This is a genomic window from Pseudomonas khavaziana, from assembly GCF_036704165.1.
Taxonomy (GTDB): Bacteria; Pseudomonadota; Gammaproteobacteria; order Pseudomonadales; family Pseudomonadaceae; genus Aquipseudomonas; species Aquipseudomonas khavaziana.
This window is the reverse complement of record NZ_CP129946.1, coordinates 3,458,431-3,568,147: the sequence shown is the minus strand read 5'-3', so window position 1 is coordinate 3,568,147 and position 109,717 is coordinate 3,458,431. Positions and strand designations below refer to the sequence as shown.

The 109,717-nt window shown below is 58.1% G+C and carries 120 protein-coding genes, 2 tRNA genes and 2 pseudogenes (2 of these 124 running past the window's edge); 78 read left to right on the top strand and 46 right to left on the bottom strand.

Annotation, left to right across the window (positions count from 1 at the left end):
- Both QYQ93_RS15795 and QYQ93_RS15790 read right to left on the bottom strand, forming a co-directional pair.
- Positions 1-137, bottom strand: the beginning of a protein-coding gene (locus tag QYQ93_RS15795) for a M91 family zinc metallopeptidase (RefSeq protein WP_338474995.1). 1,390 nt of this gene lie to the left of the window's left edge; the window shows 137 of its 1,527 coding nt (coding positions 1-137); it begins with the start codon at positions 135-137; the stop codon falls past the left edge of the window.
- A gap of 80 nt (positions 138-217) precedes the next feature.
- Positions 218-1,765 carry a M91 family zinc metallopeptidase gene (locus tag QYQ93_RS15790; RefSeq protein ID WP_338474994.1) on the bottom strand — a complete coding sequence of 516 codons (1,548 nt, stop codon included), beginning with the start codon at positions 1,763-1,765 and terminating at the stop codon, positions 218-220.
- Positions 1,766-1,961: 196 nt separating this feature from the next.
- On the opposite strand from QYQ93_RS15790, the gene QYQ93_RS15785 reads away from it, so the two are divergent.
- A complete protein-coding gene (locus tag QYQ93_RS15785; RefSeq protein ID WP_338474993.1) occupies positions 1,962-3,545 on the top strand; it encodes a M91 family zinc metallopeptidase in 1,584 nt (527 codons plus the stop codon).
- Between the two features lie 99 nt (positions 3,546-3,644).
- On the opposite strand, the gene QYQ93_RS15780 is transcribed toward QYQ93_RS15785, so the two are convergent.
- Complete coding sequence (locus tag QYQ93_RS15780) at positions 3,645-4,550, bottom strand: AraC family transcriptional regulator (RefSeq protein ID WP_043047697.1); 906 nt, start codon at positions 4,548-4,550, stop codon at positions 3,645-3,647.
- A 103-nt stretch (positions 4,551-4,653) separates the two neighbouring features.
- Between QYQ93_RS15780 and QYQ93_RS15775 the strand changes: the two genes are divergently transcribed.
- The 6 genes from QYQ93_RS15775 to QYQ93_RS15750 all read left to right on the top strand — a co-directional run bounded on the left by QYQ93_RS15775 (position 4,654) and on the right by QYQ93_RS15750 (position 9,381).
- Positions 4,654-5,214, top strand: a complete 561-nt coding sequence (locus tag QYQ93_RS15775; RefSeq protein WP_043047696.1) for a carboxymuconolactone decarboxylase family protein — start codon at positions 4,654-4,656, stop codon at positions 5,212-5,214.
- Positions 5,215-5,254: 40 nt separating this feature from the next.
- A complete protein-coding gene (locus tag QYQ93_RS15770; RefSeq protein ID WP_338474992.1) occupies positions 5,255-6,316 on the top strand; it encodes an acyl-CoA dehydrogenase family protein in 1,062 nt (353 codons plus the stop codon).
- Positions 6,313-7,116, top strand: a complete 804-nt coding sequence (locus QYQ93_RS15765) for an ABC transporter ATP-binding protein (RefSeq protein ID WP_043047694.1) — start codon at positions 6,313-6,315, stop codon at positions 7,114-7,116. The genes QYQ93_RS15770 and QYQ93_RS15765 overlap by 4 nt, the downstream gene beginning before the upstream one ends.
- On the top strand, positions 7,103-8,302 hold the full coding sequence (locus QYQ93_RS15760) for an ABC transporter substrate-binding protein (protein WP_338474991.1): 1,200 nt from the start codon (positions 7,103-7,105) through the stop codon (positions 8,300-8,302). Before QYQ93_RS15765 ends, QYQ93_RS15760 begins: the two co-directional genes overlap by 14 nt.
- Entirely contained in the window at positions 8,299-9,069 is a 771-nt protein-coding gene (locus QYQ93_RS15755; protein ID WP_043047692.1) for an ABC transporter permease, read from the top strand. The genes QYQ93_RS15760 and QYQ93_RS15755 overlap by 4 nt, the downstream gene beginning before the upstream one ends.
- Positions 9,070-9,186: 117 nt before the next feature.
- Positions 9,187-9,381: a hypothetical protein gene (locus QYQ93_RS15750; RefSeq protein WP_043047691.1), complete on the top strand. Its 195-nt coding sequence runs from the start codon at positions 9,187-9,189 to the stop codon at positions 9,379-9,381.
- A 1-nt stretch (position 9,382) separates the two neighbouring features.
- On the opposite strand, the pseudogene QYQ93_RS15745 reads toward QYQ93_RS15750, so the two are convergent.
- Positions 9,383-9,658 (bottom strand): annotated as a pseudogene (locus QYQ93_RS15745) (fe2+ zn2+ uptake regulation protein); the annotation flags it as partial.
- A gap of 87 nt (positions 9,659-9,745) precedes the next feature.
- Here QYQ93_RS15745 and QYQ93_RS15740 point away from each other — a divergent pair.
- From QYQ93_RS15740 to QYQ93_RS15720, 4 genes are all read left to right on the top strand, one after another.
- The gene (locus QYQ93_RS15740) at positions 9,746-10,921 is read left to right on the top strand and encodes an IS481 family transposase (protein WP_338474990.1); all 1,176 of its coding nucleotides are present in this window, start codon (positions 9,746-9,748) and stop codon (positions 10,919-10,921) included.
- Positions 10,922-11,306: 385 nt separating this feature from the next.
- Complete coding sequence (locus tag QYQ93_RS15730; protein WP_338474989.1) at positions 11,307-13,586, top strand: acylase; 2,280 nt, start codon at positions 11,307-11,309, stop codon at positions 13,584-13,586.
- 214 nt (positions 13,587-13,800) lie between these two features.
- A tRNA-Cys gene (locus tag QYQ93_RS15725) sits at positions 13,801-13,874 on the top strand.
- Positions 13,875-14,142: 268 nt separating this feature from the next.
- Entirely contained in the window at positions 14,143-15,174 is a 1,032-nt protein-coding gene (locus QYQ93_RS15720; RefSeq protein WP_338474988.1) for a CBS domain-containing protein, read from the top strand.
- Positions 15,175-15,200: 26 nt separating this feature from the next.
- Here QYQ93_RS15720 and QYQ93_RS15715 read toward each other — a convergent pair whose 3' ends face one another.
- From QYQ93_RS15715 to QYQ93_RS15670, 10 genes are read right to left on the bottom strand one after another with little or no spacing between them, the layout of a single operon-like run.
- Positions 15,201-16,265, bottom strand: coding sequence for a tyrosine-type recombinase/integrase (locus QYQ93_RS15715; RefSeq protein ID WP_338474987.1), 1,065 nt, complete (start codon positions 16,263-16,265; stop codon positions 15,201-15,203).
- 2 nt (positions 16,266-16,267) lie between these two features.
- Complete coding sequence (locus tag QYQ93_RS15710; protein WP_338477265.1) at positions 16,268-16,504, bottom strand: DUF4224 domain-containing protein; 237 nt, start codon at positions 16,502-16,504, stop codon at positions 16,268-16,270.
- The gene (locus QYQ93_RS15705; protein ID WP_338474986.1) at positions 16,504-18,651 is read right to left on the bottom strand and encodes a DNA cytosine methyltransferase; all 2,148 of its coding nucleotides are present in this window, start codon (positions 18,649-18,651) and stop codon (positions 16,504-16,506) included. Before QYQ93_RS15705 ends, QYQ93_RS15710 begins: the two co-directional genes overlap by 1 nt.
- Positions 18,648-19,190: a phosphohydrolase gene (locus QYQ93_RS15700; RefSeq protein WP_338474985.1), complete on the bottom strand. Its 543-nt coding sequence runs from the start codon at positions 19,188-19,190 to the stop codon at positions 18,648-18,650. Before QYQ93_RS15700 ends, QYQ93_RS15705 begins: the two co-directional genes overlap by 4 nt.
- Positions 19,187-19,585: a hypothetical protein gene (locus QYQ93_RS15695; RefSeq protein ID WP_338474984.1), complete on the bottom strand. Its 399-nt coding sequence runs from the start codon at positions 19,583-19,585 to the stop codon at positions 19,187-19,189. The genes QYQ93_RS15700 and QYQ93_RS15695 overlap by 4 nt, the downstream gene beginning before the upstream one ends.
- Positions 19,586-19,641: 56 nt before the next feature.
- Positions 19,642-19,959, bottom strand: a complete 318-nt coding sequence (locus tag QYQ93_RS15690; RefSeq protein WP_338474983.1) for a pyocin activator PrtN family protein — start codon at positions 19,957-19,959, stop codon at positions 19,642-19,644.
- The gene (locus QYQ93_RS15685; protein WP_338474982.1) at positions 19,910-20,089 is read right to left on the bottom strand and encodes a hypothetical protein; all 180 of its coding nucleotides are present in this window, start codon (positions 20,087-20,089) and stop codon (positions 19,910-19,912) included. The genes QYQ93_RS15690 and QYQ93_RS15685 overlap by 50 nt, the downstream gene beginning before the upstream one ends.
- Positions 20,090-20,114: 25 nt before the next feature.
- A complete protein-coding gene (locus tag QYQ93_RS15680; protein WP_003207591.1) occupies positions 20,115-20,399 on the bottom strand; it encodes a phage antirepressor KilAC domain-containing protein in 285 nt (94 codons plus the stop codon).
- A 9-nt stretch (positions 20,400-20,408) separates the two neighbouring features.
- Complete coding sequence (locus QYQ93_RS15675; RefSeq protein WP_338474981.1) at positions 20,409-20,999, bottom strand: hypothetical protein; 591 nt, start codon at positions 20,997-20,999, stop codon at positions 20,409-20,411.
- Positions 20,996-21,172: a hypothetical protein gene (locus QYQ93_RS15670; protein WP_338474980.1), complete on the bottom strand. Its 177-nt coding sequence runs from the start codon at positions 21,170-21,172 to the stop codon at positions 20,996-20,998. The genes QYQ93_RS15675 and QYQ93_RS15670 overlap by 4 nt, the downstream gene beginning before the upstream one ends.
- 174 nt (positions 21,173-21,346) lie before the next feature.
- Between QYQ93_RS15670 and drt5 the strand changes: the two genes are divergently transcribed.
- On the top strand, positions 21,347-22,849 hold the full coding sequence (drt5, locus tag QYQ93_RS15665; RefSeq protein ID WP_338474979.1) for an antiviral reverse transcriptase Drt5: 1,503 nt from the start codon (positions 21,347-21,349) through the stop codon (positions 22,847-22,849).
- Between the two features lie 12 nt (positions 22,850-22,861).
- Here drt5 and QYQ93_RS15660 read toward each other — a convergent pair whose 3' ends face one another.
- Complete coding sequence (locus QYQ93_RS15660; protein ID WP_338474978.1) at positions 22,862-23,587, bottom strand: S24 family peptidase; 726 nt, start codon at positions 23,585-23,587, stop codon at positions 22,862-22,864.
- A gap of 78 nt (positions 23,588-23,665) precedes the next feature.
- Between QYQ93_RS15660 and QYQ93_RS15655 the strand changes: the two genes are divergently transcribed.
- The 32 genes from QYQ93_RS15655 (at position 23,666) to QYQ93_RS15500 (ending at position 52,487) form a co-directional block, all read left to right on the top strand.
- The gene (locus QYQ93_RS15655; protein WP_338474977.1) at positions 23,666-23,926 is read left to right on the top strand and encodes a hypothetical protein; all 261 of its coding nucleotides are present in this window, start codon (positions 23,666-23,668) and stop codon (positions 23,924-23,926) included.
- A 328-nt stretch (positions 23,927-24,254) separates the two neighbouring features.
- Entirely contained in the window at positions 24,255-24,773 is a 519-nt protein-coding gene (locus QYQ93_RS15650; protein WP_338474976.1) for a phage regulatory CII family protein, read from the top strand.
- The gene (locus QYQ93_RS15645) at positions 24,766-24,993 is read left to right on the top strand and encodes a TraR/DksA family transcriptional regulator (RefSeq protein WP_338474975.1); all 228 of its coding nucleotides are present in this window, start codon (positions 24,766-24,768) and stop codon (positions 24,991-24,993) included. Before QYQ93_RS15650 ends, QYQ93_RS15645 begins: the two co-directional genes overlap by 8 nt.
- Positions 24,983-27,202 carry a VapE domain-containing protein gene (locus QYQ93_RS15640; protein WP_338474974.1) on the top strand — a complete coding sequence of 740 codons (2,220 nt, stop codon included), beginning with the start codon at positions 24,983-24,985 and terminating at the stop codon, positions 27,200-27,202. The genes QYQ93_RS15645 and QYQ93_RS15640 overlap by 11 nt, the downstream gene beginning before the upstream one ends.
- A complete protein-coding gene (locus tag QYQ93_RS15635; protein ID WP_338474973.1) occupies positions 27,195-27,560 on the top strand; it encodes a hypothetical protein in 366 nt (121 codons plus the stop codon). The genes QYQ93_RS15640 and QYQ93_RS15635 overlap by 8 nt, the downstream gene beginning before the upstream one ends.
- 538 nt (positions 27,561-28,098) lie before the next feature.
- A complete protein-coding gene (locus tag QYQ93_RS15630) occupies positions 28,099-28,446 on the top strand; it encodes a phage holin family protein (protein WP_338474972.1) in 348 nt (115 codons plus the stop codon).
- Between the two features lie 19 nt (positions 28,447-28,465).
- Entirely contained in the window at positions 28,466-29,197 is a 732-nt protein-coding gene (locus QYQ93_RS15625) for a hypothetical protein (RefSeq protein ID WP_338474971.1), read from the top strand.
- 207 nt (positions 29,198-29,404) lie between these two features.
- Positions 29,405-29,899 (top strand): hypothetical protein, encoded by a 495-nt coding sequence (locus tag QYQ93_RS15620; protein WP_103451407.1) that lies wholly within the window; start codon positions 29,405-29,407, stop codon positions 29,897-29,899.
- Positions 29,900-29,918: 19 nt separating this feature from the next.
- On the top strand, positions 29,919-31,928 hold the full coding sequence (locus QYQ93_RS15615; RefSeq protein WP_338474970.1) for a phage terminase large subunit family protein: 2,010 nt from the start codon (positions 29,919-29,921) through the stop codon (positions 31,926-31,928).
- A gap of 2 nt (positions 31,929-31,930) precedes the next feature.
- Positions 31,931-32,152 carry a DUF6148 family protein gene (locus QYQ93_RS15610; protein WP_032892955.1) on the top strand — a complete coding sequence of 74 codons (222 nt, stop codon included), beginning with the start codon at positions 31,931-31,933 and terminating at the stop codon, positions 32,150-32,152.
- Positions 32,149-33,759 carry a phage portal protein gene (locus QYQ93_RS15605; protein ID WP_338474969.1) on the top strand — a complete coding sequence of 537 codons (1,611 nt, stop codon included), beginning with the start codon at positions 32,149-32,151 and terminating at the stop codon, positions 33,757-33,759. Before QYQ93_RS15610 ends, QYQ93_RS15605 begins: the two co-directional genes overlap by 4 nt.
- Positions 33,760-33,761: 2 nt before the next feature.
- Positions 33,762-35,111, top strand: coding sequence for a S49 family peptidase (locus tag QYQ93_RS15600; protein WP_338474968.1), 1,350 nt, complete (start codon positions 33,762-33,764; stop codon positions 35,109-35,111).
- Positions 35,112-35,152: 41 nt separating this feature from the next.
- Complete coding sequence (locus QYQ93_RS15595; protein ID WP_060767204.1) at positions 35,153-35,569, top strand: hypothetical protein; 417 nt, start codon at positions 35,153-35,155, stop codon at positions 35,567-35,569.
- 53 nt (positions 35,570-35,622) lie between these two features.
- A complete protein-coding gene (locus QYQ93_RS15590; RefSeq protein ID WP_338474967.1) occupies positions 35,623-36,570 on the top strand; it encodes a Mu-like prophage major head subunit gpT family protein in 948 nt (315 codons plus the stop codon).
- Between the two features lie 35 nt (positions 36,571-36,605).
- Positions 36,606-36,854, top strand: coding sequence for a hypothetical protein (locus QYQ93_RS15585; RefSeq protein ID WP_338474966.1), 249 nt, complete (start codon positions 36,606-36,608; stop codon positions 36,852-36,854).
- Positions 36,844-37,044, top strand: a complete 201-nt coding sequence (locus QYQ93_RS15580) for a hypothetical protein (RefSeq protein ID WP_338474965.1) — start codon at positions 36,844-36,846, stop codon at positions 37,042-37,044. Before QYQ93_RS15585 ends, QYQ93_RS15580 begins: the two co-directional genes overlap by 11 nt.
- On the top strand, positions 37,037-37,324 hold the full coding sequence (locus QYQ93_RS15575; protein WP_177142121.1) for a hypothetical protein: 288 nt from the start codon (positions 37,037-37,039) through the stop codon (positions 37,322-37,324). Before QYQ93_RS15580 ends, QYQ93_RS15575 begins: the two co-directional genes overlap by 8 nt.
- Positions 37,325-37,327: 3 nt before the next feature.
- Positions 37,328-37,780 carry a hypothetical protein gene (locus tag QYQ93_RS15570; RefSeq protein ID WP_338474964.1) on the top strand — a complete coding sequence of 151 codons (453 nt, stop codon included), beginning with the start codon at positions 37,328-37,330 and terminating at the stop codon, positions 37,778-37,780.
- 10 nt (positions 37,781-37,790) lie between these two features.
- Entirely contained in the window at positions 37,791-38,546 is a 756-nt protein-coding gene (locus tag QYQ93_RS15565) for a hypothetical protein (protein WP_338474963.1), read from the top strand.
- Positions 38,543-38,890, top strand: a complete 348-nt coding sequence (locus QYQ93_RS15560; RefSeq protein ID WP_200645509.1) for a hypothetical protein — start codon at positions 38,543-38,545, stop codon at positions 38,888-38,890. Before QYQ93_RS15565 ends, QYQ93_RS15560 begins: the two co-directional genes overlap by 4 nt.
- 65 nt (positions 38,891-38,955) lie before the next feature.
- A complete protein-coding gene (locus tag QYQ93_RS15555) occupies positions 38,956-39,147 on the top strand; it encodes a hypothetical protein (protein ID WP_338474962.1) in 192 nt (63 codons plus the stop codon).
- A 59-nt stretch (positions 39,148-39,206) separates the two neighbouring features.
- A complete protein-coding gene (locus tag QYQ93_RS15550) occupies positions 39,207-39,530 on the top strand; it encodes a hypothetical protein (protein ID WP_338474961.1) in 324 nt (107 codons plus the stop codon).
- A 67-nt stretch (positions 39,531-39,597) separates the two neighbouring features.
- The gene (locus tag QYQ93_RS15545; RefSeq protein ID WP_338474960.1) at positions 39,598-42,369 is read left to right on the top strand and encodes a hypothetical protein; all 2,772 of its coding nucleotides are present in this window, start codon (positions 39,598-39,600) and stop codon (positions 42,367-42,369) included.
- Positions 42,370-42,378: 9 nt separating this feature from the next.
- Complete coding sequence (locus QYQ93_RS15540; RefSeq protein WP_338474959.1) at positions 42,379-43,029, top strand: DUF2460 domain-containing protein; 651 nt, start codon at positions 42,379-42,381, stop codon at positions 43,027-43,029.
- A complete protein-coding gene (locus QYQ93_RS15535; RefSeq protein ID WP_103451396.1) occupies positions 43,026-43,886 on the top strand; it encodes a DUF2163 domain-containing protein in 861 nt (286 codons plus the stop codon). The genes QYQ93_RS15540 and QYQ93_RS15535 overlap by 4 nt, the downstream gene beginning before the upstream one ends.
- Positions 43,883-44,344, top strand: a complete 462-nt coding sequence (locus QYQ93_RS15530; RefSeq protein WP_138739294.1) for a CHAP domain-containing protein — start codon at positions 43,883-43,885, stop codon at positions 44,342-44,344. Before QYQ93_RS15535 ends, QYQ93_RS15530 begins: the two co-directional genes overlap by 4 nt.
- Positions 44,325-46,865, top strand: coding sequence for a phage tail protein (locus tag QYQ93_RS15525; protein ID WP_338474958.1), 2,541 nt, complete (start codon positions 44,325-44,327; stop codon positions 46,863-46,865). Before QYQ93_RS15530 ends, QYQ93_RS15525 begins: the two co-directional genes overlap by 20 nt.
- A 12-nt stretch (positions 46,866-46,877) precedes the next feature.
- Positions 46,878-49,247 (top strand): hypothetical protein, encoded by a 2,370-nt coding sequence (locus QYQ93_RS15520; RefSeq protein ID WP_338474957.1) that lies wholly within the window; start codon positions 46,878-46,880, stop codon positions 49,245-49,247.
- 156 nt (positions 49,248-49,403) lie between these two features.
- Complete coding sequence (locus tag QYQ93_RS15515) at positions 49,404-51,065, top strand: hypothetical protein (RefSeq protein ID WP_103451392.1); 1,662 nt, start codon at positions 49,404-49,406, stop codon at positions 51,063-51,065.
- Positions 51,066-51,139: 74 nt separating this feature from the next.
- A complete protein-coding gene (locus QYQ93_RS15510; RefSeq protein ID WP_338474956.1) occupies positions 51,140-51,673 on the top strand; it encodes a glycoside hydrolase family 19 protein in 534 nt (177 codons plus the stop codon).
- The gene (locus QYQ93_RS15505) at positions 51,670-51,987 is read left to right on the top strand and encodes a DUF6527 family protein (protein ID WP_200645503.1); all 318 of its coding nucleotides are present in this window, start codon (positions 51,670-51,672) and stop codon (positions 51,985-51,987) included. The genes QYQ93_RS15510 and QYQ93_RS15505 overlap by 4 nt, the downstream gene beginning before the upstream one ends.
- Entirely contained in the window at positions 51,987-52,487 is a 501-nt protein-coding gene (locus QYQ93_RS15500; RefSeq protein WP_338477263.1) for a lysis system i-spanin subunit Rz, read from the top strand. Before QYQ93_RS15505 ends, QYQ93_RS15500 begins: the two co-directional genes overlap by 1 nt.
- 399 nt (positions 52,488-52,886) lie before the next feature.
- On the opposite strand, the gene QYQ93_RS15495 is transcribed toward QYQ93_RS15500, so the two are convergent.
- The 3 genes from QYQ93_RS15495 to QYQ93_RS15485 all read right to left on the bottom strand — a co-directional run bounded on the left by QYQ93_RS15495 (position 52,887) and on the right by QYQ93_RS15485 (position 55,303).
- Positions 52,887-53,096 (bottom strand): hypothetical protein, encoded by a 210-nt coding sequence (locus QYQ93_RS15495; RefSeq protein ID WP_200645502.1) that lies wholly within the window; start codon positions 53,094-53,096, stop codon positions 52,887-52,889.
- A gap of 391 nt (positions 53,097-53,487) precedes the next feature.
- On the bottom strand, positions 53,488-53,787 hold the full coding sequence (locus tag QYQ93_RS15490; protein WP_200645501.1) for a hypothetical protein: 300 nt from the start codon (positions 53,785-53,787) through the stop codon (positions 53,488-53,490).
- A gap of 553 nt (positions 53,788-54,340) precedes the next feature.
- Positions 54,341-55,303 carry a bifunctional GNAT family N-acetyltransferase/nucleoside diphosphate kinase regulator gene (locus QYQ93_RS15485; RefSeq protein ID WP_200893563.1) on the bottom strand — a complete coding sequence of 321 codons (963 nt, stop codon included), beginning with the start codon at positions 55,301-55,303 and terminating at the stop codon, positions 54,341-54,343.
- Positions 55,304-55,651: 348 nt separating this feature from the next.
- Here QYQ93_RS15485 and QYQ93_RS15480 point away from each other — a divergent pair, with 348 nt between their 5' ends.
- Positions 55,652-56,467, top strand: a complete 816-nt coding sequence (locus tag QYQ93_RS15480) for an META and DUF4377 domain-containing protein (RefSeq protein ID WP_338474955.1) — start codon at positions 55,652-55,654, stop codon at positions 56,465-56,467.
- Between the two features lie 144 nt (positions 56,468-56,611).
- On the opposite strand, the gene QYQ93_RS15475 is transcribed toward QYQ93_RS15480, so the two are convergent.
- On the bottom strand, positions 56,612-57,145 hold the full coding sequence (locus QYQ93_RS15475) for a hypothetical protein (RefSeq protein WP_338474954.1): 534 nt from the start codon (positions 57,143-57,145) through the stop codon (positions 56,612-56,614).
- A complete protein-coding gene (locus QYQ93_RS15470) occupies positions 57,133-57,399 on the bottom strand; it encodes a helix-hairpin-helix domain-containing protein (RefSeq protein ID WP_338474953.1) in 267 nt (88 codons plus the stop codon). Before QYQ93_RS15470 ends, QYQ93_RS15475 begins: the two co-directional genes overlap by 13 nt.
- 230 nt (positions 57,400-57,629) lie before the next feature.
- On the opposite strand from QYQ93_RS15470, the gene QYQ93_RS15465 reads away from it, so the two are divergent.
- Positions 57,630-57,797: a hypothetical protein gene (locus QYQ93_RS15465; RefSeq protein ID WP_164486649.1), complete on the top strand. Its 168-nt coding sequence runs from the start codon at positions 57,630-57,632 to the stop codon at positions 57,795-57,797.
- 62 nt (positions 57,798-57,859) lie between these two features.
- Here QYQ93_RS15465 and QYQ93_RS15460 read toward each other — a convergent pair whose 3' ends face one another.
- Positions 57,860-58,114, bottom strand: a complete 255-nt coding sequence (locus QYQ93_RS15460) for a hypothetical protein (RefSeq protein ID WP_043047685.1) — start codon at positions 58,112-58,114, stop codon at positions 57,860-57,862.
- A gap of 323 nt (positions 58,115-58,437) precedes the next feature.
- On the opposite strand from QYQ93_RS15460, the gene QYQ93_RS15455 reads away from it, so the two are divergent.
- Together QYQ93_RS15455 and QYQ93_RS15450 are read left to right on the top strand one after the other, a co-directional pair.
- A complete protein-coding gene (locus QYQ93_RS15455) occupies positions 58,438-59,046 on the top strand; it encodes a LysE family translocator (RefSeq protein WP_043047684.1) in 609 nt (202 codons plus the stop codon).
- A 363-nt stretch (positions 59,047-59,409) separates the two neighbouring features.
- Complete coding sequence (locus QYQ93_RS15450) at positions 59,410-60,393, top strand: GlxA family transcriptional regulator (protein ID WP_043047779.1); 984 nt, start codon at positions 59,410-59,412, stop codon at positions 60,391-60,393.
- 39 nt (positions 60,394-60,432) lie between these two features.
- Here QYQ93_RS15450 and QYQ93_RS15445 read toward each other — a convergent pair whose 3' ends face one another.
- From QYQ93_RS15445 to QYQ93_RS15425, 5 genes are all read right to left on the bottom strand, one after another.
- The gene (locus QYQ93_RS15445; protein ID WP_338474952.1) at positions 60,433-61,680 is read right to left on the bottom strand and encodes an FAD-dependent oxidoreductase; all 1,248 of its coding nucleotides are present in this window, start codon (positions 61,678-61,680) and stop codon (positions 60,433-60,435) included.
- A gap of 2 nt (positions 61,681-61,682) precedes the next feature.
- Complete coding sequence (locus QYQ93_RS15440) at positions 61,683-63,254, bottom strand: aldehyde dehydrogenase (NADP(+)) (protein ID WP_338474951.1); 1,572 nt, start codon at positions 63,252-63,254, stop codon at positions 61,683-61,685.
- A 131-nt stretch (positions 63,255-63,385) separates the two neighbouring features.
- A complete protein-coding gene (locus QYQ93_RS15435) occupies positions 63,386-64,333 on the bottom strand; it encodes a dihydrodipicolinate synthase family protein (RefSeq protein ID WP_043047681.1) in 948 nt (315 codons plus the stop codon).
- 35 nt (positions 64,334-64,368) lie between these two features.
- Positions 64,369-65,295, bottom strand: a complete 927-nt coding sequence (locus tag QYQ93_RS15430) for a 4-hydroxyproline epimerase (RefSeq protein WP_043047680.1) — start codon at positions 65,293-65,295, stop codon at positions 64,369-64,371.
- Positions 65,296-65,306: 11 nt separating this feature from the next.
- On the bottom strand, positions 65,307-66,932 hold the full coding sequence (locus QYQ93_RS15425; RefSeq protein WP_338474950.1) for an APC family permease: 1,626 nt from the start codon (positions 66,930-66,932) through the stop codon (positions 65,307-65,309).
- A gap of 186 nt (positions 66,933-67,118) precedes the next feature.
- On the opposite strand from QYQ93_RS15425, the gene QYQ93_RS15420 reads away from it, so the two are divergent.
- Positions 67,119-67,928 carry an AraC family transcriptional regulator gene (locus QYQ93_RS15420; protein WP_043047678.1) on the top strand — a complete coding sequence of 270 codons (810 nt, stop codon included), beginning with the start codon at positions 67,119-67,121 and terminating at the stop codon, positions 67,926-67,928.
- Positions 67,929-68,094: 166 nt separating this feature from the next.
- Positions 68,095-70,158, top strand: coding sequence for a maltose alpha-D-glucosyltransferase (gene treS / locus QYQ93_RS15415; RefSeq protein ID WP_338474949.1), 2,064 nt, complete (start codon positions 68,095-68,097; stop codon positions 70,156-70,158).
- 86 nt (positions 70,159-70,244) lie between these two features.
- Here treS and QYQ93_RS15410 read toward each other — a convergent pair whose 3' ends face one another.
- Positions 70,245-70,673, bottom strand: coding sequence for a glycine zipper domain-containing protein (locus tag QYQ93_RS15410; RefSeq protein ID WP_043047676.1), 429 nt, complete (start codon positions 70,671-70,673; stop codon positions 70,245-70,247).
- A 228-nt stretch (positions 70,674-70,901) separates the two neighbouring features.
- Between QYQ93_RS15410 and QYQ93_RS15405 the strand changes: the two genes are divergently transcribed.
- Positions 70,902-71,360: an Hsp20 family protein gene (locus QYQ93_RS15405; RefSeq protein ID WP_043047675.1), complete on the top strand. Its 459-nt coding sequence runs from the start codon at positions 70,902-70,904 to the stop codon at positions 71,358-71,360.
- Positions 71,361-71,410: 50 nt separating this feature from the next.
- Here the strand turns inward: QYQ93_RS15405 and QYQ93_RS15400 are convergent, their stop codons facing one another.
- Positions 71,411-72,307 carry a LysR family transcriptional regulator gene (locus tag QYQ93_RS15400; RefSeq protein WP_043047674.1) on the bottom strand — a complete coding sequence of 299 codons (897 nt, stop codon included), beginning with the start codon at positions 72,305-72,307 and terminating at the stop codon, positions 71,411-71,413.
- Between the two features lie 283 nt (positions 72,308-72,590).
- Between QYQ93_RS15400 and moaB the strand changes: the two genes are divergently transcribed.
- Both moaB and glp read left to right on the top strand, forming a co-directional pair.
- Positions 72,591-73,130 (top strand): molybdenum cofactor biosynthesis protein B, encoded by a 540-nt coding sequence (moaB, locus tag QYQ93_RS15395; protein WP_338474948.1) that lies wholly within the window; start codon positions 72,591-72,593, stop codon positions 73,128-73,130.
- Positions 73,127-74,332: a gephyrin-like molybdotransferase Glp gene (glp, locus tag QYQ93_RS15390; protein ID WP_338474947.1), complete on the top strand. Its 1,206-nt coding sequence runs from the start codon at positions 73,127-73,129 to the stop codon at positions 74,330-74,332. The genes moaB and glp overlap by 4 nt, the downstream gene beginning before the upstream one ends.
- 351 nt (positions 74,333-74,683) lie before the next feature.
- On the opposite strand, the gene QYQ93_RS15385 is transcribed toward glp, so the two are convergent.
- Positions 74,684-74,902, bottom strand: a complete 219-nt coding sequence (locus QYQ93_RS15385; protein ID WP_043047672.1) for a MoaD/ThiS family protein — start codon at positions 74,900-74,902, stop codon at positions 74,684-74,686.
- A 46-nt stretch (positions 74,903-74,948) separates the two neighbouring features.
- On the bottom strand, positions 74,949-75,947 hold the full coding sequence (gene moaA, locus QYQ93_RS15380) for a GTP 3',8-cyclase MoaA (RefSeq protein WP_338474946.1): 999 nt from the start codon (positions 75,945-75,947) through the stop codon (positions 74,949-74,951).
- Between the two features lie 411 nt (positions 75,948-76,358).
- On the opposite strand from moaA, the gene QYQ93_RS15375 reads away from it, so the two are divergent.
- The 18 genes and pseudogenes from QYQ93_RS15375 (at position 76,359) to QYQ93_RS15285 (ending at position 92,025) form a co-directional block, all read left to right on the top strand.
- Entirely contained in the window at positions 76,359-78,683 is a 2,325-nt protein-coding gene (locus QYQ93_RS15375; protein WP_338474945.1) for an FdhF/YdeP family oxidoreductase, read from the top strand.
- A 132-nt stretch (positions 78,684-78,815) separates the two neighbouring features.
- The gene (locus QYQ93_RS15370; protein ID WP_338474944.1) at positions 78,816-80,237 is read left to right on the top strand and encodes a cytochrome ubiquinol oxidase subunit I; all 1,422 of its coding nucleotides are present in this window, start codon (positions 78,816-78,818) and stop codon (positions 80,235-80,237) included.
- Between the two features lie 15 nt (positions 80,238-80,252).
- Positions 80,253-81,269: a cytochrome d ubiquinol oxidase subunit II gene (gene cydB / locus QYQ93_RS15365; RefSeq protein WP_338474943.1), complete on the top strand. Its 1,017-nt coding sequence runs from the start codon at positions 80,253-80,255 to the stop codon at positions 81,267-81,269.
- A gap of 174 nt (positions 81,270-81,443) precedes the next feature.
- The gene (gene pstS / locus QYQ93_RS15360; protein ID WP_043047667.1) at positions 81,444-82,475 is read left to right on the top strand and encodes a phosphate ABC transporter substrate-binding protein PstS; all 1,032 of its coding nucleotides are present in this window, start codon (positions 81,444-81,446) and stop codon (positions 82,473-82,475) included.
- A gap of 74 nt (positions 82,476-82,549) precedes the next feature.
- Positions 82,550-83,518, top strand: a complete 969-nt coding sequence (pstC, locus tag QYQ93_RS15355; protein WP_338474942.1) for a phosphate ABC transporter permease subunit PstC — start codon at positions 82,550-82,552, stop codon at positions 83,516-83,518.
- Positions 83,515-84,408, top strand: coding sequence for a phosphate ABC transporter permease PstA (gene pstA / locus QYQ93_RS15350; protein ID WP_043047665.1), 894 nt, complete (start codon positions 83,515-83,517; stop codon positions 84,406-84,408). Before pstC ends, pstA begins: the two co-directional genes overlap by 4 nt.
- A gap of 75 nt (positions 84,409-84,483) precedes the next feature.
- Positions 84,484-85,245, top strand: coding sequence for a phosphate ABC transporter ATP-binding protein PstB (gene pstB / locus QYQ93_RS15345; RefSeq protein ID WP_043047778.1), 762 nt, complete (start codon positions 84,484-84,486; stop codon positions 85,243-85,245).
- A 55-nt stretch (positions 85,246-85,300) separates the two neighbouring features.
- On the top strand, positions 85,301-85,999 hold the full coding sequence (locus QYQ93_RS15340; protein WP_124412359.1) for a hypothetical protein: 699 nt from the start codon (positions 85,301-85,303) through the stop codon (positions 85,997-85,999).
- Positions 85,999-86,625 carry a hypothetical protein gene (locus QYQ93_RS15335; RefSeq protein ID WP_043047663.1) on the top strand — a complete coding sequence of 209 codons (627 nt, stop codon included), beginning with the start codon at positions 85,999-86,001 and terminating at the stop codon, positions 86,623-86,625. Before QYQ93_RS15340 ends, QYQ93_RS15335 begins: the two co-directional genes overlap by 1 nt.
- Before the next feature lie 302 nt (positions 86,626-86,927).
- Positions 86,928-87,035 (top strand): annotated as a pseudogene (locus QYQ93_RS28605) (POTRA domain-containing protein); the annotation flags it as partial.
- Positions 87,036-87,176: 141 nt separating this feature from the next.
- Positions 87,177-87,431: a hypothetical protein gene (locus QYQ93_RS15325; protein WP_043047661.1), complete on the top strand. Its 255-nt coding sequence runs from the start codon at positions 87,177-87,179 to the stop codon at positions 87,429-87,431.
- Between the two features lie 439 nt (positions 87,432-87,870).
- On the top strand, positions 87,871-88,629 hold the full coding sequence (locus QYQ93_RS15315) for a hypothetical protein (protein ID WP_043047659.1): 759 nt from the start codon (positions 87,871-87,873) through the stop codon (positions 88,627-88,629).
- Between the two features lie 113 nt (positions 88,630-88,742).
- The gene (locus QYQ93_RS15310; RefSeq protein ID WP_043047658.1) at positions 88,743-89,069 is read left to right on the top strand and encodes a hypothetical protein; all 327 of its coding nucleotides are present in this window, start codon (positions 88,743-88,745) and stop codon (positions 89,067-89,069) included.
- Between the two features lie 2 nt (positions 89,070-89,071).
- Positions 89,072-89,458, top strand: coding sequence for a hypothetical protein (locus tag QYQ93_RS15305; protein WP_080889032.1), 387 nt, complete (start codon positions 89,072-89,074; stop codon positions 89,456-89,458).
- A gap of 19 nt (positions 89,459-89,477) precedes the next feature.
- Positions 89,478-89,897 (top strand): hypothetical protein, encoded by a 420-nt coding sequence (locus QYQ93_RS15300; protein WP_043047657.1) that lies wholly within the window; start codon positions 89,478-89,480, stop codon positions 89,895-89,897.
- A 7-nt stretch (positions 89,898-89,904) separates the two neighbouring features.
- Positions 89,905-90,240 (top strand): hypothetical protein, encoded by a 336-nt coding sequence (locus QYQ93_RS15295; protein WP_338474941.1) that lies wholly within the window; start codon positions 89,905-89,907, stop codon positions 90,238-90,240.
- 399 nt (positions 90,241-90,639) lie between these two features.
- Positions 90,640-90,948 carry a Grx4 family monothiol glutaredoxin gene (gene grxD / locus QYQ93_RS15290; RefSeq protein WP_338474940.1) on the top strand — a complete coding sequence of 103 codons (309 nt, stop codon included), beginning with the start codon at positions 90,640-90,642 and terminating at the stop codon, positions 90,946-90,948.
- Positions 90,949-91,113: 165 nt separating this feature from the next.
- Positions 91,114-92,025, top strand: a complete 912-nt coding sequence (locus QYQ93_RS15285; protein WP_043047655.1) for an ADP-ribosylglycohydrolase family protein — start codon at positions 91,114-91,116, stop codon at positions 92,023-92,025.
- 32 nt (positions 92,026-92,057) lie between these two features.
- Here QYQ93_RS15285 and QYQ93_RS15280 read toward each other — a convergent pair whose 3' ends face one another.
- Positions 92,058-92,234 (bottom strand): DUF3606 domain-containing protein, encoded by a 177-nt coding sequence (locus tag QYQ93_RS15280; protein ID WP_080889031.1) that lies wholly within the window; start codon positions 92,232-92,234, stop codon positions 92,058-92,060.
- A gap of 182 nt (positions 92,235-92,416) precedes the next feature.
- Positions 92,417-92,503, bottom strand: a tRNA-Leu gene (locus tag QYQ93_RS15275).
- Between the two features lie 224 nt (positions 92,504-92,727).
- On the opposite strand from QYQ93_RS15275, the gene QYQ93_RS15270 reads away from it, so the two are divergent.
- Both QYQ93_RS15270 and QYQ93_RS15265 read left to right on the top strand, forming a co-directional pair.
- The gene (locus QYQ93_RS15270) at positions 92,728-93,204 is read left to right on the top strand and encodes a hypothetical protein (protein ID WP_043047654.1); all 477 of its coding nucleotides are present in this window, start codon (positions 92,728-92,730) and stop codon (positions 93,202-93,204) included.
- A gap of 105 nt (positions 93,205-93,309) precedes the next feature.
- Positions 93,310-93,525: a DUF2188 domain-containing protein gene (locus tag QYQ93_RS15265; protein WP_080889037.1), complete on the top strand. Its 216-nt coding sequence runs from the start codon at positions 93,310-93,312 to the stop codon at positions 93,523-93,525.
- Here the strand turns inward: QYQ93_RS15265 and QYQ93_RS15260 are convergent.
- A complete protein-coding gene (locus QYQ93_RS15260) occupies positions 93,497-94,024 on the bottom strand; it encodes a DinB family protein (RefSeq protein WP_338474939.1) in 528 nt (175 codons plus the stop codon). The two genes, QYQ93_RS15265 and QYQ93_RS15260, sit on opposite strands and share 29 nt — an antisense overlap.
- 125 nt (positions 94,025-94,149) lie before the next feature.
- Between QYQ93_RS15260 and QYQ93_RS15255 the strand changes: the two genes are divergently transcribed.
- Entirely contained in the window at positions 94,150-94,845 is a 696-nt protein-coding gene (locus QYQ93_RS15255) for a tellurite resistance TerB family protein (RefSeq protein ID WP_043047777.1), read from the top strand.
- On the opposite strand, the gene QYQ93_RS15250 is transcribed toward QYQ93_RS15255, so the two are convergent.
- The 8 genes from QYQ93_RS15250 to QYQ93_RS15215 all read right to left on the bottom strand — a co-directional run bounded on the left by QYQ93_RS15250 (position 94,842) and on the right by QYQ93_RS15215 (position 102,746).
- A complete protein-coding gene (locus tag QYQ93_RS15250) occupies positions 94,842-95,663 on the bottom strand; it encodes a hypothetical protein (protein WP_338474938.1) in 822 nt (273 codons plus the stop codon). The genes QYQ93_RS15255 and QYQ93_RS15250 overlap by 4 nt on opposite strands.
- Positions 95,664-95,681: 18 nt before the next feature.
- Positions 95,682-96,029, bottom strand: a complete 348-nt coding sequence (locus QYQ93_RS15245) for a DUF2493 domain-containing protein (protein ID WP_043047651.1) — start codon at positions 96,027-96,029, stop codon at positions 95,682-95,684.
- Positions 96,030-96,093: 64 nt separating this feature from the next.
- The gene (gene mgtA / locus QYQ93_RS15240) at positions 96,094-98,808 is read right to left on the bottom strand and encodes a magnesium-translocating P-type ATPase (RefSeq protein ID WP_338474937.1); all 2,715 of its coding nucleotides are present in this window, start codon (positions 98,806-98,808) and stop codon (positions 96,094-96,096) included.
- 235 nt (positions 98,809-99,043) lie between these two features.
- Positions 99,044-99,337, bottom strand: coding sequence for a hypothetical protein (locus QYQ93_RS15235; RefSeq protein ID WP_043047649.1), 294 nt, complete (start codon positions 99,335-99,337; stop codon positions 99,044-99,046).
- 318 nt (positions 99,338-99,655) lie between these two features.
- Complete coding sequence (locus QYQ93_RS15230; RefSeq protein ID WP_338474936.1) at positions 99,656-100,267, bottom strand: LysE family transporter; 612 nt, start codon at positions 100,265-100,267, stop codon at positions 99,656-99,658.
- 316 nt (positions 100,268-100,583) lie between these two features.
- Complete coding sequence (locus QYQ93_RS15225; RefSeq protein ID WP_338474935.1) at positions 100,584-101,075, bottom strand: arsenate reductase ArsC; 492 nt, start codon at positions 101,073-101,075, stop codon at positions 100,584-100,586.
- A gap of 11 nt (positions 101,076-101,086) precedes the next feature.
- Complete coding sequence (locus tag QYQ93_RS15220; protein WP_338474934.1) at positions 101,087-102,370, bottom strand: arsenic transporter; 1,284 nt, start codon at positions 102,368-102,370, stop codon at positions 101,087-101,089.
- A 19-nt stretch (positions 102,371-102,389) separates the two neighbouring features.
- A complete protein-coding gene (locus tag QYQ93_RS15215; protein ID WP_217883560.1) occupies positions 102,390-102,746 on the bottom strand; it encodes a metalloregulator ArsR/SmtB family transcription factor in 357 nt (118 codons plus the stop codon).
- Between the two features lie 175 nt (positions 102,747-102,921).
- On the opposite strand from QYQ93_RS15215, the gene QYQ93_RS15210 reads away from it, so the two are divergent.
- The 4 genes from QYQ93_RS15210 to QYQ93_RS15195 all read left to right on the top strand — a co-directional run bounded on the left by QYQ93_RS15210 (position 102,922) and on the right by QYQ93_RS15195 (position 104,738).
- Positions 102,922-103,137 (top strand): hypothetical protein, encoded by a 216-nt coding sequence (locus QYQ93_RS15210; RefSeq protein ID WP_017846326.1) that lies wholly within the window; start codon positions 102,922-102,924, stop codon positions 103,135-103,137.
- Positions 103,138-103,208: 71 nt separating this feature from the next.
- The gene (locus tag QYQ93_RS15205) at positions 103,209-103,901 is read left to right on the top strand and encodes an AzlC family ABC transporter permease (protein WP_338474933.1); all 693 of its coding nucleotides are present in this window, start codon (positions 103,209-103,211) and stop codon (positions 103,899-103,901) included.
- Entirely contained in the window at positions 103,901-104,212 is a 312-nt protein-coding gene (locus tag QYQ93_RS15200) for an AzlD domain-containing protein (protein WP_338477261.1), read from the top strand. Before QYQ93_RS15205 ends, QYQ93_RS15200 begins: the two co-directional genes overlap by 1 nt.
- Positions 104,213-104,384: 172 nt before the next feature.
- A complete protein-coding gene (locus QYQ93_RS15195) occupies positions 104,385-104,738 on the top strand; it encodes a hypothetical protein (RefSeq protein ID WP_043051685.1) in 354 nt (117 codons plus the stop codon).
- Between the two features lie 148 nt (positions 104,739-104,886).
- On the opposite strand, the gene QYQ93_RS15190 is transcribed toward QYQ93_RS15195, so the two are convergent.
- The 5 genes from QYQ93_RS15190 to modB form a co-directional block, all read right to left on the bottom strand.
- Positions 104,887-105,591 (bottom strand): YoaK family protein, encoded by a 705-nt coding sequence (locus tag QYQ93_RS15190; protein WP_043051684.1) that lies wholly within the window; start codon positions 105,589-105,591, stop codon positions 104,887-104,889.
- Positions 105,592-105,660: 69 nt separating this feature from the next.
- Complete coding sequence (locus QYQ93_RS15185) at positions 105,661-107,295, bottom strand: ATP-binding cassette domain-containing protein (RefSeq protein WP_338474932.1); 1,635 nt, start codon at positions 107,293-107,295, stop codon at positions 105,661-105,663.
- Between the two features lie 124 nt (positions 107,296-107,419).
- On the bottom strand, positions 107,420-108,469 hold the full coding sequence (locus QYQ93_RS15180) for a DNA topoisomerase IB (protein WP_043051682.1): 1,050 nt from the start codon (positions 108,467-108,469) through the stop codon (positions 107,420-107,422).
- A 74-nt stretch (positions 108,470-108,543) separates the two neighbouring features.
- Positions 108,544-109,623, bottom strand: coding sequence for a molybdenum ABC transporter ATP-binding protein (modC, locus tag QYQ93_RS15175; RefSeq protein WP_338474931.1), 1,080 nt, complete (start codon positions 109,621-109,623; stop codon positions 108,544-108,546).
- Positions 109,624-109,628: 5 nt separating this feature from the next.
- On the bottom strand, positions 109,629-109,717 hold the end of the coding sequence (gene modB, locus QYQ93_RS15170; RefSeq protein WP_043051680.1) for a molybdate ABC transporter permease subunit. Its footprint extends 592 nt past the window's final position; only the last 89 of its 681 coding nucleotides appear in the window; its start codon lies off the right edge, out of view; the stop codon is at positions 109,629-109,631.

Here is a 109,717-nt window from a genome sequence, read left to right as displayed (position 1 = left end):
TCACCGTCGGCATGGAGCAGGTGGGTTCTTCGATCGATGGTGCCGGGCGTCAGATCCGGTGGGGGGTCAAAGGGGGAGGGTTTGGATGGCGCCGCAGGGCTGTAAACTGTAGCAAGGTAAGTCAGGGGGAACAGCATGAGGTCATCCTCTCGTTGACTCAGGGAGAAAGTCTGAATGCGCCTCAGGGGCGCCATTGTGTGAAGGGGCCGGGGGGCAATCAAGCCCCCCGGTTGCTGCGTGCAATACCCGCATCGAAGGCCTTACATACCGATGCTGTCCTTATGGTAATTAGGCCTTGAAGGGGTGCCCATTTTTCTTCATACAAGCCGTTCTCGGTGAAATGCCTGGGATTGTCGTCGGTCAAGCCCACGGCCTGGCGTTCGAAGTTATTCACCGGGTTTGTTCCACCCGATCGTGAAGCTTCCAAGGTCTCGCCTGGCAGGAACGTCCCGGTGGCGCCGTTGTAGGCGTGGGCAAGCTCGTGGAACAGCACGCTAATGGGCGGCAGCAGGTGGGTGTGTTGACTGTTTTCCGTGATCTGTGCCTGGTCGTAATAGATCACCCCGCGATTGGCGCGCGAACCGCCAACGCCATTTTTCATTTCTCCAAAGGCCGCACCGTCAAGGTTTTGCGCTTGCTGCTCTGTCGGGTTATCCAGTTCAGTACTGTCGAATTCGTAATGGGAACCGTCCTGGCTGATCGGGGCAATGCTGACTTTGCCGTGATTAAGCGCCGCAAGTGCATCCATTTCAGTGAGTGCCTGCTGACCGATAGGTGAGCTGCGCAGGAATTCCAGGTCGTCTGCCACTCGCTGTCTGAAATCTTCATTTTCCTGCTCGGTTGATTCGACTGACTCCAACAGCGTGAAACCTCGCATGCCGGCGTCGCTGGGCTTGACCTCGATGAATGTCGAACCGCTGGTGCGGTCGAAGTCATCACCGGCGTTGCCATAGATTCGATCCCCGTGCCGGTTATTCCGAATGCTGTCCTGGCCCTTGCCGGTGTAGTAGGTCGTGCGACCAGCACCCATGAAAACATCATCGCCATTGCCACCGTGGACCACCGTTCGCCCGCTACCTGAGAGCAGTGCATCGTCGTCGTTTCCACCGTCCATGTAGGTCTGTTTGCCTTCGGGGCCGAAACCGCCAATGAGCAGGTCCTTGCCGTTGTTACCGTACATCGCGGCATTGCCGCTGCCGCCGATCAGCATGTCGTCATCGTCGTTGCCCTCTGCATAGCCAAGGCCGCTGCCCAGCCGCATGACATCCCGGCCCTTGCCGCCGTAGAGGCTGGTCCTGCCACCGCCTGCTTGCAGGTAGTCGTCGTCATCACCACCTTCTACCGTCGCCCGCAGTTTGACGTCGTCATCGATGATCACCGAGTCACGGCCGCCTTTGGTCGCGATCAGCAGACTTTGCTCAGGCCCCTGGGGTGGCGTTACCGAAAAGAAGTAGGCCTTGTCGTTGATGAGTATTCGCAGCCTGTCGCCAGGCCAGCTGCCTACGTGGATGTGATCGGGACTGGCGCCAGTCTCCACCATGAGGTAGTTACGCTTGATTGTGGGTACATCGGAGCTCGGGTCCCATACGAGCAGCCGCGAGATCTTGACCTCACCCTCGCTGTGCAGTGTGAGCAGCCGGTGGTTATACACGTCAGGTTCCAGATCCGGTGGCGGGTCATAGAACGATGGGGCAGAGTGGCTGGCGGGCGCACTGGATCGGGCGTCTGAGTAGGTTGTGGCGAGATACGCCAGGGGAAATAGCATGTGCGCGTCCTCCATGGTTGCGCGTTACGAAAACCTGACTACCTGTCAGGGTCCCATTGAGTGACGTGGGCAGGGTAATGGTTCCAATGGGCTGTACAGAGGGTAATTCTGTATATGTCCCTGAAAAGTTGGAACCCACCCCTGCGTTGGTGTCACACAATCAGTACCAATTTAACAGACAGCGGAACAAGCAATCATGATCGGTGTTGGACCCAACCTAGTAAATCCGCAAAGCCCACCTTTCCCTACACACGGTACTCGCACGAACGATACAGCGCGATCCGCTTCCCAGGACTCAATCTACGCCGCCCCCCCACGCTCGTTCGACCCAAGTACCCTCGGCATTCAAACTAAAAGTCAGTCTGCGTTTCGCGATGGTTATGTCGATATCAAACACCAGGCCAAATGGGACATGTTTGCCAGCCCACCGGAATTAAAAAGTGTCACGCTGATGGTAGAAACCGGGAATGCAGCGGATTCGATTCATGTGGGTAAACATCCGGATGGGCAACTGGGCATTACCATCAATGGCCGAACATTTACATTCGACGACAAGGATAAAAACGGACACCCTCTGGAGTTGAATATCAAGACAATGGGTGGCAATGATCAGGTGACCGTCAGCCCTGAGGTGACGAACCCAGTCACCCTCGATGGCGGCACTGGAAACGACACACTGGTTGCAGGCGGCGGCAGGACGAAATTGATAGGTGGCGCCGGCAACGACGTACTCCAGCTTGGCTCAAACTTTGGCTATGCAGAAGGCAACGATGGCGATGACGTGATCATTGGCGGCTCCGGCGACGCGGTTATGTACGGCAATAACGGCAATGATCGTCTCTATGCAGGTGCGGGTACAAAGGATAAACAGAGTTACCTGGATGGCGGCAGCGGCAATGACCAGCTGTACGCTGGCAACGGGCATACGGTCCTGCATGGAGGTAAAGGAAACGACGAAATGGTGGGGCATGATCGAACCACGTTCTATTCTGGCCGAGGCCAGGACCGGATAAGGAATAACAACCAAAATGACCTCATTTATGCCAAGTCCGGCGATGTATACGACCCCTATCGCGGCTCGAAATTTACCGAAATAACACCCAGCACCGCCGGTAATGAAGGCTTCGAGGTTGAGGGCTCGCCCGAATTCAAACAGTGGATGGCCGACAACTTTGAACTGTTGCAGAACTCTCCCGTGGGCCAGAAAATGCTGGCGGACATGGATAAGGCAGGCAAAGAGAATGGCGCCAAGGTCACCATAAAGGAGGACATGGGGCGCGGGAGCGCTTACATATATGGCAGTGCCAAACTGAAGGACGCAAAGGATGCACGAATTGAAGCACACCTGGAAAAAGGAACTCCCCTCCAAGGAATACGTGACGATGACCCACTACTGGGCACGATCATTGATAACAAACCGGGGGTACGCGCAGATGCGGGGCAACTGACCCTTGATCGAATGACCATAGCCTCTCCGAACGGGCAGTTTGTGTTTCCTCCGCTTATTACGTTCGTTCATGAAGTCGGACACGCCTACAACGGTGCGACAGGAACAGGCCTGCCGGGCAATACCCAGGAGCGCTCGGCATACAGCCCTGAACGCTCGAAGCCTGTCCCCAACAGGGAGCTTCAAGCCGTCGGGTTACGTAACAGTGCCGTGCCTCAAGACCTCGATGGCGACCCCTCTACACCTCCCACGACTATCAACCCTGAACACGTTACGGAAAATGGCATGCGCCGGGAGATGGGGCTTCCCGAGCGTAAGACATTCCTCCTGTAAACACCGTTCCAGGCTCATTGATATGCGCGTAAAGAGGTGAATGATTCACCTCTTTACGCGCAGTTGCGCTTGTCACAGCAGGCCCATGCCGATGGGCGGCTAGACCTGCGCCCTGCGATAAGCGCCCGGCTGTTGCCCGGTGACTTTATGAAAGGCGCGGGTAAACGCGGCCACCGACTGATACCCCACCGCCAGGGAGGCTTCGGCTACGGTTTGGTCGGCCTTGAGCAATTGGCAGGCATGGCGCATACGGATCATTAACAGCACTTGGCCGGGTGACTGCCCGCACAGTTCATTGAAGCGCTTGAAGAACGCCGAGCGTGACAACCCGGTGCAGGCCGCCATGCTTTCCAGGCTCCAGGGCTCACCCGGCCGCGCGATCAACTGTTCCAGCAGGTGTGCAAACGCAGGCGCACGGCCCAGCGCTGCCAAGCCGCCGAGGCCGGTGTTATCGATCACTTGCTGACGCAGCACATACAGAAACAGCAGATGACACAGGCGTTCAAGCAACGCAGAGGAGGGCGCAGGTGCCCGGGCACATTCTTGCAGGATCAGCTCGAACAGGTTGCGTGCGGCGGTAAGCGACGGGTCGCCCGCCCGCAGGATAATCCAGGTGGGCAGGGTATCGACAATCAGCGTCGACAGGCCGGATTGGAAATGAAAGAAGCCGCAGACTAATCCCACACCGTCGGTGGCGTTGCTGTCCAGGGCCTGCATCGGACGGCGCGGGCACTCCTGGGCGCCGGCTGCCGTGGCTTCCCCGGACAGTCGATAAGCAAAGTCGCGCAACAGAAACACCGCGTCACCATTATTCAAGTGCTGAGGCGTTGGATCGCCATCGATGTGCAGCCAGCATTCACCCTGCACGATCAAATGGAAGCTCGCCTGGGCCAGGCCGTGAGTGCTTGCGTGCCAGTCGCCACAATAGCGACCCACGTGAAACAGACTGGTGTTGAGTTCGAGGCTATCTAATAACCAGTCGACAAGAACATTGGACGAATTCATCTAATGGAAAGACTCAAGAGCAAGTAATCGCTACTTTAGCCTATTGAGCGATTTTTTTAGAACCAACAGACTGGGGCATTAGATCCCACCAGGAGACCACGCCATGTCCCGCGTACCGTTACTAACCCCCGAAACCGCCCCGGAAGCGGCCAGACCCTTCCTTGAAAACGCGCTGAAAGGCTCGGGTTTTATTCCGAATCTGCTGGGCGTCCTGGCCAACGCACCGGCTGCGCTTGAGACCTATATCACCGTCTCCGGCTTGAACGCCAAGGCAGAACTGAGCCTGGCCGACCGTGAAGTGGTGCAGCTGATTGCCGCCACCAGCCATGGCTGCGATTTCTGCGTGGCCGGTCACACCGCCGTGGCGCGCAACAAAGCCAAGCTGCCTGAAGACGTGATCGAGGCGTTGCGCCGGCGCGGTGAGCTACCGGACGCTCGCTATGAGACACTCGCCGCTTTTACCCGGGAAGTGATCGCCACTCGTGGTGATGTCAGTGATGCCGGCTTTGAGGCGTTCCGCGCTGCGGGCTACACCGATGGCCACGCGCTGGAAGTCATCTTGGGCGTTAGTCTGGCAACCCTGTGCAACTTCGCCAACGTGTTTGCCCGCACCCCGCTGAACCCGGAACTGGCGCAATACCGTTGGGAAAAACCGGCAAGCTGAAGCGGCCTTGGTCCACCTGCTGTAATAAGGAGATACATGAATGCTTGACCCAATCTTGAGCCGTTGGCTCGATGTTCAAGCGCAGGCCCTGGACGTGGGCAGTTGCGATCCACAGGAAGTGCTGCCACGCCTGGCAGAGGCCAATATTCTGAAAATCGGCGTGCCCACCCAACTGGGTGGCCTGGGCGGTGATGTGGCAGGTGCGGTCGAGGCCATTGCCAATGTTGCCAGTCATTCCCTGGCGGCTGCGTTTGTATGCTGGGGCCAGCGCTCGTTTATCGAGTATTTGTTGCAGAGCCCGAATGAACGGTTGCGCGAGCAACTGATGCCGGACCTGCTCAGTGGCAAGTTGGCCGGGGCAACCGGGCTGTCGAATGCAATGAAGTTCATATCGGGCATCGAGGCGTTGCAGATCAGCGCCGAGCCCAACGAGCATGGGTGGACGCTCAATGGTCGCTTGCATTGGGTGACTAACCTGCGCAAGAACGGGTTTGTCGCGGCAGCGGCCATTGAGCATGCGGGAGGCGGCACGCCGTTTATCCTGGCAATCCCGGATTCGGTGGCAGGCTTGCAGCGTTCCCGCGACCTGGAGCTGCTCGGGCTGCAATCAAGCAATACCGCTGCGCTTGGCCTGGAAGGCGTGGAGTTGAGCCGCGACTGGTTGCTGCATGAAGATGCGCGCAAGTTCCTGCCAGCGGTGCGCCCGGCGTTCCTGGGTTTGCAGTGCGGCATGTCGATTGGCCTGGCCCGACGTTCGCTGGCTGAGGTGGCCCACCACTTGGGTGCCAGTCGCACGGTATTGCGCGAAGAGTTGGAAGCGTTGCGCGTGACGCTGGATCACCTGGTCACCGAGCTCAAGACTGGCCTGATGGCCGGGCGCTTCGCCGCCGATCCGGTGCCCTTGTTCAAGCTGCGTATCGCCCTGGCCGAAACCGTCGCCGGCGCCGTGCAGCTTGAGCTGCAAGCCAGCGGTGGCAAGGCTTACCTGACCGCCCATGGCAGCGGCTTTGCCCGGCGCTGGCGCGAATCGGCGTTCGTGCCGATTGTGACGCCAAGCCTGGTGCAACTGCGTACCGAGTTGCATCGCCAGGGTCATCTATGAGCCAGGCGGTCATGACGGCCCAGGGAGTTTGCCTGGGGTATGCCAGCGGGCCGGTGCTGCAAGGCTTCGACTTGCAGCTGCAGCCGGGCGAAGTGGTATCGATCCTCGGTCCCAGCGGCGTGGGAAAATCCAGCCTGTTGCGCGTGCTTGCCGGTTTGCAAGTGGCCCAGGCTGGCAGTGTGCAGGTCTTGGGCGAGCCACTGCGCGGTCCCCATCCCAGGGTGGCGGTTGCGTTTCAAGACCCGAGCCTGTTGCCATGGTTGAACCTGGAAAAGAATGTGGCGTTCGGCCTGGATTTCGCCCGCCAGCCGCACCTGACCTCGGAAGAGCGGCGCCACCGCGTCGACCATGCGATTGCCGCCGTTGGCCTGGAACATGCGCGGCAACAGTTCCCTGCGCAGCTGTCCGGCGGCATGGCTCAGCGTACGGCGCTGGCGCGCTGCCTGGCGCGCCAGCCCCAGGTGTTGCTTCTCGACGAGCCCTTCGGTGCGCTGGATGAAGTGACCCGCGCCGATATGCAGCACCTGTTGCTCAAGGTCAATCGCGAACAAGGTTCGGCGGCGGTATTGATCACCCACGATATCGATGAGGCACTGCTGCTGTCCGACCGCATTGTGCTCCTGGGAGACCGCCCGGCGCGGACCCTTGGCGAATGGCATATTGACCTGCCGCAACCGCGAGATGAACAGGTCGAGGCCATCGGCGCACTGCGTATCGATATTCTTAAAACCTTACGGCAGGCGAGCCGCACTCAACCCAACCCCTTGGAACAACAGGAGCTTAGCCATGTGTCTGGATGACTTGACCCACTCGCGCCGTGACTTTCTCAAACTGTCTGCCGTGCTCAGTGCCGCCGGCGCGTTGCCGCTGCTGAGCAGCCTGCAGGCCCGTGCCGCCAATGAGCCTGACGCGCCAGTACGCATCGGTTACCTGCCGATCACCGACGCCACGCCGCTGCTGGTTGCGCACAATAATGGCCTGTTCGAAGCCGAAGGCATCAAGGCTGAACGCCCGGTACTGCTGCGCAGTTGGGCCCAGGTGATCGAGGCGTTTATTTCGGGCCAGGTCAACGTGATTCACCTGCTGTCGCCGATGACCGTGTGGGCGCGCTACGGCAGTAAGGTGCCGGCCAAGGTCGTGGCTTGGAACCATGTCGGCGGTTCGGGCTTGACCGTATCGCCAGGTATCACCGATGTGAAGCAATTGGGCGGCAAGTCGGTGGCGATTCCGTTCTGGTATTCGATCCATAACGTGGTGGTGCAGCAACTGTTCCGCGACAACGGCCTCACGCCGGTCAGCCGTGGAACCGGCAGCGCGATTGCCGCCAATGAAGTCAACCTGATCGTATTGTCGCCCTCGGACATGCCGCCAGCGCTGGCCAGCAAGCGCATCGACGGCTATATCGTCGCCGAGCCGTTCAATGCCCTGGCGGAAAACCTGAAGGTCGGTCGCGTGCAGCGCTTTACCGGCGATGTATGGCGCAACCACGCGTGCTGCGTGGTGTTCATGCACGAGCATGACCTCACCAACCGCCCGGAATGGTCGCAGAAGGTAGTGAACGCCATCGTCAAGGCCCAGGTGTGGACACGGGACAACCGCGAAGAAGCGGTGAAGTTGTTGTCCAAGGACGGCGCGAACCGTTACACACCCCATGCCGAACCGGTGTTGAGCAAAGTCCTGGCCCCGGCTGCCAGTGACCGCGCTGGCTACCTCGCGGACGGTGCGATCCAGCACGCCAATTGGGACGAACACCGCATCGACTTCCAGCCTTACCCGTTCCCCAGCTATACCGAGGAACTGGTCAAGCGCCTGAAAGACACCCTGATCGAAGGCGACAAGAAATTTCTCGCCGACCTCGATCCGGCCTTCGTTGCCAAGGATCTGGTGGACGACCGTTTCGTCCGTCATGCGATCGAAGCAGTGGGCGGCATGAAGACGTTCGGCTTGCCCGACGGTTATGAGCGGCACGAGGAGATTGGCGTTTGAACAACGGCAAAACCGGCGCGTGGCCAGGTTGGTTGCTCGGTATCAGTGGCTTGGCGGGCTTGTTGGTGTTGTGGTGGCTGGGGGTGAGGGTGTTTGGCGATGCCGACGGTCTGTCGGCGCGCTTTTCCCTGGCGTCCACCGCCAGCAGCCTATGGGAGTTGCTTGGGCGCAGCGAGTTGTATCTGCATATCGCGGTGAGCCTCAAGCGTATCGTTGTAGGGTTGTTCCTGGCGCTGTTGGTGGGCGTACCCTTGGGGCTGCTCGTAGGCAGTTCGCGTAACCTGGAGGCGGCGACTACACCGGCCTTCCAGTTTCTGCGGATGATCTCGCCACTGTCATGGATGCCTATCGTGGTGATGCTGATGGGGGTAGGGGACCAGCCCATCTACTTCCTGCTGGCCTTCGCTGCCGTATGGCCGATCATGCTCAACACTGCCGCGGGCGTGCGTCAGCTGGACCCGCGCTGGTTGCAGTTGAGTAAAAGCTTGAGTGCCACACGTTGGGAAACGCTGCGCCGGGTCATCATTCCGGGCGTGGTCGGGCATGTGCTGACTGGCGTGCGCCTGGCGATTGGCATCTTGTGGATCGTACTGGTGCCATGCGAAATGCTTGGGGTCAGTGCAGGGCTTGGGTATTACATCCTCGATACCCGCGACCGCCTGGCCTACTCTGAATTGATGGCGATGGTGGTGTTGATCGGGTTGCTGGGGTTTGCCCTGGATGCGTTTGCGCGATGGCTGCATCAGCGATGGGTGCACGCGAGTTGAACGCCAGGCGAGCCAAAGCGAATCATCGGCTGTAACATAACCCTCCCTGTAGGATCGAGCTTGCTCCCGCCTACGGGGGAGTAATCTTGTTACATATCCAAGGTCCAGGAATCCGTCATGACCCAAAAGCAACGCTTGAAATATTCGATCCTGATTTCCCTGGTAGTGCTGGCGTCGATGTTTGGCCTGTCCTACCTGCAAAATATCGGGGTGATCAGCGAAAAAACCTTCCAGTACCTGGCCATTGCGATTGCCGTGGTGGTCGTGGTGATCAACGGCATCATGCGCCGCAAGGTCAAGCCCAACTTCTGAGTCAGGCCCGACCCTCGAGCACTTTGGCAGCCTCTTCATGGAGGCTGTAGCTCTTGTCTGCATTCAACGTGATCACGCCCTCGCTGCACAGACGCTTGAGCACCTCACGCACACTGAGAAACGACAACGGAATGCCCAGCTCCAGCAAATGGCTGTGCACACCCCGCACCCCAAGGCTGCGCTGGTTGTCGGCAGCGGTGAGGAGGGCGTCGATGACCTTCAGCCGAATCAGGCTGGTGCGCAAACCGAAACACTTGAGCAAATGGCGAATGCGGGTATGACTCACCCACATGGGTTACAAATCAGTTCACGCACATAGGTAACAGTTATTAACTAGCACGGTTGACTTCGAGAGGATCTGACCGTGCCCTGGAAAGAGCTGAAACCAATGGATCTTAAAGTGATGTTCATAGCCTCCTATCTGGAGGGCAAACACACCTTTAGTAAACTGTGCAGCGACTATGAAATCAGTCGAAAGACTGGCTACAAATGGGTCGAACGATACGAATCTGAGGGGCCAGGCGGGCTTGAGGAGCGCAGTCGTTGTCGACACAATCAGAGCTATGTAGTGCCCGTCGCCGTCAGGCAGGCAATCATTGAGCTTCGCTCTATCGGAGAAACGACTCCAGGACCGAAGAAAATCCAGAATGACTTGCTCAAGCGTTTTCCGGATCAGGATCCACCGTCAAAAACGACCATCTACAACATCCTCAAAGCTGCTGACCTGATTACGCCCCAACGCATTCGGCGGCGTGTAGCGGTCTACCCCAAACCCTTGAGCAAGGCGGAAACGCCCAATCAGCTTTTCAGCGCTGACTATAAAGGCCAGTTTCTGACAGGCGCGGGGGTGTGGTGCTATCCGCTGACGATCATGGATCACGCCAGCCGTTTCCTACTGGCCTGTCAGAGCATGCCCAGCACTAACCTTAAGGAAACTCAACAGACCTTTGAACGGGTTTTTCGCGAGTACGGTTTACCGGAACGCATCAGGACAGACAACGGCGTGCCATTTGCTAGTACGGGCCAGGCCGGCTTATCGCAGCTGTCGATCTGGTGGCTGCGGTTAGGGATTATTCCTGAGCGAATTGAACCCGGCAGACCAGATCAGAATGGGCGTCACGAACGCATGCACCGAACGCTGAAAAGCACCCTGCCACAACCGCCAGCGATTCCTTGGGAGGCTCAGCAGAAACACTTTAACCGTTTTATGCAGCACTACAATTACGAGCGAGGGCACGAGGCGCTTGATCAAAAAACGCCTGCTTCCTGCTATTCGCCCTCGACCCGGGCTTACCCAGAAAAGCTACCCGAAATGAGTTATCCAAGTCACATAGAGTGTTACCTGGCTGACAGCAATGGAATTATCAATCGATCAGGTCTGCGGATTTACATCGCTAATGTGCTTAAGCATCAGACCATTGGAATGGAGATGATTGGTGAGGATATATGGGAGGTGATCTTCGGTCCGGTGATCCTAGGCCGGGTCTATGCTAGAGAGGCAAAGAACGGGTACGTTTCGATAAAAGTGTCACCTATGTAGAGATACTTTTTTGTAACCCATGTGGTTGTCCCGTACATGCGCTGGTTGCCCTGCTGTTCGGGCAGCTTGCCGAACGCTTGTGTGCTACTGCCGAAGTTGGAATCGGCAGTCGGTGAATGTCCATCCGTGGGCACTTGCGGGTTATACATGCATAAACTCCTTTTCAGAGCCGGATCAGAAAAAGATGACGCTCTTAAGTAATAAGACGAACGAGGGGCGCAAATCATGAAACGATGGATGTAGAAAATTTGTCGGTATCGGATTGGACACACCTCGACCACCACTGATAATCGTCTCTGCCGACTAAATTCATCCTGGCTATTCGCGTTCTTACGGTGGGGTAACCATCCCTCGTAAGGGTGTCTAATTTGACTGTGGAGTCGGCGTGATTATTTCCAACGGGTTGTCCAGGGTAGGCGTGGCAGGGCTGTTGCTGGGGTTGAGCCTGGCCGCATCGGCACGGGAACAGGTAACGCAGGCGTCGGCGGATATCCGGCGTACCAGTTATGGTGTACCGCATATTCGCGCTAACGATGAGCGTGGCCTGGGAGTCGGTATCGGGTACGCCTATGCCCAGGACAACTTGTGCCTGCTGGCTAATGAGGTAGTGACGGTCAATGGCGAGCGCGCCAGGTTTTTCGGCCCCGAACAAGCCACCCTGGAAGAGCGCAACAACCTCGCCAGCGATGTGTTCTTCACCTGGCTGAACAACCCCGAAGCGGTAGCCAGCTTCTGGAAAGCACAAACCCCCGAGCTGCAACAGCGCATCCAGGGCTATGTGGCCGGCTATAACCGTTATCTCAAGGAGCACGGCGCCCCGGCACAATGCCAGGCAGCCTGGGTTCGGCCGTTGGTGGTTGAAGATCTTGTGAAGTTGACCCGCAGGCTATTGGCGGAAGGGGGTGTCGGCCAATTCGCCGAAGCGTTGGTGGGGGCCACACCGCCCCAAGCCATTGCCAGTGTACAACCCAGCGCTAAAGCCTTTGAGCTGGCCGCCGCCAACCAGCAGCGCTTCACCCTGGACCGAGGTAGCAACGCAGTCGCCGTCGGCCGTGACCGTTCCTTCAATGGCCGTGGCATGTTGCTGGCTAACCCGCACTTTCCTTGGGTAGGCGGCATGCGCTTTTATGAGATGCACCTGACCATTCCCGGCCAGTTGGATGTGATGGGCGCTGCCTTGCCGGGCTTGCCGGTGGTTAACATCGGCTTCAACCAGCACGTGGCGTGGACTCATACGGTGGACACATCCAAGCATTTCACCCTGTACCGCCTGACCCTCGACCCCAAGGACGCAACCCGTTACCTGCTGGACGGCAAGTCCATCCCCCTGGACAAGACGACTGTGACGGTACAGGTCAAGCAGGCCGACGGCAGCCTCAAGGACGTGAACCATACGGTCTACAGTTCGCAGTTTGGCCCCGTGGTGCAATGGCCCGGCAAGCTCGACTGGGACAACCATTACGCCTTCAGCTTGCGCGACGCCAACATGGGCAACGATCGAGTGCTGCAACAGTGGTACGCCATGAACCGCGCCGGCAGTCTCAAGGAACTGCAAACCTCGGTGCACACGCTGCAAGGCATTCCCTGGGTCAACACCCTGGCTGCCGACGACCAGGGACAAAGCCTGTACATGAACCTGTCGGTGGTGCCCAACGTCAGCGCCGCCAAGCTCGCCCAATGCAGCGACCCGCGGGCCGGCCTGCAAATGATCATGCTCGACGGTGCCCACAGCGCCTGCGCCTGGGACATCGACCCGCGTGCCGCCCAGGCCGGTATCTTCCCCGCTGATCAGTTGCCCCAACTGCAACGCACCGACTATGTGCAACACTCCAACGACTCCGCCTGGATGGCCAACCCCAAGGCGCCGCTGACAGGCTTCTCGCCGGTGATCAGCCAGGACAACATCGGCCTCGGTCCACGCGCCCGCTTCGCGATCCAACGCCTGCAATCCCTGGACAAACAACCCATCAGTGTCGCAGACCTGCAAAGTATGGTCATGGACAACCAGGTGTACCTGGCGGGCCAGGTCATGCCCGACCTGCTGGCGTTCTGCGCCAAACACCTGGGCGCCGACGCCGCTGCGCTACAACCGCTGTGTGCCAGCCTGAAAGACTGGGACCAGCACGCCAACCTCGATAGCGGCGTGGGCCTGGTGCACTTCATCAACCTGATGCAGCATCTGCAGCAAATCCCCGACGCCTGGCGCGTGGCCTTCGACCCGGCCCGCCCTCTGACCACCCCAACCGGCCTCGCCATCGACCGCGCCCCCGTTGCCAAGGCCCTGCGTGAAGCCATGCTGGCCTCCAGTGCAGAGATCAACAAACTTGGATTGAGACGCTGGGGGGATATCCAGGTTGCCGGGCAAACCCCCATCCACGGTGGCCCGCAGGAACTGGGTATCTACAACGCCATGCAAACCGTGCCCCGCGCCGACGGCAAACGCGAAGTGGTCAGCGGCACCAGCTACCTGCAAATCGTCACCTTCGACGACAAAGGCCCAAACGCGATAGGCGTGCTGGCGTTCTCCGAGTCCAGCAACCCTGCGTCCAACTATTCAAAGGACCAGACTCAAGCCTTCTCCGAGAAAAAACTGCGCCCACTTCCGTTCACTGACGCCCAGATCAAGGCCGATGCGCAGTACCAGGTCCAGACAGTGAAGGAGTAGGGCAGGCGTGCAACCCCTTGATGCCAAGGCAGAATATTTTTTGAAATCAAGGGGTTGCAGGCATAGGCAAATGAGTACATAATGGCGCCCATCGAACGCAATGAAGCATTAAAAACTTCAATGTATTCAATGAGTTAGAGTAGAGGCGAGCTTCACATAGCCCACTCAAGTTTGTATGCGGTGAATGTCAGCAGCAGGGGCATTGATCGTTTGAGGCCGAGTAGCAAAATGGTTATGCAGCGGATTGCAAATCCGCCTACGCCGGTTCGATTCCGACCTCGGCCTCCACTCTTAAAGCCCCGTAGATCAATGGTCTGCGGGGTTTTTTAATGCCCGCGATTTAGGAACCGTTCCGCAACTTTTGACATGTGTTCCGCAACCTCGACTCAAACGGGGCTCAAAATCAACGGCTCTGGTGCCAATGGCTCTATACATCAGTACAGAAAATCAGCGATAGTCTGCATCCAGGCTTGCAAATTCCAATGACCAGATGCCAAGCCCCTAAACGAATTGCGTAGTTGTTCTTTAGGTCGTTTATATCTACTAGGGATGAATGATGTATAGCGCTCCAGAAGAGCTAAGTAAGGTTGCTGAACGTGTGAGATCTGAAGGGCCTCAAGAGTACTCCGTTCGTACTCTCCTAAGTTGGTATCGGTACGAGCGTCGCAGTCGCTATATTGTGGACGCTATCAGAAAGAATCTGGAAGAATTAAAATTAACTACCGATCCAGATATTGAGTACGCATACCTTGATGGGCCTCTTGTATTTCATTTGGTAGAAGAACCTGAAATTATCGCCAGCCAGTTTTCAGACCTGCATGAAGAGTCTTTGGGTAAAGTTGTAACTGAGGAACCTGAGGATCCTACTCAGAGAATTGGGAAGCTACCATCTGCTAACCTCAAACTAATATCTGTTGGGCCGAATGCCACCGTTTCTGAAGCAGTTACGCTGATGCTGCTCTATGACTATTCTCAACTCCCGGTTATGCAAGGTGATCGATCACTTAAGGGCGTTGTCACTTGGAAGTCTATTGGCTCCATGCTCGCGCTTAACCGTCCGTGCGTAAACGTCAGGGATTGCCTCGACGAGGCGGTAGTGATTAACGCGGACAGCTCACTTTTTTCAGCAATTCCGACAATCGTTGAACGTGCTTTCGTTTTGATCGAAGCTAGCGACAAAACGATATCTGGCATAGTGACGACAACTGATTTAAGCCTTCAATTCCGTCAGCTCGCCGAGCCATTCTTGTTGCTCGGCGAGATCGAGATGCACCTTCGTCGCTTAGGTGATGGGAAGTTTACAAGGGATGATCTGTCCTCACTAAAAGACCCAGGAGACGTATCTCGAGATATAAACAGTTTGTCCGATCTTACTTTTGGAGAGCATGTTCGATTACTTGAGAACCCCAGCCGCTGGTCTACCTTGGGGCTGAATATAGATCGCGCAACATTTGTCGAGCACTTGAAGGAGATAAGAGACATTCGCAACGACGTTATGCACTTCGATCCAGATGGTACTGCCCCAACAGAGCTAGAGAAACTGCGGCAATTCGTGCGATTACTGGATGCACTCAGCCCACCACAGTGATTTAGGTACGAGAAAGTAGCGAGATGTTATTTGGTTGGCTTTACGATCTCACCTACTCGCCGATAGACCTTCTTGGTCATCTCTTCGGTGGTGTGCCCAAGTAGGCGGCTGGCGTGTGTCAGCTCGATTTCGCTAGCTGCTTTTGGGCGGATGTCTTTGAACTGGAACTGGCGGATCAGCACTGCCAGGTCAGAGTCACCGTCGGTGCCTGCTTTGATGGCAGCTTTCTCGCGAGCTTCGTCCCAGCGATTGCGCAGCATCTGCTGGCTCATCCGAAGGCCGGATGTGTTGGTGATAAGTCTCGATGTTTTTATGCCGCTGAGGGCCCGGCGTTCCTGCAGGTCATTGATAAAGGCGCTCAGCCCGGACTGCACACCTTCATCCTCCAGCCGTAGACGAAGTTTCTTCGCGGTCTTGCCCTGTTTGACCATCAGGAACTCGGCGTTTAAATCAGTGGTGGCCACTTTCAACACGTCGGCGGGGCGCTGACCGGTCAAGTAGGCGAGGTCCATGGCATCTTTGAGTTCTTGCACGGCTGCGTCATACACGGCATTCCACACGATATCGCCGGCGTAGTAGTCCCGCGGGGTCTCTTTGTTTCGGCGCACACCGAAGCAAGGGTTGGCATTGTTGGTCAGCCCCCATTCGCGTGCGATCGTAAACATGTGCGAAAGCAGCGCGATTTCCCGGTTCGCCCTGACCTTTGCGGTTCTGGCATCCCGGTACTGCGCGACGACCTGGGGTGTGATCGAATCAATAGGGGCAGTCTCAAATGCTTTCCTCAGCTGCTTGAGTTCCTTCATGTTGTCGGACTGGGTGCGTACTCCCTTGGTCGGAATGATCTCTTTCACGTACCTGTCGAACAGGGAGCCTAGCAAGTGGCTAGGCTTTGGTGGTGCTCGACGTTCAAGCCTGGCCCATTCCACTTTGGCCTGGTCGAGGTCTCCGCCGAGGGGGATCTCCTTCCGCTTACCCTCAGCATCCCTGCCGTTGTAGTAGTACCCAATCCAAATCTTCCCACTCTTGCGCTTATGGCATCGCCGGATCATGCGCGGGGGGAGGTCCCGGTTGGCTGTCGATTTCTTGCGCATGGTCAGCTCACGTTTGCCAGGTCGAGCGTCCAGGTTTCTGCCGCTGGGTTCACAGCAGAAGGCGTGACGCCTGCCAATTTCATACGGGCATAGACCCTGCCCACGATCGGTCGTCGGGCACCGGTAAGGACGTGCTCCCAGTGGTTCTCGGTCAACCACTGGATTTGCTTGGACGGGATCTGATAGCCGGTGATGGTGGCCAACTCTTCATCGGCCAGAGTTTCGCTTTGAAATTCCATCATGCTGCCTCCAGCTGTTCAGTGAACGTCTCGCTCATGTTTGCTCGAATCAGCGCAGCCATCGGTTGGGGGGCGACGGAGTTACCAACCATCCGCACCTGGGTGCGCTTGCTGAACTTGCGGCCGTCGTGTCCCACGTCGATGACGTAGTTGTCGGGGAAGCCTTGGGCGCGGTACAGCTCGCGTGGGGTGAGCATGCGCATGCCGATATCGACGATCACATAAGGGCTGCCCTTGATCGTGACGGTTACAAGCGCCAAACGGTCCCGGGTTGTGACAGTTGCTGTTGGGGCACGCAGGTCGTAGATGTTATCGGTGCCGTAGTAACCCATCAGGAACGCGGCGACGCGCATCGCACCCACCTGGTATTCCGGCGCGAGCGTGTACTCAAAAAGGGCGTGGTGCTCGGCGCCGGCGGTGATGGTCGGCACTAGGCCATCCATAGGTTGGCCAATGCAGTTTTTGCGGAGCGTGAACAGGTGGGCGGTAACCACCTTCTGCTGGCTGCCGCTTGTGGTGATCGCTGTCGGGGGCTCGCTCGGGTGGTACCCGGAGGTGAGGTTGTAGCCGCCGTTGTGTTGAGCCAGGTAGGCGACGGTCAGTGCGAAGTGTTCACCTTTGACATTTGCGCAGATGGCGCGCAACGGCGAGTCGCCGGGCATGTTGCGCTGGCTACTGCCGTTGGCATGCTCCGTAATGAAGGGGGCAAGCGTTGGGGTCACCAGCGCGAACCCATGGGAGCCGGTGATGGTTTTCGTAGGGAGGTCGATTGAGTGAACGCGCGAGTCGTCGCTGCCCGAGTGGTTGACGCTGACGATGAACGGGTCTGCGTGATCGATCACATAGCGCTTGGCGCCCTTGCGCAGACGCTCCATGGTCTTGTAGACCAACGGGCGGCGCACACCTGCGGCGCGGCCTTGTTCCTTGTCGAGAAAGATGCTGGGGCAGGGGATAGACCAATCAATGCTACTGGCTGCGGTGAGCTGCGGTTTTTGTTCCTTTGTTGGAGATTTCGTGTGGGTAGGCTCTGGCCATTGAAGTGGCTTGCCGTCGCAGCGGGCCACCAGGTAAAGACGTTCGCGCGATGTGCCGGCACCGAAGTCACTGGCTTTCAGCTTGCCGTGACGCAGGTCGTAGCCCATGCCACGCAGAATCGATTCGAACCGGCGCCAGGTTAGGCCTTTGCGTTTCGGATCGGGTATCAGGTACTGGTCTTGCACCGGCACCCGCTCTCCGACATCGGCAACACGCAAGTCGCGGCATATGACCCGGCCTGTTGTTGGGCAGCGCTTGGCGATTAGCGGTCCCCACTGGAGAACCTGCATCACGTTCTCCAGAGTGATCATATGCGGGCGTACCTGGCCAGCCCATTTGATGACCACCCAGGACAGCGAGCGGCTGGTGGTACTGCGCGGCTGGCCGCCGGCAGCGAGGCTGTGGTGGGTGCATTCGGGGCTGGCGTGCAGGTGCAGCACTGGCCGGCCACGGGCGGCCTTGTGCGGGCATACGTCATACACATCGGTGATGTAGTGCTCGGCGCTCGGGTGGTTGCGCTTATGCATGCTGATGGCGTCGGGGTCATGGTTGATGGCGATATCTACGGGCATACCGGTAGCCATCTCCTGGCCCATAGTGGCGCCGCCTCCGCCGGCGAAAAGATCAACTCGAATCCCACCTACCAAGTTGAGTCCAAACTGGGTATGGACCGCGCTGTTGATCGGGGTTGGTTTGAAAACTTCGCTTTCGGCCTTGCTGGTGCGCTTGGATCTGCGCAAGCGCAGGTGGGTAGTGCCCGCGCAATCTGGCGATAGTTGTGGCTGGAAGGCGGTGTCATTTTCACGCGGCAGGTCGCGGGACCAGTTACGTCGGCCTGGTTTCGCCTCTGCTGGGTATCCCACACCCGTCGAAACTTGCGTATACCCCATAACATGCTGCGCGAGCGGGCGTTGCGAAGTGGATAGCGTTGTATCACTGAGCGCTGCCCCGCGCAGCTTTCCGTGGGGTATAAGTGCATCGGCAGTGGCGCTGTAAGAGGCAATAATGCCTGCTGCTGCGCAGCAGAGGCTTTTTGTTTCTAGCGTGTCGACACTCACAGGAGTGCGGAGCAAAGCGGGCAGGGTGCTGACGTTGTCCTGGTGGTTCTTCATGCCGCTTTCCTCCGGTGTTCAATAGCGAGTTGGTCCATCAGGCGCTGGTGGTAGGTGTTGCGTGCTTCTGCGGCAGGCCATGGGCGGATGGTTTCAACCCTGGGCTCGATACCGACCAAACAATCCCAGATAGCCGGATCGGTTGGCATGAGATCGCGGCGCTCGGTGGCCAGCGCAATCAGGTCTGCCTGTTGTATACATGCGGGTAGATCGAAGGCCAGGTCGAAGCGAGCACAGATGCGCCCCCAAACGACGTCCTCAAATCCTCGGTAGTCGGGCATCCACTGTTTGAGTGGCCGGGTCATATCGCCCAGGTACGCCTCGGTCGCATCGTGGAGCAGGGCCGCTAACTTGAGTTCTTCCTGCACCAGATCGGCGACGATGCAGCTGTGTTGTGCCACGCTGTAAAACTCGCGAGTATGGCCATTGAACCGACACAGTTGGGCCAACGAGTGCGATATGTCCCGTGGGTCGATCATGTCTGCGTCTGGCTCGTACAGGTTGAAGTGCTTACCGGTGAACGTGAGGATGGAGTTCATGCTGCATCCTCCAGAGTAAATGGATCCAGCAGGGCAGCCATGCCCAGAGCCTTATCAGGTAAAGCAAGTGCTTGCGTTGCTTGGCTCTCGGATCTCACTGCTCGGAAGGTGTCAGCCGCAAGCTTCAGCTTTTCGGCTATGTCTAACAGGGTGAGTCGATCTTGCGGTTGAAGATCCAAGATGAGTTGCAGGCGCCGGCATCGTTCGGTGACTTGCTCAAGTTCGGTAGCGCTTGCTGACTCGCCCTGGTCCATCCCTTCCATAAAGCCCTGAGCGCGGCCATCCTCGTAGCCCTCAGCTCGACCATCCGTTAAGCCGCCCTTGTAGCCGACCCAGTAGAGAATCCCAAGCGCGATAACGATGCTGATCAGTGCGTATATTTGAATTGCAGTCATGTGGTGTGCTCCTGGTGTTGTTGGCTGGTGGTGGCAGCCGTTGGGGGTTACTGGCCTTACTCGGTTGAATCGGTTTCTGGACGCGGCATGTCTTCATCTGCTCGGTAAGCGCGGATGTCGATCAGGGCGGCTACGTGTTTGATGTGGGCGTACCTCAATGCCTTGGCGCTGTGGTCCAGAGTGGTCACCGGCAGTTGGATGCGACCGGCGTTGATTGCCTCGATGAAAGTTTTTTCATTGAGGTTCTTGAAGTAGTGCACGCGCAGCTTTTCCAGGGGGATAAGCACGTCGCCGAAGAGTTGATGCAGCATCTCGACGGTCGCGCTATCCGGCGCGGGTTGCAGTCGCAGCGGTGTTTGACTGGTGGTGCTCATGGGCCTCGGCCTCCTTGCGTTTGATTCGTGATGGATGGTTCCAGGCATTCAGGCAATGACGCTTGGTCAGCTCCCGCAGATGCTCCGGCACTTCGAGGAGCGCGGCGTTGCGCTCCTCGCGTGTGCGCATGGCGACGATCTGCCGGGCGTACTCCCTAGGCCACGTCACGGTTGTCTGCCGGGATGGCCGGCAGTTCGAGCCCCAGTTGCTCGGCGAGCCAGGGCATGCCGGCTTGCCGGACCTTGGTCGATTGGCTGTACTGCATGCCGGCAGTCTCGTGGTACCAGTTGCCGTTCTTGATCCGCAGGTACTCACGGTCACGGACGGGGAAGGCCGGCAAATTGCGGTCGTTGAGCAAGCCCTTTTCACGCATGAGCGCGATCAGCTTGGGGCGGGTGATGCCGAAATACTTGGCGGCTTTTTCCAGGCTACGTTCCATCACTGCCTCCTAAGCTGCATGCGCGGCAGGTGTAGCTGCTGCGGCCAAGTGGTTGATGGATTCGACGACCATGCCATACAGCTCGACGTCGGTCCCGTATACCGTGAAGCACTTAGTGCGCGGCGACTTCACGCCGATGCCCATGATGGTGGTAATGCCGGAGCGGGTTTTGTTGCGGTGAACAGCCAGATAAATTGGCTGTTCGAAGCCCAGATCGAGACTGATCGCGCCGCCGGTGCGTACCAGCTCGAACACTTGTTGCTTGTGTTCAACATCAAACGTGCCGTAGCGACGGTTTGCGTGGAGAGCCGGCAGTGATTCGGGCGATGTGCTGGGGTCGACCGAGCCGTTGGCTATTTCTTCGATGAAGTCGGCCAGTTTGAGGTGCATTTTTTTGCTGTTGGTCAGGGTCAGCGTGTGGCGTTCGGTGCCCAGTTCAACGGTAAAGTGAGTGTCCGTTTTGCTGCGTTCGACTTTCAAGCGGAAAGCCAGCACATCGCGGCGTGGTGTGGTGCGCAACGAGTGGTTGAAAGTCTCGCTGAGATTGACCTGGGCATGCAGCAGGGCAAGGGTACGGTTGTCGAGTTTGAACTTGATCATGCTGCATGCCCTCCGCCGTTCGGATCAAACGGTGCGGGCGCGGCGCGCTGTTTTAGCTTGGGTTTGGATGCGATGAAGGTGCACCCGCAATCTTGCGCCAGGCGGCGAATTTCGAAGATGCGGAAGGGGTTCGCAGCGGCCGGGTGGACGTGCAGGGTGGCTGTGGTGTGCATGCTGTTGCCTCGCTCTGTGGTGGAAGAGTAAGGCGAATATCAACCAAAAGTTGCTAAAAAGTCAACAACCGTTGGTTGATATTTTTTGTTTGATTGATGTCTTCTTGACATTACAGGTGTAATGCATAGATTACAGGAAATCTAAGTAGTATCTTCCGCTAGCAGGGAAAGGGAATGTCTAAAACCTCGGATTTTTATCAAAAAGACTTTTGGTCTGGTCTGTTTCCTATGCAGACAAACCTTCTGATGATCACAAGGAAGGAGAAAGACCTATCAGATTACGTCTATCAAAAAGTGCTTTCAGAAGATGAGGTGCATAACTTTATCCCTCAACAACGTGTTCATGCGGATAAACCTAATGGGCATCTTCGAAGAACGCTCAAACTGGATCCGGTGGCCGAATATTTTCTTTACGATTTAGTCTATAGAAATAGAACTATTTTTAGAAAACCTTTCTCGGAAGATAGAAAGTCTTACGGGTATAGATTTGAAGATGGGAACGTCGTCCCTATTAGTCAAGCGTACAAGAGTTATAAGCATGATGTGAATCAAAATCTTGCGAAGTTTAAACATCATCTCAGTTTTGATGTGGCAGGTTTTTTCAATTCTGTATATCACCATGATTTAGCGCACTGGTTCTCATCGTCCGACAGCGTAACTGAAAAAGACTATGAAGCGTTCGGCAAATTTTTTAGGGAGATTAACGCAGGGCGCAGTGTGGATTTCTTGCCTCACGGTTTATATCCATCGAAAATGATTGGCAGCGACTTTTTGAAGTTTACGGAGCAGTCTGGTCAACTTAAAAGTTCGGTTTTGCTCAGGTTTATGGATGATTATCACCTGTTTGACGATAATGAGGATAACGTAAATAGAGATTTTATTAGAATACAGAAAATGCTTGGTGATAAAGGGTTGAATGTTAATCCTCAAAAAACAAGAAAAACTGTTCAGAATGTTCAGGAAAAAGTCTCCGAAATCAGGCAGGAACTTTCTGAAATTATCGAAGTTGAAGTGGGAGAATCTGTCTTTGGTTCGGGATTTGAAGGGCCTGAGTATGAACAAGTAGAGGTGATTTCGGACCTTTCTGATGAGCAGATTCAGCGCCTCCTTGACTTTCTTAAGGATGAGGCACTGGACGATAATGATGCGGATCTTATTCTCAATGTTTTGAGATTTCACTCTACTGATATTAGTGACTATCTTCCACTGCTTTTGGATAGGTTTCCAAGTTTGTCCAAAAGTATATTTACAAGCTTAAATACTTCCAATCCTTTTGTGAGAAAAGTTTCTAATGATAAGATTTCCGTAGCTATATTGGATTTCTTAAAGACGGCAGAATATGTGTCTGAGTTTCAGTTGTTCTGGCTTGCTGTAATTGCGGAAATGAGATTATCTGAAACCAAGCAATATGGGGATATACTGAATTCACTCTATGCTCATTCGTCAGGCAGTATTATAGCGAGGGCCAAAGTGCTTGAAATTCCTACCCAGAAGTTTGGCATGAAAGAGCTTAGGGAGGAGCACCTTAAAAATGGGAGTTCAGATTGGTTGTCTTGGTCTTCCGCAATGGGGAGCAGAAGTCTCAAGAAGGCGGAACGTAACTACGTCTTAGCCTATTTCTCTAAAGGCTCGTCTTTAAATCATCTCATATATTCTTGCGTCAAGGATATGGATTAGGTTGAGTAACAATTACTCCGGAAGAAAGGCACCTACTACTTTTCCGCAGATATGAGTTTCTTCCGTAATATCAATGATTGGATATTGCGGATTTATAGGTTTCAAAAACTGTCGACCCGCATCCTCCACTAGTACTTTGAAAGTAGCTTCATTTGTTCGTGGAACTCTTGCTATAACCCTGTCTCCAGCTTTCGCTTCAGACTCTGGATCGACGAAGATAATGCATCCTGTTGGATAGCTTCGTCCTGGTCCAGGATTAGTCATTGAATCGCCAAGAACCCTTAATGCGTACCCGCTTTTACTGATTGCGACGGGACAGGATAGCCAGACATCTCCGTCATCATGCTCAACGTTTGACTCGCACCATGCGCCCGCTTGTACCCAAGAAATTAGAGGTACTTTCCCGAATCTTCGTGTGATATCACGCACGTTGCTTTCCACGCTGGAATTCAACGGACGAACGTTTGTATCTCCGGATTGCGATTTTGGCAGGACACCATATTCCAGCCACTCTCGGCGCACCTTCAGCCATGAGCTTAGCGCGCTCATGCTGTCTGCTTCAGCGATTGCATCTCCATTCAACCATTTACTGACCGCCTGCGGGCTCTTGGCCACCCCAGCGCTTTTCAAGTGCTTATGAATATCCACCCCACGTCCCCGTGTGCGTACACCGGCATCGTCAAGTGCTTCGTGAAGGCGCGCCGAGAAAGCTGCCCGTAGCTCGTTCTTATCAACCATGAGTTGATACTCTCACAGGGGTTGCGCAATAGTCAGTTGATGTTAATATCAACCGTGAGTTGATAAATGGAGGTTGCCATGTTGGACCCCGCAGATTTTCCGAACGCCATCGCGTTTGCATTTGAAGCAGTAGGCGGCATTGGTGCCGCCGCCAAGGTGTGTGAAAGGAGTTATCAGGCGCTCAATAAATGGCGTTTGTCTGCCAGTCTTCCCCGCACCGATTACACCGGTGAAACCCAATACGCCGCACTTTTGGCGACCGCTGCAAAGCAGAAGGGCAACGCGTTTGATGCTGCCTGGCTGCTCACCGCATCGGCCCCGCAGAAAGCTGCAGCGTAGATAGAAAAAAGGCGACCCAAGGGCCGCCCAGTTCCTCCCGGCACACACCACCACAGTGCTGTCGGGTCGCGATAAAGAGTTGTGGGCACACCACATGCAAACCACCTCTCTTTACCGCGCTACCAAGACACGGATGTCTTGGGTTGCTGCCTTTTCCACCACAGATTGGGCAGCTGTTGCGCCAGAGGTGAACAACGGATTGTTCGCCTCGGCACGGTGCCGGTTCGATCCCTTGATCTAGCCGGCGTTTTGGGCCCTTTCAAGCCACGCGGCAAATGTACCACCACTGCATGTCGCGGGGCACTGGCAACTTTGTAGGAATAATGCCATGAGCCGAATAGCTTTAAGCTGTGTTGATCGAGCGCAAAGGGAGGTCCTTACGCTCGAATTAGCCCTGTACCACGCCGCACGGGACTATCCCGGCGGTGCCGCTGCAATCGCCGCCACCACCGGCCGTAATGCCACCACGCTGCAGCACAAGCTGTCTCCCACCCATCCGTCTCACACCGTGAACATTCAGGAGTTCGGCGAGATCCTCGAACTGACCAAGGATCGCCGCATTCTGGATGCGGTGCATGCCCTGGTCGGCGATACCACATGGCAGGAGCTGGCTGAAACCTATACCAGTGACATGCCCGAGACCCTCACCACGGGTATTGCCTCGTACTTCCGGCGGGTGGCTGATTTGGCGGATACGTGGGCCAAGAGCATTGGCGACGGTGTCGTCAGCGATCAGGAACTTGCCGAGATTCGCCTGCAGGTGTTTCGGGGTATTCAGGGGCTGCTGGGGATGCTCAACCGGGCCACATACGTTAACCAGACCACGCGGGGTACTGACCGTGGCTGACGTTATCGATTTTGCCAATGACCTGGTGCAAGAGCGGATGGATCAGGCGCTTGCAGCGCGCAATGCGAATAAAACGGCTACCGCTGCACATTCGTTCATGTTCTGCGAAAGCTGCGACACGCCGATCCCTTTGGGACGCCGTGTTGCGATCCCTGGTTGCACCCAGTGTGTGACCTGCCAGTCCATCGACGAAGCCAGGAAGGCCCGCCATGCTCGATGAGGTACTCAACCAATTTTCTGATTACGGCTTGGAGCCTGATCAACCCTTGGTGTTCGGCAAGCTGACCCGTTGCAAAACCTCCCAGGACAAGGGCAAGGAAAAAAACGGCTGGTACGTGGTCCACGAGCATGTCACCCAGAAAAACGGAACGTTAATCTTCGGCAGCTTCGGTGATTGGCGGTCCGGTGAGTCTCAGAAGATCAAGGTCAAGGCCGGACGTATGAGCCCTGAGGAGCGCGAAGTCATGCGCGCTCGCCAGGAAGAGGCCAAGCGCAAGGCTGCCGAGGTCGCGGCGAATGCCTCACGTCGAGCGGCCAGCCGTGCAGCGGCTCTGTTCAGGCGCATGCCCGAGAAGGGTAAGAGCGCCTACCTGGATCGAAAGCAAATCGTCGGCTTCAAGGTTCGCTATGCGCCACGTACCGGTGCATTTTTAGTGCCTATGTGCAACGTGCGCGACCAGATCGTCGGCCTGCAGGTTATCTTCCCGGCAAAGCAAGAAGACACCGGGCGTGACAAGGCCTACTGGCCTTACGGCATGTCGAAAGAGGGTGCCTTCCACTTGATCGGCCCGCACCCTGAACCGGGTGAGCCGGTGCTGGTGTGTGAGGGCTACGCCACGGGCGCCAGCCTGCACATGGCGACTTCGCTGACGGTCGCCATCGCCTTCGATGCGGGTAACCTACTGCCAGTCTCTAAGGCCATGCGCGAGCGCTTCCCGGGCTGCCCGCTGATCATCTGTCGTGATGACGACTGGAAGACCAAACGCCCCAGCGGGGATCCTTGGAACCCCGGTGAAGAGAAGGCCAGCAACGCCGCACTGATTGTCGGTGGCCAGGTAGTCGCCCCCGTCTTCTCCGGCGAGCGTGAAATCAAGTGGACCGATTTCAACGACCTGCACATCGCCGAAGGATTGGAGGCTGTCCGCCGCCAGGTGCTGGCGGTGGTCAAGCCTCCAGCAGCTGGTGGTTGGAAGGACCAGCTTGCCCGTACCGAAAATGGCTCCCTGATCGCTCACATGCAAAACGTCGAACTGATCCTGGGCAATGACGAACGCTGGGCCGGCGTCATCGGCTACAGCGTGTTCAGCTCCAAGATCGTCAAGCTGCGGTCTGCGCCCTTCGGCGGCGGTGCCGGCGACTGGGCCGACATTGACGATATGCGAGTAATGAAGTGGCTCGCGCAGCAATATAACCTGCGGGTCAAAGCCTCTCATGTGATCGAGGCGGTCAGCGTTGTTGCCCACGACCATTCCTTTCACCCGGTGCGCGAGTACCTGGAGAAACTAAAATGGGACCGCGTGCCCCGGCTGGAAACCTGGCTGACCGATGTGCTGGGCGTCCAGCCTACGGAGTACTCGGCCAAGGTCGGAAAGCGCTGGCCGATCTCGGCGGTTGCCCGTGTGATGCGCCCGGGCTGCAAGGCCGACTCGGTGATGATCCTCGAAGGCGGGCAGGGTGAAGGCAAGTCCACCGCCATGGGCGTCCTCGGCGGCGAGTGGTTTATGGACACACCCTTTGCCCTCGGCGACAAGGACAGTTTCCAGGCCATTCGTGGCAAGTGGATAGTCGAGCTGGGGGAGTTGGACAGCTTCAACAAGGCTGAAAGCACCAAGGCCAAGCAGTTTTTTTCCGCGTCCACCGACACCTACCGCGAAAGCTATGGCCGCAGAACGAACGACGTGCCACGCCAGTGTGTGTTCGTGGGTACTACCAACCAAGAGGAATACCTTAAGGACGCCACAGGCAACCGTCGTTACTGGCCAGTGTTCTGTAACAAGGTCGATCTGGAGAAACTGCGCGAGATCCGCGACCAGCTTTGGGCTGAGGCGCTGTTCTGCTTTGAGGCCGGCGATATCTGGTGGGTGACCAAGGATGAAACCCGGATGTTCACGGAGGCTCAGGACGAACGCTTTGTGGTTGATGAGTGGGAAGGCCCGATTCTGACCTGGTTGGAGGAGTCGCAGATCGGCGAAACCGCCACCGGCAACGAGATCCTGAGCCAAGCGCTGAAGCTGGACTTCGGCCATTGGGGCAAGCCCGAACAGATGCGGGTCGGGGCGATCATGCACCGGCTGGGCTGGCGGAAGCGTCGCATGCCAGCATTGCCGAAAAGCGGGGTACGCCCCTGGGCCTATGAAAAGCCTGCGGGTTGGGGGCGTATGTCTGCATTGCAGCAGTCGGTGATAGAGGAGCCTTGCTTCGATGATTAAGCGAATCGACGAGATGCTCAAGCTGTGGGCGCAGGATCTGCATTCGCCTTTGCCGGAGAACACTGGCGGGCCGAGTGGCGGCAACATGATCGCTATGCTGATGGAGTGCAAGGGTGAGCTGGTACGCGGCACTCGCGGCAGTCGGGTGCTGCTGGATGAATCGGTGGATATCGAGCTTATCGTCAAGAAGCACCTGCCGCCCCGTCTTGCCCTGGTCGTTTGGGAGCACTACTGCAACCATGAAAGCTTCCTCTCGCAGAAGCTGTTGCACTGCGCCTGCAGCTCAAGAACCTATTACATGCGACTCCATGACGCCCATGAATTCATCCAAGGGATGCTGATGGGGAAAGCTGCATGACCCTCGGCGTCACTTCGCATGCCTCTGTCCTACTGTCCGGCCTTGTCCGACTCGCATTTAGCGCAGTTGGACAGGCGCAGGCCGCGCCGTTGCTGGGCTGTCCTACCGTCCAACCTTCACCCGCCCCAGGCACACATGAGCATAGCGGGTACGTAGTCGCGCCCATGGCGCGCACGCGTGCTTTTAGCTTTCCCTCTATACACAAGAGAAAGTTAAATAAGGTAGGACAGTTGGGCGAAGCCCCGAATTTAGGCGCCTGTAGCTGTCCTACTTCGATTCTGAATAGTGGGACAGGCAGGACAGGGCACCAGAAGCGATAGCCGATTGAATGCGTTGTCCCTCCGTTGCACCTGCGTCCTACCCGTATTGCACCCGTATTGCACCCGTATTGCGCCATGGCATTAAAGCCAGCTTGCTGCCAGTAAAATCCACCTGTAAAAAGTACTCATCTTCGATAGGTGCGACCGCAAGCAGCGGGACTCACCACCACACTAAACCCGGCCACTGCGCCGGGTTTTCGCGTTTATGGGGTAAGGCAATGACGAACGAACAGCAAGCGCTGGCAGAGATGCCCATCTGGTTAGTGATTGTCTTGGCTCTGGTGGGCGGTGTGTCCGGTGAGATGTGGCGCGCAGACAAGGAAGGGGCACGGGGCTGGGCACTGGTTCGACGGTTGGCCCTTCGGTCGGGCGCCTGTGTTGTGTGCGGCGTGACAGCGATCATGCTGCTTTACGCGGCGGGCATGTCGATTTGGACATCAGGCGCGTTGGGATGCCTTACGGCGATGGCAGGTGCTGACGTTGCCATTGGGCTGTACGAGCGGTGGACGGCCAAGCGGCTGGGCCTGAGTGAGTCAGCAGCGGTAAACGGTGATGTAGGGCGTTAAGCCTCAAGGAGCCAGGGCCATGATGCGGCTTGAGATGCGTGACAACATCGATCAGATCGTCAGGGAGATGCGCGGTATCAGCCGGTCGAAGGTGCCAACGGCAGCAGCCAAGGCGCTGACCTTCACGGCGGAGCGCGTCCAGGCTGCCGAGAAAGCCGAACTGGCCCGGGTGTTTGATCGCCCCACACGTTGGACGTTGAACTCTATCTTCAAGCGCAGCGCCACGGTCACCCGGCTGTACGCCCGGGTGTGGGTCAAGGACGAAGCCAGCTCAGGTGTGCCCGCCTCCAAGTACTTGCCGGTACACATGGACGGTGGCAACCGCCCGCACAAGCGCTTCGAGAAGGCGTTGATCCATTACGGCTTGATGCCAGCGGACATGTGCGCAGTACCAGGTAGGCGCGCCCGAATGGATGGCAACGGGAACATCAGTCGCGGCCAGATCGTGCAGATCCTATCCGCCCTCGGTGCAGCAGAGCGGGTGTCGGGCTTCATGGCTAACCGCACGAAACGAAGCCAGCGGCGCAACCGAAATGCACCGGACTACTTCGTGGGTCAGCCTGGTAACGGCACCGGCCCTCGTGGCATTTGGCAGCGGGTCGGCAGTGGTGCCAGGCCCATCCTGATCTTCGTAAAGCGCCCGACGTATCGACGGCGCTTTGACTTCTACGGGGTCGCCAATCGCGTGGCCCAGGCCGAGTTCGAACCGCTGTTCCGGCGTGCCCTGGCTCGGGAGATGGAAAGGAGCTGACCTCCTGTCGGCTTCGTGCTTTTTTCTAAAAAAGTGGCGATATTTCAATGATTTGGCAGGTTTTTCGCTTGACAGGGGCATGTGTGCCCCGAAATCAATGGGTCCTTCCGGGCACCGGGGCCAACGGGGTAATTCGAACCCCGACTTTTTCACAGATTCAACCTGACATAGGGGGTTCCGCTTCCATGTCCGCAATAGGACCAGACCATGCCAACCCAACGTGAAGTCGCTGATCACCTGGACATGAGCGAGCGAAATGCCCGCGACGTGCTCAAGGCGTTAGACCTGGACTGGCAGACCGCAAGCTTGGATGAGATCCGGACGGCTTACATCCGCGACCTGCGCGGAAAAGCCGCTGGGCGCGGGGGCAGTCAGCTTGAACAGCTCAACAGAGCGCGGATCGAAGACCTGCAGCAGAAGTCAGCAAACGGACGGTTGGCATATCACGAGAAACTCGGATCGCTGATTCCGGCTGGTGAGGCTGAGCGGGCGATGTCCGACTGGGCCAGCTTCGCAAACCGGGAATACCTGGGCGGGCTTGAACGAATCATTCAGGAAATCGAGAACGTGCAGAAACTCACGGTAGATCGAACAGTGGTGGCCAAAGTTGCTGGACCTACAACCGAGCGAATTGCAGGCTACGCGCGAAAACTTGGCGCGGAGCTTGTTGGCAGCAGCGGGGAAGTTCAACCCGCCCCGTGACATTCCGACCGCGCATTACATGAGCACCGAGTTTTACCTGCCCGCTGAGAGCGGTGTGCTGCACGGGCTCTACGACTTCCAATACACGCCTTACTTTCTCGGCGTCGCCGCTGCCCTGGACGACCCTCGGGTGAGCGAAGTTGACCTGATGAAAGCGGCGCAGATCGGCTGGACGTGGTTCCTGATCGGCTACCTGTTCAAGTTCATCCATAACCTGCCGCGTCCGATCATGATCCTGTTTGCCAAGGAAAAGGACGGCAAGAACTTCCACGACGAAAAGCTCAAGTTCGGCGTCAACGCGAACACTGAGGTGGCGAAGCTCATGCCGGTGGATGTCAGCCGCACCTCCGGCAACCGCTGGGACCATAAGACCTTCCCGGGCGGGTTCCTCAAGCTAGTCGCGTCCAACTCGCCGGGCAACGTCAAATCCACGTCTTCTGTGGGCTTGTCAGTGGTAGAGGAACCGGACGATACCAGCGACGACGTGAAGGGGCAGGGCGATGCCATCGCGCTGCTGGAAGAGCGCGGCAAGCGCTATCCCGGTTCCAAAATGCTGGTAGGCGGGACACCGGCGATCAAGGGCGCGAGCAAGACCGAGGCACGCTTGGCCCAGACCGATTGCCGGGTGTTGCCGGTCATCTGCCATTCGTGCGGTCAGGCGCACGTCCTGGACTTCGCACACATCAAGTGGCTCGACATCGAGGAGGAAGCGACGCCTCATGAGATCTACGGTCGCGCGGATCCTGACACTGCCGGCTACGGTTGCCCGCATTGTGGCGAGATCTGGGACGACTACCAGCGCAAAGAGAATATCCGCAACACGGTGTTCAATGCGATAGAAGCCGGCGACCCATACTGCGGTTGGGTTCCGACCAAGCCCTTCGCCGGGCGCGCCGGGTTCATTGAGCTGAATGAGCTGTATGCCTGTTTGCCCGGTACCAGCTTGGCCGACATCGTGCGCGAGAAGCTCAACGCCGAACATCAGGCGTCCATGGGTAACCTGTCGCTGCTCATCAAGTTCGTCAACCAGAAACAAGGCCGTGCCTACGAGTACAAATCCGATCTGCCCGAAGCCGACAAATTGGCTGAACGCGCAGAGGACTACCCAGAGTTGTACGTACCCATGGGCGGGATCGTTATCACCGCTGGCGTCGATGTGCAGCACGACCGCTTGGCGGTGGTGATGCGTGCCTGGGGGCGAGGTGAGGAATCTTGGTTGCTTTACTGGGGTGAGATCTACGGTGAGGTGGTGTTGCCTGACCAGGGCGTCTGGTTGGATCTGGAAAAGCTGCTGTTTGCGGCAATTCCACACGCCTGCGGCGCCAAGCTGAAGGTGTTGGCTACGTCACTCGACACCTCCGACGGCACGATCACCCAGGACGCGGCTTATGCGTTCTGCCGCAAACACCAACGTAACGGCGTGATGGCGATCAAGGGCGCGAGCGAACGCGGCAACACCCGCGACGACGAGCGCAGGGAAATCTTCAGCGCGCCTCGGCAGGGTGTCGATACCGACAAAGAGCAAAAGGCCTCGAAGTACGGCCTGCGCCCTTACATCGTCGGCACGTCGCGGGCCAAGGATCTGTGGATCGAGGGTCGGCTGCCGTTGACCGGTGATGGTCCTGGCCGCATGCACTTTTACAAGACGGTGCGTCCGGATTACTTCCGGCAGATCACCGCCGAAGTGAAGGCGCCCAGTCGTCGGCATCACTACCGCAAGGTGTGGCAGAAAAAGGCTGGTGAGCCGAACGAAGGCACGGACTGTGAAACGTATGCCTTGCACGCGGCCCGCTCTCTGAAAACGCACCTACTGCAGGAGCAGGATTGGGCGGCACTCGATGCGCAGATCCGACAGGGTGGGTTGTTCGATCAGCCCGATCCGGTTAAGCCAGAGACGGAGCCCGATATCGAAGGGGCGCCCCCTGAACCATCACCACCAGTTGAACCACCCGATCTCCCGCCTGCTGGCGGGAGAGTTGTTTCTGGGCGCCGCAGTGCAATGCGCGTGCTCTCCCAACGTAGGAATTAATCATGGCTATCACACTGGAACAAGCACAGGGCCAGCTCCAAGCCTGGCTCGATGCGAGCATGAAGGTCAGCCAGAAGCAAAGCTACCGGATCGGCACCCGACAGCTGGAGTACGCTGACCTTGCCGAGATCACCAAAACGATCGACTACTGGCAGAAGCAAGTTGATGGCCTGGAAAGCGGCCGGCCACGGGGGATTGTCCTGCGTGGGATCACGCCGCGATGAGCCGCGCACCGAAAGCCCCAGAACCCACACTGCTCGACAAGGCCATCACCTGGTTGAGCCCTGAACGCGGCGCCAAGCGCATGCATGCCCGGCTCACCATGACCGCGCTGGGCGGTTACAGCGGCGCGTCGAAGGCCAAGCGCTCGTTGAGTGCTTGGAACCCAGCCGCCGGCAGTGCAGCGGCTGACTTGCTACCCGACTTGCCCACGCTTCGCGAGCGATGCCGTGACCTTGAGCGCAACAACCCCATCGGTGGCGGCGCGATCAACACGGTGACGACTAAAACGGTCGGTACTGGCTTGGCGCTCAAGTCCGTGGTGAACCGGCAGATCCTTGGCTGGGATGAAGATCAGGCCCGGGAGTGGCAGCGCAAGACTGAATCGTTGTTCAAGTCCTGGGCGGAAACGACCTGCTGCGACATTACCCGCGAGCAAAACTTCTATGGTTTGCAGGATCTGACGTGGCGTTCGGTGCTGAGTAGCGGTGATGTGTTTCCGCTGTTGACCCACAAGGAGCGCCCTGGTCATCACTACTCGGCGTGTATCCAGCTCATTGAAGCTGACCGAATCTGCAACCCGTCGGGCAGAGCCGATACGGAAATCCTCACCGCTGGTATCGAACGTGACGCCGACGGCGCTCCGATCAAGGCTCACGTCCTGCGCAGCCACCCTGGTGCGCTGGGCGTTAAAGAACGGGAATGGGATGAGCGTCCGTTCTTCAACGAGCGCGGCGGTCGGGTGCTGTTGCACGTGTACCGCCGCCGGCGAGTGGGCCAGCCACGCGGTGTGCCGTACCTGGCGCCGGTGATCGAAAAGCTCAAGCAATTGGACCGCTACACCGATGCCGAGTTGGAAGCTGCGGTGGTGTCGGCGTTCTTCGCTGTGTTCATCAAGCCGGGGACAGGCGGGAGCCTAAGCCCACTGGCATCTGCTGCTACCGGCAACACGCCCGTCGGCGGCGACCGGCCAGCAGGACGGGAGCAGGGTGGCTGGGACGGTTCGCTCAGCGGTGGCATTGTCGCCGAGCTGGACGACGGCGCGTCAATTGATACTGCGGCACCAGGTCGGCCGAACATGGCGTTTGACCCGTTCGTGTTGGCGATGCTGCGCCAGATCGGCATGGCCCTGGAATTGCCCTATGAGGTGCTGATCAAGCACTTCACGGCCAGCTACACCGCCGCGCGTGCGGCAGTCATGGAGGCGTGGCAATTCGTTCGCGGTTGCCGCGACTTCCTGGGCTCACACTTCTGCCAGCCGGTGTACGAGCATTGGCTTGAAGAGGCCATTGCGCAGGGTGATATCGAGGCCCCCGGTTTTTTCGATCACCCGCTACTGCGCTATGCCTACTGCGGTTCGCTGTGGGTAGGCGATGGTCCTGGCACCGTAGACCCGCTGAAGGATATCAACGCCGCCGAGAAGCGGATCGATATCGGTGTCAGTACGTTGGCGAAGGAATCCATGCTCTACGACGGCAGTGACTGGGAGGAAAACCACGAACAGCGCGCCCTGGAAGTGAAGCGTCGGCGCGATGACGGGCTTTCAGCTTCGCCGACGGCCCGCCCGGACAATGAGCCGCCGGCCAAACCCGACCTACCTGAACGGACCTAACTATGAGCGACAACCCAACCGATGCACCCGTGCACCGGGTGACGGCGTTCGACCTGGTCTCACGCGAGCCCTGGGCCATCACTCCGGACATGCTCCAGACCATCACCGCCATTGCCCGTCGGGAACATGAAGGGCCCGAGACCCTGGAAGCCAGGCAAGGCAAGCCCCTGCAGAACAGCCGTGCAGTGACTCAACGTGGCAACGTTGCCTTGCTGCCCGTCACCGGCCCGGTGTTCCGCTACGCCAACTTGTTCACGGCGCTGTCCGGGGCAACCTCGCTGGATGTCCTGGCCAAAGAGTTCACCAATGCCGTCGATGATCCGCGAACAGACACCATCATCCTGGTGATGGATACACCGGGCGGCATTGCCAGCGGTATCGCTGAGTTCGCTCAGATGATCCGTGCTTCTCCCAAGCAGGTGGTGGCCTACGTATCCGGCAACGCAGCCAGTGCAGGCTATTGGATGGCGGCAGCGGCACATGAAATTGTCATGAGCCGTACCGGCGCCGTGGGGTCCATTGGCACGGTGTTGACGGTGCGTAAAAGCGAAGACGACGGCAGTTTCGAGATCGTCAGCAGCCAGAGCCCGAAAAAGCGGCCTGACTTCGGTACCGAATCTGGCCGTGCTGTTGCACAGGCGCACGTTGACCGACTGACCGACATCTTTGTCGAGGACGTTGCCAACTATCGCGGCCTCAGTGTTGAAACCGTCCTGGCGGACTTCGGCCAGGGCGACATGCGGATTGGCTCGGATGCCGTGGCATTGGGCATGGCCGACCGTGAATCCACCCTTGAAAACCTTATCGCCGAATTCAACGGCAGTCCCTCTGGAGATCGATCCATGTCCACTACCACCAGCAGCACCGCACCCGCACCGACGCCAGAAAAACCAGCTATTACCCGTGAATACCTCGCCGCGAACCATGCTGAGTTGCTTGCCAGCCTGGAGCATGACGCCCACGCAGCCGGCGCCCGAGCGGAGTGTGATCGCATCAAGGCAGTCGAGGCGGCCGCGTTGCCCGGGCATGAAGAGCTGATCGCCAGTCTCAAGTTTGATGGCAAAACCAGCGGCGCTGAAGCGGCTGCACAGGTGATTGGCGCCGAAAAGTCCAAGCGCGCCACTGCTCTTGCCGACATCCGCAGCCAGGCCCCTGCGCCGGTACCCAACGCACTCACGCCGCCGGGTGCACCAGTTAGCGCCGAAGAAGATCCGGAGATGCCACTGGAAGAGCGCGCCAAGGCGACCTGGGACGGTGATAAGGATCTACGCGCCGAATTTGGCACTTTCGAGGCCTACCACGCTTATCGCAATGCCGCAGACCGTGGTCTGGTCAAGGTCTTGAAAAAGTAAGCACCTGGTAAGTCCCTCAAACCCTGGCTCTGGAGAATCCCATGCCTCTTACACTCGATACCCCCCGCGCTTACGAGATCGGCACCATCAACGACTTGTCGGTTGCCGCCGGTGTGCAGATCTTCGAAGGCTCGGCCGTTGGCATCATCGCTGCTAGTGGCCTTGCTCGCCCTTTGGCGGCGGGTGACCTGTTTGTCGGTTTCGCTGATCGCGGCGTCGACAACCGCACCGGCGCCGCTGCGGCCGCGCGGGTCCGTCTTCGCGAAGAAGGCAAGATTGAACTGCCTGTGGCTGCCCTGGCACTTGCCGATATCGGCAAGCAGGTCTACGCCAGCGACAGCGGCGCGTTCCTGCTGACCGCCGCCGGGAATAGCCTGGTTGGCCATGTTCACCGTTTTGTCCGCTCTGGCGTCGGCATCGTCAAGTTCGCCGCCCAACCAGTACCCGTCGCGCCTTAACGCAACACTCAACCCCCGTTTTTTGACCGTATCCTTCTTCAGGAGAATCACCCATGGGTGCTGAAGTACTTTCCAGCCGTGCCGTCATCGGCATGTTTTACGAAATGCTCGAACAGAATGTGGGGTCGAACTGGATCGACGCCGTGTCCAACCTGTTCGATTCTGACCAGGCAAAAGAAACCTACCCGTGGATTGGCATGGTGCCAACGCTGCGTGAGTGGATCGGTGGCCGTCATGCCAAGGGCTTCATCGGCGCTGAACTCGAAATCGAAAACCTGCACTTCGAAGCAACCATTGAGGTTCTGGTCAAGGAGCTGCGCCGAGACAAAACCGGGCAGCTGCGGATTCGCCTCGGTGAATTGGCCGACCGCACGAATGCCCACTGGGCCAGACTGCTCTCGGTACTGTTGCTCAATGGCGAAACCCAGGTCTGCTACGACGGCCAGTACTTCTTCGACACCGACCACGAAGAAGGTCAGAGCGGTGTGCAGTCGAACAAAATTACAACCAAGCTTTCGGAACTGGCCGCGACTGTTCATGGCACGCCGACTCGTCCGAGTGTTGAGGAGTTTCAGCAGGCAGTTGCTCGGTCCGTTACCCAATTGACCAGCCTCAAGGATGATCAGGGCGAACCCATCAACGAACTGGCCCGCGAATTCCTGGTGATGGTGCCGTTCAACCTGTTGAGCGTTGCTCAGTCAGCGTTGAGCGTTCCGCGCGGCACCAACATCAACGAAATTGTCATGCCCGACAACGTTGTGGTTCGGGTGGTGGGCAACGTGCGACTCAATGCCTGGCAGGACAAGTTCGTGACTCTGCGTACCGATGGCCGTTTGAAAGCGTTCATCCGTCAGCAGGAAACCGACGTAGCGATGAAGGCGAAGGCGGAAGGCTCGGAATACGAGTTCGATAACGACGCTCACCAATACGGTGTCGACACCTGGCGCAACGTCGGTTTTGGTCGTTGGCAGTACGCAGTCCTTAACCAGCTGGTGGCATAAGCCGGTCCGCCTGCCACCTCACCGAGGACACTGATATGCCGAAATACCGCGTGACAGAGACCATCACCCTTTACGGTGGTGAGTTGATCCTGACAGAAGGCCAGGCAAGCGCCCGAAAGCACTGCCTGGAGCCGGTCGAAAAGAAAAAGGGGCGCTACACCATTCTGGTGCCTGTCCAGTTCAAAGTCGGGGAGGTGATCGTGATCCCCGGTGAACCGGACAAGGCGCTGGATCAGCGGCTTGAGAAAGTTGATAAAGCTGGAGAAACCGGCGATGCCGAATAAATCCTACACCGTGAAATCTGGCTCTTTCCGCCGTCCAGACAACACCTTGGTCGGACAAGGTGATGTGGTCGAACTGCCGGACGATGTGGCTGATCGCTTCCGCCACCAGTTGGAAGTGGTGGTGGCCGAACCCTCACCAGCTCCGGCAACCGATGGCGGGCGTAAGCCTAAGGTGAGCCCCGATGCTTGACGAAGACCTCAGGGGTTTCCTTGAGGACTTCGATGTAGGCGGGATTGTTGACGGTGAGCCGTTTCTGGCGGCGCGTGACATGCCGGATGAGATCCACGGCATGGGAGGCACCAACAGCCAGTCCACCAGCTACGAGATCCTGGTCATCACCGCCGAGGCTGAACGCCTCGGCATCAACAATTCGAAGCTGATCACCGTCGGTGGTGTGTCCTACCGGGTCCGCGACCGCCGGATGATCGATGACGGCGCCTTCAGCCTGGCTTCTCTCACCAAGGTTTAACCCATGCCCTCGATCCAAGACCGCATCGTCTCCAAGGCGCAGGCGCTGATCAAGGCTGCCGGTACGCCGGCGGCTGATCGTGTATTCCGCAGCCGTACCGAGGCGATCACCCGCGACATGACGCCTGCGATCGTGCTGCGTCCCAGCCTCGAAACCACCGAACGGGAAAGTTTGGCCGTTGACCGCAACCAGTTCGAACTGACGGTGGAAATCATCGCCCGGGAAGACACTGTGACCGGAGACGCCTGGGACCAGGTGGCTGACCTTGTGAAGGTCGCCGTGCACGCGGTGCTGGCCACCGAGGACGCTTTCCCGGAAGCGGATCGGGTCCAGCGGTTTTACGTCGACTGGATCGAGGACGAAGGGGACAACACCGCCGGCAACTGCCTGGTTCGCTATCGGTTTACCTACTTGTGCAACACCGGCGACTTGACCACCGGCCCCACCTATTACTGAGGAATAAATTATGCAAATTGCATTCGGCAGTGGGTTGTTTTACGCCACCCCGCTGATGGACGCCTATGGCAACGCCCTGGCTTCACCCACCCCGATCCTGCTGGGCATCATGCAGGAAGCATCGGTTGATCTGTCCTACGACTCCAAGGAGTTGTTCGGTAGCGAGCAGTTCGCCGTCGATGCCGCGCGTGGCCAGGGCAAGTTGTCCGGCAAGGCCAAGGCCGCCCAGATCAGCCTGTCGCAAATGAATGCGCTGGTGTTCGGGCAAACCCTACAGCCCGGCCAGGTGCTGGTGCACCACGCAACCACGCCCCAGGATATTCCTGCCGGCGGCAAGATCATCGTCACCCCACCAGTTGCTGGCCTCTTGGCCGGTGACTTGGGTGTTCGCGGTGGCGGTGCAGCCCCGTTCGCCCGTGTACTGGCAGCGCCGGCCAAGGGGGAATACACCTACGACTCAGGTACGGGTGAATACGCGTTCGCCGCTGCGGACGTCGGTGTGCCGGTGTTTATTGACTATCGCTACTCGGTAGCCACCGGCAAGAGCCTTTCGGTGCGCAACTTGCCGATGGGCGATATGCCGGTGTTCCAGGGCGAGCTGTACTTGAAATACAAAGGCAAGTCGATCTACGTCCGCGTGCCCAACTTCGTCAGCAATAAATTGAGTCTTTCGACCAAGCAGGACGACTACACCATCCCTGACTTCGAATTCACCGGCTATGCCGATGAATTTGGCGAAGTCGCTTACTGGAGTTCCAGCGAATGACCGTCGTTAATATCCCAGGTGTTGGCTTCCCGTTCCCGGGTAAGACATTGGTTATTCCGCCGCTGACGCTGGGCGACCTGGAGCAGTTGCTGGATCGGATCAACCGGGTCATGGCCGGCAATATGGACAAGGACAGCATCGCCACGGTGATCGACGCCACCCATGCGGCGCTTCGCCGAAACTACCCTGATATGGAGCGCACTGAGGTCGCCAACCTGTTGGACCTGAGCAACATGCGCGAAGCCCTCAACGCCGTTATGGGCGCGTCTGGGCTTGAGGTGACGGAGCCGGAGCCGGGGGAAGGCCAGGCCCCTTCGACTGGGGCCAGCTCTACGCTCACCTGATTGCCAGCACTGGCCAAAGCCCGGTCACCCTGCGGCGTGACTGGGATATGGTGATGGTGGGCCATATGACGGACTACTGGCGGCACCATCCGCCGGTGCATGTGCTGGTCGCCGGGTACATGGGCTACAAGCCTGCCGAGAGCGTTACTGACGCGCCTGATTTGGCGAGCAATTTGGCGGTAATGGCAGCGGATATGCGCGGGGAACTACCTGAGCATTTACGTGGGGCGTTGGATGCGTTTGTGGCGCCCAGTTAGTGCTGGACACCATACAGCCATCACGTTAGCCTCCCGGCACAGCACAGGGAGGCTATTTGATGCGGTATTTGGTTGTTTTGATGGCTGGTATGAGTATTTATAACGCTCAGGCGGACACTGGTAGTGAATACCAACGAACAGCCAAAGCAAAGGAATTGGTGCAGAAACGACTCAAGAACCCAGATTCTGCAAAGTTTAAAGATTTGCATCTTGATACTTTTCCGAGCGGTGGGATTATCGTTTGCGGAGAGGTTGATTCAAAAAATGGAAATGGTCGTTATACCGGGTTCCGAAGGTTTTACAGTACTGGAGTGACAGCGCGATTTAAGGAAGATGAGCCAAAAATTTTCGACGATGTTTATACAATGATTTGTTCAAAGTAAGACTTAACCTCCAAAAGAAACTCCGCCAAGGCGGAGTTTTTTATTACCTGCGATATGAGGATCTGGCATGGATAGAAATATTGCATACCAGTTCACGGCTGGTACTCAAGGCTTTGACCGTGCAATCGAAAGTATTGAGCGAAACATGCGTGACGCTCGAACAACGTTCAGTCGCGAACTCAGAGCAATTAATTCGGAGATGGTGGGTAGCCAGACACAACTGAGCCGTTTTGGTCCGGCGGTAAATGATGCTCTCGGTGGTGTTAGCGCCATAATGCGCACTGGGCTTTCCAGCGTGGCCGCTGGCTTGATCGGCGTGTTTGCGCTGGGTGCATTCAAGGTCAAACAGCTAGTTGCAGACAGCAAGGACGCGGCGATTCAGCAACAAGCAGCTTATCGTGGCTTGGAAGCCGTAGCCAATCATGCGGGCGTGGGTATTGGCCGCGCTATGGATGAGGCGAATAAGCTCGCAGCTGACGGTTTACTCAGCGTCGGTGATGCAGCCAAGGCGCTTCAAAATCTGTTGAGTCGTGGATACAGCGTTGACCAGGCGGTGGGTGTCATCACTCGTTTGAAGGATGCTGCGGCTTTCAATCGCCAAGCGAATCTCAGCATGTCAGAGGCAGTGGTGACAGCTACCGAAGGTTTGAAGAATGAAAACTCGGTGCTGGTCGATAACGCTGGCGTGACGAAAAACGTTGCAAAAATGTGGGACGAATATGCCAAGAGTATTGGCACTACCCGTGACAAATTGACTGACTCGCAGAAGATCACCGCTGAATACAACGGTGTGATGAAAGAGACAACCGCACAGGTGGGTAACGCGGCGAAAGCGGCGGAAGGGCTAACCGGTAGTCAGGCCGAACTCGACTCTAAAAGCAATGAGCTTCAGGTAACTATTGGAACCATTCTTGAGCCTGTATTCGTTAGTTTGAATAAAAAACTTTCTGAAACCGCAGGTTGGTTCAATAGCTTACTGAAAGGCATGACAGGCGTAGGCGCTACCGTGGATGAGGTGGCAGCAAATGTCGCCCGGTACGAAGATATCCTCAAGGACTTCAAGCCCGGCCCGCGGGGCAACGGCAGCAAGGCACCGCTCGAAGCTGCATTGGTGGAAGAGCGTCTGCTGTTGGAGAACATGCAACTTGTTTCAAACAAGGTAGACGAGGTGGACGCAGGTATGCGTTCCCGTGTTGCACGTATTGAAGAACAGCGCCGGAAGGTGGCTGAGATGGCGGCAACGGGCGACACCGCGATGACTAAGGCTCCACAGCAGGGCCGGACGGCACCAACAGCTTACGGTATCGAAGTCGCCCGGCTGACGAAGCTTGAAGCCGGTTATGCCGCCGCAATTGAGCATCGAAAAAAGGTCGAGGAGGCGACAACGCCACCGAAGACAACTGATACCCCTGCAACAGCACCCGGCAAAGCTACCTCGCGAGTAAGCGAATGGTCCGAAGCGCTGGATGCGCAAAAGGTCGCTCACGCCCAGCAGCAGGCAGAGCAGGGCACGTTTCTCCAGTTCTCCCAGCAGCAGGAAGCGGATTACTGGCAAGGGATCCTCAAGCGCGCCGACCTGACGGCCAAGGAACGCTTGGGCGTGCAACGCAATTACCTGACGGCTCTGGGTTCACTACGACGCCAGGACGAAGGCAAGGCATTCGCTGATCTCCAGGCCCAGGCGCAGCAGTACCGCAACAACATGGATGCGCGTTTAAACATCGCTCAGCAGGCGTTGGAGCGCAGCCGGCAGCTTTATGGTCAGGACAGTCAGGAGTACCGCAGAGCGGCGTCTGAGGTTGTCGCCATCGAGCGGGAGAAACAGCAGCAAATCACCAACATGAAACAGCAGGAATATGCCGCTGATAAGCAAGCTCGGCTGACCGACGTTGCTCATGCCGAGCAAATGGCCCAGTTGGACCTGCAGGCCAATCTGATCACCCAGGCGCAATTGCTGCAATCCCAAGCCGAGTTTGAAAAACAACGGTATGCCATCGAGGCTCAAGCGCTGGCTCAACGCAAGGCTCTGTTGGATCAGGATCCTGACCGTAATCCGGTTGCGCTGCAGCAGGTCCAGCAGCAGATTCTCGCCCTGGAGCAGACCCACCGAAACAGCATGGCCGTTATCGGCCGACAGCAAACCATGGAATCTCAGAGCAACTGGACCGGCATGATGGGGAGTTTGCAGTCCAGTTGGTCGAGCGGGATGAACGGCATCCTCACTGGCACGATGGGCACACAGGGGCTGCTCAAAGGGATTTTCGGCAGCATCGGTACGGCGTTCGTCGAAAACATGGTCACAAAGCCATTGATGGCCTGGATCTTCGGCGAGACGGCGAAAACAGGCGCGACGGTGACCGGCGTCGGCTTGCGAACAGCCGCCGAGGTTGGAGGCGCCGCGATGTCTGTAGCGGTCTGGGGCGCGGCCACCATCAGCAACATCATTTCCAGCGCCTACCAGGCCATCGCGGGCGCGTTTGCAGCGATGTCGGCAATCCCGATCATCGGCCCGGCTTTGGGCGTTGCAGCGGGTGTTGCTGCCGGTGCGTTCGTGTTCGGCCTGATCAAGAACGTGGCGTCCGCTGAGGGCGGCTACGACATCCCGGCCGGGGTGAACCCAATGACCCAGCTCCACGAACAGGAAATGGTTCTGCCCAAGCAGTACGCCAATGTAATTCGCCAGGCAGCGAATGGCGAAGGTCAGTTGGGCGGCGGCGGCGGTGGTTACCACTATCACGACAGCAGCGGCCGACTCACACCGGCGGACATTCGGCGCAATGCCCGAGTGTTTGCCCTCGAAATGCAGAAGCTGCAGCGCAACGGTGCCCTCAAGGCATAAGGAGTTTTCATGCTGCTCGGGCCATTTTTTCCTGCGCGTTGGATTGCCGGTTTACCGGATCGCGGTGTTATGGCGGACAACGTGTTGCCCTACATGCCAGGACAGACGTACCTCGCCAAGAAGTCTCCAGCGTGGAGCACGGGCGTACAGACATCGGCCAGCGGTCGACGTCGCACCACGGCGTATTACCCGGCGCCGTTTTGGACGTTTCAGATCAACTACAACGCAGTGCGCAAACGTCCTGGGCTGGATGAATGGTCGCGCTTGGTGGCGTTCTTTAACCAACGCAAGGGCCAGTTCGGGGACTTTCTGTATTTCGACAGGACCGACCACCAAGTCACCAAGCACCGCTTTGGCTTTGGCGACGGGGTTACTAGAACGTTTCAACTCTCGAGGGCTATTGAGGGATGGATCGAGCCTGTTTACGGAGTAGTCAACATTGACCTGATGACCATCGCCGGAGCGCCTGTGACGGCCTACAGCGTCAGTTCTCTCGGCCAGGTTACCTTCGCCCAGGCACCCAGGCTCGGCCAGGCCTTGGAGTGGACAGGCGCCTTCTTTTTCCGCTGTGCATACGACTCAGATTCGCTAGACGGCGCCCAGCCGTTCGGGCGGATCTGGGAGATGAAAAACGTCTCTTTCACGAGCATCAAACCATGATCGATGTGAGTCCCGAGTTGAGACAGTTTCTGGCCACGGCCCGAAGCTTTGTGATGGCCGATCTTTACACCATCACCCTGGCAAGTGGTCAGGTGCTGCGTTACACCGACGCCGGTGTGCAATTGTTCGCCGATGGCGCGAATTATTCCGCGTCCGGGCCGCTGCTCAAGCGTACCGGCATCCGCACGGTTCGAGGGGTGGAGGTGGACACCTTGAGCGTCACCCTCTACGCCGGCGTCGAGGACACCTTACTGGGGGAGCCGATTTTGGCCTTTATCGCCGGTGGTGGTTTCGATGGCGCGTCGTTGAGCCTGGCCCGGGCGTTTATGCCCGACTGGACAGCGCCAGTGGTTGGTACGGTGTTGCGCTTCATTGGCCGGGTTGCCGAGGTTGATCCTGCTGATCGCGAGCAGGCAACGTTCTCGGTCAAGTCTCCGATGGAGCTGCTGGACACCAAGGTACCGAAGGGGGTCTATCAACCGGGGTGTCTACGAACTGTTTACAGCGCTGATTGTGGCGTGAACCGCTCATTGTTCGAAACCGCAGGCCTGGTGCTGAACGGTACAAGTGGCCTTCGTATTCGCACCAATATCGGCGCCGAAAACGGTTGGTTTGACCAGGGCGTGATCCGGTTCGTTAATGGCGGCAACGCGGGTGTTTCGCGAACTGTCCGCCGCCAGACGGCTGACGGTACCGTCACACTAATTCTCGGTCTGCCGGCAGAGCCGCAGCCGGGCGATCAGTTCCTGATTTATCCCGGCTGTCCTCGCACGCTGGACGCCTGCACCAACAAGTTCGGCAACCGTAGGCGTTATCGCGGAATGCCCTTTATCCCTGTGGCGGAGACCTCCGTATGACCGAGCTGGAGCTGCAGCAGCGCGAAGCCGTGGTCGCCGAGGCAAGGCGCTGGCTCAGGACGCCTTATCAGCACCGTCAGCACCTGCTGGGCGTGGGCGTGGACTGCGCCTGGCTGTTGATCGAGGTGTATCACTCGCTCGGCCTCTTACCTTGGATTGATCCTGGGTCTTACGCCCAAGACTGGCACCTGCACCGCAGCAAAGAGTTGTATCTGGCTTGGCTGGAAGAATACGGGCGGCAAGTCGTAACCCCGCAACCCGGCGATATCGCCATCTGGAAGTTCGGCCGCACCTACAGTCATGGGGCAGTCGTTATTGACGAGCACCGAGTCATTCACGCCTTTCTAGATATCGGTGTGGAAGTGGCTGATATGCGCGAAGAGCGCTTGGCAAGCAGGCCGGTGCGTTATTACACACTCAACAGTTTTGGAGGCAGTGATGGGGGGAGGGGGCGGTAGTTCAATTTCCAATAGTGCAACGCGCATCAACGCGCTGCAGATCCAGAGCAGTGCCAGTGGCAAGCCCATCGCCTGGATTGCCGGGCGTAACCGGATCAGTCCCAACCTGATCTATTACACAGACTTCGATGCGGTTGCCAAAACCACCAAGACCAAGACTGGCGGCAAAGGCGGCGGCGGTGCCACACAGAAAGACACCACCTATACCTACTACGCCGCAATCATCCTGGGTATCGGGCGGGGCCAGCTCAGATCGGTAAGGCGGATCTTTCGTGACAAGGAAGTCTTCGCCGATAAGGTTGTCGATGGTGTCACGCAGTCGGCTCTGGCTCAGATAGGTTTGAGCTTCATGCCGGGCACAGCAGACCAGCTGGTCTGGGGTTACCTGGAGACTAATCACCCGACCGAGGCGATCGCCTATTCGGATACATCGTATGTGTATGCGGCGCGCTACTTGCTCAATGACAACGCCGGCGTGCAGAACCATACCTTTGAGGTTGACGGTCCTTATCAGGTGCCTGGATTGCCCGATGCTAACCCTGGGCTCTTTCTGCCGGGGCTGTTGCTGGACCCGCTGGATGGCATAGGTTTTGATCCTCGTTGGATTGATGACCTGAGCAGCTATCGCGATTACTGCCTGGCCGAGAACTTGTTGCTCAGTCCCGTGCTGGATGAGCAGGCCCCGTGTAGCGAAGCCATCACGCGCTGGTTGCAGCTGACCAACAGCGAGGTGATCTGGTCTGCTGGAAAAATGAAGGTGATTCCCTTCGGTGATCAGGTGGTCACTGGCAATGGAGTGACCTGGTACCCGAATGTCACTCCGGTGGCACACCTCACGGATGATGACTTCTTGACGGAGGAGGGTGAGCCGCCGATTCAGTTGAAGATCAAGAGCCAGGCCGACAGCTACAACGAAGTGTCGCTGGAGATCCTCGACCGCGATCACGAGTACAACACCGATGTAGTACGCGCACCGGATCAAGCTGCTATCGAGCAGTTTGGCTCTAAGCCGATGGACACCATCAAGGCTTACGAGATCTGCAACACGGCCATTGCGTCGCACTCGGCGCAACTGCTGGTGCAACGCAAATTGTATATCCGCAATGAATACCAGTTTTCCCTCGGCTGGCAGCACGTGCTGCTCGAACCGATGGACTTGGTTACGATCACGGAGCCGGCGTTGAAGCTTGATCGCCGCCTGGTCCGGTTGATTTCAGTTGAGGAAGATGAAGACGGCAAGTTGGCTGTTGTGGCTGAGGATGCCTTGCTGGGGACGGGCAGTGCTCCGAATTATCCTGTGCAAAGCAAGACGGGTTATCAGGGCAATCAGAACGCGGCGCCGGGTCCAGTGCTGCCACCGATTATTTTCAACCCACCAGAAAGCCTGCTGCTTCCAGGGGAAACCCAGGTATGGGGCGCGGTCGCCGGCGCTGGTGAGGCTTGGGGGGGCTGTGAAGTTTGGATCAGCGCCGACGGTGACAGTTATAGGATGGTCCAGAGTATCTACGGCCGCTCACGCATCGGTCGCCTGACCGCGCCGCTGCCTCCCGGCAGTGACCCTGACACCATCAATAACTTGGCAGTGCAGCTCTCGGTCGCCGACCAGTTGACCGCCGCCACCACCGCTGAAGCTGATAGCGGGGCGACATTGTGTTGGATAGATGGCGAGCTTGTTAGTTATCGCGATGCAAACCTGACAGGTCCAGGCGCCTACAACTTGCAGTACTTGCGCCGTGGCCGTCTGGGTTCATCCGTGGCAAACCATCCTGCAGATGCCTCGTTCGTGCGTCTGGATGATGCGATTTGGAAATACAGCTACACGGCGGATCAGATCGGCCACACCGTCTGGGTCAAGTTCCGGTCGTTCAATGTGTTTGGCCGTTCACTTGAGGATCTGGCCGACGTAACACCCTACAGCATCACGTTGTCGCCGGCTCGGGTTGTCCCTGGTGTAGCGCAGGGGCTTGCGCTGGTCGGAGCATTTGAGGCGCCTTATTTCACCGTTGGCTGGTCCGCTGGGGCCCATGCAGCAGATCGCTTGATCAGGATTCGCAATGCCAGCACGAACGCTTTGTTGCGTGAGGTGGTCACCACCAGCACCACGTTCACCTACCAGTTGGCAGACGCCTTGGTTGACGGATCTTTGGTCCGTAGCTACCGGGTTGAGGTCATTGAGCGCAATTCAGCGGGGAGCGCACCAGTCGCCGCTCTAGTCGTGGTCAACACCGCGCCGCCCGCTGTGTCAGGTACCGCTGCGACAGTTAGCGGCACGACCGCCAACGTCAGCTGCAGCACAAGTGTTGCGCCTGACGTCGCAGGTTACATGTTCGTGTACGCCACTTCGCCTGGGTTTGATCCAACTATCACCGGCACCATCGGTTATCAGGGCGCCTCAGTCGCCGGCCAGATCACAGGCTTGGCTCCAGGCACAACGTACTACCTGCGCGCTGCCGCGTTCGATACGTGGAGCAGCGTCCGCTCCCAACTCAATTTCGCTCCTGCGATTACATTTAAAACCTGACAGAGATTCGATATGCAGCCTATTCAATTCTTTGCCGCACGGGCCGAAGACGGTGCTCTATTGCCTGGAGCAAGCGTGGACGTGTTCGTCCACGGTACGCAGCAGCGTGCTGTCTTGTTCTCAGATACTGCCGGTAATGTGCCGCTCGGCAACCCGTTTCTCGCTGACGCCAATGGCCGGGTGTTTTTCTACTCTACGACTGATCGCATCGATATTCAGATCAGCCGCTATGGCTATGTCGCGCCCCGGCTCTTGGATATCTCGACTCTGGACGTGGCCACTGCAGTGGAGCAGGTACGAGGGGAAATTGATCAGTTGTTGGTCACCATGCGTGGGGAGTTCGACCAGCTTTTGGAACGATCAGTTTACGAAAGTGAGTTCGTCCAATATGCAGCTGGGGCGCAGGTGCTGCGCATCACTCAGCTGCTGCAACGATCTGGTGAGCTTTACCGGGCACGTGATCAGGCAAGCCTGCCGTTGACCATAAGTGGAAACTGGACGGTAGACAGTCCGAAGTTGGTCTCGGTAGCGGACGGAGCCCTCAGGCAGCAGCTGGCCAATCCGTCACTGATTATGGGCGGCACCATGGTGGCCCGTGCTATCCGTCATGTGAACAGTCTATCGGAGTTGAAGTCGATTAGTGGCCGCTATGAAAACGATACGGTCAGCCTCGTGAACGTGCCAGGGCTCGTCGGCGATTTCCTATGGAACCCGTCGAGCGTTGCTGCGGCTGACGACGTATTTATTGTGAAAGCAACAAACGCGACCACAGGCCGCTGGATTCGCGATTTTGCGCAACTGATGCGATCCGATGCAAAAGTTACGACCGCAATAGGTACTGCCCCGCTGGTCGAGTCAATCCGGATGCGGGCAATGTTCAAAGCCGAGAAGATCCGGCGCGCAGCGGGTTGTCAGCCATGGGTGACGTTGGGACCAGCGGACCCAACTAAGGTGGGTGTCACTACAGACGCCCGCGTTGCCTCACCTGTTATTTCTATTACCTCTGCGGCCAGCGCTGCTGCTCTGGCGGCAAGTGGCACAGGCACGCAAGCCGATCCATACGTCATAAAAAATAGAAACCTGACCTTCAGTAGCGGTGCACCTGCCTTCGTTTTTAATGACCCAGCGGCAACCTATTACGTCCGTTTTTACAACGTGCGTGCTACGGGGACATCCAACGGCAGCGCGGCGATTAACTTTGCTGCTTTTGGTACGCCGGTAGTGTTTGAGCGGTGTGGTATTGCAGGTGGCTCAGGAACCGCTGATGAAATTGCACTGCAAATCAGCAGCGGGACGTTGGAGTTCTATGGTGTCGAGTTCTCGGGCATTTCCGGCCAGTTATTTGTAGGTGCTGGCCTTGCTGCGAAGCGAGTCCGGCTGACGGATTGTCGAGTCATCGGCACAGCGAAAAACTCAGCTACTAACGGAGTTTTCTGGGCAGCCAATGCTGGCGAGTTCGACGTTGATATCTCCCGCTGCTCTTTCACTTCCAGTCACTTTCATTGGCACGTAGGTAACGGCTGGACGATTGACTACAACAACGTGCAAGACACAATCATTGGTGGTTGTGCCGTAGCTATCGGCGATCTGAACTACCTCAAACCCGGTGGCAATATCCTGAGTCAGATCCCCAACATGATTCGGCACAGCAATTTCAAAAATGTGCGATTTACTTACACGGCCGGCGTTACACAAACAGCCTGTTACGGCAATGGCGCCGACAATTGCAAGTTTGAAAACTGTTCGTTTGAGGGGAGCGCTGTGGATCGGCGCCTATTTGAGTGGCGCCGCACCAGTGATGTGACGTTGCTGCGTTGCTACTTCCAGAAGCCCTTAGGTAACAACACTGCTGGCAATGAGGTCTGTGAGTTCTGGGAGAGTGCTGGAGTTACGATTCAGGAATGCTGGACGAACGGAGCGCCAGAGGACTGCTACGAAATCGTTACGAGCTACGGTCGAAATCGTTTGATCGATAACGTAGCGGATAACGTCGCGGGGCAATGCGTCGACATCTTCGGCGTCGGCAGTTTCGATGTTGAAGTCGACGGTGTGTACGGCGATTGTGGTGACGCTGCAGTGCTGATCACGGACGTGGACTACGTTCAAGTCTCCAACGTCTTCGTTAAGCAAACCGGCACGACTGCTCTCGGCTCTGTCGTGCTCGAACGTCGCAACGCCGCACCTGGTGCGTCTCCAAAAGGATGCAGTATCACAGGTCTGCTCTCTCTTCCCGAGATTTGCAGCCAGGGTGCTCCGTTCGCTGTGGACACTCGCTATGCGGCTGTGGCTGGCGGGATCGGATCGAACTTCGCTACCTGGTGGGAAAACGGTGAGCTTAAGACGTATGGCGCTGCAACCCCGGCGCGCCTAACACTTCGATAACCACTTTCTTTCCCTGTCGGCGAGGAAAAGCCGCCGCATGAAAAAAAGCTGTATGCATATACAGTATTTATGGGGTATGGTTGTCTCGCTGTTGAGGTAAACACGGAAGACTACTAGCCCGATATGATCGGGCCTTTCATAACCAAGGAAAAGAAAATGAACAACACAACCGAAATTCCTACTAGCCAAACCGAATCCCCTGAAGCTCTCAGCTTGGAAGTAGCTGCCGTTGATCCGCTTCCCGCTGATACTGAGATCAGCACGCCTATTGGATCAGCTCCTCTCGCTGAGCTTGTGCGCATGCAGGCAATGTTTAAAGCCGAGTCGATTCGCAGAAACGCTGGCTGCCAGCCTTGGGTAACCCTGGGCCCGACGGACCCGACAAAGGTGGGTGTGACTACTGACCCGCGTACAGCTTCGCCTGTTATTTCAATCACCTCTCAGGCATCCGCTTCAGCTCTGGCGGCTAGCGGTACCGGGACCCAGGCCGACCCGTATGTAATCAAAAATAAATCCATTACCTTTGCGAGCGGGAAGCCAGCCTTTATCTTCAATGATCCGGCGGCGACCTATCACGTACGCTTTTTCAACGTGCAGGCCTCCGGCGTAACGAACGGCTCTGCTGCGATCAACTTTGTCGCGTTTGGCACTCCTATTGTGTTTGAGCGTTGCAAAATTGCAGGTGGCAGCGGGACTGCAGACGAAGTGATGGCCAACATCAGTTCCGGTACGTTGGAAATGATTGGTTCCGAGATTTCCGGTCTTTCCAACTACTGTTTTGTTGGTGCCGGTCAGCTCTCCAAAAAGGTCAAGCTTACTGACTGTATCGTCCGAGGGACTGCAAAAAACACCGCTACAAACGGTGTCTTTTATGCTTACGGCTCAGGCGCTTTCGAAGTCGAAATCTATCGTTGCGCCTTTACTTCGAGCCATTTCCATTGGCACGTAGGTAACGGCTGGACCATCGATTACACGAATGTTCGCGACACCGTTATCAGTGGCTGCAATGTTGGGATTGGTGACCTCAATTACCTGAAGCCTGGTGGCAATATTGGTAGCCAGCTTCCGAATATGATTCGTAACAGTCATTTCAAAAACGTTCGCTTTACCTACACGCCAGGTGTCACCAAAACTGCCGCCTACGGCAATGGTGCGGACAACTGCATTTTTGAGAACTGCTCGTTCGAAGGTAACGTGGCTGATCGGCGCCTGTTTGAGTGGCGCCGTACCAGCAACGTCACTGTTTTGCAGTGCTTCTTCCAAAAGGCTGAAGGTTCGAACTCGGCCGGCAACGAAGTATGTGAGTTCTGGGAAACATCTGGACTTCTGGTCAAGGAGTGCTGGACAGATGGGGCGCCTGAGGACTGCTACGAGCTGGTCACGTCCTACGGCAACAACAAGTTCATCGATAACGTTGGAGACAACGTAACCGGGCAACTTGTTGATATTTTCGGCGTGGGTAGCTATGACGTCGAGGTCGACGGTGTCTATGGCGACTGCGGTGATGCTGCGGTGTTGATCACTGATGTGAACTACGTTCGAGTCAAAAATGTGTTTGTTTTGCAAACCGGTTCAACTGCATATGGTTCTGTGGTTCTTGAGCGCCGTAATGCAGCACCAGGTGCAGCGCCCAAGGGGTGCGTCATTACCGGCTTCCTTTCGCTCCCAGAAGTTTCTAGCCAAGGCGCACCGTTTGCGATTGATACAGCGCAAGCCCCAATCCCTGGCGGCATTGGTGAGAACTTTGCTACTTGGTGGGAGGATGGCGAGCTGAAGTTTTATGGTTCGCCAGCCCTGGCACGCATGACGCTTCGTTAAACACAACCCGCTCAAAGTGAAATAAGGAACCCTGCTTCGGCAGGGTTTTTTATTAGCCGATCTTGGAGAAAATTATGTCGATCACTGAGCAGCAACTGCTGCAGATCCTCCCGAACGCCGGCCGTAGTGCCGGCGTTTTCATTCCTGCGTTAAATACGGCCATGAACCGGTATGCCATCGTCAATCGTCTGCGCATCGCCGCCTTCATCGCCCAGGTCGGTCATGAGTCAGGCCAATTGCGTTATGTGCGTGAGATATGGGGGCCAACCGCGCAGCAGGCCGGCTATGAAGGTCGCGCCGACTTGGGCAACACCGTGAAGGGTGACGGCTTCAAGTACCGTGGCCGTGGCCTAATCCAGATTACCGGGCGTGCGAACTATGCGGCGTGCGGCGAGGCCCTGGGCCTGGACCTGGTCAATCAGCCCGAGCTGCTCGAGCAGCCGCAGTACGCCGCCATGTCGGCGGCCTGGTTCTGGTCCTCCCGTGGGCTGAACACCCAGGCGGACCAGAGCGATTTTCTGAAGATCACCAAGCGTATCAATGGTGGGACCAACGGACTGGTTGACCGTCAGGCGCTGTACGACAAGGCGTTGAAGGTGCTGGCATGAGCGGAACAGGATTCACCAGGCTGTCGCGGGTGCTGGCCAAGGCCAAGGAGGGCGATCTCTTCTTCGAGTGCCCAGGTTGCGAAATGGTGCACGGCATCTCTACCGGAAGTGGGCCTGGCCCGCGCTGGGGTTACAACGGCAACGCCCAGGCACCGACCTTCACGCCGTCGGTGCTGGTCCGATACAACTGGTCGGACGGGCCAAGGGTTTGCCATTCATTTGTTACGGACGGACGCATTCAGTTTTTGGGCGATTGCACGCACAAACTGGCGGGCCAAACAGTTGATCTGCCCGACTGGGAGGATGAGCGATGATGACGCCCGGGCAGATCCTGGCCGCGATTGTGCTGGCAATGGTAATCAGCGCCGCCGGCACTTGGCAGGTTCAGGACTGGCGCATGGGCGAAAGGCTCGCAGAACAAGCGGGCCTTCACAAGGATGACCTGGCAGCGATCAGCAGTGCTGCTGCCGCCCGAGCTCGCGCCGATCAGGTCGAGCGCCTAGCCCTGGAGCAGAAGCTTTCCGGCCAGGACCAACAACATTCTAAGGAACTCTCCGATGCCCAACGCAACCAGGCTCTTCTGCGCGATCGCCTTGCCACTGCTGATGTGCGGCTGTCAGTCCTCATCGAGGATCCAGCCAGTGGCTGCAACTTGCCTGCCGCCCCCATCTCCTTCGGCGTGGTTCATGCAGCCCGTCGAGCCCAACTTGACCCAGCGCATGCTCAACGAATTATCCGTATCACCGATGACGGGGACAACGCCATAATTGCCTTGCGTGCTTGCCAGGCGTATGTCAGGGCTATTGTGCCCTAGCCAGCCCCAGCCTTTCCCTAAAAGAAATCTGCTTCTCGCTTGTATAAGGTGCTTGACGTTGTGAGGTCTGCGACCTTCCTGCGCATTTCGCCGCTTCAGCACCTCGCTGCTAAAGATAGCCTGATAACTCGCTGTTTCTGTCCTAGACCTCCAAAAGCGTCTGGCTGCTGCAGAATACATCCTCCCGGGCTTTGCGTAGTTGCAGGTACCGTTCCTGGATCTCGTCCTCAAGCAGGCAGCAGCGCTGGCGGTACATTTCTAGGGCCGTGGGGAGGCCAAGCCACCCGAAAGTATCTTCATCTATGTTCATGGCTGGGAAATCCGAAAGCTGTATGTACGCACAGCATTCGAGGTTTCATGATGGCGCGATTTGAGCCGACGAGCAGTAGGGGCTTGCGACTATTCCGACTCCATCAGCACGGCGAGAGTCATTTTGATGAACTCTTCGTTGTGCCCGATTGTGAAAAGTGCGCCGCGTACGTTGTCCGCCACTTCGGCTGAGCCACGCTGCTCAACCCAATTTGACAGTTCGAGGATGGATGCTTCGAGGGCTAGTTGGTTTTCGTAGAGTTTGAAAAGCAGCGAAGGGATTAGGTCTGGGTACGGCATCGTTGTTCCTCCATGGAGCGAACAGAGTAGCAAGCAAATGATTGGGTTGGGAATATCGGTCGGCAGGACGCCGGGGGGGAGGGGGGGAAAACAGTTCCTAAACAAAGTACAACCCGAACTCTTTGTGATCTCTAGAGCACAAAAAATCGTATCAGTTTCGGAAATGATCTGGCCGCGAGCCGCAGCCTGCCTGCATCTCCCGTACTGATTGCAACGCCGATTCGATTCCCACCTCGACATCCACTCAAAAAAAAACCGTAGATTAATGATCTACGGATTTTTTATTGAGCGCGAAACCTGGGAGCTGGGGGAGGTGAGGTCGGAAATAGTAGTTTGGGCCCGTTCATGCTGATGGCAATAGGCCTGACGAGCAATCTACTCACTCAGACAGCTATGGTTTAATTTTCGGCAACTTAATTTTATGGGCAGGGGGATGGATTGCATCAAGAATGTCTTCGTTGGTATGGCCTTTACGAAGCAAGCTAGCAGCAAGCTGCATTTCGACCAGCGTCAAAGGTCTACCGAGCTTTTCCGACAACCACTCGATTAGGGATTGAAAGTTTATACCGTGTATAAAGTCTTCTACCGAAATGAAAGGAAACTGCACCCAGAGCGCTAGCTCAAGATCACTGAGTTTCCTTCCGATTTGGCCCTCAAGCTCCTGTATTTTCTCTAGCGTTAGCTGAGTCATGGCTCATTCTCCATATGATAAGGGGAGGCAATTATAGCCCTTGTGATCATAAGCCGAAACGAAAATTAGGGCTGAAAATGAGGTCATAGTTTTCATATGTAGGGTTTGTTGCGGCCCAGTTGGACTGTTCTGTGAACGTTTCAAAAATCCGTTCCGCAACTCGATGACCAAGCGGTAGCCGGCTTGCGTTCTAGCGGGTGCAAAATTATAGGGGTTGCGGTATTTATTTTAATTCAAGCTGTTGATTAACAAGAAATTTATTATGGATTGCAAATCCGCCTACGCCGGTTCGATTCCGACCTCGGCCTCCACTCTTGGAAACCCCGTAGATTAACGTCTACGGGGTTTTTTATTGGCTAATGCTTTTCATGGGCTCGCCCTCGCTGTCGTTGGCTTCTATAAGAATGCCACCGTGGCGCGTAGACACCCCGGCTTGGGCGAGCCCATCCAATTACCCTTGACCCTCCCACGGGCCGCTCAGGCACGGCAAGCGAGGCGCCGTCCTTTGGGGAGTCCTCGCGTCTGATGGGCGAATACTGAGCACAAGGCGCAATTATAAGTGGAAGTGGCCCGCAGCCTCCGGCTGGTAAAGCACTTTCTTGATCTCAATCCGGCGGGTCCGATCAGAAATTCGCCACTCGATGGCGTCCCCCTCCTGATAACCAAGGATGGCGGCGCCTATGTCGGAATACACGGAATGCTTCCCTGCGTTGTTGTCCGCGTCTTCAGGGTAGACCAAGGCCACTTCGAACTCTTCGTCGTCCAGTTGCAGCAACGCCCTAGAGTTCATCGTGATGACATTGCACGCCACCTGCTGCGGCTTGACGACAATGGCTCGCTCAAGCTCATGTTCGAGTTCAACAACCGCGGGGCCTTGCTCGAAAGCGATTAGTTCCTCGAGCCTGGCCTTGTCGATTTCAGTGATGTAAATCCTAGCGGAGTCGCCACCGGCTCCTTCGCGCAAGAACTGGAAATAGCGGGCCGCCGTCATGGAAAACGACTTCAATGTCGGCGTTTCGCTCTCAAGCATAAAGCCGCTGCGCAGAAAGGCTTTCAGGGAGCGCGAGTTGTCCGGGTGGATCTTGGCGATGAGTTTCTCGGCCCGCATGTCGAGGAAGGCCAGTTTCATGCCTTCGCGGATCGTACGGGCGCCTAGGTTTCGGCCCCATTTGTCGCTGTCTCCGATGACCAGGACTATCTCGCAATTTGAATCGGTCTTGACCAGACGGACAAAGCCCACCGGGGCGTCATGCCGGTCATAGGCCATAAAGAATCTGCCGTCCCGGTTGAATAGATGGGTCAGGATCGGCAACTGAGTCCGATCAACGGCTTGCTCGATGGAGCGGGAGACATGACGCGAATCGCTCAGGTAGCAGGTGACGCGCTCATCCTCTAACCAATTCATCAATGTCAGTGCATGCGCCCGAGTAATTTCAGGACACAGCGAAATGAAAGGCTTGTTCATCTTAACCACACTTATTTGTAAAGGATTGAAGCCCTTCATGGATATGGTCATGGCGGTTCTTCGGCAACCGGATATTTTAAGACATGCCGCGAGTAATGGCGAATGTCCCAGAGAGTTCCAGGAGGCCACTGCTTACCAGGGGGGGCGGAACTGTTTAGTCAACTATTTGTGAGAAGGAAAAATCAGCGGATTGCGAATCCGCCCACGCCGGTTCGATTTCGACCTCGGCCTCCACTCTTGGAAACCCCGTAGATTAACGTCTAAGGGGGTTTTTATTGGCTAGGATTTGATGGTCGCTTCCATTGATTGCTTGTAAGGTCTCAAAATGCCGATTTAGCCGCGCGTTCATCCTGCCGGCGCAGGATAACGCCCGTACTCATCAAAGCTGACAAGGTAACCATGAAACAGAACATTCTTCTTGTGGCCGTTTGTGCTGCACTGATCCAAGGCTGTACCGCCACCTCCAAAAGCCATGAAGAGTCACCTTCCATGCCCACTGCTACCTCGGCGGCTATAACCCAGCCAGCCTTATCCGCTTACTACTGGAGCCTGGTCTCGGCGACTGATGCTTCGGGTAAACCTCTTGTTGCTTTAAGCAAAGGCATCGAGCGCAAGTTGCGCGTTTCCTTCGGTGAAAAGAATCTGAACATCAGCGGTGGCTGCAATGGCCAGTTCGGCGGCTATCACTATCAGGGAGGGGTTTTAAAGGTACAGCCACTGGCCTCCACGCTTATGGCTTGTGACAAAAGCCTGATGGATCTCGACGCCCAGGTAGCTCGACTGTTCAAGGGTGACCTGCGCACCGTCATCACTGGCGATAACACGCAGCCAATGTTGCAACTGACTACGGTGGACGGCTCGGTGCTCAAACTGCAGGGCGAGCCTACTGAGCAGACGCGCTTCGGTAGCAAGGGCGAGGTCAAGTTCCTGGAGGTGGCGCCCAAGACTGTCAAATGCAGTCACCCGATGATTCCTGAGTATCAGTGCTTGCAAGTGCGCGAGCGCCGCTATGACGACGCTGGCCTGCAACTTCCGCCCCAGGACCCATGGCACCCGCTGTATCAGTCTATTGAAGGTTTTGAGCATCGTGATGGGGTGCGCGCGGTAGTGCGGGTCAAGCAATACGAATGGAAGAATCCGCCAGCAGATGCGCCTTCGACGGTCTACGTGTTGGATCTGGTAGTCGAGCAGGACGCTTCCGGGGCTGATAAGTAGGGAGAGCCAGGGCAGGTCGGTGTGCGCAAGTCGATTCCGACCACAGCCTGCACGCTTGGAAACCCCGTAGCTGGATGTCTACGGGGTTTTATTGCCAGCGTTTATCGAGTGTCCCGCAATGTAGAAGGCTGTGCGCGGCGGGAGCTAACGCTTGAGCCCCATGCATGCGTCGTAGGCGTCTTTGCTTCTTTCGAGGTTATTCAATAGCTCCTGGCGACGAGCGCCTTTAGGGGAATACACATCAAGGCCCGACATCGCCAGGCTGTTCTCCAGATGTGTAATCTCTTCCCTGTAGGGCGCGCAGCGCTTGTCTGCAGCCACCAGGGCTTTATAGGCTTGTGCTTCGGATTGGGAGTTGAGCGCGGCCTGGCTCGCAGAGGTCAGTTGCTTTTCAGTCTCATTGAACCGAACTTCTTTTTTGGCCAGATCTACTTCAGCCTTTCGCAGAGAGTCTGCCAATTGCTTGTTGTTCAAGCGAGCGGCGTCCAGCTCCTTGCGGGCCTGCGTCAATGAGTCGTTTAAATGTCTTACGTCGCTTCGCAGCTGGCCGCGGTCTTCTACAACCGTAAATGCGTAGATAGCCAACGTTATGAAAGCGGCAAACCATGTTCCGTCCTTGAGCAGGCCCCAGCGCGACGGCTTGACTGGATCGGGGTGGTCGTTTTTCAGTTGGCGCATATCAAATTCTCCTGTGTTGTCGCTTGAGCCTTCGCAAGCTCTACCGCAGCCGCTATAGCCGCACGGGCCTGAGGGCTGTTCTTCCAGCACGTAGACCTCAATGCGGCACAAGCATGCGTCAGGATATCCGCCACTTGCGACTTTCCGAGTACCTCCATCGAGTCAATACCCATTTGCTCCAGCCGTGCGATCACGGTAGGACCAACGCCTTTGAGCGCAAGCAGCGCGGTTCTTTCTTCCAATGAAAATGGCACTTGGAAATTCCTTTCTCCATGGGTGAACAATCTGAGCGGGCTACCATCAGCCAGCCGCTAGCACCATTTTGACACATTTTCGACGAGTGACATGTCTGGATCAAGGGTCTCAGCTCGACTGGGGTTGTCACACAAGCAGTTGCCGACTACCCTGAAAATGTTTGAATTATTACAAACAATTTCGGTTTGGCTATTTTTCAGTCAAGCGACTTCAGGATGAGGAACGAAAAATGTTTTCACATGAAGGTACCGCATTAGAGCTATTGACCCTGGTTTTTGGTGTGACGGGCGTGCTTTTGATTGCCTGGTTTTTTCACCATCAATATGAGCTCAGGGCGCGCAAGCGTGTAAAAAAACAACATGCTCATCATAAGCAAGCCACGACTCAAAATCACTGATTGCCCGTAAACCTGCGCCAGTCATTGCGGCTGGCCTCAGGCCTGTGATCCGAGGCGTGGCGTCATCCATTGGCTTCGGATCTACTGATCCTCTGTGCTTTGACTTCATTGGCATAGGCTTCAAGCCTTTGCTGCTGAACAGTGAGTAATGCGCAGACCTTCCTTAAAGCAACCGCATCACTTGAATGTCCGCCAGCGGCCAATGCTGTCAGCTCCACCACGGACCAGCCGATAACAGCGCTGGCGTCTTCAAGGTCGTAGAACAATTCCTGTTGCGCAGTCCTGGGGCCGTCGAGGTCTTCTATCAAAGCGTTCACTCTGGTCTGTTTGGGTTAAAACGAATAAATGCGTAGGGCATGATATTCATCCTGGTGGCTAATGTTTTTAGCCTGGCGCGAATAACAGGCAAAGAAAAGCCCGCGATGGGGCGCGGGCTAAAAGGAGTTCATTAAGGAGCTGAAACCACCATAAATGCTGGTCTGTGAAAGGTTTGTGAAACCCATCGCTGATCTGCGTGAACACAAGTGAATATCGACCTCCAAAAGTGTATGCCTCGATCTCTCTCCAGCTGTACCGGGCGATGGGCGCCACAACCCACTACCGTCGCTGACATACCATTGTCGCTTGGATACCGCGCCTCATGTTGATGTCTACCAGCTTGTTGTCAGCCTTTGTGCTTTTTGCCTTCGTGTCTTCCATCACCCCTGGCCCCAACAACACCATGTTGCTGGCGTCGGGGGTGAACTTCGGGTTTCGTCGCTCGATTCCTCACGCCTTGGGTGTCAGCATAGGGTTCATGTTGCTGGTGATTTGCGCGGGGTTGGGCCTGGGGGAAGTGTTCAAGCTGTTCCCGTGGGCGTACACGCTGCTGCGCTATGTTGGCGCCACCTATCTGCTGTACCTGGCGTGGAAGATTGCTACCGCTGGTGGGGTATCGGACAGTGATAGCGAACAGCACAAACCGATGACGTTCCTGGGTGCGGCGGCTTTCCAGTGGGTTAACCCCAAGGCCTGGATCATGGCGTTGGGTGCAATCACCACCTATGCGCCGGCCGACGGCTACGCCACTAATGTGTTGGTGATCGCCGTGGTGTTTGCCGTGGTCAACCTGCCAAGCGTGTGTGTATGGGTCGGTTGCGGTAGCGGCCTGCGCAATGTGTTGCGCGAGCCGCGCTGGCTGCGGATGTTCAATTGGTCCATGGCTGGGTTGCTGCTGTTGTCGTTGTATCCGATGCTTTTTGTGGGCTGATTCGGGCTCAGACCGGCGAAATAGTCGCCAGCAAGCCAATGCCGATGGTCAATACCAAAAAACCGAACAGGAAAATTGCCATTTTGGTCATAAGGCCTCCGAAGGGCGGGGAACGACAGGGATGTCGGGATGGCGCCTATTGTCCGCCTGGGACGGCGTTCAATACAGGTGCAGATGACAGAGAAAAAACCGTATCAGATAGTGCCGCAGTAGCTGGGCTGCGGCTTTTGAAGCAACTTGGATTTATCAATATCAGGGACGCCGATTGAGACAGTGACAGCGTTTGCCCCTAAGATAGCGCCCATTGCATCAACAATAAGAGTGGGCCAACCCTCGATGGAAAGACGCCAGTTCAGCGGTGGCATGCAAGGCAAGAACCTGCGCTACCTCAATGACAAAACCCAGCAAGCAACGCCGGTCACCCGCGTCGGTTTCCTGCTGCTCGAACACTTCTCCCTGCCGGCCTTCACCCAGACCCTCGACACCCTCGTAACCGCCAACCTGCTGCGCCCCGAGCTGTTTGCCTCGCGCACCTTCGGCTGGGGCGAGGGAGAAGTGATCAGCGACCTCGGGCTGGTGATCCGACCCGATGCGAATCTGGAGTTGTCGGCGCTGCAGGATCTGGACCTGCTGGTCATCTGCGGTGGTTTCCGTACCGAGCTCAAGGCCAGCGAACCATTCATTCAACTGTTGCGCAGCGCTGCGGAGGCGGGCATTCGCCTTGCCGGTTTGTGGAACGGTTCCTGGTTTCTCGGTCGCGCCGGGCTGTTGCAGGGCTACCGTTGCGCGATCCACCCTGAACACCGTCCGGCGCTGGCGGAAGTGTCCAAGGGCGCCCAGGTCACCAGCGAGCCCTATGTGATCGACCGCGATCGCCTCACCGCATCGAGCCCCTCCGGCGCCTTCCATATGGCCCTGGACTGGATCAAGAGCCTGCATGGCAAGGCGCTGGTCGAAGGCATCGAAGACATCCTGGCGTTCGAAGAATCACGCTACCGCCGCATCAAGCCAACAGAGAACGTCTGCGTCAGCGCGCCCCTGCGCGAAGTGGTGAAGCTGATGGACGCCAACCTTGAAGAACCGCTTGAACTCGATCAGCTCGCCGTCTACGCCGGCCGCTCCCGCCGCCAGTTGGAGCGCCTGTTCAAGGAGCAACTGGGCACTACGCCGCAGCGCTACTACATGGAGCTGCGCGTCACCGAAGCGCGCCGCCTGTTGCAGCACACCGAGTTGTCACAGGTGGATGTACTGGTGGCATGCGGTTTTGTTTCGCCCAGTCATTTCAGCAAATGCTACAGCGCGTACTTCGGCTATCGCCCCTCCAAGGAGAAGCGATTGGTCAAGTAGCAGGACAGCGCCCGCCCTTGTGTTTCGGGATCAGTTGTCTCAGAAACGGTCCAGTCGATAGGGCTGTAACTCAGGCACTGACTCTCCTGCCACCAGTTGCCCGATCCTTTCAGCCGTCACCGCCGCCTGAGTCAGCCCCAGATGCTGATGACCAAATGCAAGCAGCACCTTGCCCTCGCACACCCGGTCAATGATCGGCAGCGAGTCGGGCAGGGACGGCCGAAAGCCCATCCACGGTGTGGCGTCACCCGCGTTCAGGTCGTGACGAAACAGGCCTTGGCTCAAGCGGTGCAACTGCCAGGCCCGTTGCATATTCGCCGGGCGGTCGAGGCCGGCGAATTCGACCGTTCCGGCCAGGCGCAAGCCGCCGGTCATGGGCGTCATGATGAACTTGCGTTCCAGCGAGGTGACGGCGAAGGGCAGGCGCTGGTGTTCGTGGGGCAGCATCAGGTGATAGCCGCGCTCGGTGTCCAGCGGTACCTGTTTGCCTGTCAGGGCCGCTGTGAGTTTGGCCGAGTGGGCGCCGCAGGCGATCAGCACTTGGCGCGCCGTCACTACGCCTTGATCGGTCATCAGTGAAACACCGCTATCATCCAGGCGCCCATCCAGAACACGCTGCTGGAGAAATTGCACACCTTCGGCCTTGGCCGCATTCACCAGTTCGCCGACCAGGGTATAGGGGTCGAGAAAATGCCCGGTACTGGGGAAGAACAAACCACCTTGTATGGCGTCGCTCAATTGCGGCGCGACCGTACGCACCGCCTCGCCGCTCCAGAACTCCACGGCTACGCCTTGCTGGCGCATGCGTTGCTGCAGCGCATCCAGGGCGACGCGGGATTCGGCGCGCTCAAACACCAGCAACGAGCCGTCTTCGCGCAGCAGTTGCGTTTGCCCAATGGAATGCAGCAAGCGCTGCCACGCACCCAGGCTGCCTTTATTCAATGCACGCAGGCCGGCCACGGTGCGCTGGTAGCTCGCCGGTCGCAGGTTCAACAGCAGGCGAATAAACCAGGGCAGAGCGCGGGGCAGGTAGGCCCAGTCCAGCCGTAGCGGGCCCATGGGGTTCAGGAGCATGGCCGGCAAGCGCTTGAGGATCGACAGGTCGGCGATGGGGAATACCTGTTCCGTCGCCAGGTGACCGGCGTTACCATAGGAGGCGCCCATGCCCGGCGCCTGCGCGTCGATCACCTGCACCTGCCGACCTTGGCGCGCCAGCTGCAAGGCACAGGTGACGCCGATGATGCCGGCGCCGACCACCACAATGTCTGCTTGATTGGGCTCGGCCATGGCTAGGCTTCTCTCTGGCCGTCGAGCAGGCGTCGTAACCCTAGCGGGTTGTCGTGCCCGAGCGCAGCGGGCAGCAGGGCATCCGGGAAATCCTGATAGCACACCGGGCGCAGGAACCTGTGGATCGCCGCCGTGCCCACCGAGGTGCTGCGCGCATCCGACGTCGCCGGGAACGGCCCGCCATGCACCATCGCATCGCAGACTTCCACGCCGGTCGGCCAGCCGTTGACCAACAGGCGCCCGGCCTTGCGTTCCAGTACCGGCAGCAGTGCGCGGGCCTGTAGCAGATCCGGCTCATCCAAGTGCAAGGTCGCGGTGAGTTGACCTTCCAGGTGTTCGGATACCTGGCGCACTTGCTCGACATCGCGGCATTCCACCACCAGCGAGGCGGCGCCGAAGACCTCGGCTTGCAGATGTTCGTTGCTCAGGAATGCCTGGGCCTGGGTCACGAACAGGTGGGCCTGGCCTTGATTTGGCCCGGCGGCCGCCAGGCCCTTGGCGGCGCCTTGGGCGTGCTGGGCTAATGCACTCACGCCGGTTTCGTAGGCGCTGAACATGCCCGGGGTGAGCATGGTCTGGGCCGGGCAACGTGCAAGCAGATCACTGGCGCCCTTGATAAAGCGGTCCAGGGCGCTACCTTTCACGGCGATTACCAAGCCGGGGTTGGTGCAGAACTGGCCGGCACCTTGGGTCAGTGACGCGACAAAGCCTTCGGCCAATGCTTCAGCCCGTGCTTCAAGCGCGGCAGCAAACAGGTAGACCGGATTGATCGAACTCATTTCCGCATATACCGGAATCGGCTCCCGGCGTGCCTGGGCGGCCTGGCACAGCGCGACACCGCCACTGCGCGAACCGGTAAAACCTGCGGCCTTGATGCGCGGGTCGGTCACCAGGGCGATACCCACCTCGTTACCCGCGCCATAGAGCAGTGAAAACACGCCTTCGGGCAAGCCACACTGTTTGACCGCCTGCGCAATGGCGCGGCCCACCAGCTCGCTGGTGCCAGGGTGGGCGCTGTGGGCCTTGACCACCACCGGGCAACCGGCAGCGAATGCCGATGCGGTATCGCCGCCCGCCACGGAGAAGGCCAGGGGGAAGTTGCTGGCGCCAAACACTGCGACCGGGCCCAGGGCAATATGGCGCTGGCGCAAGTCGGCGCGGGGCAGCGGTTGGCGCTGGGGTTGCGCGCTATCGATCCGCACGTCGAGCCATTCACCCAGGCGCACGGTGCGGGCAAAGGCGCGCAACTGCCCGCAGGTACGACCGCGTTCGCCTTGAATGCGTGCGCGGGGCAGGCCGGTTTCGGCGCTGGCGCGTTCGATCAATTCATCGCCCAGGGCTTCGATGTTATCGGCAATGGTTTCAAGAAACCCGGCGCGGTCTGCCAAGGTTGTTTCGCGGTAAGCATCAAAGGCGGCCCACGCCAATGCGCAGGCCTGTTCGACCTGCTCGCCGTCGCCGCCGGTGTAGGCAGGCTCCAGTGGCGTGTCGGTGGCGGGGTTAATGGCGCGGATCGCATCGCGATGGCCGCAAAGGGATTGCTGACCGATCAGCATCTTGCCTGTCAGAGTCATGGGGCATCCTGGAAAACAGAGGGGGTTGTAGGAGCAAGCTTGCTCGCGAAAAAAGTGCATATAACGCGTTCATTCAGGATGAACGCGTTATCGCTGACGACCTTCGCGAGCAAGCTCGCTCCTACAGAAATTCAAGCGACGTTCTGTTCAGCCGACCAGTTGGCATACCACTGGCGGAACAACGCGTACTGCTGCTCGGCATATCGACGCTGGGCCTCGCTGAGCACATCGGTTTCGTTGAAGTGCAGGGCGTATCCCTGGTCACCGTTGAGCACCATCAGGTGCTTGTAATACAGCACCAGGTCGCAACCTTCGTCGAACGATGACAGCACCGCCAGTGCGGCTTCCAGCTCGCGGGCCTGGCGACGGGCTTTGGCATCGCCCTTGGCAGCTTTTTTGCTCAGGGCCACCAGCTGCAAGACTTCCCGTGGCAGCGCGTTGCCGATGCCGGTGATTGCGCCGGTGGCGTTGCAGTTGACGAAACCGTGCACCACCTGGGTGTCGACACCGACCATCAAGGTTACGTCGTCGTCCTGGGAGGTGATGTTTTCTGCGGCGTAGCGCAGGTCGGCGCCGCCGCCAAACTCCTTGAAGCCGATCAGGTTCGGGTGCTCGCGACGCAGCTCGAAGAACAGATCGGCGCGGGTGGCGAAGCCGTAGTAGGGGCTGTTGTAGATCACGGCCGGCAGGTTGGGCGCAGCATTGAGGATCGCCGCAAAGTGAGCCTTTTGCGCGGTGACCGAAGCCCCACGGGACAGCACGCGGGGAATCACCATCAAGCCATGGGCGCCGACCTTGGCGGCATGGGCCGCGTGGGCCACCGCCTCGCGGCTGTTCACCGCGCCGGTACCGACGATGGTCGGCACGCCGGCCGCAACCAGGCGCGCCACGCCTTCCTGGCGCTGTGCCTCGGTGAGCAGCGGCCAGTCGCCCATGGAGCCGCAATACACCACTGCGCTCATGCCGATATCGATCAGCTCGCGGCCCTTGGCGACCAGCGCGTCGAAGTCCGGCTGGCGCTCGGCGGTGCAGGGGGTCATCAGGGCGGGCATGCAGCCGGTGAAGATGTTGTCGCTCATGGTGCTAACTCCATTCAGGTCAATAAAAAACAGGTTCAAATGCCCCAGGCAAACGGGTCCTGCTCGTCGATCAGCAAGGTGCTGTCGGCGGTCATGTAGGCGCGGCCGGAGATGAACGGGCGCACACGTTCGCCGTCCCATTCATAGCGGCCCTGGAACTGGCTGCCGGTGATGCTGGCTTGTACCCAGGTGTCTCCTGCAGCAAGTTTGCCGTCGGCGGCCAGGCAGGCGAGCTTGGCGCTGGTGCCGGTGCCGCAGGGTGAACGGTCGTAGGCTTTGCCGGGGCACATGACGAAGTTGCGGCTGTCGGCGTGGTCGTCGTCAGCGAACAGTTCGATATGGTCGATCAGCGCGCCATCGGCGCCGTGAATACCCTGGGCCTCAAGGGCCTTGAGCATTGCCCAGGTGTAGTCGGTCAAGGCCTCCACGTTGTCCATCTGCAACGCCTGGCCGTGGTCCGAGACCAGGAAGAACCAGTTGCCGCCCCAGGCAATGTCGCCCAGCACCGTGCCATGCCCAGGCACCTGCACCGCTACCTGCTGGCGGTAGCGGTAAGCTGGCACGTTGCGCAGGGTCACGTTGCCGTCCTCGTGCAGGGTGGCCACCACCGGGCCCACGGGCGTGTCGATGGTGTGCACACCCGGGGCGACAAGTCCGAGGTAATGCAGCGACGCCATCAGGCCGAGGGTGCCGTGGCCGCACATGCCGAGGTAGCCGGCGTTGTTGAAGAAGATCACCCCGCAGGTGGCGCCCGGCGTGACGGGCGCGCAATACAGCGCGCCGACCAGTACGTCATTGCCCCGTGGCTCCAGCAGGCAGGCGCGGCGCCACCGGTCGTGGTGGGTGCGCAGGTGTTCCAGTTGCTCGGCGATGGAGGCGCCGAGCAACTCAGGGAAGCCGCTCATTACCAGACGCGTAGGTTCGCCGCCGGTGTGCGAGTCGATCACGTGCAGCCGTTTCATAGAACGCTCCATCAGTGGGTAGTTGGGGACAGTGGGGCGCGGTAAGGCGCATCGCTGACGGCTTCGCTTTCGTCGTCTTCGTGTTCCAGGCGCACCAGGTGGGCCGGCACGCCGGTGGCGGCGCCCCAGTAGTAGATGCCTAGGGCACAAGCCGCCACGACCAGGGTGTCAAACGGGTGGCTGATCACGCCGATGCCGCCAAAGCTGCCGAGCTTGGAGAGCAAAATGGTCACGGCGTAGAAGCCGATCAGCCAGGCCGACGAGCGCACTTGTTGTTTGAGATTCAAATGCGCGGTCGGCACCCAGCGTGCGCACAGCAGGTACACCACAAACATCAGGATTTGCAGGCCCAGCAGCCAGGACACCGTGCTCCAGCCCGACCAGTACACGATCAGCGCGGCGATGATGAACGACAGCGGGCCCAGCACCGCCATGCCCTTGACCCGGAACGGGCGCGCCATGTCCGGCGCATTGCGGCGCAGGGCGGCGACGGTCACCGGGGCCACGGCGTAACTGAGGATCAGCGCCGCGGACACCACGTTGATCAGCGCTTCCCAGGACGGGAACGGCAGGGTCCAGAACACCGACAGGCCAAAGGTCAGCCATAGCGCCGGGCGCGGGATGCCGGACTTTTCATCAATGCGCGTGAAGATCTTGAAGAAGGTCCCGGTCTGCGCCCAGCCATACACCACGCGCGGGGTGGCGTTCATGTAGATATTGCCGCAGCCGCTGGGGGAGATGACCGCATCGGCCACCACCAGGTAGGCCAGCCAACCCACGCCCAGGGCCAGGGCGATATCGCGATAGGGCAGCGCCAGTTCCTTGCTGATCCCGGCCCAGCCATTGGCGAGCATTTCGGTGGGCACGCCGCCGAGAAACGCGGTTTGCAGCAGCACATAGATGGCAGTCGACAGCAGCACCGAGAGAATCAACGCGATGGGAATGGTGCGCTGCGGGTTCTTGACTTCGCTGGCCACCGAAATGATCGGCGTCAGCCCCAGGTAGGCAAAAATCACCCCGCCTGCCGACACTGCCATCTCAATGCCTGAGAGGCCGAACGGGGCAAAGCCGTGCATCTGGAAATTCGCCGGTTTGAAGAAAGTGAACAGCACGCCGATCACCAGCAACGGCACGATGAACTTGAACACGCTCACCAGGTTATTGGCGATGGCAAAGGTCTTGACGCTGCGGTAGTTGAGGACAAAGAACAGGCACAGCAGCGCGAACTGCACCAGCCAGCCAAGGGTGGTGGGGTCGCTGGAGCCGGCCTTGGTCAACTCCGGAAACCACGCTGCCGCGTATTGGCGCGAAGCAACCACTTCAATCGCCACCAGGCTGGAAAACGCGATCAGCGTGATAAAACCCATCAGGTAGCCCAGCAGCGGGCCATGGGAGTACACCGGGTAGCGCACCACGCCACCGGCGCGGGGCAGGGCGGCGCCGAGTTCGCAGTAGACGATGCCCAACAGCAGTACGGCGAAACCACCCAGCAACCAGGAGAAAATCCCTGCCGGGCCGGCGATGGCCGACACATGGCTGGCGGCGAACAGCCAACCCGAACCGAAGATGGCACCCAACCCGATAAAGGTGAGGTCCGTCAGTGATAGCTGTTTCTTGAACTTGCCTTGGCCTGACATAGCGGCGCCTTCTTGTGAGTTATTGGATAGGCATGCAGTGGCGCTATCGTGAACTCATCGACATGGCGGCGATTGATGTTTTGCGTGGGGATGGATGACGAATTCAGCACAGTTTGACGCGCTCGACAGCGCCTGGCGTATGGCGCAACCTGCTCGTTGTAAAAATATAAAAAGGCAGTGATAGTCATGTTGCACAGCGCGTTTGCGAGCCTTTTCCAAGGCAGTCGACCCCACAGCATCGAACAGCTACTGAGCGGTGTAGAGCAGTTACTGCCGATGCTCGACGTGTTGCCCAATGCCGCGATTTTTATCAAGGACCTCGACGCCCGCTATGTGCTTGCCAACCGCACCCTGGTGCAGCGCTGCGGCCTGCGGCAGTTGCAACCGCTGCTGGGCAAGACCAGCGCCGAGGTGTTTCCCGCGCAGCTGGGGCCGGGCTATACCGAGCAAGATCGGCGTGTACTCGAGCAAGGGCTGGTGCTCGAAGACCAGCTTGAACTGCACCTCTATGGGACCCGCGAGCCCGGCTGGTGCCTCACGCATAAATGGCCGCTATACAACCATCTCGGCGCGATCATCGGCCTGGCCGGGATTTCGGTCGACCTGCAATCGGCCAGCGAAACCCACCCGGCCTATCAACGCCTGGCGGCAGTGGACGAACACATCCGCACCCACTTCAACCGCCGCGTGACCCTTGGTGAATTGACCCGTATCGCCGGGATATCCGTGGCGCAGCTGGAACGCTACTGCAAGCGCGTCTTCCACCTCACGCCGCGGCAAATGATCCAGAAAGTACGTCTGGAGCATGCCCGGCGGCTGTTGCATACCGACCTGCTGATTACCGAGGTGGCGCTGCAATGCGGATATACCGACCACAGCGCCTTTACCCGGCAGTTCAAGGCATTGACCGGGTTCACCCCCAGGCAGTATCGGCAGACAACGCCAGGAGACAAGACAGACGAAAATCTAGTGTGGGAGGGAGCTTGCTCCCGATAGCTGTGGGTCAGATAAACATATGCTGACTGACACACCGCTATCGGGAGCAAGCCCCCTCCCACATTTTAGATTGCTGCCGGCCCTGGCTCTATTTCAATGCAACGAATGGCGCGCACGCCCCTCATATGCTTACGAGTAACCTTTAATGACCACAGGTACCGAGCTTATGACCGCGGCGAACAACGATCATGTGAACTGGCTGGTGCAACAATCGATGCTGCACGCGGCGCGGCAGCGTGCCAAGCTCTACTCCGGGCAAGGGCGCTTGTGGCAGCAGCCCTACGCGCATACCCGGCCGCGTGATGCGTCAGCCTTGTCGTCAGTGTGGTTCACCGCCTACCCGGCGTCGATTGTCACCCGCGAAGACGGCACGGTGCTGGAAGCGCTGGGTGATGAAACCTTATGGCATGCCCTGTCAAAAATTGGTATCCAGGGCATCCACAACGGCCCATTGAAGAAGTCCGGCGGCTTGTCCGGTACCGAACACACACCGACCATCGACGGCAATTTCGACCGCATCAGCTTCGATATCGACCCACAGCTGGGCACCGAGGCGCAGTTGCAGGCGTTGACGCGCATGGCCGCCGCGCACAATGCGGTGATCATCGACGACGTGATCCCGTCCCACACCGGTAAGGGCGCGGACTTTCGCCTGGCGGAGATGGCCTACGAGGACTACCCCGGGCTGTACCACATGGTGGAAATCCGCGAGGAAGACTGGCCGTTGCTGCCTGAGGTGGAGGAGGGGCGTGATGCGCAGAACCTCAGCCCGCTGCAGGTGGACGCGCTGCGTGACAAGCACTACATCGTCGGCCAACTGCAACGGGTGATTTTCTTCGAGCCTGGCGTGAAGGAAACCGACTGGAGCGCCACGCCCGTCGTGATCGGCGTAGACGGCAAGCCGCGCCGCTGGGTGTACCTGCATTACTTCAAGGAAGGCCAACCCTCGCTGAACTGGCTTGACCCTTCGTTCGCCGCGCAGCAGATGATTATCGGTGATGCGCTTCACGCCATCGATGTGATGGGCGCGAAGATCCTGCGCCTGGATGCCAACGGTTTTCTCGGTGTGGAGCGCAAGCTCGACGGCACGGCCTGGTCGGAAAGCCATCCACTGTCGATCACCGGCAACCAGTTGCTTGGTGGCGCGATCCGCAAAGCCGGCGGTTTCAGCTTCCAGGAACTCAACCTCACGGTGGACGATATTGCGTCCATGTCCCACGGCGGTGCCGACCTGTCCTATGACTTCATCACCCGGCCGGCCTATCAGCATGCGTTGCTGATGGGCGACACTGAATTCCTGCGTCTGATGCTGCGCCAGATGCATAACCTTGGCATCGATCCGGGGTCACTGATCCACGCTTTGCAGAACCATGACGAACTGACCCTGGAGCTGGTGCATTTCTGGACGCTGCATGCCCATGACACGTTCCTGTTCCAGGGCCAGACTTTCCCCGGCAACATCCTGCGCGAGCACATCCGCGAGCAGATGTACGAACGCCTGACCGGCGAGCACGCGCCGTATAACCTCAAGTTCGTCACCAACGGCGTGTCCTGCACCACCGCCAGCATCATCACCGCTGCCCTGGGTATTCGTGACCTTGAAGCGATCACCCCGGCCGATATCCAGCAGATTCGCCAGATCCATCTGCTGCTGGTGATGTACAACGCCATGCAGCCCGGGGTGTTTGCGCTGTCCGGCTGGGACCTGGTGGGTGCGCTGCCATTGGCAGCCGAGGAAGTCGCGCACTTGATGGCCGATGGCGATACCCGCTGGATCCATCGCGGCGCCTACGACCTGGTCGATCTCAACCCCGACGCCGAGCTGTCGGCCGGGCAGATGCCACGCTCGAAAAGCCTGTATGGCAGCCTGAACAGCCAGTTGGAAGACCCGGAGTCATTTGCCTCGCAACTGCAAAAAATCCTCGCCGTGCGCCGTGCTTACGACATCGCTGCCAGCCGCCAGATCCTGGTGCCCGACGTGGAAAACCCCGCATTGTTGATCATGGTCCACGAGTTGCCGGCCGGTAAGGGCACGCAGATCACCGCGCTGAACTTCGGCGCGACGTCGATCACCGAAACCTTGCACTTGCCCGATATCGCGGCGGGGATGGTGGTGGACATTATCAATGAACGGGTGGAAGGTGACCTGACGGCCGAGGGTGATTTCACTATCACGCTGGATGCCTATGAAGGCCTGGCGTTGCGGGTGGTGAGCAGTACGCCGATGTAACGCGGACCGGGCGCTGACAAGCCGGGTGTAAAGGAATTCAGCGTCCTTGAACCCGGCTTGTTTGCAATCAGAACAGCATCAGACCATCAATGATGCTTATTCTTGTGCTTATGCTTGTTACCTTTATGCTTCGCGCCGCCTGAACGATGATTGCTCTCGTCGTCGGCCAGGTTATTACCCAGCGCGCCACCGGCTGCACCACCGACGCCTGCGCCGATGGTCGAACCGGTGGTGCCGCCCAGGCGATTACCAATCACCGACCCGCCGGCAGAACCCAAACCGCCGCCAATCGCCGCTTCGGTTTTATTGCCCTTTTGCGCGCCAACCGCGCCACCGGCGGCGCCACCCACGCCTGCACCGATGGCCGCGCCGGTCGATCCGCCGAGCTGTTGGCCTACCACATTGCCCAACGCGCCGCCGACACCGCCGCCCAGCGCGGCAGTGCCATCTCCGGCGGCCAGGGCCCCTTGGGAAATCAGGATGCCCAATGCCAGGGCAGGGAATGTCATTTTCATTTTTTTGTACCTCAAGGGCTGTCTCAGGCGCTCACGGTTTAAAGCACGCCTGGCATTCAGATTAGAGCACATGCGGTATCACTGTGGTTTTTGCGATAGTCATTGGCGCAAGAAAAAATTTCTTGCAGCCCTCTTGAATTCCGTTTCCGCGTCCATAAATTTTTGATCACGCGATGCCGAACGCGGGTCGCGTACTAAATCACTTGGAGAAACTCAGGAGATTTTAAAATGGCTACTACCCTTTCGTTGGCCCCACTGTTCCGTCAATCGGTGGGCTTTGATCGCTTCAATGACCTGTTCGAGTCGGCGCTGCGTAGCGAGGCTCCGAATTCCTATCCGCCTCATAACGTGGAAAAGCACGGTGACGACGCCTACCGCATTGTCATCGCCGTCGCTGGCCTGACCGAGGAGGACCTGGATATCCAGGTCGAAAGGGGCGTCTTGACGGTTTCCGGCGGAAAACGCGAAACCGACGATAAGGTCGCTTACCTGCACCAGGGCATTGCCCAACGTGCCTTCCGGTTGTCGTTCCGCTTGGCGGACCACATCGAAGTGCGTGGCGCAGCCCTGACCAACGGGTTGCTGAGCATTGACCTGCTGCGCGAGGTGCCTGAAGAGGCCAAGCCAAAACGCATCACGATTGGTGGCGAAACCAAGCCTGAGCTGCGTCAGGTAAGTGTGCAGTAAAGCAATCGGCGGTAAGAAGGCGCTCTACGGAGCGCCTTTTTTTGTGTGCGTCAGACCTCGGTCTTGACCGCGAACAACTTCCTCGCCTCGGCAAAACACTTCTCGGCAATGGCCGAGCGTGGTTCGGTCTTGCGCATCACCATGCCCAGGGGCGCAAGGACGCTGGCGTCCGGCAGGTTGATGAACGCGAGGTTCTCGATCGGGCTCTCCAGGCCACTGTCCAGGGGCATGATCGCGCAACAGAAGCCTTCGTGGATGGCCTGGAACAGTTGATATGTGGAATCGCTTTCGAGGATCGGCTGCGGATCGAGGCCGCGGCTGCGGAAGCTCAGGTCGATGGACTTGCGGTAGTGCATGCCATTACTGATCATCCCCAGAGGCAATTCGGCAGCGTCTTCCCAGCTCATTTCCGTGCCGTCGAAATGGAAATGACGAGTGTCGTACAGCAGGCCGACACGGGTTTCGCCCAATTCGAAAAAATCCAGGTAGTTGGCGTTTACATGGTCCAGGTAGCACACACCCAGGTCCAGCTGGTTGGTGCCCAGGGCTTCGATGATTTTGTCCGAGCTCATGGAGGTCAGGCTGAACTTGAGCTCCGGGAAGGTGTGGGACAAACCCTGGATGTAGCTGATCGGGTTGAATCCGCTAAGCGGCACCAGGCCCAGGCGCAGGTTACCGACCAATTGACCACGGCACGCGGCGGCTTCGGCGAACAAGCCATCGTGGGCGGCAAGCAGGGTCCGGGCCCAGGCCAGCACGCGCTCACCGGCCTGGGTGAAACCTTCGAAGCGCTGGCCGCGGGTGACCAGCTCCAGGCCCAGCTCATCTTCCAGGTTGCGCAGGCGCATCGACAGGGTTGGCTGGGTGATATGGCAGCGTGCGGCAGCCTGGCCGAAGTGTCGGGTCTGCTCCAGCGCGATAAGGAATTTAAGTTGCTTTATGTCCATTAAGACACCTGCCCGGGAATAAGTGAAAGACGCTCAAGGCGCGTGGTGCTGTAACCAGCGCAACCCAGCGAATGAATGAACAGACGATCTCATTGTAACGGCAGGCACGTCCAATCACCTGTATTGACGAAGCGATTGATGCACTCGATAGCAGCCCTGGGCCGCCTGTAAAAGCCGTGATAGAAACGCTCGATAACCCGGTCAGCCGTAACGATTAGACAGCCATCGTTTCAGCGCTTTAGCCTGCGGCCATTGTCTTGATAATCGCCTGCCGGAGAATCACATGAGCATAACGTCGGATGCATTGTTTGTACCCTTGAATATTGCCGTATTGACGGTCAGCGATACCCGCGAATATGCCAATGACACCTCCGGGCAATTGCTGGTCAGCCGCCTGTTGGAAGCCGGGCACCGCCTGGTGGAGCGCAACCTGCTCAAGGATGACCTGTACAAAATTCGCGCCCAGGTGGCGACCTGGATCGCCGATGAGCGTGTGCAGGTGGTATTGATCACCGGCGGTACCGGCTTTACCGGCCGCGACAGCACTCCCGAGGCAGTGGGATGTTTGCTGGATAAGCATATTGACGGTTTCGGTGAGCTGTTTCGTGCGATCTCGATTCTTGATATTGGTACTTCGACGGTGCAGAGCCGCGCCTTGGCCGGCCTGGCCAACGGCACGCTGGTGTGCTGCCTGCCGGGCTCGACCGGTGCTTGCCGCACGGCTTGGGAAGGCATCCTCGCTGAGCAACTCGATGCGCGCCACCGCCCATGTAACTTCGTGCCGCACCTCAAGCCGGTGGCTCTGTGCGGCACGCGAGGATGAGCCGCGCAGGGCTGATGTCGGTGGAGGAGGCCATTGCTGCGTTGTTGGCCATGGCCCAGGAACACCGCCTGCAAGACAGCGAGTCGGTGTTGCTCAGCGATGCCCGGCAACGGGTGCTGGCCAATGACCTGGTGGCCACCCTTGACCTGCCGCCCTGGCCAAACAGTGCCATGGACGGCTACGCCCTGAACCTCACGGGTTGGCAGGGCCAGCCACTGCCGGTGTCGCAACAGGTCTTCGCCGGTCAAGCGCCCCCAGCACTGTTGCCCGGCACCTGCGCGCGCATCTTCACTGGCGCACCGGTGCCGGACGGTGCCAATTGCGTTGAGATGCAGGAAAACGCCGAGGTGCTGGACGATGCGAGCGTGCGCTTCACCCAGCCGTTGCGCGAGGGCCAGAATATCCGCGCCCAAGGCCAGGAAAACCGTGCCGGTGAGGTATTACTGCAGGCCGGCAAGCGACTCGGCCCTTTCGAGTTGGCCGTTGCAGCGGCCCAGGGTTGCACCCATGTGTCGGTGGTACGCCGGCCACGGGTGGCGCTGCTGTCCACCGGCGATGAACTGGCCGAGCCGGGCACGCCGCTCAAGCCTGGCTGCATCTACAACAGCAATCGCACCTTGCTTAGCCATTGGCTGGGCGCACTGGGGTGTGAGGTCATCGACGGCGGTATTCTCCCCGACCAGTCGCAACTGACTCGGCTCAAGCTGGAGCAGTTGCAACAGGCGGCCGACCTGATCCTGACCACCGGCGGCGTGTCAGCCGGCGATGCCGATTACCTCGGCCAGGTACTGCGTGAATGCGGCAAGCCGTTGTTCTGGAAACTTGCGATCAAACCGGGCAAACCCCTGACCGTCGGTTCATTTGGCCGTGTGCCAGTGATCGGCCTGCCCGGTAACCCGGCCTCGGCACTGGTGACCTTCGGGCTGCTGGCGCGGGCATATCTGTTGCGCATCCAGGGCGTCGATGATGTCACGCCGATGAGCTTTGAGGTGAGTGTGGGGTTTGAGTGGCCGAAAGCCGGCAGTCGCCGCGAATACCTGCGCTCCAGGATCGAGGCGGGCAGGGCGGTGCTGTATCCGAACCAGAGTTCCGGGGTGATGCTGGGTGCGTCGTGGGCGGATGGGTTGGTTGAAATTTTTGAGGGCAGCACATTGCAGATGGGTGATATGACGCGGTTTATACCGTTCTCTGAGTTATTCTGATTCGGGCCGCGCCGAGCCTTGGCGAGGTACCGAGTGGTCGGGTAAGAGTAATCAGTTTTGATCCAACAGCCTGTAGCTATCTGGCTGATGCTCCGCGCTCCAAATGTGAGAGGGGCGGTGCGACGATTCGACATGCTCCCGATTGGGCCTGTCGGTGTACATATCCATTCCTGCGACAACGGCCACCTTGAGCGGCCGTTACCTGAATACCGGATAGTTACTTGGCCTGATCCAGCATTCTGGTCGCCTGTCAGGCCGCCATCGGGAGCAAGCCCCCTCCCACAGGTCCAGCGGCGCACCCAAGTCGTGTAGAAGGTCGAACAACTCGTTCCGCGCCTGAACCGGCATGGGTCAGCCTCCGGTCACTTGGGGGAAGAATGCGATTTCGTCGAAGTCTTCGATCACCGCTTCCGGTGTACAAATTTTCTGGTTCAGCGCACACATCAGGCTGGTTTCACCCAGCACCTGCTGCCAGGTCTCACCGCGGGCGCATAGCAATTGCCTGACGTCTGCAATGGTGTGCAGGGACTCATCCAGTACGAGCTGTTCACCGCCGATGCCCTCGTGCATGGGGCACCTCGGGGCAGCTCGATACAAAAAAGGGAAAGCCGGTCGATTAGCCGCCGGTCATGTTCATGAAACGCACCACCTGCACGTGGTCGTTGAGTTCGAAGTTGTGTCGGTACGGCTTGATCTTCATCGACTCAAGGATGGCGTTTTCCAACCGTTGCGGCTCACCCGGGTAACGGCGCAGCACCTCCTTGAGGTCGACCGAATGCTCGTTGCCCAGGCACAGCAGCAAGCGGCCTTCTACGGTCAGCCGCACGCGGTTGCAGGTGCCGCAGAAGTTGTGGCTGTGGGGGGAAATAAAGCCCAGGCGGATATGCGGCGCTTCGGCCAGACGCCAGTAGCGTGAAGGGCCCTGGGTCGATTCGGCGGAGTCGATCAAGGTGTAGCGTTCGGCGATGCGTTCGCGCACTTGCGCACTGGAGTAGAACACCTCGGCACGGCTGTGTTCGCTGATCACGCCCAGGGGCATTTCCTCGATAAAGCTGATATCCACGCCGCGTTCGATGGCGAACGCTACCAGGTCGTTGATCTCGTGATCGTTGCGGCCTTTCATCACCACGCAATTGAGTTTGGTGTGTTGAAAACCCGCAGCATTCGCGGCGTCGATACCGGCGATGACCTTGGCCAGATCGCCGGTGCGCGTCAGTTCGCGAAAGCGCTGGGGGTCGAGGCTGTCGAGGCTGATATTCAGGCGCTTGAGGCCGGCATCGAACAACGGCGCGGCGAGCTTGCCCAGCTGCGAGCCGTTAGTGGTCATGCACAGCTCGCGCAGTCCGGGAAGGGCGGCGATGCGCTGGCACAGGTCAACCACACCGGGGCGAATCAGCGGCTCGCCGCCGGTAAGGCGGATTTTGCGAGTGCCCAGGGTGACGAAGCTTTCAGCCAGTTGATACAGCTCCTCCAGCGTGAGGATGCGCTGGCGCGGCAGGAACTGCATGTCTTCGGCCATGCAATACACACAACGGAAATCACAGCGGTCGGTCACCGACATTCTGAGGTAGTCGACCCGGCGAGAAAAACTATCCATCAGGATCTTATCGGTCATGGAAACCTCCGGCTGCGACTCAATAGAAGCGTAGCCATGGCGTTGTTTTTGAGCGCTCGACAGAGATGAGAGCCTTATTTGATTCAAGCCTAAAGTTGTTTTTGAAGGGCGTCTAATCACTATTAGCAACTGAGTGATCGATGAAATCTATAACGATTTTATTTGAGCTTTTTAAGTTCATATCACTATGAAAAATAACGACTTTAATGATGATCGATGTTATCGATGGCGTGGTCATTATTTGTGATTAGACAGATGTTTTTGCAGGGCCTAGCCTGAATATGTAAACCGATTTCGAGACCGTGGAAAGATCGGTGCAAACACTGTTTGCGTTCTGCAATGCCTGAAAATAACCATCAATAAAGGCTTTAAGTTAGGCGCTGCCTATGCGTGAAGTCCTGGAGAAGCATCATGAGCGAAGTTGAGCGTTATAAACCCTACAAGGGGGCGGCCGCCGGTTGGGGCGCGCTGATCGCGGTGACGAAAAACTGGCTGGGCAGTGAAAACGCGCTCAAGAACATCCGCGCGATGCTCAAGACCAACCAGAACGGCGGTTTCGACTGCCCCGGTTGCGCCTGGGGCGAGTCGCCGGAAAGCGGCATGGTCAAGTTCTGCGAGAACGGCGCCAAGGCGGTCAACTGGGAAGCCACCGGGCGCCTGGTCAACCCGGCGTTCTTCAACAAATACACGGTGTCGTCGCTGGCAGCGCAAAGTGACTATTGGCTCGAATACCAGGGCCGCCTGACACACCCGATGCGCTACGACGACTCCCTTGACCGTTATGTCGAAATTTCTTGGGACGATGCCTTTGCCCTGATCGCCAAGCACCTCAACGAGCTGGAATCGCCGGACCAGGCCGAGTTCTATACCTCGGGCCGCGCCAGTAACGAAGCGGCTTATCTGTACCAACTGTTCGTTCGCGCCTACGGCACCAATAATTTTCCCGATTGTTCGAACATGTGCCACGAAGCCAGCGGCCTGGGCATGGACGACAGTGTCGGCGTGGGCAAAGGCACGGTGACCTTCGATGACCTGGAAGAAGCCGACGCGATTTTCGTCATTGGCCAGAACCCCGGCACCAACCACCCACGTATGCTCGAACCGCTGCGCGAGGCGGTAAAGCGCGGTGCCCAGGTAATTTGCTTCAACCCGCTCAAGGAACGTGGGCTGGAGCGTTTCCAACACCCGCAGCATCCCCTGGAGATGCTCACCAATGGTTCCGAACCTACCTCGTCGGCGTACTTTCGCCCGGCCTTGGGCGGCGACATGGCAGCTTTTCGCGGCATCGCCAAGTTCCTGCTCAAATGGGAACGTGAAGCCCTGGAGAACGATGGCGAGGCAGTCTTCGACCGCGCTTTCATCGCCCGGCACACCTCGGGCCTGGAGCGCTACCTGGCGCAGGTGGACGCCACCTCATGGGCGCATATCGTCGAGCAATCAGGCCTGAGCCTTGAGGATATCGAGCTGGCCGCACGCATGTATCGACGTGCCAAGCGGGTGATCATGTGCTGGGCGATGGGGGTGACCCAGCACACGCATTCGGTGCTGACCGTGCAGGAGATCATCAACGTACAACTGTTGCGCGGCAACATCGGCCGGCCAGGGGCGGGGCTGTCGCCCGTACGCGGTCATAGCAACGTGCAAGGCGACCGCACCATGGGCATCAACGAACTGGCGCCGCCGGAGTTGATCAACGCATTGGAAGCACGCTTTGACTTCAAGGTGCCGCGCCGCCATGGTCACAATACGGTCATGGCGATTGCGGCCATGGAAGAAGGGCGCGCCAAGGTCTTCATCGGTCTGGGCGGCAATTTTGCCCAAGCCACGCCGGACACCCCGCGCACCCACGCGGCGCTGCGCAAGTGCGATCTCACCGTGCACATCGCTACCAAGCTCAACCGCAGCCATCTGGTGACGGGTCGCGAAGCCTTGATCCTGCCGTGCCTGGGCCGCACCGATATCGACATCCAGGCAGAAGGCCCGCAAGGCGTGACCGTTGAAGACACCTTCAGCATGGTGCACATCTCCCACGGCCAGCTGAAACCCAAGTCGCCGCTGATGCGTTCGGAACCGGCAATCATTGCCGGGATCGCCAATGCGACCCTAGGCAAGCACCCGATTGACTGGCTGTGGACGGTGGCCGACTACGGCCGCATCCGCGACCTGATTGCCGACACCATTCCCGGCTTCAAGGACTTCAACACCAAACTGCTGCACCCGGGCGGTTTCCACCTGGGCAACGACGCAGCGCGACGCATCTGGAAAACCGACACCGGCAAAGCCCAGTTTGTCTCCAGCGTGTTGCCGGCGCACCTGGTCAGCGAAGGCGTGCGCAACCTGGACGTCAAGCCGGAGCTGATCCTGCAGACCATGCGTTCCCACGACCAGTACAACACCACCCTGTACGGGCTCGATGACCGTTATCGCGGGGTTTATGGCATGCGCGATGTGGTGTTCGTCAATGAACAGGACATTCGCAAGCTGGGCTACGAGCCGGGGCAGAAAGTCGACATGGTCTCGCTGTGGGGCGATGGACGGGAGCGTCGGGTCAGCGGTTTTACCCTGATCGCCTACGACATTCCCGCCGGGCAGGCCGCCGCCTATTACCCGGAGACCAACCCGTTGGTGCCGCTGGAAAGCTATGGCGACCGCACCTTTACCCCGACGTCGAAGTTCATCGCCATCCGGCTTGAACCCGCGCCGGCCAGCAATCTGATCCAGTCCCACGGCGCTTGAGCCGTACCGGGGCGGCCAGTACGGCGCCCTGGGTTTCCCTGATCACTGCACATCCGTTTGCCTCAGGCCACCAGGCCTGAGGCACGCCGGGCTGGGTGCGCGTGCGCATCAAGTTTCCATAAGGGTATTGCCATGTTAAATCTCCAGGCGCTGGACCTTGCGCGAATTCAATTCGCCTTCACGGTCTCGTTTCACATTATTTTCCCCGCCATCACCATCGGCCTGGCCAGTTTCCTGGCGGTGCTCGAAGGCTTGTGGCTCAAAACCAACAATGCGGTCTACAAGGACCTGTATCACTTCTGGGCGAAAATTTTCGCCGTCAACTTTGGCATGGGCGTGGTCTCGGGCCTGGTCATGGCCTACGAGTTCGGCACCAACTGGAGCCGCTTCTCGGACTTTGCCGGCAGTATCACCGGGCCGTTGCTCACCTATGAGGTGCTGACGGCGTTCTTCCTGGAAGCGGGCTTCCTCGGGGTCATGCTGTTTGGCTGGAACCGGGTAGGGCGGGGCCTGCACTTCTTTTCCACGGTGATGGTCGCCATCGGTACGTTGATCTCGACGTTCTGGATCCTGGCGTCCAACAGCTGGATGCAAACGCCTCAAGGCTTCTCCATCGTCGATGGCCGGGTGATGCCGCTGGACTGGTTCGCTATCGTGTTCAACCCGTCATTCCCGTTCCGCCTGGCGCACATGGCGATTGCCGCGTTCGTTGCCACTGCGTTCTTTGTCGGCTCATCGGCGGCCTGGCACCTGCTGCGTAACAACGACACGCCGGCGGTGCGCAAAATGCTCTCGATGGCGATGTGGATGGCGCTGATCGTGGCGCCGATCCAGGCAATCGTGGGTGATGCCCATGGCCTTAATACTCTGGAGTATCAGCCGGCGAAAATTGCCGCCATTGAGGGGCACTGGGAAAACGTCGGCGATGGCGCGACGCCGCTGGTGTTGTTTGGCATCCCGGACATGCAGGCCGAGAAGACCCGCTTTGCAATTGAAGTGCCGTACCTGGGGAGCTTGATCCTCACCCACAGCCTGGACAAACAGATCCCGGCGCTCAAGAGCTTCCCCAAGGAAGACCGGCCGAACTCGACCATCATCTTTTTCAGCTTCCGCATCATGGCCGGATTGGGCATGTTGATGATCCTTACTGGCTTGCTGGGCTTCGCCTCGCGGCGTAACGGCGCGTTGTATCGCAATCGCTTGTTCCTGCGCCTGGTGTTGTTCATGGGGCCGACCGGGCTGATCGCCATGCTGGCCGGCTGGATCACCACCGAAGTAGGGCGCCAGCCGTGGGTGGTCTACGGGCTGATGCGCACCGCCGACGCGGCGTCCAATCACAGCGTGACGCAACTGAGCATCTCCCTGGGGTTGTTTGTGCTCATCTACTTCTCGGTATTCGCCGTGGGTACCGGCTACATGATGAAGTTGGTGCGCAAGGGCCCGCAGCCCCATCACGACCATCCGCCACAGGGCGGCCCCGGTCAGGAACGCACACCGCGCCGTCCTCTGTCCGCTGTCACCGAGACGCTCGCGTCCGGCGACCACACCAACTGATCAAGGGGATTGCACATGGGCATTCAAGGTATAGACCTGTCGTTGATCTGGGGCGTGATCATTGCCTTCGGGGTGATGATGTACGTGATCATGGATGGTTTCGATTTGGGCTTGGGCATCCTGTTTCCGCTGATCCCGGACGAGCAGGAACGCGACGTGATGATGAACACCGTGGCCCCGGTGTGGGACGGTAACGAAACGTGGTTGGTGCTGGGCGGCGCGGCGTTGTATGGGGCGTTTCCGCTGGCGTACTCAGTGATCCTGGAAGCGTTGTACCTGCCGTTGATTTTCATGCTGGCCGGGCTGATCTTTCGGGGCGTGGCGTTTGAATTCCGCTTCAAGGCCAGCCCGCAGAAGCGGCATATCTGGGACATGGCGTTTATCGGCGGCTCGTTCCTGGCGACTTTCTGCCAGGGCGTGGTGATCGGCACCTACATCGCCGGCATTCCTGTGGTCAATCGCCAGTTTGCCGGGGGCAACCTTGATTGGCTGTCGCCGTTCCCGCTGTTCTGCGGGGTTGGGTTGGTGGTGGCCTACGCGTTGCTGGGCAGTACCTGGTTGCTGGTCAAGACCGAAGGCATGCTCGAATCGAGCATGCGCCTGTTCAGCCGTTACCTGGCCTTCGCGCTGATGGCGGTGGTGACGGTGTTGTGTGTGTGGACGCCGTGGCTGCACCCGGAAATCGCCCTGCGCTGGTTTGCCCAGGCGCACATTGTGGTATTCGGTGCCCTGATGCTACTGGGCGTACTGGCACTGGTGGGGCTGTTGAAGACTTTGCGCCAACACCACTCGCACTGGCCGTTCGTGTTCACCCTGGTCCTGGTATTTCTAGGGTATATCGGCCTGGCGTTCAGTATCTGGCCGAACATTGTGCCGCCATCCATCAGCTTATGGGACGCTGCATCGCCGCCGTCTAGCCAGTTGTTCATCCTGATTGGCACGCTGTTCATCCTGCCGATCATCCTGATGTATACGTGCTGGAGCTACTACGTATTCCGCGGCAAAGTGAGGATTGGCGATGGCTACCATTAAGGCACTGGAGGATTCGTGCATTTTAGTCACATCTTGTTACTGACCAATGCACTAAAAATATAGGGCTGTAGTGGCAAACCGGGACAAAACCTCGGTTTGCCACTCAATTTTCATAAAAATGTAACAACCCTGCTGCACAGTTCGGGAGCCCGTCACCACAACGAGTTCCTTTTAATGAAAAGCTTGATGAAGTCTGCAGCACTGGCCGTTACGGTTTCCCTTTGTGCCTCCTCCATGACCTTTGCCGCCGAGAGCGTGCGCCTGACCGGTTCCGGCGCCAGCTTCCCTGCACCGATCTACCTCACCTGGTTCAAGGATTTCAGCAAGAAGACTGCGGGCGTCACCGTGGATTATCAATCCAAGGGCAGCGGCGCCGGTGTGCAGGACTTCCTGAACAAAACCGTCGATTTCGCCGCCAGTGACTCGGCCATGAAAGACGAAGACATCGCCAAGGTGGCCGAAGGCGTGCAGTTGCTGCCGATGACCGCGGGTGAAATCGTGCTGGCCTATAATCTGCCGGGCAATCCCAAGGGTCTCAAGCTGCCACGCGACGTTTACTCCAATATCTTCCTGGGCAAGATCACCAAGTGGAACGACCCACAGATCGTGGCCGCCAACCCGGACCTGAAGCTGACCGATACGCCGATCACCGTGGTGGTGCGTGCCGACTCCAGCGGCACCACGGCGGTCTTCACCAAACACCTGTCGACCATTAACCCTGAGTTCAAGCAAGCGCTGGGGGAGGGCAACACCGTTAACTGGCCGGCCAGCGACAAGTTCATCAAGTCGCCCAAGAACGACGGCGTGACCGCCACCGTGCGCCAGACGCCGGGCGCTATCGGCTATATCGAATACGGCTTCGCCAAGCTGGCCAAGGTTGACTTTGCCCAGTTGCAGAACAAGGCCGGCCAGTACGTAGTACCGAACGCCGAAAGCGGTGCCGAGGCCCTGGCCGCGGTGAAGATGCCGGAAAGCCTGGTGGCCTGGTTGCCGGATCCGGACGGTGCCAAGTCCTACCCGATCACTTCCTACACCTGGATGATCTTCCGCAAGGATAACGGTAACCCGGCCAAGGCCAAGGCCATGCGCGAAATGGTCGAATACAGCCTGACCGAAGGGCAGAAAATCGCCGATTCGATGGGCTATATCCCGCTGCCGCAATCGGTGGTCGATCAGGTGCGCAAAGCCTCCGCCAACATCCAGTAATACCCGTGCGGCCGCTCCCGGTGTGGCTGCCAGCCATGCCAGGAGCGTTTCCTCCTTTGTTCCGGAATTGACCAATGATCAAACCTTTCGTCGTACCGGTTAACCCGGACTCTGCCTGCCAACCGCCCTCGGCAAAGGATTTCCTGGTAGACCGCACCTTCCGTGCGCTTGCGAAAATCGGGGTGGTACTGATTCTGGCGTTGGTCGTCGCCCTGGTCTTCGAGGTGGGACGCAAGGCCCTTCCAGGCATGGAAAAGCACGGGTTCGACGTGCTGCTTGGTAGTGTCTGGGACGTTAACCAAGGCAAGTACGGCATCTTGCCGGCTATTTGGGGCACACTCTACAGCGCCTTCATCGCGCTGCTGATTGCCGGCGCTTTCGGCGTCAGCATGGCGATTTTCCTGACCCAGGATTTCCTGCCGGCGAGGCTGGCCGCCGTGTTTCGCACCATTGTCGAGTTGCTCGCGGCCATCCCCAGCGTGGTGTATGGCTTGTGGGGCATCTATGTGGTGATCCCGGCGATCCGGCCCCTGACCACCTGGTTGAACAGCGAGCTGGGCTGGATACCGTTTTTCGGCACTTCGTTGAGCGGGCCCGGGTTGCTGCCGGCGGCGCTGGTATTGGCGATCATGATCCTGCCGACGATTGCCGCCGTGTCCCAGGACGCGCTGACCAGCGTGCCGATGAAAACCAAGCAGGCCGCCTATGGCATGGGCACCACCCACTGGGAAGCGATTCTCAAGGTGATGGTGCCATCCGCCGCCACCGGTATCTTCGGTTCCCTGGTACTTGGCCTTGGCCGCGCACTGGGTGAAACCATGGCGCTGGCGATGCTGGTGGGCAACGCCAACAACATTTCACTGTCGCTGTTCGCGCCGGCCAATACCCTGGCCGCCTTGTTGGCACTGAACTTCCCCGAAGCCGGGCCCAACGAGATCGAGGTGTTGATGTACGCCGCTCTCGTGCTGATGTTCATCACACTGTTGGTGAACGTTATCGGCTCCATGATCATGCTCTACGCCCAGCGGGGTACTAAACAATGACGAACCTCACGTCTCCTATAACCGCGGTGCCTAGCCTGCAGCGCAGGTTCGAAGGGCGCGCACTGCGCAGCCTGGTGTTGACCACGCTGGTGTGGCTTGGCGCGTTGCTCGCCAGTGTGCCGCTGATTTCCGTGCTCTACATGCTGATCACCCGTGGCGGCGCACGCTTGAGCCTGGAGGTGTTCACCGAACTGCCGCCCACCGGTTTCGAGACCGGCGGCGGGTTCGGCAACGCGATGGCCGGCACCTTTGTAATGGTCGGTATCGCCGCCGCTATCGCGGTGCCGGTCGGCATCCTGGCCGCGATCTTCCTGGCTGAATTGGGGCCGGACAGCAAGCTGGCGAACACCGCACGCTTTGCCGCCAAGATGCTCACGGGCCTGCCGTCGATCCTGGCCGGGGTGTTTGCCTATGCGCTGGTGGTGATGACCACCGGCACCTATTCGGCACCCGCGGGCGGCGTGGCATTGGCGGTACTGATGTTGCCGATCGTTGTGCTGACCGCTGAAGAGTCGATGCGCATGGTGCCCAAGGTCATGAAGGACGCCGCCTACGGCATGGGCTGCACCCGTTCCCAAGTGATCTGGAAAATCATCCTGCCCACCGGCCTGCCGGCGATCCTCACCGGCGTGATGCTCGCCGTGGCCCGTGCTGCGGGCGAAACCGCGCCGCTGTTGTTCACCGCGCTGTTCAGCAACTACTGGATCTTCCACGACGGCGACCTGTCGGTGATGAACCCGACCGCCTCCCTCGCGGTGCTGATCTACAACTTCTCCGGCATGCCCTTCGACAACCAGCTTGAGCTCGCCTGGGCGGCCTCGTTGGTGTTGGTAATGATCGTGCTGGTCGTCAATATCGTCAGCCGTATCTTCGGCAAGCCCAAGTATTAAGAACGGGAGCATCTGAATTTGAACGTATCAACTGCGCAAGTAGCCGCTCCGTTTGTCACCCAGTCGCCTGTGGTCATGGACTGCAAGCTGGACAGGATCTTCTACGGCAACTTCATGGCGGTGCGTGACAGCCATGTGCCGATTGAGAAAAACAAGATCACCGGTTTTATCGGCCCCTCGGGCTGCGGCAAAAGTACCGTACTGCGCAGCCTCAACCGCATGAACGACCTGGTAAAGGGCTTCCGCTTCGAGGGTCATGTACATTTCCTCGGCCAGGACGTATATGGCAAGGGCGTCGATCCGGTGGTGGTACGCCGCTACATCGGCATGGTGTTCCAGCAGCCCAACCCGTTTTCCATGAGCATCTTCGACAACGTTGCGTTCGGTCTGCGCCTGAACCGCTACAAGGGCGACCTGGGCGACCGCGTCAAGCACGCCTTGCAAGGCGCGGCGCTGTGGGACGAGGTCAAGGACAAGCTCAAGGTCAGCGGCCTGTCGCTGTCCGGCGGCCAGCAGCAACGCTTGTGTATTGCCCGTGCGATCGCCACCGAGCCGGAAGTGCTGTTGCTCGATGAGCCTTGCTCGGCACTCGACCCAATCGCTACGCGTCGAGTCGAAGAGCTGATGGTGGAGTTGAAGAAGGACTACACCATCGCCCTGGTAACCCACAACATGCAGCAGGCCATCCGCGTAGCGGACACCACGGCGTTTTTCTCGGTGGATATTTCCCAAGGCACGCGCACCGGCTACCTGGTGGAGATGGGCCCGACCACCCAGGTGTTCGGCAACCCACGGGAAAAAATGACCGAGGATTACATCAGCGGTAAGTTCAGCTGAGCCATCCATGTTCGATAAAGGCGGTACCTGTGCCAACGTCTTCCCGGGAATATCAATGCCTGTAACCCATCGTCTTGATTTGTCAGCGATTGAACGCGCCCTGCGTAAAGTGCAGGGCCGCTTTGCCGAGCTCAGCACGCAGTTTACCGAGCCGCGTGACCCCTTGACCGACGAAGTGCTGCTCAATGTACTTGAGGGTTACGCGCTGATTGACGACTATGTGGCCCGGGGTGTCGACCTGTTTGATCTTCATCAGCTCAACCTGATGCTGGAGATCAACGCCACGGTCCTGTGCGGTCGAGACCCGGCACGTCGGGTGGAATACGCCCAGCACCTGGCCGCGACCGAGGAGCACTTCTTCAACAACGTTGAAGGCGGCATCAAGGACTTGTTCAATTGGTATTGTGCGTATCGCAGTGAGTCCGTCTGGAAGCGGGCGGCGGGTGTCTATGTACGCATCCTCAGCAAGCCGCAGTTGTTTATCGAAGGCAACAACCGCAGCGGCTCGCTGATCGTCAGCTACCTGTTGATGCGCGCTGGTTTGCCGCCGTTCGTGCTGACACTGGAAAATGCCGAGGGCTACTTCAACCCGTCGTCGGTGATCCGCAACTCGGCCAAGCATGGCGTCAAGGCGTTGTATGAATTGCCCAAGATCAAGAAAAAATACGCGGCTTTCCTGGAGGAACAGGCACCTGACCCAAAGGCGTTTTTCTTGAGCGACACACCGCAGCCCATCTATGGGGGAGGCCACTGATGCGTTGGTATCCAACACTCGCGGGCAAATGCCGAACGTCCGCCCGCCGAGTCGTACAAGCCCTGTCCACGCGCGCGTTCACGCGCCCGCGCATACGAATCTCGTTTGATATCGACGACACCCTGGCCTGCCAGCTCCATCACTCCGCCGTAGAGAGCAGCTGGCTACCAGCCTGCGCCCATCGCTGGTGGGGCGAGCCGCTGCGTATCGGCACCCGTTCACTGACCCGGGAGCTGCGGCGCCAGGGTTGCAGTATCTGGGTCTATACCTCGTCCGGTCGTGCGCCTTCCTATATCAGGCGTTGGTTGATGCTGTACGGCATCCGCGTTGACGGGGTGGTGAATAGCACCCTGCATAACGACGCCCTCAGTGCGCACGGGCTGGCCAATACACCGTCGAAATTCCCGCCGGCTTTCGATATTGATTTGCACGTGGATGACTCCGAAGGCGTGCGCATTGAAGGTCATGATCATGGCTTTCGGGTGGTCGTGGTTGACCCACAGGATGAGCAGTGGGCGCAGAGAGTGCTCGATGCGGTGGCGGGGGTTCAGGCGCAATTGGTCAGGCAGCAAATGCCTCGATATCACCAGCCGACAAGTCAAGGCGCTGAAATTTTTTCTTCCTGAGGTCAATCGGGTGTCATGCAATAAACGCTTGAATGCCCGTGGCCGATGATGGGTGTGTAGACGAAAAAGTCTTACTTTTCAGCGTGATTCTCCGAGTGTTAGAGATCAAACAAACTTGCACGCTTAATTGACGCCATCAAAATGACATCCTATGATCGCCCTCCATTGGTGGCTTAAGGCCACATAGAGGGATCTAGAGAATGTGGCGTTTACTGCGTCGGACCAGGTTCAGCCTGCTGTCCGCTTTTTTTTGCCTGGGTATTGTTGGAGGGGCGCACGCCGCCACGCCGCAGAACGCCCCAGGCATCACCGCCCTCCAATTGACCATGAGTTTCCCCGGCAAGCAGGGCGAACTGCTCAATTTGCGCGAAATCGAGCAGATGGTCGATCAGTTGAATCGCTTAGAGAGCCCACTCTAAGAGCCAGTATTCATCTTGTGCAGCGCGGCAAGTTTCTTTGAACTACAAATCGAGGGTCCATTAACGAGGTTCCTTATGTCTGCGCGGTAGACAGTCCTTTATCCACACCGATGATTTAGTTCGGAGGGCCACATGCAAATTATACAGCGCTACATGCTGACCATTCACGACCTGTTCACCATCACCGGCGGCGGTATCTGCGGTGCTGAAGCCGAAGTCGCCATTCTTGATGGCGGTGTCGAGATGGATCGCGTGAAATTCTCCGGCAAGTGCCAGAGCAAAGGTGGCTACAGTCGCAGTTACTGTGGCAAGTCAGGGCTTGAAGCGGCGCTTGTATCAGGGCCGGGCAGAATTGATTTTGGCTTGGAGCAGGAGGTCGCTATCTAGGCTCTTCGCCGCCACCCATAAACTCATCGGTTCCTAGCCTGTGCGACCCATACTTTACAGTGTGGCCATCACCTAGGCGCTCAGCCTCGATCTCTGCGACATTCTTGTCGGCGTAGATGTCAAAAAAGCTCCATGGATCATTACGACCCACTGCCCATCCCAGCACCCATCCAGGCATATCTGGATCTGCTGGTAGATTTTTCACGAGACTTCTGACTGACATGGCTATTCCTTGGTAATTGAAGACGCAACGCTACTACGGCAATCGTCAGGCGAGTTACCGGCATTCCATCCTCACTGGATGCCTGGCCAGGTCTTTAATGTCAAATTGACATCTAAGCAGAGGTGCTACAAAATAACAGCGAATTGTTGTGAACGCTAAATGCCTTTCTGGCATCAGCTCTAAGAGCCGAATTTCAAAACTAGGGATAGTTATAAAATGGTTGATGCAGTACTAAGTGTTGTGGCTGCCTCTCCTAGCGTTGCGAAAGTCGACGCAGTTAGTGCGGCGCAGTTTCTCATAAACTCACTAAGCGATGCCGATAGTTTTAACAAGGTTTGGGGAGTGCTGATAGCTGCTTTCGCAGCTATCATTGCTGCGGCATTCGGCTCATTTGCAACAGCTATGGTTCAGTTAATTAGCGCAAACCGACAGAGAAAACATGAAAAAAAGGTTGCAGATGACGAGTCTTTAGAAATCGCCAGAATTGCACAAGATAAGCTTTCAATGGCGGACGCGACCTCACAGCGCAAAGCCAGCGCCAAAGTGGCGCAGATGCGGCAGGTTTGGATAAACGATTTACGCACGGACACCGCTGCTTATGTAGCTTTATGGCGAGATATTGCCTACCGTTGGGAGGCAATTATTGCTGATCCTTCTACAAGAGCATTCTTGTCAATTAATATTGAGACATTGAATGCGCCTATTGCCAATATGCGAAAGGATGCACATGAGCTGCAAGTTAGGATTATGTTGCGGCTGAATAGGGGGGAGGAAAAACATAAAGAGCTTAGCGCTTTAATGGAGAGGCTTGAAACAGCTGTGGGGATGTTTAGTCGGGATAAGAGTAATGATCCTGGTGATGTGATTCAGGCAGAAGTCTATAAGGTGTCTCAAGCGCTCATCCATAAACAACAAGAAATTCTTAAGGACGAATGGAAGGTAGTCAAAAAGGAACTTGGTGTCATTGCTAAATAGCACGCTTGAAAGGAGATTTTTTATATTTGCGCTCCGCAGTGCTACAGTCCCATCAAATCAATGATGGAACGACATGCATGTGGCACCAAAACTTATCTCAGACAGGTTGACACATGGATAGGCTTGATCGCTTAAACGCTCTGCTGCGCGAGCATGACTGTGTCATGTCAATTGGCATAGCATTTGACGACTTCAAATACGATTTTTCTTTGACGCTGTCTGTCGACGAGTCAGGTTTGGGTGCAGTAACCCTGTCTTTTCATGATGTCAGTGCTCTTGATTTAAACGGGTTTGGTGGCGGGCTGACCCAGTTCATGCATCTTGAGGCATCCCGTGTATATGATGGCCTCGACAGAATCCGGTATGAAATCAGAGATCTGAGTGGCGGTAAAATCTCATTCAAGTTTTTCAATTTTAGCGGGTCAAATATTCAGGGGTGATCATGCGGATTTTGATAGCGGCGGTGGCAGCGGTGGTGCTGGCGGGGTGCGAAAACACCCCAATATCAGCCGACAAGGCTGACCCTATACCCTCAAACCGAATTTACGCTTTCACACAGAAAGGTGATTCTGAACTAGTCGTTACTCGTGATAGCGGTATGAATCAAGGAGGATTGAAATTAAAATTTTATATAGACGGAACGCTGGCAGCAGCTTTCGGTCAAGGTGAAGTTGGTAGATTTGGTTTGACTCAAGGAACACATATTCTTGCTGTAAGTGATGGCTCTGCGCTAGTCGAATCAGAGATTGAATTGGCGCCTGGGCAGACAATAAGACGTAGGATTTCTGTATCTATGCAGGGGTTCGAACTCTCACCAACATCACTGTAAACATGCTTTGGGGTGATGGATGCTGAATGTTAAGCTAAAAGCGCTATCCACGCTGATATGTGTTGTTGTGTTAGCAGATATTTTGGTTGGGTGTTCAATGAAGCCGGTCACCGCACAGGAGGCAAAACCAATATCTTCGGATCGACAATATGCATATAGTGGCGAGGATGAAGCGTCATTGGTGGTTACCCGAGACAAAGGCTTCACTGAGGGTGACGGCGGTATCCGTATTGATGTTTTGATTGATGGCAAGTTAGCTGCAAAAGTAAAGGCAGGCGAAGTGGTGCGGTTTGGCTTAAAGGCCGGGACGCACATCATCGCGGTCACTATCGGTAGTACATTGGTGGAGCGTGAGGTAAATCTGAAAGCTGGAGATACAGTTAGGCGTCGCATAACCTATTACAATAATCTTGATATCACGCCAACAGCATTTAAGTGAAGGGGCTATGGCTCCATTTGTATGGGGCTGCTTGCCTATTAATGTCGTTGGTTATTTTTGCTTTAGCAAAAATATTGGAATTTTCCGTAGGGATGATATCCGAATAATTATAGCAGTGGTAGCGATGGCGATGCTGGCGGTGTGTATGGCGCCCACGATGAACGAGGCTCGCGAAGAGGGACCGTACAAAGGGCTGACGTCGAAGAAAGCCGCCGCAGCGTTGGCTGAATACACAGTCTTCACAGAAGGCTCCCAATATTTCGTCGATATCCAGCCCCAGGGAACTGGTTCAGTGGCGAAGTATTACGCGGTGGTCGGTAACTGGATTGCCAACAAAGGCTGACGGCGCTGCAAAGCTGCCTTTAGATGCTCAGCAATTTATTCAAGGCCCGCTTCGGCGGGCCTTTTTACTGCCCAGAGAAAAGTACAAGGTGGCACTTTCCATCAATATACCCCGGCCATCCGGTAGGTGGGGTTTATGGATCGCATGCTTTCGATCAACCATAAGGGTACGTACTTTCAGCTGCGGCGCTCGCGGCAATTTCACGTAGGGTTTCAGTTTTAACCTCCTCCTGCCATGCTTATTTATATTTAAAGCTTCTGAATAATGCGTGACATATAACAAAATACACCAAGAAACTGCCATGTTTGACAGTAGCTATCAAATAAAACCTTTGTTATAAATCTACACACGCATGCGCGCAACATGCTTTTCTCTGATACTTCTATAACAGGTGGTGTGATGAACACACAACAAAAAATCGATGATATCGTAAAAAATCACGATATCGTTCTATTTATGAAGGGTACAGCACAGTTTCCTCAATGTCGTTTTAGCGCAACAGCCATTAAAATATTAAATGACTGCGCTGTCGGTGTGATAAAAACAGTTAACGTTCTTGAAGATGCCGAGCTACAACAGGGGATAAAGGAGTATTCTAGTTGGCCTTCTATTCCGCAGCTTTATGTTAAGGGAGAGTTCGTTGGTGGGGGCGAAATCATAATGGATATGTATGTAAGCGGAGAGTTACAACAAATGCTAGGCGCCTAAATAAAATATTATCGCCAGCGCTATCAGCCTGTCTTGTGGTGGGCGCTAGCCTCATATCTATTGCAGTGCGGCATGTCACACAAATTAGTCGGTCACTTCTTACATACCAAGCAGTGTGGAACTGCAATAGTGCTGCGACCTGATTTATCTATGAGCTGATTACAAATGCCTATCTCTCTGTCGGATCGTTTTCGTGGCTGTCTGCTGGGCCTGGCCTGCGGTGACGCCGTAGGAACCACAGTTGAGTTTATGCCGCGTGGTTCATTTGAGGCTGTTACTGGCATGATCGGCGCAGGCCCTTTTAATCTCCAGCCTGGTCAATGGACTGACGACACCTCCATGGCGCTCTGTCTGGCTGAGAGCCTGCTGCACAAAGGTGGCTTTGACGCTGCCGATCAGATGGCCCGGTACTTGAAATGGTGGACGTCGGGGTACTTGAGCTCTACCGGGGATTGTTTTGATATCGGCCTGACGGTGCGTCAGGCACTGGCCGACTTTCAACGCAGCGGCGATCCTTATGCGGGCTCCACGGATCGCTACTCAGCGGGCATCGGTTCAATCATGCGGCTCGCCCCTGTCGTGCTCTTCTACTTCCCTGATAGCAGTCGAATCCAGACCTTTTCAGCCGATAGCTCTCGTACGACACACGCCGCTCAAGAAGCGGTTGAGTGTTGTCTGGTACTTTCGAGGGTGCTTACCAGCGCGCTACGTGGTGATGCCAGAGCACAGGTGTTGCAAGTGGAATGCTCCGGCTTGACCGAGCCAAAAGTGATAGCCATCGCCCAAGGGCACTACCGGGAAAAGGCCAGCGCTGACATTGTCGGCTCAGGTTATGCGGTCGCTTCGCTGGAAGCGGCGCTGTGGTGCTTCCACCAGACGGATAGCTTTGCCGAGGCCGTGCTGATGGCCGCGAACCTGGGAGACGATGCGGACACTACCGCAGCCATCGTTGGGCAGGTGGCCGGTACCTATTATGGTGTGCAAGGTATTCCCGAGGATTGGCTGGGCAAGGTGTGGATGCGTGAGCATATCCAGAGTACGGCCGATGCCTTAATGCAGATGGGCGACGATCATTAAAGCGCCCCGCAAAGCGCAGGGCGAGTTTGATGCTATTGGCCGAGTTTCTTACGCACATCTTTAACCATCGGGCCAACGGCTTTTACCGCATCCTTGAGCTGTTGCTCAGTCACGCCAAACTCCTTCGTCCAATAGTTCAACTCCCAAGCTTCTGAAGTGTTCACTCGAGCACGGTCTTGAGGGCCACGGTTTTTCAGATCGTCAGACATAGTCCACTCCTGCGGGTTGGCCTGGAGATGTTCAGGCGTCTTTCGGTAGAGCATTGGGAGGCGTGGGTAGTTCGGTTGCATTAAGCAGGGGGGACCCATACGGCAGGACGCCGTGGAGGGTAATTGCGGAACAGAAAAGATAAGGGCCTGCCCAGGTTTCCCTGGCAAGCCCTTGATATCTATGGTGCCCGAACCCGGAATCGAACCGGGACGCCCTTACGAGCGGGGGATTTTAAGTCCCATGCGTCTACCAGTTTCGCCATTCGGGCGGTAGCGCGGTGCAGCAGGGTTGGGAATATATAGATCCTGTCGCTTCGGCGCAACCTCGAAACGCGCATTCGTGCACAAAGGTATGCATGAAAAAGCGTGGCAGATCAGTCATCTACATGTCTGCCGAGTTAAGTCCTGATCAATTTATGCGGCGCAGGAACAAGCCTCATAAATGACAGTCATAGCGATATGCCATCCCGGCAAATTGCAAAGGAATCAATTGATGCTCAGTGTCCGTAAGCATTCTTGGATGATGGCTTTTGGCGTAGCGGGGCTGTTGGGTGTGGCCATGGCCGGCCCGACGCAGGCGGCGGGTGCGGTGCGTTGGGGAGAGTTCAGTGCATCGTCGACAGACAGATTGACGGGCGCCTCGGTAGAGGCGGGCAATACCTATGTGCTGAAGTCGTCGAGTATTTCCGTCGGCGATATCGAGGCGTTGCAAGCGGCGCAAAAGCGTAGCGAAAGCGAGCTGCAAAGCCTGAAAACCAAAGTGGATAACCAGGATCGGGCATTTGACGAGTTCAAGCGCAAGGACGGGTCGAGCTCAAGCAGCAATGACAGTCAGCTGTCGAGTCTCAAGCGCACGGTGGATGAGCAGAAAAGTACGATTGATCGGCAGAAAGGCGAGATCGACGGCCTTAAACGCAGCCTGGATGATCTGAAACGCAGCGTTGAGACGTTGAGCAACAAGGTGAAGTGACCTGGCCGTGCGACACGCGGTCAGTCACGGCGCCGAATGCGGGTGTAAGGTTGGAGCTGTAACGCCAGAAAATCTCAGGAAAGCGAGGTGACTATGAGCGCTTCAATGTTGAAAAAACTGCAACTCAATGGCTATGACATCGTGCAGGTCAACTTCGGGCCGTGGCGGGTGTGTACTCACAACGACAGGTTGGCGTCCTTCAATTCTCGCGAGCAGGCGCTGGCGTATGCTGCGGCGCTGCCGGGGTACAGGGCTCGTGCGAGGCGGGTGCAGGGGCAAGCCTACGCCGCGCTCAATCAATCAGCGCCAGCAGGTCGGTAGTGCCCACATCCACCCCCGCCTGGGTCAGCAGTGTCGTCACCTGGCCCCGGTGGTGGGTCTGGTGGTTGAAGAAATGCACCAGCAGCCCGAAGAAGGGTTTCTCGGCGGCCACACCGCGCATGTTGTGGTAGCGCAGATGCTCGTCCAAATGGGACTCGTGCAGGCTGTGGGCCCAATCGATGATCAGTTGGTCCAGCCAGGCGCGATGGGCCGAGAGTTCACTTAGATCGACAAAGGCCAGTTGTTTGAGATCGGCGGGGGCTGCGATGGCACTCAACGGCGCCAGTGCCGAAAAATCAGCAGGGTGCTCGGCAAAGCGCTTGAGCCAGACCGTGTCGCCCAGCACCAGGTGATTCAAGGTGCCGAGGATCGAGCCGAAGAACGCCTGCCGGTCCAGAGCCAATTCCGCGCTGGTCAATGTGCCGGCGGCGTCATAGACCTTGCGGTTCATCCATTGGTTGTAGTTGGCCATCAGCGCGATATGCTCGATGCGGTTCACCGATGTTCTCCCTTGGCGGCGTAGTGGCACCATCATAAAGCTTGCCCGCCCGGCGGTCATGGTGTTCCATCGCAGGCGGACTATGTTTGATCAATGTCACTATTGCGCCCGGGGAGGGCGACACCATGAATACCAGCGATCTACTGGAACAACTGTTGCGTGCAGGGCAGCAAGGCGGTGGCGCTTCGGGCGGTGGCCTGGGCGGGTTGCTCGGTGGTTTATTAAAGGGCACCAGTGCCGGTGGTGGTGCAGCTGGCGGTGGCTTGGGTGGCTTGCTGGGTGGCCTGGGTGGTTTGTTGGGCGGTGCGCCGGCTGGCGGTGGCGCTCAGGCGCGCAAAAGCGGCGGGATGAATTACGCGGCGCTGGCGTCCCTGGGAATGGCGGCTTTCCAGGCCTATCAAGCCTGGCAACGCCAGCAGGCCACAGCCCCACAGCAGGCCATCCAGACCGTTGACCAGCTTGAAGGGGCGCAAGCCGAAGCCCACAGCCATGGCGTATTACGTGCGTTGATCGCGGCGGCCAAGGCCGATGGGGCTATCGATGCGCAAGAGCAGCAGATGATCTCTGCCGAGATCGGCCGTCATACCGACGACCCCCAGTTGCAGCAGTGGCTCGACGCTGAAGTGGCCAAGCCCTTGGATGCCTCGGATTTTGCCGAGTATGCCCATGACCCGGCCCTCTCCGCGGAGATTTACCTGGCCAGCGTGATGCTGGTCAATGACCAGCAGGACGCTGAGCGCAATTACCTCGACGATCTGGCCGGGCAGCTGAAAATCGATCCGCAGTTGCAGCTGCACCTGGAACAGCAGGCCAAAGCCTAGAACCTCAGCGTTGTCCCAGTGGTCAGCCACTGGGCGCGTTCCCCAATCAGGCTGCGCCCGACCACCACGTCCACATCGACCCGCTTGCCGATGTGGAATCGCGGCCCAGCCTGCCACGCTTGCTCACCGCCTTCCTGGCCGTAGCGTTCGCCGATCAGGGTCAGTCCCTCCGCCAACTGATATTCGAACCCCGTGCCCCAGCTCAGGCGGTGCTGTTGATCACCGTCGTTATAGGCGTGGCTCCAGCCAGCGTTCAGGTTCAGGCGCAATGGCGCCAGAGGCTGCCAGGTCAATGGGATATTCAAATCGGCCCCGTCAAACCCGTGCTGGCGATCCAGGGCCACATGGGCTCCGGCGGTAATCGCCAGCTCAAGCCCCACGTTTTCCCGTGACAACACCTGGGCCTTTACCTGCGGGCTGATCTGCGTCTCGCCTTTGCCTGCGGTGGTGGCGCGTGACACCGCGGCGCCCCATTGCACGGTGGGCATGGCGCTGAACGTACAGGCGGGCGACAGGGTGGCGTTATGGGTGCTGGCCGCGTGTCGATTGGCGCTGTACCACGTGTCGACATTGCATTCGCCCGGGGCGTTGACGGCGCCGTCATCCACCACGTAAGCACCGCCTGCGGCATGGGCCTTGGAAAACAGCGCGATGAGCAAGACAGTGCTCAAACTCACGCCGATAAAGATCAGGTTGCGCTGCAATGCACGGCGCTTGGCTGGTGGCAACAACAGCAAGGTGTGGCGGGCACCGCGATAGTGGCGCGCACGGTATTTGGCAAAGCCGTCCTGCCGCTTTGGGGTGTTTTGTTTGTGCATGATGCACCTCGTTTGAATTCAGCTTTCTACAGTCAGCACCGAAATGCCGCGGGCTTTGGCCTGGCACACCAGCTCCGAGGTGTCGTCGCCACCGGGCAGGGCGATGATCACGTCGGGGCGGCTGTCGGCCAGCATGAAGTGGTTGCGCTGGCGTTCCGCCTGTTTGCCGTGGCGCTGCCAATTGGGTGGGTAACGCACCACGTCGATGCCGATGTCCCGCGCCCATTCCTCGATTTCGCTGCCGAGGAATTGGTTGCCGCCGTGAATCAATACCTGCACCGGGCGCAGGCGGTGGTAAGCGTCCAGCACATGGCGGGACTTTTTGGTGTCGGCGTAATGACGACCTGCACAGATCAAGACGCGCATAGGGAGCATCCTTGTATTTCACGGTGACGGCCGGGCGACCGCCACCGTTTGAACGGCGGGATGATCAGTACCACTGCTTGAAGCGGCGGATGTAGATCGTCTTCATCAGTTGGGCCACGCAGCAGTACGCCAGCAGGGTGCCCACCAGCCATGGGAAGTACGCCATCGGCAGCGGTTGCAGGCCAACCAGGGTGCCCAGTGGCGAGAACGGCACATAGATACCCAGGGCGATGACGATGCAGGTCATCATCAACACCGGCCAGGCAGCCGTGCTCTGGAAGAACGGGATCTTGCGGGTGCGCAGCATGTGCACCACCAGGGTTTGCGAGAGCAGCCCCTCGATAAACCAGCCGGACTGGAACAGGGTCTGCGTTTCCACGCTGTTGGCCGAGAACACGTACCACATCAGCGCGAAGGTGGTGATGTCGAAGATCGACGAGGTCGGTCCGATCCAGATCATGAAGCGGCCGATGTTTTTCGCATCCCACTTGCGCGGCTTGGCCAGGTATTCCTTGTCCATCTTGTCCCACGGCAGGGCCAACTGGGAGATGTCGTACATCAGGTTTTGCAGCAGCAGGTGGATCGCCAGCATCGGCATGAACGGAATGAACGCACTGGCGACCAGCACCGAGAACACATTGCCGAAGTTGGAGCTGGCAGTCATGTTCAGGTACTTCATGATATTGCCGAAGGTTTCGCGGCCCTTGAGTACGCCTTCTTCCAGCACCATCAGGCTCTTTTCGAGCAGGATGATGTCGGCTGATTCCTTGGCGATATCCGTACCGCTGTCCACCGAGATACCCACGTCGGCATCGCGCAGCGCCGGCGCATCGTTGATACCGTCGCCGAGGAAACCGACGGTATGGCCGTTGGCTTGCAGTGCCTTGAGTACCCGCGACTTTTGCAGCGGCGTCAGCTTGGCGAACACCGTGCGTTCTTCCACGCGGCGCAGCAGGGTAGCGTCGTCCATCGCTTCGATTTCCACGCCCAGCAGCGGCTGGCCTGGCTCCAGGCCGACCTGGCGGCAGATCTTGCTGGTGACTACGGCGTTGTCGCCGGTCAACACCTTGATCGCCACGCCAATTTGTTGCAGCGCAGCAATCGCCGGGCCTGCGGTTTCCTTCGGTGGGTCCAGGAAGGTCAGGAAGCCCTGGATCACCAGGTTGCGTTCATCGGTGGTGGTGTACTGCTGGCGTGCCAACGCCTTGGGGATATTGCGAGTCGCCACCAACAGCACGCGAAAACCGTCTTCGTTATAGTCATTAGCCAGTGCCAGCAGCTCCTGACGGCGGCGATCATCCAGGGGGACGGCGGTGCCGCCTTCCAGGGTGTGGGTGGAAATACTCAGCATCTCCTCCACGGCGCCCTTGCACACCAATAGATGATCACCGGCAGCGTCCTTGACCACGATGGACAGGCGACGGCGTACAAAGTCGAACGGCAATTCATCGACCTTGCTGTAGGCAAATGGCACCTGGAACTCGGGGTTCTGTTGCGCAAACTGCACCACGGCCTGGTCCATCAGGTTCTTCATGCCGCTCTGGTGAAAGCAGTTGAGCCAGGCCAGGGACAACACCGCATCGTCGCGCTGACCGAAGGCGTTGACGTGATGCTCGAGGATGATCTTGTCCTGGGTCAGGGTGCCGGTCTTGTCGGTGCACAGCACGTCCATCGAGCCGAAGTTCTGGATCGCATTGAGGCGCTTGACCACCACCTTGCGCTTGGCCATGGCCGTGGCGCCCTTGGCCAGGTTGGCGCTGACGATCATCGGCAGCATTTCCGGAGTGAGGCCGACGGCGACCGCCAGGGCAAACAGGAAGGCATCGCCCCAGTCACCTTTGGAGAAACCGTTGAGGAAGAACACGATGGGCACCATCACCAGCATGAAGCGGATCAGCAACCAACTGACGCTGTTCACTCCACGGTCGAAGGCGGTTTGCACCCGCGAACCGACAATCGCCTTGGCCAGGGAGCCAAAATACGTGCGCGGCCCGGTGGCGACCACTACAGCCTTGGCGCGGCCGCTGACCACGTTCGTACCCATGAAGCAGATGTTCGGCAGGTCCAGCAGATTGCCCTGATCGGCCGCCAGGCTGGAGGCGGATTTTTGCGTGACATCGCCGAGGGTGTCGTACTTCTCCACCGGCAAGGCTTCACCGGTCAGTACGGCCTGGCTGATAAACAGGTCGCGGGACTGGATCAGGCGGATGTCGGCGGGGATCATGTCACCGGCCGACAGCTGCACGATATCGCCGGCCACCAACTCGCGCATCGGTACTTCGCGCAGGGTGGGTTGGGCGCCGACTTGTTCACGACGCAGCACCGTGGCGGTGGTGCGCACCATGGCCTTGAGCGCCTCGGCGGATTTGGCCGAACGGTGCTCCTGCCAGAAGCGCAGCAGGCTGCTGAGCAGCACCATGGTCATGATAATGATGACCTTGGTCGGGTCGGCCTCTTCACCTGCCTGCATTGGCAGCCAGCAGTCGGTGACAAAGCTGATGCCGCCCAGGGTCAGCAGTACGTAGATGAAAGGGTTGTTCAGCGCCTGCAGGAACTGGACGATGGCGTGTGGTGGCTTGTCGTGGGCGACTTCGTTATAACCTTCGCGTTGCAGACGCGCCGAGGCGTCCAGTTCGGTCAGGCCGTCCTGGGTGGCACGTACGTTGGCGAGGGTAGCCGCCAGGCCGTTCTGGGCTTCACGGGCGGCGCGCATCGACAGCTTGGTGTCGGCAGCGGTGCCATTTTTCTTGTGCAGAGGCGTGTTTTTTACGGCGCTCATTGTCTGTACTCCTGTCGCCAATTCTCGACAAAACATACCCGGTACTTACCTGCATAGAGGCGAGCGAAAGCATGCCGAGCCGCGGACTTCGCGATCGGTTTAAATGAAGTGTTCAGGTAACTTCTAGAGTCCCCGCTAACAGCGCGTTATTTAATATGCGCGCAGCGGGCTACTACTGGACTTGTTCATAAAGAACTCCAGGGTATTAATAAGAAAGTTGCAGTTTTCAGCCAGGTCAGGCGGCGCGAGCGCTCACATAAACACCGAGCATCAAGCTGGCTTGCGCCAGGCTGGAAACCTTGGGTCTCTGCGGGTCTTGAGGGTCGGCGTGGTCCCAGTGCTGCACCAGTTGGCCGCTGTCGGGGCAGATACGCCAGTGCGCCAACGGCAGTGCCGGACGCGCTTGAGGGGAGGGTGCAGCAAAGGTTGAGCGGGTTGGCGTAAAGCCCACGGACTCCCGGCACAGCTTGGCGCGCAGGGCGGCGTCCAGCGTGCGTACATCGGGCAAAGCAATGAGTTGGAAGGTCATAACACACCTCGGGACCGGACACGCGACCGGTGAGGCAGTTACGGTGGAGCATCGAGCTCTAGCGCAGCTTACCGGACCTGGAAGGCGAGTCCTGTCATATTCTGGGTTTGGCGCCCGATGCCCGCGTATGCGGTGCTCGGACAGCGACTAGATACTGTGTCCATTGGCTTCTTTTGTGAGGTTTAAAAAAGGCCCCAGTTGCGGGCACGGGCAATCTACTCAGGCCATGTCAGAATGTCAACGCATGATTAATTAAATCAACCTGCGTTCAGAGTTCATTCAGACAAGAGGCGTGCTCAAGTTGCTGGGTATATAACTTCATATACCTTGGGCGGCGAGTATCGCCAGGTAGATCAATATCAAACCGCACGCGGCATAACTGACACGCTGCCAAGTCGGTGATGCGTTCTTGCGCAACAAATTCACCAGTGCGGCAACCAGGAAACACGAGAGTACCGACGCCAGCATGAAGCCGGCAAAAAACATCAGGGTCTGCCCGTGGCTGGGCGTGGCGCCGACGATGCCCGACAGCGCACTGCCCAGCGCGCCCCAATAGACAATATTCTTCGGGTTCGCCAGGGAGATCGCCGCCCCCACGGCCAGCGCATTTTGTCGGGTACTGGTCGGTGCGTCGCTGGCTGCGGGCAAGTGCCAGGCGTCGATCAGGCTGCGGATGCCCAGCCACGCCAGGTACAGCGCACAGACGATCGTCAGTGGCACCCGCACGGAGTCATGCTGGATCAGCAGCGCGATACCGGTAAGGCCAATCACGGCCCAGACGGCATCGCCCACCAGCGAGCCGAACTGCACCAGCAGCGCCGGTGTGAAACCGTGGAGCAAGCCGCGGCGCAGGGTCTCCGCCAGCACGGCGCCGGGGGACAGGCAAAACACGAAACCGAAAACCAGTGCGTAGAAAAAGATCGTCAGCATGCCCGCGTCCTTTCAGGAAAGTGCGAAAGCATACTTCAGCGCAGGGTTAAGAAACCATGCAGATTTGAATGGTCCACGATCCAAATGTGGGAGGGGGGGTGCCCTAATGCCAGTCAGTTAAGCGGTCATCGCCTTCTGTAGGAGCGAGCTTGCTCGCGAAAAACGTCAACGATAACGCGTGTTTGCTGAATGAACGCGGCGCCTGTAAGTTTTTCGCGAGCAAGCTCGCTCCTACAAAAAAGCCTTAACTGACTGGCATTAGGGCGTGCCCCCCGATAGCAGTGTGTCAGTCAGCCCATCTGTAGCTGACCCTCCGCTATCGGGAGCAAGTCCCCTCCCACATTGAAGCTATACGCTCAAGTTCAACCTTCAATTCATCCGAGTTGAGGTTGGCAAATGGCAGCGCAAAAAACGCCTCGCAGCGAGCGGCAATGATGTCGAGGGTGGCCTTGAATGCAGCGTCTAACTGGGCTTCATTACCCTGCACGTGGGAAGGGTCCTGCAACCCCCAATGCGCCTTCACCGCTGAGCCGAAATACACGGGGCAAGCTTCCCCGGCCGCGTTGTCGCACACCGTGATAACCACATCCGGCGGGTTAACTTCAAAAGCGTCATTGCCCTTGCTGTACAAACCTTCGGTGCTGATGCCCGCCGCCTGCAGCGTGCTCAGGCTGCGGGGCAAAACCTGGCCCTTGGGAAAACTGCCGGAGCTGATCGCCTCGAAGCCCTCAGGCGCCATGTGGTTGAACATGGCTTCGGACAAAATGCTGCGGCAACTGTTGGCGGTACACATGAACAGCACTTTCATTGCAGTCTCCTTTAGACGCTCAGGCGCAGGGCGAGGGCGGCGAGGGTGATCAACAGCACCGGCAAGGTCAGCACGATGCCGACTTTGAAGTAGTAGCCCCAGGTGATAGTGATGCCTTTGCGCGCCAGGATGTGCAGCCACAGCAAGGTCGCCAGGCTGCCGATGGGGGTGATTTTCGGGCCAAGGTCGCTGCCGATCACGTTGGCGTAGATCATCGCGTCCTTGATCACGCCTACAGCATGACTGGATTCGATGGACAGAGCGCCGATCAGCACCGTCGGCAAATTGTTCATTGCCGATGAAAGCAGTGCCGTCAGCACGCCGGTGCCCATGGCGGCGCCCCACACTCCATAGGTGGCGAAGGTGTCGAGCCAGGTCGCCAGGTAGTCGGTCAGGCCGGCATTGCGCAGGCCATATACCACCAGGTACATGCCCAGGGAAAAGATCACGATCTGCCAGGGCGCTTCCTTGAGGACCTTGCGCGTGGAAATCTTGTGGCCCTTGGCGGCAATCACCAGCAGCAGTACCGCGCATACCGCGGAAATCGCACTGATGGGAATGCCCAGCGGCTCCAAGGCAAAACAGCCGACCAGCAGAATGCCCAGTACCCACCAGCCGGCGCGAAAGGTCGCACGGTCATGGATGGCACTGGCAGGGTCTGCAAGGTCGGCCGGGTCGTAGACCTGGGGAATATCGCGGCGGAAAAACCACAGCAGCACCGCCAGGGTCGCGGCGACGCTGACTAGGTTCACCGGCACCATCACCGCGGCATATTCGTTGAAGCCGATCTTGAAATAGTCCGCCGAGACGATGTTGACCAGGTTCGACACCACCAGCGGCAGGCTCGCCGTATCGGCGATAAACCCGGCGCCCATGACAAATGCCAGGGTTGCCGCCGGAGAAAAGCGCAAGGCCAGCAGCATAGACATCACGATGGGGGTGAGGATCAACGCCGCGCCGTCATTGGCAAACAACGCCGACACCAGCGCGCCAAGCAGCACCATATAGGCAAACAAGCGCCGCCCACGGCCACGGCCCCAGCGGGCTACATGCAGAGCGGTCCAGGCAAAGAAACCGGCCTCGTCGAGCAACAGGCTGATGATGATCAGCGCGACAAAGGTACCAGTGGCGTTCCAGATGATGTGCCACACCACCGGGATGTCCGCCAGACTGATGACCCCGCTGGCCAGGGCCAGAATGGCGCCCAGGGTGGCACTCCAACCCACGCCGAGGCCTTTGGGCTGCCAGATGACCAGCACGATGGTGACGAGGAAAATCGCAATTGCGACAAGCATGAATAAAGGCTCCGATGGCTTAGCAGCAGGTGCTTGCACGTTGTGGTCTGTTGCCCATTGCATCCAGACGCAGTGCATCGTTCTGCAACCATGGCTGGTTGGCTTGCAAGGTGGTGTCCAGCACCTGAGTCACCCAGGCGGGCAGTGCCGGATTGATGCGGTAGTAGATCCATTGCCCTTGACGGCGGTCCAGCAGCAGCCCGCAACTGCGCAGTTGCGCCAGATGACGGGATATCTTGGGCTGGCTATCGTCCAAGGCATGGATCAGTTCGCACACACAAAGTTCGCCTTCGCGCAGGATCAATAACGCCATGCGTGCGCGAGTGGCGTCAGCCAGGCATTTGAACAGGGTGGGAGGAGAGAGGAAATCGGACATGGTCAATGCCTGCATATATGGTTATTCGAATATACGTATTTCCATATGTTTCGGTCAAATCTTGTTTCATTTGATATGGATCAAATGCCCTGGAAACAGCCACAACTGTTTGAAATTAAAATGAAACACAAAGGTCCTAAAGTGCCTGCCCATTGCTGATGAAGGAAGAACCCGCGTGACCCGTGCCACTCGCAACCTGCGCAAGACCCTGGATTCCGTCGCGGAAAATAACGAAACCGCGGCGTTCGACCTGATGCGCGCCGTGGAAAAACTTGGCGATGAGGTCCTGCGCCAACGCTTGCTCAACACCATCCACCGGTTGAACCAGGATGCCTACGAATTGCGTGAAGCGCGGGATTCGGTGGAGCTGGTTTCGGTGAGGCTCGCCTGAGCAAGATCGTTCAAGACAAGTCCATGGTGGCGCTGGCATGCTTGTCGACTGTCTGTCGATGAGCCGTTTCCATGCCCACTGTATTACCTCATTACGCCTTCACCCGTGGCGCCATCGCCGTTATTCCGTTGTCCCTGGCCTGTGCGCCCTGGGGGTTGCTCGCCGGCTCAATGGCCATCGACGCGCAATTTACCCCGCTGCAAGCCCAGGGCTTGTCTGCCATCGTGTTTGCCGGTGCGGCACAGTTGGTCGCCATCGGCATGGTCAAGAGCGGCGCCAGCCTGATTTCCATCGTGTTGACCACCTTGCTGCTGACCTCCCAGCACCTGCTCTACGGCATGCATATGCGCCCCACGGTGTCGGCGCTCAATACTCGCTGGCGCATGAGCCTGGGGTTCTTGTTGACCGATGAATTCTTCGCCCTGGTCAACCACTACGACCGCGAGACGTTCAATCGTTGGTACGCCCTGGGGGTCGGCCTGACGTTTTATATCATCTGGAACCTCTTCACCCTGGCCGGCATTGTGCTGGGCAAGAGCATTCCCGGCCTGGACCAGTTGGGGCTGGAGTTCTCGATTGCCGCCACCTTCATCGCCCTGATTACCCCCGTGGTGCGCGATGTGCCCACGGTGGTGTGCGTGGCGGTTTCGCTGCTGTGTTCGGTGTGGTTGAGTTACCTGCACTGGGAATCGGCGGTGGTGGTCTCGGGGGTATTGGGGATGAGCGCAGGGTTTGCCTGCAAGCGCCTGGGAGTGGGGCAATGATGATCTACTTGATGATTGTGGTCATGGGCCTGGTGGTGTTTTTCAATCGCTATGTGTTTCTCGAACCGCGCCTGCCCGTGCGGCTCAATCGTGGCGCCCGTGAGTTTCTGGGGTTCGCCGTGCCGGGCATGCTCACGGCAATCTGCGGGCCGATTATTTTCCTGGCGGACCATCAGCTCAACCTGAGCCCGACCAACCCCTACTTGCTCGCCGGCATCTGCGCCGTGGCGTTGATGTTCTGGACGCGCAGCGTATTGATCACCGTGTTGTCGAGCATGGCGTTGTTCTATCTGTTCCGTTGGTGGCTGTGATACCCAGGCAAAAAAACGCCCGCGGGAGAGCGGGCACAAGGGAGGCTTCTTGAAAATGAGCTTGGCCACTATAAGTGGCGAGTTTGCCCTTCACAGTGAAACAAAGTTCATGGGCCCGTCAGCTGGCCCCGACACAATGGTAGAGTCACGGTTTTTCCAAGGAAGCAATGGCATGCACAAGCTGGTAATTGGCGCATTGGTACTGGCAGCACTGGCCGGCTGCGCGGGCTCGAAGATGAAAGAGGCGCGTGCCGCCAACCCCTACAAGACCCTGGCATCGGATAAGGCCACCCTGGTGGTTGCCCAATGCATCCAGTTCGGCTGGCAGGATGAAAGCGTGTTTGGCGTCGACGCCGGCGGTTTCAAGGAGGCCACCGACGCTGGTGGTTTCACGGTCTACACCACCGGTGGCGACTACTTTGTCGATGTACTAAGCAGCGGTGCGGGTTCTTCCGTCAAGTATTATGCCGCTGAAGACAATATGCCGGCCAAGCGTCGCCTGGCTGCGCTCGCCACTTGTCTGTAATACCTTGCCTTAGTCATATTGCGAAACGCCTGGCGGGACAGCTGCTGGGCATTGTCTTATGATTCACTCGCTCGCTCGACGTGATGGCTCTTTACCGGTACACGGATGTCGAGGCCTAAACGTCGGGCGAGCACCTCTTTGTCGCGCCTCAACGCGGCATGAATCCCAGGTGCCAGCGCCGTGGGATCATCAGTGTCACCAGCCCCAATAACCCTGCCAATGCACCGCTGACCCACAGTGCACGCAGGCCCATCTGCTGTTCCAGCAGCGCGCCGATCACGGCGCCGATAAACATCCCGGCCCATGGAATCAATTGCACGCGCCAGCCATTGCGGCGTTCGCCCAATAGCCAGCGTCCCAGGCCGCGGCCAAAACGTGAAAGCGCGCCGGTGACATAGGTGAGCCCCACCGGCAAACCATTCACTTCCTCGACGGCCGCGTTGAGCATGCCCATGGCGATAATCGCTGCCAGCAGAGCCGGCAGGGTCTCTGTCGAGGGCCACAGCGCCGCGCCGCAGAGCAAGGCGCCGATGCACAGCAAGAGTGGCAACGCGTGACGCTTGCTGAAGCGGCTGACCATTACGCCCAAGGCATTACCCAGCACAAAGGTCGCGATCAACAGCACCAGGCGTCCGGTGAGCCCAAGGTCGCCGGCGCTGATGGCCACCGCCAGCCGGGTAGTGTTGCCGCTCATGAACGAGACGAAATCGCCACTGGCCATAAAGCCAATGGCGTCGGTCATGCCGGCCAGCACCGACAGGCACGCCACCAGCGTCATGCCCACCCGCCCACGCCAGCGCTGTCGATGGGCTAGCGTAACGTTGGTGTAAGGCTTGCGGGACGAAGGCAGCATGGGGCCGGTTTCCTCGGTGAGATTATCCGGCCACTACCGTAGGACGCTTTGCGTGCGGGTGCAATAATCTCAGGCATGCTCCAGTTGCCAACCGGCGCTGTGCCACGTCAAATGATGAGTCGGCTCAATCGCCTCTAGAAAGGCCTCGTCATGGGACACCGCCAGCATCGCGCCGCCGAAGCCTTTCAAGGCCTGTTCAAAGGCGAGCACCGATTCCAGGTCCAGGTGATTGGTGGGTTCATCCAATAGCAGCAGTTGTGCGGGGGTAGCACGCCACAAGGCAATCGCCATCGCGGCTTTCAAGCGTTCTCCGCCGCTGAGTTGCGCCACCGGTTGGGTGACCCGCAACGCATCCAGTTGCAACAGTGCCAGGCGCGTACGCAGCTCAGCTTCAGCCAGCGGGGTGTCGAGCAGGTTGAGTTGTTCGATGATGCAACGCCGGTCATCCAGCAGCGCCAGGTGCTGATCGAGATAAGCGCTGGACACCGCCACCTGGCACTCGCCACTCACGACCTGCCATTGGCCGGCGAGTAATTTGAGCAGGGTGGATTTACCGCAACCGTTAGGCCCGCGCACGGCAACGCGCACGGGCCCTGCCAGGTTAATGGTCAAATAGCTGGAGGGCGCCAGCGCATCGAGCCAGGGCAACTGCGCACCTTCCAGCGTCAGCACTTGCCGGCCGTTGGGCACCGTCGAGCCTGGCAAGGCGAGCAGGGTGGGCGTCTCATCCACCACGTGCTCGTAGGCTTGACGCACCTGGTCATCCAGCTGGTTTTTGTGCGCGTGATGAGCGCTGCGCACAGTGCTGACAATTTCCGTGGCGGCGCCTTTCCAGCGTGCCTTGGTGAAGCGGTCGACGTTGGCGGTCTCGGCGTTTTTACGCGAGCGTGCGGCGTTGCGCTGCAGGCTGTCATGGTCTTTTTGCAGGCGCCGACGCTCTCGGCTACGAGTCTGGCGCGCATGTTCCCACGCCGCGATGGCGGCCTGCTGCTGCGTCTCCCGTTGCTGGTGATAGGCATCGTAGTTGCCGCCGTAAACCTGGACACCAAGGGGGGACAATTCGATGATGCGCCCCATGGCGTTGAGTAGCTGTCGATCATGGCTGACCACCACCAGGCCGCCACGCCAATCGCCCAGCACCCTTAACAGCCAAGCGCGCCCGGCACTGTCGAGGTGGTTGCTCGGTTCGTCCACAATCAGCAACTGCGGCGCCGCCAGCAGCGCACCGATCAGAGCGACCCGAGCCAATTGGCCGCCGCTGAGTTGATCAGCCCGGGTGCCGGCGCTGAGGGTTGGCAAACCCGCCGCGTCCAGTGCCAGGCGCAGGCGCTCGGCCAGATCCCAGCGATCGTCGATCAACTCCAGATCACCGACACGGGCCTCACCTCGGGCCATACGCTCAAGGGCAGCCAAGGCAGGGGCCGTGGCGGTGATATGGGCGACCGTTGCGCCTGCTTGAACCGTCAGCGCCTGGGGCACATAGACGACGCTGGACGGCTTTTTCAAGCTGCCGGAGGAAGGCAACAATACCCCGGCCAGCAACTTCGCCAGGATACTTTTGCCGCGCCCATTGCGCCCGACGATACCGGTGGGCGTGTTATCAATAGATAGGTTCAGGTCCTCCAGCAAGGTTTCGCCATTGGCGAACTGGAAAGACACATGTTGCAGGGAAACAAGCACGGGCAGCCGGTTGACGTCAGTCATCAGCACCTCCAAAAAAATGTCGAACAGGCCAACAAGCGCGCCAGGCGGCTCGTCGCAGATACATTTTGGAAGGCTTAGTTGTTCACGTCGGCGGTCATCCCGTTAATCAGAAGGGACGCAGAGGCTAACCCACCTTGGCTTTGTGCGGCAAGTCTTCGGCGAGTTTCTCAAGGAACATCGCCAGGGCCACTTCTTCGGCTTTCAGACCTTTGCGCACCCGAGGCTTAGGCAGCTTGGACAATTCACCAAGGCTGAAATGCTCAAGCACCGCAGGGTGGATGTAACATTTGCGACACACCGCAGGCGTGTTGCCCAACTGCCTGGCAACGTCCTTGACCATTGCCACCACATGCCGCTTGGCGTCGGACTCCGGCTGCCACGCCAACTCGCGCAACACCGCCAACGCCATGGCCGTGCCGGCCCAGGTGCGATAGTCCTTGGCGGTAAAGTCTTCGCCGGTCAGTTCATGCAGGTAGGCGTTGACGTCGTGGGAACTGACGGTATGGCGTTCACCGTCTTCGTCCAGGTACTGGAACAGGTTCTGCCCGGGCAACTCCATACAGCGCCTGACCACACTGGCCAGGCGCCGGTCCTTGACGCTGACCTGGTGCTCGACACCGCTCTTGCCACGAAACTGAAACTGGATCTCGCTGCCCTTGATATCCACATGGCGGTTGCGCAGGGTGGTCAGGCCGTAGGATTTATTCTCGCGAGCGTACTGGGTATTGCCGACACGAATCAGCGTGGCATCGAGCAACATCACCACCGTTGCCAGGACCTTTTCGCGGGTAAACCCCGGCTCGGCGATCTGTGCTTCCAGCTGTTTGCGCAATTTCGGCAAGGTGTTGCCGAAGGCCTGCAACCGCGAGTACTTGTCGCTGTCACGCACTTCACGCCAGCGTGGGTGGTAGCGGTATTGCTTGCGGCCACGGGCATCGCGGCCGGTGGCCTGCAGGTGGCCGCGAGGGTCGGCGCATATCCATACATCGGTGTAGGCGGGCGGCACGGCCAGGGCGTTCAGGCGTTTGATTTCATCGGCATCGGTGATGCGCTCGCCTTTGGCGTCCAGGTACTGGAACTTACCCCGCACCTTCTTGCGGCGAATGCCAGGTTGGGTGTCGTCAACGTAATGCAGGTCGCGGGGCAGGTCGGCGGGCAACGAAGAATCGGGCATGGTGCGGGTTCCTTGACAACAAATCAGGCCGGTATGTCTGATTGACCGCAGCGTCTTTCGGTCGTGCCAATTGGTTACGCCAGCACTGCTACCGCCTTGATTTGCGCCCACAACGCTTGGCCTGGATGCAGATGCAACTGATCGCGGGAGAAGCGCGTAATGCGTGCCAGCAACGGCGTGCCGCCTGCATCCAGGCGCACCAGCACATGGGCGCTGTTATCCGCACCAATGTCCTGGGTGACGGTGACGGGGAGCCGATTGAGGATGCTGCTGTGTTCCTCTGCCTGCAGGCTCAAGCTCACATCCCGTGCCTGCACCTTGACCCGCAGCTGTTGGCCCACCGCCAGTGGTGCATGGGCCACGCGGATCTGCAGCGGGCAGTTGGGGAGTTGCAGGGTGAGTAACTGATAGTGGGCGTCGTAGGCAATCACCTGGCCAGCAATCACCACGCCGGCATCGTCGCCCAGGGCCAGGGGCAGGTCGAGCCGTGCCAGGGTTTCGCCGATGGGCCCGCTGGCCAAGGCTTTGCCTTCGCTGAGCAAGACGATATGGTCGGCCAGCCGCGCGACCTCATCCTGGGCGTGGCTGACGTACAGCACCGGTATATCCAGCTCGTCGTGCAGGCGTTCCAGGTAAGGCAGGATCTCGCTTTTGCGTTTGCTGTCCAGGGCCGCCAGGGGCTCATCCATCAACAGCAACCTGGGGCTGGTCAGCAAGGCGCGGGCGATGCCGATGCGTTGGCGCTCGCCGCCGGACAGGTGTTGCGGCTGACGCTCAAGCAGGTGGCCGATGCCCAGCAGCTCGGTGGCCTGGGCCATGTCCACGCGCCGTTGCTGGCGTGGAATGCGCTTGAGGCCGAACGCCAGATTGGCCCGTACCGATAGGTGGGGAAACAAGCTGGCTTCCTGGAACACATAACCCAAGGCGCGTTTGTGCGCGGGCACAAACAGCCCTTTGTGGCTGTCTTGCCAGACCTCATCGTTGATCTGCACAAAGGCCTCTTCGGCGCGCTCCAAACCGGCGATGCAACGCAGGCAGGTGGTCTTGCCGGAACCGGAATGCCCGTATAGCGCGGTCACGCCGCGGCCGGGCAATTGCAGGTTCACATCCAGGGCAAAGGTGGAGTATTTCAAGTGCAGGCGTATATCAATCATCGCGTTCAGCTCCAGCCCATCTTGGTTTTGCGGCTGGAGTACAGCGCCAGCAACACGAGGAACGCGAACACCACCATGGCACCGGCCAGCCAAT

What these genes read in the sequence shown, in the direction of transcription:
- QYQ93_RS15465 (WP_164486649.1), top strand. Translation starts at nt 57,630, where the DNA reads ATGTTTTCACATGAAGGTACCGCATTAGAGCTATTGACCCTGGTTTTT.
- QYQ93_RS15635 (WP_338474973.1), top strand. Translation starts at nt 27,195, where the DNA reads ATGATTAAGCGAATCGACGAGATGCTCAAGCTGTGGGCGCAGGATCTG.
- QYQ93_RS15720 (WP_338474988.1), top strand. Translation starts at nt 14,143, where the DNA reads ATGTATAGCGCTCCAGAAGAGCTAAGTAAGGTTGCTGAACGTGTGAGA.
- QYQ93_RS15525 (WP_338474958.1), top strand. Translation starts at nt 44,325, where the DNA reads ATGGGGGGAGGGGGCGGTAGTTCAATTTCCAATAGTGCAACGCGCATC.
- QYQ93_RS15590 (WP_338474967.1), top strand. Translation starts at nt 35,623, where the DNA reads ATGGGTGCTGAAGTACTTTCCAGCCGTGCCGTCATCGGCATGTTTTAC.
- glp (WP_338474947.1), top strand. Translation starts at nt 73,127, where the DNA reads ATGAGCCGCGCAGGGCTGATGTCGGTGGAGGAGGCCATTGCTGCGTTG.
- QYQ93_RS15490 (WP_200645501.1), bottom strand. Translation starts at nt 53,787, where the DNA reads ATGACTCAGCTAACGCTAGAGAAAATACAGGAGCTTGAGGGCCAAATC.
- QYQ93_RS15375 (WP_338474945.1), top strand. Translation starts at nt 76,359, where the DNA reads ATGAGCGAAGTTGAGCGTTATAAACCCTACAAGGGGGCGGCCGCCGGT.
- mgtA (WP_338474937.1), bottom strand. Translation starts at nt 98,808, where the DNA reads ATGAGCGCCGTAAAAAACACGCCTCTGCACAAGAAAAATGGCACCGCT.
- drt5 (WP_338474979.1), top strand. Translation starts at nt 21,347, where the DNA reads ATGTCTAAAACCTCGGATTTTTATCAAAAAGACTTTTGGTCTGGTCTG.
- QYQ93_RS15790 (WP_338474994.1), bottom strand. Translation starts at nt 1,765, where the DNA reads ATGCTATTTCCCCTGGCGTATCTCGCCACAACCTACTCAGACGCCCGA.
- QYQ93_RS15310 (WP_043047658.1), top strand. Translation starts at nt 88,743, where the DNA reads ATGGATAGGCTTGATCGCTTAAACGCTCTGCTGCGCGAGCATGACTGT.
- grxD (WP_338474940.1), top strand. Translation starts at nt 90,640, where the DNA reads ATGAACACACAACAAAAAATCGATGATATCGTAAAAAATCACGATATC.
- moaB (WP_338474948.1), top strand. Translation starts at nt 72,591, where the DNA reads ATGAGCATAACGTCGGATGCATTGTTTGTACCCTTGAATATTGCCGTA.
- QYQ93_RS15595 (WP_060767204.1), top strand. Translation starts at nt 35,153, where the DNA reads ATGCCTCTTACACTCGATACCCCCCGCGCTTACGAGATCGGCACCATC.
- QYQ93_RS15640 (WP_338474974.1), top strand. Translation starts at nt 24,983, where the DNA reads ATGCTCGATGAGGTACTCAACCAATTTTCTGATTACGGCTTGGAGCCT.
- QYQ93_RS15690 (WP_338474983.1), bottom strand. Translation starts at nt 19,959, where the DNA reads ATGAGCACCACCAGTCAAACACCGCTGCGACTGCAACCCGCGCCGGAT.
- QYQ93_RS15685 (WP_338474982.1), bottom strand. Translation starts at nt 20,089, where the DNA reads ATGCGCACACGCGAGGAGCGCAACGCCGCGCTCCTCGAAGTGCCGGAG.
- modC (WP_338474931.1), bottom strand. Translation starts at nt 109,623, where the DNA reads ATGATTGATATACGCCTGCACTTGAAATACTCCACCTTTGCCCTGGAT.
- QYQ93_RS15770 (WP_338474992.1), top strand. Translation starts at nt 5,255, where the DNA reads ATGCTTGACCCAATCTTGAGCCGTTGGCTCGATGTTCAAGCGCAGGCC.
- QYQ93_RS15400 (WP_043047674.1), bottom strand. Translation starts at nt 72,307, where the DNA reads ATGGACATAAAGCAACTTAAATTCCTTATCGCGCTGGAGCAGACCCGA.
- QYQ93_RS15610 (WP_032892955.1), top strand. Translation starts at nt 31,931, where the DNA reads ATGGCTATCACACTGGAACAAGCACAGGGCCAGCTCCAAGCCTGGCTC.
- QYQ93_RS15565 (WP_338474963.1), top strand. Translation starts at nt 37,791, where the DNA reads ATGCAAATTGCATTCGGCAGTGGGTTGTTTTACGCCACCCCGCTGATG.
- QYQ93_RS15450 (WP_043047779.1), top strand. Translation starts at nt 59,410, where the DNA reads ATGCAAGGCAAGAACCTGCGCTACCTCAATGACAAAACCCAGCAAGCA.
- QYQ93_RS15575 (WP_177142121.1), top strand. Translation starts at nt 37,037, where the DNA reads ATGCTTGACGAAGACCTCAGGGGTTTCCTTGAGGACTTCGATGTAGGC.
- QYQ93_RS15760 (WP_338474991.1), top strand. Translation starts at nt 7,103, where the DNA reads ATGTGTCTGGATGACTTGACCCACTCGCGCCGTGACTTTCTCAAACTG.
- QYQ93_RS15555 (WP_338474962.1), top strand. Translation starts at nt 38,956, where the DNA reads ATGACGGACTACTGGCGGCACCATCCGCCGGTGCATGTGCTGGTCGCC.
- QYQ93_RS15235 (WP_043047649.1), bottom strand. Translation starts at nt 99,337, where the DNA reads ATGACCTTCCAACTCATTGCTTTGCCCGATGTACGCACGCTGGACGCC.
- QYQ93_RS15520 (WP_338474957.1), top strand. Translation starts at nt 46,878, where the DNA reads ATGCAGCCTATTCAATTCTTTGCCGCACGGGCCGAAGACGGTGCTCTA.
- QYQ93_RS15585 (WP_338474966.1), top strand. Translation starts at nt 36,606, where the DNA reads ATGCCGAAATACCGCGTGACAGAGACCATCACCCTTTACGGTGGTGAG.
- QYQ93_RS15285 (WP_043047655.1), top strand. Translation starts at nt 91,114, where the DNA reads ATGCCTATCTCTCTGTCGGATCGTTTTCGTGGCTGTCTGCTGGGCCTG.
- QYQ93_RS15430 (WP_043047680.1), bottom strand. Translation starts at nt 65,295, where the DNA reads ATGAAACGGCTGCACGTGATCGACTCGCACACCGGCGGCGAACCTACG.
- QYQ93_RS15545 (WP_338474960.1), top strand. Translation starts at nt 39,598, where the DNA reads ATGGATAGAAATATTGCATACCAGTTCACGGCTGGTACTCAAGGCTTT.
- QYQ93_RS15705 (WP_338474986.1), bottom strand. Translation starts at nt 18,651, where the DNA reads ATGAAGAACCACCAGGACAACGTCAGCACCCTGCCCGCTTTGCTCCGC.
- QYQ93_RS15295 (WP_338474941.1), top strand. Translation starts at nt 89,905, where the DNA reads ATGGCTCCATTTGTATGGGGCTGCTTGCCTATTAATGTCGTTGGTTAT.
- QYQ93_RS15445 (WP_338474952.1), bottom strand. Translation starts at nt 61,680, where the DNA reads ATGGCCGAGCCCAATCAAGCAGACATTGTGGTGGTCGGCGCCGGCATC.
- QYQ93_RS15505 (WP_200645503.1), top strand. Translation starts at nt 51,670, where the DNA reads ATGAGCGGAACAGGATTCACCAGGCTGTCGCGGGTGCTGGCCAAGGCC.
- QYQ93_RS15485 (WP_200893563.1), bottom strand. Translation starts at nt 55,303, where the DNA reads ATGACCATATCCATGAAGGGCTTCAATCCTTTACAAATAAGTGTGGTT.
- QYQ93_RS15560 (WP_200645509.1), top strand. Translation starts at nt 38,543, where the DNA reads ATGACCGTCGTTAATATCCCAGGTGTTGGCTTCCCGTTCCCGGGTAAG.
- moaA (WP_338474946.1), bottom strand. Translation starts at nt 75,947, where the DNA reads ATGACCGATAAGATCCTGATGGATAGTTTTTCTCGCCGGGTCGACTAC.
- QYQ93_RS15265 (WP_080889037.1), top strand. Translation starts at nt 93,310, where the DNA reads ATGTTGAAAAAACTGCAACTCAATGGCTATGACATCGTGCAGGTCAAC.
- pstC (WP_338474942.1), top strand. Translation starts at nt 82,550, where the DNA reads ATGATCAAACCTTTCGTCGTACCGGTTAACCCGGACTCTGCCTGCCAA.
- QYQ93_RS15620 (WP_103451407.1), top strand. Translation starts at nt 29,405, where the DNA reads ATGCCAACCCAACGTGAAGTCGCTGATCACCTGGACATGAGCGAGCGA.
- QYQ93_RS15305 (WP_080889032.1), top strand. Translation starts at nt 89,072, where the DNA reads ATGCGGATTTTGATAGCGGCGGTGGCAGCGGTGGTGCTGGCGGGGTGC.
- QYQ93_RS15180 (WP_043051682.1), bottom strand. Translation starts at nt 108,469, where the DNA reads ATGCCCGATTCTTCGTTGCCCGCCGACCTGCCCCGCGACCTGCATTAC.
- QYQ93_RS15185 (WP_338474932.1), bottom strand. Translation starts at nt 107,295, where the DNA reads ATGACTGACGTCAACCGGCTGCCCGTGCTTGTTTCCCTGCAACATGTG.
- QYQ93_RS15480 (WP_338474955.1), top strand. Translation starts at nt 55,652, where the DNA reads ATGAAACAGAACATTCTTCTTGTGGCCGTTTGTGCTGCACTGATCCAA.
- QYQ93_RS15600 (WP_338474968.1), top strand. Translation starts at nt 33,762, where the DNA reads ATGAGCGACAACCCAACCGATGCACCCGTGCACCGGGTGACGGCGTTC.
- QYQ93_RS15270 (WP_043047654.1), top strand. Translation starts at nt 92,728, where the DNA reads ATGCTCAGTGTCCGTAAGCATTCTTGGATGATGGCTTTTGGCGTAGCG.
- QYQ93_RS15300 (WP_043047657.1), top strand. Translation starts at nt 89,478, where the DNA reads ATGCTGAATGTTAAGCTAAAAGCGCTATCCACGCTGATATGTGTTGTT.
- QYQ93_RS15615 (WP_338474970.1), top strand. Translation starts at nt 29,919, where the DNA reads ATGAGCACCGAGTTTTACCTGCCCGCTGAGAGCGGTGTGCTGCACGGG.
- QYQ93_RS15410 (WP_043047676.1), bottom strand. Translation starts at nt 70,673, where the DNA reads ATGAAAATGACATTCCCTGCCCTGGCATTGGGCATCCTGATTTCCCAA.
- QYQ93_RS15780 (WP_043047697.1), bottom strand. Translation starts at nt 4,550, where the DNA reads ATGAATTCGTCCAATGTTCTTGTCGACTGGTTATTAGATAGCCTCGAA.
- QYQ93_RS15530 (WP_138739294.1), top strand. Translation starts at nt 43,883, where the DNA reads ATGACCGAGCTGGAGCTGCAGCAGCGCGAAGCCGTGGTCGCCGAGGCA.
- QYQ93_RS15680 (WP_003207591.1), bottom strand. Translation starts at nt 20,399, where the DNA reads ATGGAACGTAGCCTGGAAAAAGCCGCCAAGTATTTCGGCATCACCCGC.
- QYQ93_RS15420 (WP_043047678.1), top strand. Translation starts at nt 67,119, where the DNA reads ATGTTGCACAGCGCGTTTGCGAGCCTTTTCCAAGGCAGTCGACCCCAC.
- QYQ93_RS15580 (WP_338474965.1), top strand. Translation starts at nt 36,844, where the DNA reads ATGCCGAATAAATCCTACACCGTGAAATCTGGCTCTTTCCGCCGTCCA.
- QYQ93_RS15230 (WP_338474936.1), bottom strand. Translation starts at nt 100,267, where the DNA reads ATGCTGACGATCTTTTTCTACGCACTGGTTTTCGGTTTCGTGTTTTGC.
- QYQ93_RS15515 (WP_103451392.1), top strand. Translation starts at nt 49,404, where the DNA reads ATGAACAACACAACCGAAATTCCTACTAGCCAAACCGAATCCCCTGAA.
- QYQ93_RS15630 (WP_338474972.1), top strand. Translation starts at nt 28,099, where the DNA reads ATGACGAACGAACAGCAAGCGCTGGCAGAGATGCCCATCTGGTTAGTG.
- QYQ93_RS15475 (WP_338474954.1), bottom strand. Translation starts at nt 57,145, where the DNA reads ATGCGCCAACTGAAAAACGACCACCCCGATCCAGTCAAGCCGTCGCGC.
- QYQ93_RS15195 (WP_043051685.1), top strand. Translation starts at nt 104,385, where the DNA reads ATGCACAAGCTGGTAATTGGCGCATTGGTACTGGCAGCACTGGCCGGC.
- QYQ93_RS15495 (WP_200645502.1), bottom strand. Translation starts at nt 53,096, where the DNA reads ATGCCGTACCCAGACCTAATCCCTTCGCTGCTTTTCAAACTCTACGAA.
- QYQ93_RS15325 (WP_043047661.1), top strand. Translation starts at nt 87,177, where the DNA reads ATGCAAATTATACAGCGCTACATGCTGACCATTCACGACCTGTTCACC.
- QYQ93_RS15335 (WP_043047663.1), top strand. Translation starts at nt 85,999, where the DNA reads ATGCGTTGGTATCCAACACTCGCGGGCAAATGCCGAACGTCCGCCCGC.
- QYQ93_RS15245 (WP_043047651.1), bottom strand. Translation starts at nt 96,029, where the DNA reads ATGCGCGTCTTGATCTGTGCAGGTCGTCATTACGCCGACACCAAAAAG.
- QYQ93_RS15500 (WP_338477263.1), top strand. Translation starts at nt 51,987, where the DNA reads ATGACGCCCGGGCAGATCCTGGCCGCGATTGTGCTGGCAATGGTAATC.
- QYQ93_RS15200 (WP_338477261.1), top strand. Translation starts at nt 103,901, where the DNA reads ATGATCTACTTGATGATTGTGGTCATGGGCCTGGTGGTGTTTTTCAAT.
- QYQ93_RS15655 (WP_338474977.1), top strand. Translation starts at nt 23,666, where the DNA reads ATGTTGGACCCCGCAGATTTTCCGAACGCCATCGCGTTTGCATTTGAA.
- QYQ93_RS15605 (WP_338474969.1), top strand. Translation starts at nt 32,149, where the DNA reads ATGAGCCGCGCACCGAAAGCCCCAGAACCCACACTGCTCGACAAGGCC.
- QYQ93_RS15670 (WP_338474980.1), bottom strand. Translation starts at nt 21,172, where the DNA reads ATGCACACCACAGCCACCCTGCACGTCCACCCGGCCGCTGCGAACCCC.
- QYQ93_RS15205 (WP_338474933.1), top strand. Translation starts at nt 103,209, where the DNA reads ATGCCCACTGTATTACCTCATTACGCCTTCACCCGTGGCGCCATCGCC.
- QYQ93_RS15250 (WP_338474938.1), bottom strand. Translation starts at nt 95,663, where the DNA reads ATGCACAAACAAAACACCCCAAAGCGGCAGGACGGCTTTGCCAAATAC.
- QYQ93_RS15785 (WP_338474993.1), top strand. Translation starts at nt 1,962, where the DNA reads ATGATCGGTGTTGGACCCAACCTAGTAAATCCGCAAAGCCCACCTTTC.
- QYQ93_RS15650 (WP_338474976.1), top strand. Translation starts at nt 24,255, where the DNA reads ATGAGCCGAATAGCTTTAAGCTGTGTTGATCGAGCGCAAAGGGAGGTC.
- QYQ93_RS15675 (WP_338474981.1), bottom strand. Translation starts at nt 20,999, where the DNA reads ATGATCAAGTTCAAACTCGACAACCGTACCCTTGCCCTGCTGCATGCC.
- QYQ93_RS15225 (WP_338474935.1), bottom strand. Translation starts at nt 101,075, where the DNA reads ATGAAAGTGCTGTTCATGTGTACCGCCAACAGTTGCCGCAGCATTTTG.
- QYQ93_RS15405 (WP_043047675.1), top strand. Translation starts at nt 70,902, where the DNA reads ATGGCTACTACCCTTTCGTTGGCCCCACTGTTCCGTCAATCGGTGGGC.
- QYQ93_RS15315 (WP_043047659.1), top strand. Translation starts at nt 87,871, where the DNA reads ATGGTTGATGCAGTACTAAGTGTTGTGGCTGCCTCTCCTAGCGTTGCG.
- QYQ93_RS15750 (WP_043047691.1), top strand. Translation starts at nt 9,187, where the DNA reads ATGACCCAAAAGCAACGCTTGAAATATTCGATCCTGATTTCCCTGGTA.
- QYQ93_RS15660 (WP_338474978.1), bottom strand. Translation starts at nt 23,587, where the DNA reads ATGGTTGATAAGAACGAGCTACGGGCAGCTTTCTCGGCGCGCCTTCAC.
- QYQ93_RS15370 (WP_338474944.1), top strand. Translation starts at nt 78,816, where the DNA reads ATGTTAAATCTCCAGGCGCTGGACCTTGCGCGAATTCAATTCGCCTTC.
- QYQ93_RS15385 (WP_043047672.1), bottom strand. Translation starts at nt 74,902, where the DNA reads ATGCACGAGGGCATCGGCGGTGAACAGCTCGTACTGGATGAGTCCCTG.
- QYQ93_RS15540 (WP_338474959.1), top strand. Translation starts at nt 42,379, where the DNA reads ATGCTGCTCGGGCCATTTTTTCCTGCGCGTTGGATTGCCGGTTTACCG.
- QYQ93_RS15715 (WP_338474987.1), bottom strand. Translation starts at nt 16,265, where the DNA reads ATGCGCAAGAAATCGACAGCCAACCGGGACCTCCCCCCGCGCATGATC.
- cydB (WP_338474943.1), top strand. Translation starts at nt 80,253, where the DNA reads ATGGGCATTCAAGGTATAGACCTGTCGTTGATCTGGGGCGTGATCATT.
- pstB (WP_043047778.1), top strand. Translation starts at nt 84,484, where the DNA reads ATGGACTGCAAGCTGGACAGGATCTTCTACGGCAACTTCATGGCGGTG.
- QYQ93_RS15215 (WP_217883560.1), bottom strand. Translation starts at nt 102,746, where the DNA reads ATGTCCGATTTCCTCTCTCCTCCCACCCTGTTCAAATGCCTGGCTGAC.
- QYQ93_RS15340 (WP_124412359.1), top strand. Translation starts at nt 85,301, where the DNA reads ATGCCTGTAACCCATCGTCTTGATTTGTCAGCGATTGAACGCGCCCTG.
- pstA (WP_043047665.1), top strand. Translation starts at nt 83,515, where the DNA reads ATGACGAACCTCACGTCTCCTATAACCGCGGTGCCTAGCCTGCAGCGC.
- QYQ93_RS15435 (WP_043047681.1), bottom strand. Translation starts at nt 64,333, where the DNA reads ATGAGCGACAACATCTTCACCGGCTGCATGCCCGCCCTGATGACCCCC.
- QYQ93_RS15700 (WP_338474985.1), bottom strand. Translation starts at nt 19,190, where the DNA reads ATGAACTCCATCCTCACGTTCACCGGTAAGCACTTCAACCTGTACGAG.
- QYQ93_RS15710 (WP_338477265.1), bottom strand. Translation starts at nt 16,504, where the DNA reads ATGGAATTTCAAAGCGAAACTCTGGCCGATGAAGAGTTGGCCACCATC.
- treS (WP_338474949.1), top strand. Translation starts at nt 68,095, where the DNA reads ATGACCGCGGCGAACAACGATCATGTGAACTGGCTGGTGCAACAATCG.
- QYQ93_RS15550 (WP_338474961.1), top strand. Translation starts at nt 39,207, where the DNA reads ATGCGGTATTTGGTTGTTTTGATGGCTGGTATGAGTATTTATAACGCT.
- QYQ93_RS15255 (WP_043047777.1), top strand. Translation starts at nt 94,150, where the DNA reads ATGAATACCAGCGATCTACTGGAACAACTGTTGCGTGCAGGGCAGCAA.
- QYQ93_RS15765 (WP_043047694.1), top strand. Translation starts at nt 6,313, where the DNA reads ATGAGCCAGGCGGTCATGACGGCCCAGGGAGTTTGCCTGGGGTATGCC.
- QYQ93_RS15440 (WP_338474951.1), bottom strand. Translation starts at nt 63,254, where the DNA reads ATGACTCTGACAGGCAAGATGCTGATCGGTCAGCAATCCCTTTGCGGC.
- QYQ93_RS15280 (WP_080889031.1), bottom strand. Translation starts at nt 92,234, where the DNA reads ATGTCTGACGATCTGAAAAACCGTGGCCCTCAAGACCGTGCTCGAGTG.
- QYQ93_RS15510 (WP_338474956.1), top strand. Translation starts at nt 51,140, where the DNA reads ATGTCGATCACTGAGCAGCAACTGCTGCAGATCCTCCCGAACGCCGGC.
- QYQ93_RS15535 (WP_103451396.1), top strand. Translation starts at nt 43,026, where the DNA reads ATGATCGATGTGAGTCCCGAGTTGAGACAGTTTCTGGCCACGGCCCGA.
- QYQ93_RS15425 (WP_338474950.1), bottom strand. Translation starts at nt 66,932, where the DNA reads ATGTCAGGCCAAGGCAAGTTCAAGAAACAGCTATCACTGACGGACCTC.
- QYQ93_RS15695 (WP_338474984.1), bottom strand. Translation starts at nt 19,585, where the DNA reads ATGACTGCAATTCAAATATACGCACTGATCAGCATCGTTATCGCGCTT.
- QYQ93_RS15455 (WP_043047684.1), top strand. Translation starts at nt 58,438, where the DNA reads ATGTTGATGTCTACCAGCTTGTTGTCAGCCTTTGTGCTTTTTGCCTTC.
- QYQ93_RS15625 (WP_338474971.1), top strand. Translation starts at nt 28,466, where the DNA reads ATGATGCGGCTTGAGATGCGTGACAACATCGATCAGATCGTCAGGGAG.
- QYQ93_RS15775 (WP_043047696.1), top strand. Translation starts at nt 4,654, where the DNA reads ATGTCCCGCGTACCGTTACTAACCCCCGAAACCGCCCCGGAAGCGGCC.
- QYQ93_RS15190 (WP_043051684.1), bottom strand. Translation starts at nt 105,591, where the DNA reads ATGCTGCCTTCGTCCCGCAAGCCTTACACCAACGTTACGCTAGCCCAT.
- pstS (WP_043047667.1), top strand. Translation starts at nt 81,444, where the DNA reads ATGAAAAGCTTGATGAAGTCTGCAGCACTGGCCGTTACGGTTTCCCTT.
- QYQ93_RS15220 (WP_338474934.1), bottom strand. Translation starts at nt 102,370, where the DNA reads ATGCTTGTCGCAATTGCGATTTTCCTCGTCACCATCGTGCTGGTCATC.
- QYQ93_RS15570 (WP_338474964.1), top strand. Translation starts at nt 37,328, where the DNA reads ATGCCCTCGATCCAAGACCGCATCGTCTCCAAGGCGCAGGCGCTGATC.